The following is a 108,871-nucleotide window of genomic DNA, read 5'->3' on the forward strand; positions in this document are numbered from 1 at the left end:
TGCCGTGGCACGCCAACGGCAACGAGGCGGCGGCGTACTTCTGCTCGCCGTACTGGCCGGAGTTCTCGAAGGTCGACTTCCTGCGCTCCATCCGAACGTACGAGGCGCGCGAGGAGTCGTGGCGCCGCACCCGAGCGAAACGGGCCGCCGCGCTCGTGCGGTCGCTCGCGGCCGTCGAGCTGGACGAGGCCCGCGCGGTCGCCGTCCGTCTGCGTGATCGGCTCCCGGGCGATGCGACCGGCGAGGAACTGAACGAGGCGCTCGAGACCGGCGCCGCGGGCGAGACGGCCGACTGACCGGGGCCCGGCGGAGCATCGGCGGAACCTCCCTGGTCCCCTCCCCTCCGCTCCGCTCGCGACGAGGTCGGGCCGATGATCCGTTATTTTCCGAACCGTCGCTGTCGGTTCTGGTAGTCCAACACCGCCCGCAGGTAGTCCCGCTTCCGGAAGTCGCGCCAGTTCACGTCAGTGAAGTACAGCTCCGAGTAGACCGACTGCCAGATGAGGAAATCCGAGAGCCGCTCGGCGCCCGTCTTGATCACCAGATCCGGCTCCTCGGGGAAGATCAGTCGGTCCTCGATGTCGGTCCCCGCCACCTCGTCGGGGTCGAGGTCGCCGGCCTCGACGGCCGCCGCGATGTCGCGGACGGCGGCGGCGAACTCGCGTTTCCCGCCGAGGCCGATGTTCACCCGGATCGGCGCGTCCGCGCGCTCGGTGTCCTCGGGCGTGCGCACCGCGATCGGGCGGGGCGCGTCGACGCCGGCGAGTTCGCGCGCGAGGGTGTCGACGACCGCCTCGTCGAGCACCGAGACGGAGACGGTGACGCGCTCGGCGCCGTACTCGAACGCCCACCCGAGAAACGACTCCAGCGTGTCGTAGGCACCCTGTTCGAGCAGGTCGCGCTCGGTGATGACGAGCGCGACGTGGGCGGGGGGGTCGCCGGGGTTGCGGCGGTGGCGCACGCCGAGGTACGCGTCGTAGAGTCCCACTGCTGGCTCGGGCGTTGGGCGGGCGCCCGAAAGCGTTACCGCTCTCGCCGCCGTCGCGCCGCCGTCCCGGGACCGCGAGCCGCCGTCCCGGGACCGTTAAGTGTTCGTCGGGGGTAGCCTCGGCCGTGAGACACCGACTCCGGCGCGCGGGGGCGTTCGCCGTCGTCGCCTCGGCGGTGTTGGCCGCGCCGGCGCTGGGGCCGGCCGCCGCCGCGCCGTTCGCCGTCGTCGCCGTCCTCGCGGCGTTCGTCGTCGACGAGGGTCGGTTCTTCGAGCTGTTCGCCCGACCGGGCGACCACGAGGACCGTCGACTCAACGGGCTCGCGGGGTTCGCGCTCGCGGCGACCGCACTCGGCGTGTTGACCGCGCTCCCGCAGGCGCCGATGCCGGTCACCGTGTACGCCGCGAGCGTCCTCACGCTGGCGTACGGCGTCCTCGGGCGCGAGTTCGTCCGCGAGTCCACGAGCGACGAGTTCGCCACGACGACCGCGTTCACGCTCACGGCGTTCGCGGCCGCGACGCTCGGGCAGGCAGCCGTCGCCGTCGCCGCCGACTCGTTCGCCGTCGCGGCGCTCCCGACGTACGTGTTCCTCGCGGCGACTGCCGCACTAGTTGCCGCGCTCCTCCGCTCGGTGTTGTTCCCCCGCGACGACCCGATCGTGGTCGTGTCGGTCGGGTTCCTCCTGTGGCTGCTGTCGGCGCTCGTGGCCGCCGGCGGGGTCGTCGTCACGCCGACGATCGTGGCCGCCGGCCTCGCGTTCACCGTCGGGCTCGGCGTCGTCTCGTACGTACTCGAGACCGCGTCGGTTTCGGGGATGTTGACTGGCGTGCTGCTGGGGTTCGCGACCGTCGTGCTCGGCGGGATCGGCTGGTTCGTCGTGATCATTTCGTTTTTTGCCATCGGCGGGCTCGCCGCGAAGTTCCGTTTCGAGGAGAAGGACACCCGCGGCGTCGCCGAGGGCAACGACGGCGCTCGCGGCGCCGGCAACGTCCTCGGCAACGCCGGGGTCGCGCTGTGCTCGGTGGTCGTGTTCGCGGCCGCGAGGGCGGTCGTCCCGGATACCACCGTCCCGACGCTGATCGCGTTCGCGTTCGCCGGGTCGGTCGCGGCGGCGATGGCCGACACGCTCTCATCGGAGTTCGGCGGGCTGTTCGACACGCCGCGGCTGGTGACGACGCTGCAGCCGGTCGACCCCGGCACCGACGGGGCGATCACCTGGCAGGGGGAGGTCGCGGGCGTCGCCGGCGCCGGATTGGTCGCCGTGCTCGCGGCGCTGGCGATGCCGCTGGGCGGATCCGCGACGACCGGCGGTCTCGCGGGCTTGGCGGCCGCGGGCGCACCGGTCGCGGTTCCGGTGGCCATCGCCGTCACCGGTGCCGGGTTCGTCGGCATGACGGTCGACAGCCTGCTCGGCGCGACGGTCGAGGGTGACCGGATCGGGAACCAGGCGGTGAACACGCTCGCGACGCTGTCGGGAGCGCTCGCGGCCGTCGTTCTCTCGGTCGTCGCCGGCGCTGCGGCGGTTCCGTCGCCGGCGACGCTCGGGGCGCTCACCGACGCGCTCGCGTCGGTTGCGGCGATCGTCTTTCAGGCACTGCCGCTCCTCCCGACGTGACGGTCCGATCCGGACGGCCGGCCGACGAGCCGGCGGTTCGAACGCTCCAACGACTGCTCCGCGAGCCGAGCCCGACGCTGCGCTCTCATGGCCTGCGAACCGGCGACGTACTCGTCGACGAGACGGCCGACGGCGCCGTCGTCGGGTATGTGCTCCCGGTCGCCGGCGATGGCGTTCACATCGCCGAACTCGCGGTCCACCCCGCCCACAGGCGGGAGGGACGGGCCACCCGACTGCTTCGGCGACTCCTCACGGGCGCCGATGGTCGCGTCACGCTCCTCGTCGCCGCCGATAACGACGCCGCGAGGCGCCTGTACGAGTCGCTCGGGTTCCGCTCGACCGCACGGCACCCCGGCTTCTACGACGACGGGACGGACGCGATACTGCTGGCTCGCGATCCCCCGGGTACCGAAACCGCAGATCAGACCGACGCCGAGCGGTAGTGTCGGTACGCCGGTCCAGCGAGGAGGAGGAGGCCGCCGAGCGCCGCAGCGCCGATCAACCACGGGTCGAGCACCCCGGCGAGGCCCACCTCCGCGACGCGCCCGGCGGAGGCGCCCGCGACGGTGCCGGCGACGGCCCACGGGAGCTCCCCGATCGCGCTCCCGAGGACGAACGGGCCGGCGCGAACGCCCGCGAGGCCGGCGGCGACGGAGACGGCGTCCGAGGGGAACGGGAGCAGCCGGGAGGCGGCGACCGAGCGGGTTCCCCCGGCGACGGAGACGGCGCGCTCGCCGGCGCCGACGGCGCGGTCGAGGAGGTCGTTGACGGCCGTCGAGATCCGGTCGCCGCCGGCGAGCGCGTCGCCCGCGTCGCGCCCACGGCGGGCGAACAGGTACGGCGGGATCGACGTCAGCACCATCACACCGAGCGACAGGGGGATCGCGGACAGCCCGAACCCGTAGCCGGCGATGACCGCCAACAGCGTCACCGGCCACGCGAGCAGCGGACGAACGACCGCTAACGCGACGAGCACCGCGACGAGTCTGCCCGGCTCGGCGGTGACCCACGCGAGGCGGTCGAGCACGGCGTCCGGGGAGGTAAAGACGACCGCGATCATCACCGCGCCGGCGACGAGGCCACCGACGAGCGCGCGACGATTCACGGCCGCATTGGGGTCGTCACGCGAATAAGGGCCGCGGTTGCTGGACGACTACCGCCGGACACCACGGTTGCGTCCACTGGTTCCCGCGTCGCGATTCCGTGTCGAGTTCCGGACACCCGGGACGCTTAACAGCGCCCGCGACGAACCGCGGCCGACGTGACACCGGACGAGGACGCGCCGGCACGAACCCGCGAGGAGACGGTCGCGCTCGGCGTGGAGCTGCTGGAGCATCTCGAGGACGACGAGCTTCCGCTCCCCGAGCTGATCGACCGGCTGGAGACCGTGACGACGAGCCCGGCGGTCACCCGTGCGGTGCTCGACGAGGCCGAACGCCGCGGGGTCATCGAGCGCGAGGACGCGATCGTTCGGGTTCACGGCTCGGGGTTCGTTCGGTTCGACTCGCAGGTGGTCCGCCGGGAGGGCGACTTCTCGTGTCGCCGCTGCGGAGCGGGGATCACGACCGGTCACTTCGTCCGGCTCGACGCCGGCGAACTCGGGCCGTTCGGCTCCTCGTGTATTCGGAAGGTGACCGGACGGGAGTCGTGAGGACCCGGTGAAGGGCAGGAGCCGCGTCAGCGACCGCGGCGCAGTTCTTCGATCAGTTGCTCGACCAACTCGGTCTGGCGTTCGATCTGTTCGCCCTGCCGCTCGACGAGCGCCCGGAGGGCCGCAACCTCCTCGGCGATGTCGTCGGTGGGCTCGGCCGGTTCGAAGCCGGTGTCGCCGAAGCCGTCGCCCTCGCCGGCGCCGACTGCTCGCCCGTCCGCCTCGACTGGGTCGGCCTCTCTGTGCAGCTCTGTCGCGGCGGTTGTCCCTGCGGCGTCGGGCCCCCCAGACGGCGCGCTCGTCCCGGTGTCTGTGGCCGTCCCCCTGCCGACTGCGTCGGGCGCGTCGGCGTCGGCCGCCCCGTCGTCGGCCAGCGGCTCCTCGCGGGTGCCGGCGTCGGTGTCGACCGCCTCCGGATCGGCCGACAGCGGGTCGGGGCCGCCGCCGAAGTCCGTCCGATCGACCGGATCGTCGGCGTCGTCCTCGCCGGCGGCCGCCGCCGAGAGCGCGCGGAATTCCTCCAATGACCTGACGTCGTAGTGGGCCAACAGCGCGTTCGTCAGTCGCTCTTTGATCGCCCGGGCGCTGTCGCTGGGCGCCTTGAACCGCTCTTGGCGCCCGTCGGCGGTGAGCACGAGCGTGGTGGCGACGCTCCCCTCTTCAAACGTGAGATCGGTCACGTCGTCGTAGTGGAACTCCTCGTAGTCGTCGTCCCAGACGGCGGCGCCGACGTGCTTGACTATCCGGGCCGACGTGACGACGAGGGTGAGCTCGGAGAAGCGGAAGGTGCGCTCGACGGTCTCGCCGGGCTCGGTGATCCCGGCGGCCGAGAGGACGCCCGCGAGCACGGGATGGAGGACCTCGTCGAGGGAGCCGCGCGGCACCGAGAAGCTGCGGTCGCCGTCGAGGCCGTACTCGAGGGTGAACTTCGCCTTCCGACGCGACTCGGAGACGGCGACGCGCTCGGCGTCGTGGGACAGCTCCTCGGTGGACTCGTCGGAGAGCAGCCCTTCCGCGCGGTAGATCAGCGTGCGGGTCGGGGTGACGAACAGCTCGTCGTCCCCGCCGAGGTGGACGCGGGCGACGGGGTCCTCCTCGCCCAGCTCCCCCCGGACCAGTTCCGGCAAACTCATACCAGCGTTTCGCCCGCCCCACGGCTTAAACCCGGCGGGTACGCCGGTCCTGATTCGCGGACAGTACACGCCGAGGGGACGCCGCGCCGGTCGAAACTGCCCGACGGAACAACGGCCCGCGGTGTGTCCCGGTGTGTCGCACCGATTCGCGATGGGAAGCTTCAAGAGTGCGACCGCCCGACGATGACGTGAGCCGGGGTGGCTTAGCTGGACATAGCGCCGCACTCATAGGGTTTCGAGATTCGGTGCGGAACGCCTTGGAAGCCTCCGCCCCAACGGGGCCCGCCGAGCCTCGTACCTGGGCCATGCGGAGATCGTGGGTTCGGAGCCCACCCCCGGCAGTCTTCTCGCGGACGACGACGTCCCAGCAGCGACGACCCTCGTGAAAACCGACGCCGGTACGGGCGCCACTTCGGCGCCGCGTTCTCCGATCCCCCGACGTAGTTTAGCTTCGACCGTCCCCGATCCGTGTGACACGCCCCTCTGGCGACCTATCTCGGTTTATTCACCTCGATCCGTCCGTCGCAGATCCGGCGGCGCCGCCCACGGCGGCGCGACGCCGGCGCCCGCCCGCGTCGCCGGAAGCGGTCGGACTATAGGGTGTCCGAAACGCTCTTTCCGACGGTCGAAGTGATTCGGGCCGTGAACTCCCCACGCCGGAACCGCGTTCTCGCGCTGCTGTTCGGCGTGCCGCTGGCGGTCGGGGGCGTCCTCGCGGTCGGCGCGGCGCTGCCGGTGCTCGCCGGGGTGCAGGTCCCGGCCGGCGTCCCGGCCGCCGACCGCCCGCTGGTCCCCGAGCGGGCGGGGCTGCTCCCCATCGTCGTCGGTCCGATGCCGGCGGCGGCGCTGGCGGGTGGACTCGCTTCCGACCGCCCGGGGACCGGGATCGTCTACGGCTATGCCGTCGGACTCGCGCCGGTCCTGCTCGCGTCGCTGCTGTACGTAGCGTTGGCGATCGTACTCGCGGGAACGGCGCTCGTGTCCGGCTCCCCCGAACCCGCGGCCGCCGTCGCGCTGCTCGCGGGGGTGTTTCTCGCGCTCCTGTACGTGCTCGCTGCCGTGCTCGCCGTCCCGTCGACTCTCGCGGGCGGCGTCGGGAGCGTGCTCCGTCGAGAACTGTCGTGACCGATGCGACCCGGCCGCGCTAGTCGGCCGACTGCTCCTGGTCTTCCGAGAGGTGCTCCCACACCTCCGCGCAGCCGCAGCCGTCCTCGAGATCGTCGAGATGAGAGGTGTCGACTTCCTCGTCGCCGTATCGATCGTCAGTCGTCTGTTCTGCCATCACTACCGTACACACCCCGTACTCCTATAAGCCGCGCCGCAGGGTCAAGCGTGACCGACACTCCCCGGTAGAAGACGGTGTTGCCGCTATCCGGAACGCCGGGATCAACGCGATCCGGGCGACGGCTGGCGATCCGTGACTACGTCGGCGTCACCGGAACCGTCGGCCGTTGCGCCCGGCGACGGGAGTATGGTCGCGGCGGGACAGGATCCGGCTGTGAGCGTCGCCATCAGGGTGCTCGACGACGGGGCGTGGGTCTCAGTGGACGACGAGCGTCGCGTCAGCGTCAGCGAACTGTGGCGCGTCGGCGGCGACGCGTGCGCCTGTGCCGACGACCTCGCGGACTTCGTCGTCGAGGGGTTCACCGCCGTCGGCGCCGACGGCCGAACCGTGACGGCCGACGTGTACGGGCAGTGCATCCGCTGTGGCGCCGATGCGACGGTCCGGGCGCTCCCGGTCGGCCGCGTCGTCGACGGGGAGTTCCGGTCGCTGGCGGGGGAAGCGGTCCGGTTCCCGGGCGGCGGTCTCGGCGCGCCGTCGACGTCGCAAGCGTTGCCGGTTCCCGGCAGCGTCGGGGAGGATTGACGCGGAGGCGCGCTTTAGGGTCGTCGGGCGACTGTGTTCGTCCACGAATGCCCACGGACGTCGAAAACTGGAAATCGGAGGTGTACGGCAACGAGATCAGGGAGCACCTGATGGAGTTCGCCGAGGAGGGGTGGGAGTCGATCCCGGCGGACGAACACGACGCCTGGTTCGAGCGCTTCAAGTGGTGGGGGCTGTACCACCAGCGGAACGGCCAGGAGAGCTACTTCATGATGCGGATCGGGACGCCCAACGGCGTGCTGGAGCCGGGGCAGGCCGAGGTCGTCGCCGACATCGCCGACGAGTACGCTCGCGGGCCCGCCGAGAACCCCGAGTTCGGCGACGCGTACGTCGACTGGACGACCCGGCAGTCGATCCAGCTCCACTGGATCCGGCTGGAGGACATCCCCGAGATCTTCGACAAACTGGAGTCGAACGGCCTGTCCACCCAACAGGCGTGCGGTGACTCCTGGCGCAACATCGTGGGCTGCCCCGTCGCCGGCAAGGACTCCGCGGAGTTCGTCGACGCGCTGCCCGTCGCGATGGACCTCAACGAGACGTTCAAGGGCAACGACGACCACTCGAACCTCCCGCGCAAGTGGAAGGTGAGCGTCACCGGCTGTGAGGAGGGCTGCGGACAGGGTGACATCAACGATCTGGCGTTCGAGCCGGCCGAGAAGGACGGCATCAAGGGATTCAACGTCCGCGTCGGCGGCGGCCTCTCGCGCAACGAGCCGCGCCTCGCGCGAAGCCTCGACGTGTTCGTCCCGCCGGAGGACGCCGACGCGGTCGCGGGCGGCATCTCGGCGCTGTTCAACGACCACGGCGACCGCGAGGACCGCTACAACGCTCGGATGAAGTTCCTCACCGACGAGTGGGGGACCGAGAAGATCCGCCGCGTCCTTCAGGAGGACTACGTCGACTTCGAGCTCCGGACCGCCGGCGAGGACCTGCGCGACGAGTACACGTACAACTCCGGGCGCAACGACGACGGTCACCACGACCACGTCGGCGTTCACGAGCAGAACGACGGCAACTACTACGTCGGCTTGAACGTCCTCGTCGGCCGGATGGGCGCCGACGACACCCGCGAACTCGCGCGGATCGCCGACGAGTACGGCTCCGGCGAGGTGCGCGTCACCCAGCGGCAGAACGTCATCGTCACCGACGTGTCCGAGGGGGACCTCGACGACCTGCTCGCGGAGGACCTGCTCGACACCTACGAGCCGGACCCGCACACGTTCATGCGCGGCTCCATCGCCTGCACGGGCACGGAGTTCTGCTCGCTGTCGATCGTCGAGACGAAGAACCGGCAGGTTCGGTACGCCCGCTGGCTCAAGGACAACGTCGAGGTGCCCGACGGCGTCGAGGACTTCCACATCCACCTGTCGGGTTGTACGGCCTCCTGCGCGCAGCCGCAGATCGCCGACATCAGCCTGCGGGGGATGAAGACCCGCAAGGACGGCGAGGCGGTCGAGGCGCTCGACATCGGCCTCGGCGGCGGCCTCGGCGCCGAGCCGCGCTTCGCCGAGTGGGTCGAACAGCGCGTGCCCGCCGACGAGGTGCCCGGCGCCATCGGGAACCTGCTCGCGAACTTCGAGGAGCGCCGTCAGGGCGACGAGTCGTTCCGTGACTTCGTCGAGCGCACCGACGAGGAGACGCTCGCGGAGTTGGTCGAGCCCGAGGAGACCGACTACGAGGACCCGTACATGCACAACACGAAGCTGACGTGGTACCCGTACGCCGACGAGGACGACATGGACGCCTCGCCCGCGCCGGCACGCGCGGACGGAACGCCCATCACCTCCGACGACTGAACACGGGTATGCCCGACCGGCTCATCCGCGTCAACGCGTACACCACCTTCGACCTGCTCGACGGCTTCGCCCGCGGGCACGACTTCGAGGAGGAGGCCGCCGCCGTGTTGAACGTCACGGCGCCCCGTGAGGACCCCGAGGAGGTGACGCTCGAACTCGAGCTCGATAACACCGGACTGGAGGCGCTCCCACCCCACGCCGAGGGCGTCACCCTCTCGGCGACCGAGGCGAGCGAGCTCGCGGGCGAACTGGAGAAATACGCCGCCCGCGTCGAGGCCGCGCAGGGCGAGGACTGACTGAGGACTGCGAGGAGCCACCGCGATCGCCGCGTTCTCACCCCCGAGAGTCGGGAACGAATCCTTTTGTGGCGTCGAGCGGGAGCCGCATCCATGTGGGTACGGGAGCGGGACATCGTCGACTATCTGGGGATCGCAGCCGTGACGGCCCTCGCGTGGATCCACTTCCCGTACCGCTTTTTCGTGTACACGCAGCTCCACTACGCGGCGTGGTGGCTCCAGCGGTGGATCGACCAATCGCCGACCGAAGTCGTCGGGGTCGCCGTGATCGTCTCTGCCGTCGCCGGCGGCGCCCTGCTCGCCGGTATCGTTCGATCGGCCTCGGCGTAGCGACGGAGGGCGCGGCCGCGGTCGACGTAGCGGCAGTCGAACGGGGGTTGTGCGGGCTTGATGTCCCGTCGGCGAGGAGCAGTTCGCATGACCGACGACCCCGGCGTCGCGGGACTGCCTGCGACCCTCCGCGAGAACCCCGCCGGCCACTGGCTGTCGACCCCCTCGCCACAGATCGCCGAACAGCTCGCGCTCACCGACGCCGACTTCGTCGTGATCGACACCGAGCACGCGCCGACGGGCACCGAGTCCGTGGAGGCGGCCGTCCGCGCCGTCGACGCCGCGAACGCCCGCGGCGAAGGGAGCCGGGGCGAGCGCGACACGGCGGCCGTGGTCCGCGTCGCGTGGAACGACCACGTTCGGATCAAGCGCGTACTCGACACCGGCGCCGCGGGCGTGATGGCACCACAGGTGAACACCACAGAAGAGGCCGAGGCGTTCGTCGAGGCGGCGCGCTACCCGCCGGAGGGTCGCCGCGGCGTCGCGGGGACGCGCGCCTCGGGGTACGGCCGCGACCTCGACGACTACTACGAACACGCGAACGACCGCGTCGCGACGATCGCCCAGATCGAGACCGAAACCGCGGTCGAGAACGCCGCCGACATCGCCGCCGTCGACGGCCTCGACGCGCTGCTCGTCGGTCCGGCTGACCTCTCCGCTGATCTGGGCGTCTTCGGCGACTACGAGTCCGACCGGTTCCTCGCGGCCGTCGAGTCGGTGCTCGCGGACAGCGAGGTGCCGGTCGGCACGCTCGCGACCGCGCCCGCGGAGATCGATCACTGGGCGTCGGTGGGCTACGACTACCAGATCGTCGGCGTCGACGCCGGGTACGTCGCCGCCGGCGCGACGGCGGCGCTGGAGCGGTACGCCGCCGCCGAGGAGAAGTGAGTCCGGCGGGAGATCAGACGGAGCGGCCGGGTTCGCTCGTGCCGATCAGGTACGTCCCGTACGTAAGCAGTGCCGCCGCCGGGACCAACGCCCAACTCGCGAGCGACCCGGACTGCGGGGCCAGGCTCGGGAAGAACAGCACGGTGCCGACGAGCATGAGGACCGCGCCGAGGATGACCGTTTTCTTCATGGGTGTCCCTGGCACCTCGCTCGTACTAAGGGTTACTTTTCTGGCGGTCGCGACCGGGGAACGCGGAGGCGGCGCGACGCCCGGGGTCGAGCGAGCAGTCAGTCGAGCACCGGATCGCGCTCGCCCGCCGGGATCGCGACTTCGAGCCAGTTGTCGGTCGGCGGCAGCGGGCAGGCGAACGCGTCCGCGAACGCGCAGAAGGGCGTGTACGCGAGGTTGAAATCCAGCGTCACCTCGTCGATCGCCCCGAGGTCGCCGTCGGGGTGTAAGTCCATGTACCGGCCGCCGTCGTACGTCTGCTGGCCGGTCGTCTTGTCGCGGAACGGGAGAAACAGCGCCGCCGAGCCCTCCGCACGCAGCGCCGCCAGCGATTCCTCGGCCTCGCCGCCGCCGGCGGCCGGGAGCGTGAACGACAGCGTCGCGACGCGGTGGAACCGCTCGGCGGTGCCGTTGCGGACCGTCAGTTCCACCGACTCCGGGTCGTCGTGCACCTCGACGGCGGCCCGCACGCGGTAGGCGGGGTCGGGGTCGAAGTAGTCGAGACCCTCGAAGTCGTCGCGCAGCGCCGGGTCGAGCGGCGACTGCGGGTCGCTCGCGAGGAACTCGTCCTTCTCGTCGCGCATCTCGCGGAGGCGCGCGAGCCACTCGTCCTCGCCGGCTTCGGCGGTGTCGGCGGCGTCAGCGTGAGCGTCGGCGTCGTCGGTCATACCCGGGATTCGGTGCCGCGAGGGTTCAATCCCGCGTTCCGTCCCGCTGGACACCGTCCGGCGCCGCCGCTGGGGCGGTCAACGGGTACACGCGGGCACGAAAGATCGGTGACGTTCGACGGGCGAGGCGATCTACCGGCGCGCGAGCAGCGCGGCGCCGACCAGCGCGACGACCGCCGCGGCGACGCCGAAGCCGGGTCCGCTCGTCTCGGTGGGCTCGTCGGTCGCGGCGGTCGTCGCGTCACCGTCGCTCGCGGTCGCCGTCTCGGTGGCGGTTGCCGTGGCGGTGGGCGTGGCCGTCTCGGTCTGCTCGACGGTCACGTAGCCGGCCTCGCCGATCGGCTGGCCGTTCTCGTTCGTGTACGGCTGATCGGCGGAGGCGTTGAACGACTCGTCGCCGTCGTCCGCGCGGACCTCACCGACGACGACCTGGCTGCGCGAGAGCGCCGGCGAGACCTCGAGGGTCACGTCCTCGTGGGTGCCGCTATCGAGGTACTCCGAGACGCCGACGATGCCGCCGGAGGCGTTATAGACGACGACGTAGCCGCCGTCGGGCAGCGTCGCCTCCGCGACGGTCACCGACGCCGCGCCGGTCTGGTCGTCGACGCTCACGTCGGCGGTGGCGTTCGCTGTCTGTGCGGTCGCGGTGCCGGCGGCGAGGCCGCCCGCGAGGGCGACGGCGCCGACCAGCACGGAGAGCAGTACGAGTGCGGGGAGTGTAGATCGTGCGTTCATCTGTAGCAGGAACTCGCGGCGTTCGTGACGCCGGAGCTGTCTCGCGGTTCACGGCTCGGACGAAAGAGTCCGTCGCTCCCGAACGTACACAGTTGGCATACGGCGTGGGGATCGGTGGCGATACTCGGGACGGATCCGGGCCGGATACGGGAGCCGATCGCGGATCGATCGGGGGACGGTCGAATCCTCGCGGAGGGACAGTCGCGTCCTCGGCGACCTGCCGACCCCGGGCGGTGCGCCGGGCTTTTGACGACCGGCGACCGCGGGTCGACCGTGCTCACCTGCTACGCCTGCGGCCGCGCCGCGGCGTCGGGCCAGCGGTGCCCCGACTGCGGCGAGCCGCTGTGGTTCGACACCGATCCAGTGGACTTCGCGTGGCCCGACCGCGACGGCGTCTGGGCGTTCGCCGACCTCCTCCCGATCGAAGCGCCCGGATCGGGACTCGCGGCCGCGGCCGGCGCGACGCCGCTGGTCCGCGCGCCCGGCCTCGACGCCGACGGTGCCCGCGTCCACGTGAAACTGGAGGGGACCAACCCGACCGGTTCGTTCAAGGACCGCGGGAGCGCGGTCGGCGTCGCGGCGGCGGTCTCCGGGGACGCCGGAACCGCGAGCGTCGCCGGGGACGAGGGCGGAAGCGGGGCCGGGACCGCGGCGACGACCGCCGTCGGCACCGTCTCCCACGGCAACATGGCCGCCTCGATGGCCGCCCACGCCGCGAGCGCCGGTATCGACTGCGTCGTGCTCGTCCCCGCCGACATCTCCGCGGGACGACTCGACCGGATCGCGGCGTACGGCCCGCGGATCGTCCGCGTCGACGGCGACTACGGCCGGCTCTACTACGACGCACTCGATCTGGGTCCCGAGGCGGGGATCGCGTTCGTCAACTCCGACTCGCCGCTGCGCGTCGCCGGCCAGAAGACGACGGTTCTGGAGATCCTGCGGGCGTTCGCCGCCGACGAAGTCGGCGAGGCTGGGGAGGCCGGCGGGGACGGGACCCCCGAGGCGGCGTCCTCGCCGGCGACACCCGACGCGGTCGTCATGCCGGTCAGCAGCGGCGGCCACGCCAGCGCCGCGTGGAAGGCCGTCCGCGAGGCGACCGCGGCCGGACTCATCGATGATCCACCACGACTGTACTTCGTGCAGGCGTCGGCGTGCGCCCCCGTCGCCGACGCGTTCGCGCGTGGCGACGACGCGGTGGGGCGGCTGGAAGCCGACGAGGTCGGCGAGACGGTCGCGTACTCCATCGCCAACCCCGACCCGCCGAGCGGCACCCGCGCGCTCTCGGCCGCCCGCGACACCGACGGCGCGGTCCTCGCCGTCGACGACGACGCGATCCGCGCGGCCCGGCGCGATTTCGCGGCCGCCGGAATGCGTGTCGAGGCCGCGTCGGCGACGACGCTCGCCGGGCTTCGTCGGCTCCGCGAGCGCGGCGAGGTGGACGCGGGCGAGCACGTCGTCCTCGTCGCCACCGGCGTCGGCTACGGCGGGGACGGCGACGCTGGAGCGGCGGACGCCGAGACCGTGACGCGGGAAGGACTTGCGGCGGCGCTCGGCGTCAAATCGATCGACGACGACTGAAAAAACGGAGAACCGAGGCGCTTACAGGAAGTCCTCGATGTGGTCGGCGACCTCGTTGGGGGTGTCGCCGACGGGGACGCCCGCGTCGTTGAGCGCGGAGATCTTCGACTCGGCGGTGCCGGTGCCCGAGCCGGAGACGATGGCGCCGGCGTGGCCCATGCGCTTGCCCGGCGGGGCGGTGCGGCCGGCGATGAAGCCGGCGACGGGCGTGTCCATGTTCTGAGCGATGTACCGGGCGGCCTGCTCCTCGTCCTCGCCGCCGATCTCGCCGCACATGACGACCGCCTTCGTGTCCTGGTCGGCCTCGAACGCCTCCAGCGCGTCGACGAAGGAGGTCCCGATGATCGGGTCGCCGCCGATGCCGATCGCGGTCGTCTGGCCGATGCCGCGCTCGGTCAGGTTGGAAACGACCTGATACGTCAGGGTACCCGAGCGGGAGACGAGGCCCACGTCGCCCGACTCGAAGATGTTGCCCGGGAGGATGCCCAGCTTCGCCTCGCCGGGGGTGATGATCCCCGGACAGTTCGGCCCGATGAGCCGGGTGTCGACCTCCGAGAGACGCTTGTTCACCTTCGCCATGTCCTGGGTCGGGATGCCCTCGGTGATGGCGACCACGAGGTCGAGGTCGGTGTCGAGCGCCTCGAAGACGGCGTCGCCGGCGAACGCCGGCGGGACGAACACGACGGAGGCGTCGGCGTCCTCCTCGTCGACGGCCTCGTCGACGGTGTCGTAGACGGGGACGCCGGCGACCTCCTGGCCGCCCTTGCCGGGCACCGCGCCCGCGACGACGTTCGTGCCGTACTCCAGCATCTGTTCGGTGTGGAACTTACCTTCCCCGCCCGTGATGCCCTGCACCACGACCCGGGTGTCGTCGTCGACGAAAATGCTCATTGGGTCACCTCCTCCGCGTTCTTGACTGCACGCTGTACCGCGTCCTCGAGGGTGCTCTCGACCTGCACGAGGTCCTCGTTGAGGATCTCCATCCCCTCGGCGGCGTTCGTCCCCGCGAGACGGACGACGACCGGCTTGGGGATCTCGTCGAACTGCTCCAGCGCCTCGTTGATCCCCTTGGCGACCTCGTCGCCGCGGGTGATCCCGCCGAAGATGTTGAACACGACGCTGTCGACGTTCTCGTCGGCGAACACCATCTCCAGCGCCTGCGTGACGCGCTCGGCTTTGGCGCCACCGCCGATGTCGAGGAAGTTGGCGGGCGCGCCGCCGTAGTAGTCGACGAGGTCGAGCGTCGTCATCACGAGGCCCGCCCCGTTGCCGATGATGCCGACGTTGCCCGACAGACGGACGTAGTCGAAGCCGTACTCGTTGGCCTTCGCCTCCAGCTCGTCGCCGGCGGCCTTGTCCTCCATCTCGGCGAGGTCGGGCTGGCGGAACAGCGCGTCCTCGTCGATGTTCATGACCGCGTCCGCGGCGACGACCTCGCGGTCGGACGTGATCATGACGGGGTTGATCTCGATGTCGGAGGCGTCCCTCGACTCGTACAGGTCGTAGAGGGTCCCCAGGATCGATGCGACGTCCATCGCCACGTCGTTCGGGATGCCCGCCTCGAAGACGACCTTGCGTGCCTGATACGGGTGCAGGCCGAACGCGGGGTCGATGTGTTCGCGGGCGATCTTCTCGGGGGTCTCCTCGGCGACGGACTCGATGTCGACGCCGCCCTCGGTCGACACCATCGCGACGGGTTCGCCCTCGTTGCGGTCCATCGTGATGCCGACGTACAGCTCGTTCTCGAAGTCGACGCCGGCCTCGACGAGGACCTTGTCGACGGTGTAGCCCTTGAGGTCCATCCCCAGGATGGACTCGGCGGCCTCGCGCGCCTCCTCGGCGCTCGTGGCGATCTTGATGCCGCCAGCCTTGCCACGTCCGCCGACGTGGACCTGCGCCTTGATCGCCGCCGGGTAGCCGATCTCGTCGACCGCGTCCATGACTTCCTCGACGGTGGACGCGAGCCGCGAGTCCGGGGTCGGGATCCCGGCGTCGGCGAAGACCTGCTTCGCCTGGTATTCGTGAAGTTTCATGCGTGTTGATAGCAGCCACTCGGGGGGTTAAATCCCGCCGATTCCGGTCGCACTCGCGTCGCCGGCGGCGGGGAGCGCGCCCGGCGGTTCACGCCCGCTGAACGAGCACCTGGCCGACGCCGGCCAGGAGAAGGCCGACGGCGGCGACGACGCCCGACCACAGCACCGACGGGCGGAGGAGGATCTCGTTGCAGCCGTCGGTGTACGTCAGCGTCGGCGGCCACGTTTGCACCCCGGTGACGGCGAACTCGACGAGTCGCCGCGGGCCGGGACAGAACACCTCGGTCGCCGCGGCGACGGGGCCGACCGTCACGAGCAACACCGTGCAGACGAGCAGCCCGGCGCCGAACAGCGTCGCGCCGGCGTGCCGGATGAACATATCCGATGGCTACCGCGGCGGACACTTTCACTCCACCGGTCGCCGGCGGCGGTGATCGTGTCGGGACGATCTGCGCGGTTCCGCCGTCGCCCGGAGTTAAGTCACCTCGGGGGGAGGGTTCGACCATGCGCGCGGTCCGCTTCCACGAACACGGTGACGAATCGGTGCTCCGGGTGGACGACGTCGACCGGCCCGAGCCGGGTCCCGACGAGGTGCTCGTCGAGGTCGCCGCCGCGGGGGTCAACCCCGTGGACACGTACTTCCGCGAGGGGTCGTACGAGCCGTACGGCCTCCCCGCGATCCCCGGCGTCGACGCCGCCGGAACGGCCGCCGCGGTCGGCGAGGCCGTCGAGGGGATCGCCGAGGGCGACAAGGTGTTCGCGACGGGGCTCTCGGGGGCGATGCCCGGCGGCTACGCCGAGTTCGTCGCCGTCCCCGACGACCGCCTCGCGGCGCTCCCCGACGACGCCGATCTCGTCGCCGCCGGCGCGGCCGGGGTCGCCGCCGTCACGGCCTGGCGGGCGCTCGTCCAACACGCCACCCTCCGACCGGCCGAGACGGTGTTGATCCACGGCGGATCCGGCGGCGTCGGCCACGCCGCCGTGCAGGTCGCCGCCGCAACCGGCGCGCACGTGATCGCCACCGCCGCCGAGGGGTACCACGACGAGGTGGCGGCGCTCGGCGCCGACGCGGTGCTCGACTACAACCGCGACGACCTCGCGGAGGCGGTCGTCGACGCCGCCGACGGCGACGGGGTCGACGTGATACTCGACCACCGCCTCGACGAGTACCTGGGCTTCGACACCGAGGTCGCCGCACAGGGCTGTCGCGTCGTCGGGATCGGCGAGAACGACCCCGAGATCGGGTTCCCGCAGTCGGCGGCGGCCCGCGGCAAGGACCTGAACCTCCAGCTCATGTCGATGTTCAACACGCCGAGCCTCGCGGACGCGCTCGACGACGTCGCCTCGTTGTGGGGAGAGGACGTCACGATCGAGGTGGCGCACAGCTACGACCTGGAGGGCGCCGCCGAGGCCCAGCAAGCGGTGATGACCGATAGCTTCCTCGGGAAGCTGGTCATCGAGCCGTAACCGCTCGCGAGATCACGGGTGCCGACGTGCACCGACTCCCGGATTCGAGAGCCCGACTCAGCGGGCGCGATCCGGCTCGCGAGCCCGTGTACTCCGGTTGTGCGGACGGCTCGGGTCGTCAACGACGCGATCGAGTCGGCGTTCGAACTCGTCGTGGTCGAGTTCTCCGGCCGCGTATCGACGCTTCAGCACGTCGACTGAAGTCGCGTCTCGGTCACGGCCCCGGTCGGCGACGCCGCCTCGTCCGCCCGCGTCGGGGTAGTCTGCCGCGCTCTCGACGTTGCCGATGAGCGAGAGGTACACCGGCCACAGAACGACGAGACCGACTGCCGTCGTCGCAAGCAGCAGCGCGAACGCGATCGCCGACCCGACCAGCCCGACGACCCCGGCGCCAGCGGTGACGGCGGCAAACAGCAACAACGGCCACACGAGGCCCGCACAACCGACGAACAGGACACGCCCGAGCGTGCCGTCCGGCGTGTAGTGTTCGAGGAGTCGATGCAGCGATCCGAGGGTGGAGGTGTCGTCCGCGGGGGACACGTGCTATCGAGGCGGCAGGTCCAGCAAAGGTCTTACGCTCGTTCCGCCGCGATTCAAGGGTCGGTACCGCCGTCGGCGACCCGCTCAGTTCTTCTTCGCGCGGACCTCCTTGCCACGCCGGACCATGTCCTCGCAGTGAGGGCACGCGCGGGGCCGGGTGATCTCCTCCGGCTCGAACACCTTCACGTACCGCTCGGTCACGAACGATTCGCAGTTCTGGCAGGTCGGCATACGATCCCGGCGGGGCACCTCGAATAAACGAATTACGGTCGACGGCCTCCGAGTCACGCGGTATCTCCTTCTGGATCCGGCGCTAGTCGGCCGCTTGCTCGTCGCTTCGCCCCGTGTTCACGGCCAGCGGGTCCGCCGTCGACGACGCGTTGACCAACCGCAGGAACTGTCCCGCGTTGGTGAGGAGTTTGTTCTCGGCCTTCCGGAGGTGTTCCTCGTACGTCGATCGGGCGACGGCGGTCATGTCCGCGAGCGCTCGCATGGAGGTCTTCCGGGGCTGCTCGTAGTAGCCGCTCTCCAGCGCCAGCCGTAGCGCCGCCAACTGGCGCTCGGTCACGTCCTCGAACAGTCGGTCGACCGGCGCGAGCATGCTGTGAGGGATCTCCTGCTCGGCGATCGATGTCTTCGAGAGCACCTCGATGTCGCGGTCGGCTTCGAGATCGCGCAGCAGCGCACGGACGTCGCCCTCGTCGAACGCGATCACGGTGTAGTGCTCCCATCCCTGCCGGTGGACTGTCGGCGGCTGGTACAGACAGTTGTGCGACTCGAAGCGCTCGATGATCGAGTCCTCCAGCGAGCAGAGACACGACTGCGTGACGACGTGGAGTCCGGTCTCGTCGACCGACTCGTGGAGGACCGTGCCGATCGCGTCGATCTCCGCGATCAACTCGTCGCTGGGGTCCCCCGGCGCGGTGATCTCGATCACCTGGCAGTCGCTCAGATACCACTCGCGGATCGTGAGGTCCGGGTGGCGCTCGGAGATCTCGCGGTACGGACACTCGTGTCTGACCCGGAAGGAGGCCTCGTACAGGCTCATGCCCCGTTATTTGAACTGATCCCGAATAACACTGCCGGCCATGTCCGGCAGTTCCTATATCCTTGTATGTCCTGTACGGGTGAGCACCGATGCAGCAGATCTCGCCAAGCCGACTCGGCGAACGACTCCAAGACGACGATGACGACGTGTTCGTGCTCGACGTCCGTCACGGGGCGGAGTTCGAGGACTGGCACGTTCCGGACAGCACTAACGTCGACGTGTACGACGAACTCAGCACCGACCCCGAGACGGCGAGGGAGGCGCTCGAGGCCGTCCCGGAGGACCGGGATATCGTGACTGTCTGTGCGGCGGGCATCGTCGCGGACACCGCGACCGACGTCCTCCGAGAGATGGGCCGCGACGCAAATACGCTCGTGGACGGGATGAACGGCTGGAGCCGGGTTCACCGACGTGCCCCCGTCGACGTCGACCTCGACGCCACGCTGGTGCAGGTCGCGCGGCCGGGCAAGGGGTGTCTCTCGTACGTCCTCGTCTCCGACGGCGACGCTGCCGTCTTCGATCCCTCGCACTACCTCGACGAGTACGAGGCGGTGCTCGACGAGTACGACGCCGACCTGGTCGGCGTGTTCGATACCCATGCTCACGCCGACCACGTCTCCGGGGGCGCCGACTTGGCGGCCGAGCACGACGTTCCGTATTACCTCCACGGGAAGGACGCGCTCGCGCTCGACGCGACGCCGCTCGCGGACGGACAGGTCGTCGAGGTCGGCGCCGTCGACGTCGAGGTGATCCACACCCCCGGTCACAGCGAGGGAAGCGTCTCCTTCGACGTCGGCGGTGCGGCGCTGTTGACGGGCGACACGCTGTTCCACGAGAGCGTCGGGCGCGTGGAACTCGGCGTCGAGGCCGGTATCGAGGACTCCGACGTGGAATCCAACGCCGCGACGCTGTACGAGAGTCTCCAGCGACTGCTCGACCGACCCGGCGAGGCGCTGGTGTTGCCGTCGCACGACCCCGGTTCGCCGGAGCCCCCGGTGACCGCGACGCTCGACGAGGTCCGCGAACGGAACGAGGACCTCTCGCGCGACCGCGATGAGTTCGTCCGGGAACTCGCGTCGGACGTCCCGGACCACCCGCCGAACTTCGAGCGCGTCAAGCGGACGAACGTCGGGCAGGAGTCCGTTCCCGCCGACGAGCTGTCCGAACTCGAACTGGGTCCCAACAACTGCGCGGCCGAGTGACCCATGAGTACGGCAACTGAACTCAACCAGGGGATCCGCGAACACCTCGGGCAGTTCTCGCTGCACGTCCTGCTCGTGTTCGCGACCGGACTGACCATCGGGTCCGAACGCACCGTCGTCCCCGCGCTGGGTGAGGACGTCCTCGGCGTCGAGTCGTTCCTCGTGATCGGCTCGTTCGTCGTCTCGTTCGGGATCGTGAAGTCGATCCTCAACCTCTATGCGGGCAAATGGGGCGAGGAGTACGGCCGCAAACCCGTGCTCATCGCCGGGTGGGTGACGGCGCTTCCCCTGCCGATCGTCCTCATCTTCGCCCCGAGCTGGGGGTGGATCACCGTCGGGAACGTCCTGCTGGGTATCAACCAGGCGTTGACCTGGAGTATGGCGATCAACGCGAAGATCGACCTCGCCGGTCCCGACCAGCGCGGCCTCGCGGTCGGTATCGACGAGTCGTTCGGATACACCGGTGTGGCCGTCGGTGCCTGGATCACGGGCGTCATCGCCAGCCGGTGGAGCCTCCGGCCGGAGCCGTTCTACTTCCTCGCCGTCGTCGTGGTGTTGGCGTTCCTCATCTCGGTCTTCCTGATCAAGGAGACCGTCCAGTACGCGCAGGCCGAGGGGGACGACGACGACCACGACGCGAACCTCCCGTTCAACGAGGTGCTGAAGCGGGCAACCTACGGCGATCGGACCCTGTTCGCGGCGGCGCAGGCCGGCCACGTCGAGAACTTCGTCGACACGCTGTTCTGGATCGCCGTCCCGCTCTACCTGCTAAGCCAGGGGCTCGATATCGCAGCGGTCGGAGCCGTGGTCGGCGTCCACAGCGCGATGTACTTCCTCCAGATCGGAACCGGTGGGCTCGCGGACCGGATCGGCCGACGTCCACCGGTTGTCGCCGGGATGTTCTTGGCTGGCGCGGGCGTGCTCGGGATGGTACTGGTCGACGGCTACCTCCTGTGGGCCGCCTTCGCCGGCGTGTCCGGGCTCGGGATGGCGCTGCTGTACCCGAACCTGATGACGGTCCCCAGCGACGCGGCACACCCGACGTGGCGCTCGGCGGGGATGGGCGTCTACCGGATGTGGCGTGACTCCGGATACGCCGTCGGCGCGATCCTGATCGGCCTCTCGATGGAGTTCGTGAACGCCGAGGCCGCGTTCTACATGACCGCCGGCCTGATGTTCGTCTCCGGCGCGGTGGTGTACCTCTGGATGGAGGAGACCCACCCCGAGTTCGGCACACACGAGCCGCCCGCGCCGGCGACGGAGGCGCCGGGACGGGCCGCGTCCGACGACTGACCGGCGGCCCACGTCCGTGCCGACGGCTGCACTCCTTCCCACGGTACCGTCGTGCTACCGACGGAGTCGAACCGCGGTTCCGCCATCGGTGTCCGTCACTTCGACGAGCCCGTCGCCCGCGAGGTCGTCCACGAGTCCGCGGAGCCAATCCTCGCTCCTTCGCCGTCGGTCGCGTAGTCGACGCGGATCCGCGGACCGAGTTCGCCGAGCGTCAACTCGCCATGGTTGCCCAGCGCCCGGACGACCTTGCCCCGGAACTGCCGTCGACTCCCCTCGGAGCCCGGCTGCTCGGGCACGTCCGGTGCGGTGAAATCACCCGTCTCGTAGGCCCGGCACCACCGACGCCACGAGCAGCCCGCCTCATCGAAGCGTGACGACTGCCCACAGACGACGCCGCCGAGTTCCATGATCGCGTTGTTCCAGACGCGCGATTCGCCGTCGGGCATGAGATCGGCGGCGGCCTCTGCGAACTCCGCGTCGTCGTCCGGAACACCGAAGGCGCGGTAATGGGAGAGATATCCCATACCTTCGCGGTGTCGGATCGCGAATCCGGAGGCAACCCCCGAGCAGTAGGACGGTCGGATTCGGGTGGATGGCGGCCGCGGCCGGTGTCAGTCGTCGTCCTCGAGACGCCGTTTCGCTGCGAGTCCGATGCCGCCGAGGACGGCTGCCGCCGACAGCAGGACGCTCGGTCCCGGGGCGCTTGTCGTCGTCGTCGTCTCGCTACCGCCGCCGTCGGTCGTCGTCTCGGCATCGCCGCCGCCGGTCGTCGTCTCGGAGGGCGTGGTTCCGCCGTCGGTCCCCGTCGTCGTCGCGTTCCCGGTGGTCGTCGTGGTCCCGCCGTCGCCGGTCGGAACGAGTCCGAGGAGGACGCCGGTATCCCCCTCGGGGGCGCCGCGCTTGTTCGCGAGGACGTACACGTCACCGTTCGAGCCCTGTCCGAACATCCGGACGAAGTAGTCGAACCCGCCCTGGATGGCCAGTTCCTGCACGGGCCAGAGGTCGGCGTTCCCGGTCGTGGTGCCGCCCGCTCCGCCGAAGTTCTCGGGCGGGGTCGCAGCCAGCACGCGGCCGTCCGGTTCGCTCCGCGCGGGGTCTGACGTCCAGATTCCGAACACGTATTTGCCCTGGAGTTCAGGGATCCCCCCGGCCTCGTACCGGTGGCCACCGATGACGGTGATGCCGACGCTCTCGCCCTGGTACGTGTGCGGGAACTCTATCACGGGATCGATCAGCGGACTACCGTCGTACGGACCGCTGTTCGGTTCGTTCGACGGACAGTCCGTGATCGCCATCGGGTCGCCCGGGTTCTCGGTGCTGAAGCAGTGCGTACCCTCCTTGACGTTCCAGCCGTAGTTCCCGCCGCGCTCGACGACGTCGACCTCCTCGAAGAGGTTCTGTCCGGCGTCCGCGACGAACAGATTGCCCTCGCTGTCGAAGGAGATGCCGTACGGGTTGCGGAAGCCGTACGCGTATATCTCGTCCAGTCCGTCGGTGCCGACGAAGGGGTTGTCGTCCGGGATGCCGTACGGACGGTCCCCTTCGGTGGCGTCGACGTCGATACGGACGACGTCGCCGAGGAGGTTCTGCGTCACGTCCTGGCCGTTCCCGCCGGCGTTCCGGTCGTACCAGTCCTGGACGTGGCCGTACATGTCGTCGTTGGCGCCGCCGCCGTCACCCATGGGGACGTAGAGGTAGCCGTCGGGGCCGAACGCCATGGGGCCGCCGTCGTGGTTGTACTGGGGTTTCTGGAACTGGAGGAGGATACGCTCCGACTCCGGGTCGCCCGTGGTGAGGTCCGTGGACGCGGTGAACTCGGAGACGACCTCGACGTGGTCCCACCCGTCCGGCGTCTGTTCGTTCGGCGGCGCGCTGTAGTGGAGGTAGAACTTCCGGTTCTCCGCGAACGAGGGGTGGAAATCGATACCGAGCAGTCCGCGTTCGTCGTACGCTTGACTTGGGTTGGCGTACGACCCGTTGAACTCGCCGAGGGTGACCATGCGGTCGGATACGTCGATGAACGGCGTCTGCTCGCGGCCGTTCTCGGTGACGATCCACACCTCGCCCGTCTGGTCGGTGACGAACTGCCGGTCGCTCCCGTCCCCGGGTAACGCGTGGTCTGTGGGCGCGGTCATCCCCTGTGCGATGACCTCGACGCCGACCTCCGGCCCCTGTTCGAAATACCCGGCACCGTCCTGTTGCTCCGTGGTCGTCTGCTCCGTGGTCGTCGCCGTCTGGTTTCCCCCGCCCCCGCTCCCGCTCACGTTCACGTCCCCGACCATCGTGTTCGGGTGCACCTCACAGAGGTAGGTCGTCATCTCCGAACTCGCCGTGAACGTCACCGTCTGGGTTGCCCCCTGCTCGGTGATGAGCTCGGAGCGCACCAGCTGTTCGCCCGCCTCGTTCTGGATGACGATGTTGTGGGGGAGCCCGTCGAGATTCTCCCAGGTCACGGCGTACTGCATGCCGGCCTGGAGCGACAGTGTCGGGTTCGATTGATCGGCGATGGACGAGGGCGCCCGTCCACGCCATTCCTGTACCTCGCCCCCGAGGCTGAACGTCTCCTGCTGACGGGTGGCGAACCTACCGAGGCCGAGTCCGACGCCAGCAATACCGACCCCTCGCAGGACGTGTCTCCGCGAGGCATCCAAACCTTCGTCGCTCGACTCGCCTCCCTCGTCCGTTACACCCTCCTTCTCCGGCCGCGAATCACCTACATCGGTCATGTTCGTTCACATCGGTCATGTTCGTTCATGCAAGCCGCTTCTCTCACGTGCGGCTTTGTTATATTCGAAAACCTGGAATTTCGGCAGCCTTACCCCTGGAAATACGAAATTACATTCCAGGAAACGTACAGCTACTGGCGGCAGTCGAGACACGCGCCCCGGCCGTCCCCCGAGAGGGGCTTCGGGACGCCGGGTAGGGTCCTCCGTGGTCAGTTCGAACGCCCGCTCCGGGGCTGACGCTTCGCCCCCACCGCATCGACGCCAACCGGCCACCAACGGGTCGTCGAAACGAACCGTACAGTGGCCACCTCGAGAGTGCTATCAGTGGGTTCGAGCGGATTATCGGAGTCGAGCAATTGTCAGATCGTTCCGTTCCTCGATCTGGACGAGGCCGTCGGCGGCGAGATCCGAAAGCAGCTCACGAAGCCACTCCCGCCCGTGCTCCCCGTGGGGAGTGTAGTCTACACGAATTCGATGGCCAAGTGTGTCCAGGTCCATCTCATCGTGTTCGCCGAGGAGTCGAACCACGCGCCCACGGAACTGCCGCCGACTCCCCTCGAAGCTTGGCTGCGTTGGGACGTCGGGTGCGGTGAAGTCGCCTGTCTGGTAGGCGTGACACCATTCGCGCCACGGACACCCTGCCTCGTCACACCGTGGTGTCTTTCCGCAGGCGACGCCGCCGAGTTCCATGATCGCGTTGTTCCAGACGCGCGATTCGCCGTCGGGCATGAGGTCGGCGGCGGCCTCGGCGAACTCGGCGTCGTCGTCGGGGACGCCGAAGGCGCGGTGGAGCACCCGCTTCACGTTCGTGTCGACCACTGCGTCGCCGTTGTTGAACGCGAAGGAGGCGACCGCGTTGGCGGTGTACGGCCCGACGCCCATCAGCTCCTGCAGGTCGTCGGGATCGGTCGGGAACTCGCCGCCTGCTTCGGCGGTTTCACCGCCTCCCGGAGGTCGGTCCGCGGGACCGACCTCCCCCTCGACCACCTGTGTGGCGGCCTCGTGGAGGTACTTCGCGCGGTTGTTGTAACCGAGCGAGTGGCCCGACCAGAAGGAGACGACCTCCCCGCGCTCGGCGGCCGCGAGGTCGGCCACCTCGGGCCAGCGGTCGAGGAAGTCGGCGTACGCCTCCTCGACCCGGGAGAGCTGTGTCTGCTGGCTCATCACCTCCGAGACGAGGATCCGGTAGGGGTCGTCGGTCCGCCGCCACGGGAACTCGCGGTGGTCGTCCTCGTACCACGCGATCAGGGCCTCCCGAACCGCGTCGCGGTCGTCGGGGAGGTGTGCGCTCATTACCGGGTCGGGGGCCGCCGGGCGAAAAGCGCTGACGGTCCCGGGTCGGCGACTGCGATCGCTGCGGGGAGCCGAACCAGAGCGCAACGGGTTTCCGCCCGCCGCGAGACCCACCGGGCATGGGACTCGACGACCTCGACGACGCGATCACCGCGGAGTACGGCGACCTCGACGACGAGATCGCGGTCGAGTTGGACCGCGAGACGAAACACGAGCTGTCGCTGTTGGCGGCGGCGCTTGGCACCGACCGCGACGAGTTGGTCCGACGGGGGGTCCACGCGCTGTTCCGGCGGACGCTCGACACCGGCGATCTGGACTTCCACCTCCGGCAGGCGTTCGACGTGACGTACGACGAATACCTCTCGGGGATGACGTACGACGAGATGACCGGTGGCGTCGGCGGCGGCGGTGGCAGCTACCCCGAGCGCAGCGACGAGCGCCGGTACCAGCAGTAGACCGCGGCCGTCTCCGGCACGCGGGAACGTGGGGAAGGGCCTTGGTCGACGCGGACGACCCGTCGGTATGGGACTCGACGTCGATATCCCCGACCCGCCGAGCCTGCACGGCCCGCAAGGTCGGGGCGAGTACGACGCGATCGACACGGACGAGGACGGATCCGGGGACGACTACCGTCGCGAGACGGTCCGAACGGCCCTGCACGACGGTGCGTGGCGTGACGCCTTCGAGGAGTGGACCGACAGCACCTACCTGTCGGTCGAGGAGTTCGAGACGGTCGAACGCCTCGGGCTGTTCGAGGAGTTCGACTTCTACTGGGACCCCGCGAGCGACGAGGTCGGATACCGCGCCCCGACGGTCCCCGAGGCGGACCGCGAGGCGTTCCCCGACCGCGGCGCCGACGGCGTCGACGAGGAACTCGACGCCCTCGGCCGGGCGGTCTCGGAGATGCTCGAGAACGACTATCTCCGCCGCGATGAGATGGACAACGAGTTCGATTTCTTCCCCGAGGAGGAGGAACGCGAGAGCGAGGCCGAAGCCAGGGAGTCCGGAGACGACCCGGCGGCGTGATCCTCCTCGTCGGTCGCGCTACGTCGCGCCGCCGACGGCTTCGATCAGGAGGGACGCGCCCATCTCGATCTCCCGCTCGGTCACGTCCATCGGCGGGAGGAACCGGATCACGTTCGAGCCGCACGCGAGCGTGAGCAGGCCGCGGCGCAGCGCCGCCTCCTGCACGTCGTTACGCAGGTCCGCGGACTCGAACTCGACGGCGAGCATCAGCCCCTTCCCGCGCACGTCGGTCACGCCGTCGAGGGCGGCGTTGCGGACGGTCTCCTTGAACTGTTCGCCGCGAACGACCGCGTTGTCGAGCAGGTCGTACTCGTCGATGGCGCGCAGCGTGAACACGCCCTGTGCCGCGGCGACGATGTCGCCGGCGCCCCACGTCGAGGAGAGACGCGCGCGTTCGTCGGGGAACGTGTCCTCGTTGGCGATGGTGGCGCCGACGCGCATCCCCTTCGCGCCGGTGATCACGTCCGGCTCGATGGGGTAGTGGTCCGAGCCCCACAGCTCGCCGGTGCGGCCCATCCCCGACTGGATCTCGTCGGCGATCAGCGGGATGTCGTGCTCGGAAGCGAGGTCGGCGACCTCCTCCATGAACGGCTCCGAGGGGAATCGGTAGCCGCCCTCGCCCTGGATCGGCTCCATGATAATGTAGGAGGTCTCCTCGGGGTTGACGTGGCCCGTCTTCGGGTCGAGCTTCTCCCGCAGCAGCGAGGTGTCGCCGCCGTCGACGAAGAAGCCACACGAGCACGTCTCGGGCGAACACGCGCGGTCGTCGCAGTAGGGCACGTCGTGGACGCCGGGCACCTCGGGGAACCGCTTGCGGTACACCGACTTCGAGCGATTGAGCGAAAGCGCCCCCAGCGTCCGGCCGTGGAACGCGCCGTCGAAGGTGACGCCGTACTTCCCGCCGTCGGAGTAGTCGTAGCAGATCTTGATCGCGTTCTCGACGGCCTCGGCGCCGGAGTTCGAGAGGAACACGGTGTCGAGGTCGTAGTGGTCCGTGCGGTCGACCAGTTCGTGCATCAGGTCCGCGGGGCCGGGGAGATTCGACTCCCCCGGGTCCGAACCGTCGGAGACGTAGAAGTCCTGTCCGGCGATCTTCGTCGGGTCGACCATGTCGAACTCGGCCATTCGGTCCATGATCTTCGGATTGTTGTAGCCGAGCGGCGCGGCGGCGACGTGGGAGGTGAAATCCAACAGGACGTTGCCGTCGACGTCGGTGCAGAACGGCCCCTCCGCGTCCTCGGTGATGTCCCACACGAAGTCATACACGTACGTCGTCGTCGCGGCGACCTCGCGGTGGTACGCGGCCCACTCGCGGGCGCGGGCGCCCGGCATCTCGGTGACGCTCACCTCGGCCGTGTCTCGGTCCATGCGTGTGGATGCGAACGGTCAGTGATAAAATAGTGGTCCACTCGATGCTGATCCGAACATCCCCCTCGGATCTTGACTTCGACTTCAACCGGGTGTCCCGGTCGGCCGGCGGATCCGCCGGGATCGATCAGGCCGGGGCGGTGGGTCGATGCCGGCGTGGTCAGTCGGCGTCGTCGTCCGTCGCTCACACTATCGCACCTCGCTCACGCCATCGTCGTCGCGAGCGCGACGACCCCGGATCCGACGATGATCACGAGGCTGTAGGCGGCCACGCGGCGCACGAACGCGCGGGGGCCGGCGAACGCCAGCGCCGCCTTCACCGCGACGCTGGAGACGGTCGCGAGCAGAACGGCGACGGTCGCGGCGTCGGCGCCGACGGTGCCGCCACGGTACAACAGCACGGCTGAGGTGGTCGCGCCGGCGGAGGACACCAACCCTGAGACGGCCGCCGACGCGTACAACCCGGCGGTACCGAAGCGAGCTTGCGCCAGGCTGCTGACCGCGAGGATGACCAGGAACGCCGCGCCGAACGCCAGCGCGTTGCGCAGCGAGAACGGCGACTCGAGCTCGAGGTCGACCCGCGTGCGCCAGTCGGCCGTCACCGCCGCCACGGCGACGGCGCCGAGCGCGAGCGCGCCCAGCGGCGCGGCGACGCCGACGAGGACCGGCAGGTCGCCGCCGACCGTGAACGCGACGGCGATCGCGAGGTTCCGCAGCGCCATCGCCGCGTCCGCCAACAGGACCCCGGCGACGGCGTACGACACCGACTCCGCCCGGTCGGTCGCGTGATCGAGCATCGTCCCGACGACGGCCGTCGAGGACGCGAGCCCCCCGAGGAAGCCGGTGACGGCGATACCGCGGCCGCCGTACGTCCGCACCAGCGCGTAGTTCACGATGCCGATCCCGGCGACGGTGACGACCATGAGCCACGCGACGCGCGGCTCCAGCGGGACTCCGAACACGACCCGCTCGCCCGCCGGCAACACCGGATAGACGACGAACGCGAGGACGGCGAACTCGGTCATCGAGCGAAGCTCCGCACGCGAGAGGTGGCCCGCGAACGAGTGCAGCTCCCGTTTCAACACCAACAGCGCGGCCGACACGACCGCGACTGTCACCCCCTCCACGACGGCGCCGATGGCGACGAGCGCCCCGACGCCGTACGCCGCCAGCAACGAGACGGACGTCGTCAGCGACAGCGAGCCGTCGGCGTCGCCCCGAAGCCCACTGACCGCCAGCAACACCCCCTGCACGATGACGAGCACGCCGCCGACCGCAAGGAGCGCGTCACCCACCTCGGTCTCGATCGCCAAGTGCGTGAACACCGCGGCGACGAGGCTGGTCAGCGAGAACGTCCGGATCCCCGCGGACTTCTCGGACCACTCGCGCTCCAACCCGAGGAACAGCCCCAGCGCCGCCGCCAGCGCCAGCCGTACGACCGGCAGCGACAGCGGATCGCCGACGATGCCGGCACCCGTCGCGGTCATGACTCAATACTACTCTATAGCAATATATACTCTTTTGGGGGGCGCACACGAGCCCGGGGGTCGCTCCCGCGACACGCTTTTGTCGGCGCACGGAGGGGACTGGGTATGGCGCTCTCCGATGTCGACTGGTCGCGGACGGCGTGGTGGGGCATCGGTGCGGTGTTGGCCGCGGCGGTTACGTTCGTCGTCTACTCGTTCGTCGGCACGTTCGTGTTCGGGGTGTTCATCTACTACGCGACGCGCCCGGTCTACAACCGGATCCGCAAGCGGATCCCGCAGCCGAGCGTCGCCGCCGCGGTCGCCATCTTCGCGATGGTGCTCCCGGCGTTGCTGCTCGCGGGGTACGCCCTGCTCATCGTCGCCAACCAGATCCGGGAGCTCGATATTGCCGGGAACGGGTACCTCGACCAGCTCCCGTTCACCCAGGAGACCCTCGACGTGCTGACCGACCCGTCGCAGATCGCGGCGCTCGACTGGCAGCAGTACGTCACGCTCGACACGATCGGCGGCGCCCTGAACTCGGTGGCGCAGGCGGCCGACACCGTTGCGGTCATCGGCATCGGCGCGATCCACCTGTTCGTCATGCTCGCGGTCGCGTTCTACCTCCTTCGCGACGGCGGACGGCTCGGCCGCTATCTCGTTCGATTCACGGATCAAGCGGGGATCGTCGACGCCTACGGGCTCGCGGTCGACCGCGACCTGAAGTCGATCTTCTTCGGGAACATCCTCAACGCGATCGTCACCGGCACGATCGGCGTGATCGTCTACTCGGTCCTCAACGTGTTCGCCCCCGACGGCGGATCGATCCCGGCGGCCGCGCTGGTCGGACTGATCGCGGGCGTCGCGAGTCTGATCCCGATCGTCGGGATGAAGCTGGTGTACATCCCGGTCGCGGCGTTCATGGCGGTCCGAGCGGTGGCGAACGACGTCACCGGCGGGCTGGCGTTCGTGCTCGCGTTCGCGCTCGCCTCGCTGATCATCGTTGACACCATCCCCGATCTCGTGTTGCGACCGTACGTTTCCGGGCGCTCGCTGCACGTCGGAGCCGTGATGATCGCGTACACGCTCGGTCCCCTGCTGTTCGGCTGGTACGGGATCTTCCTCATGCCGGTCCTCCTCGTGTTGGTCGTGCACTTCGTTCGGATCGTCCTGCCGGAACTGCTCGCCGGGGAGCCGTTGCGCCCGTACACGGTCGATCCGACGCATCTCACGGCTGAGGGACCGGCGATCCACTCCTCGGATCCGGATTCAGCTCCCGCCGAGGGCGGCGGTGGGGGAGACACAGTCGCGTCTCGGGGCGAACAGCCGCCGGAGGACACAGCCGAGGAGGAGTGATCGAACCGCCGGGTCACTCCACGTCGACGTAGCGTTGCTCCCACTCCCGGCGGGCCTCGATCTCTCGACGCCCGCGGCGCGTGAGCGTGTAGAAGTTAGTTCGCTGGTCGCGTTGCCCCTTTTCGACGAGTCCCTTCTCGACGAGCGTGTCGAGGTTCGGGTACAAGCGCCCGTGGTGGATCTCCTTTTCGTAGTAGTCCTCGAGCTCCTCTTTGATCGCCAGCCCGTGCGGCTCCTCTTTCCCGGCGATCACGTACAGCAGGTCGCGCTGAAACCCCGTCAGATCGTACATCGGTTATGTCTGAAAAACTGTTATTGTCGGACCGAAATAAACGTGCCGGCGATCGGGAACTTCCGTTCACACCCGTGACACGGTGTCGTCCGTGTCTCAGCTACGTGCTCCGTAATGTAGATAAACAGATATCTACTCGTTCCTATCAGAGAAGTTGACGGTCGGTATCGGGGAGCGCTCGCAGTGACTTGCCCGCGATCACAGCACATCGCCGTCACTTCTGTCGGGGTCGCGTCCGCTTGGCCATTGCTCCGGGCGACTGCTTTTTGACCGTGCTCGACGAGTACTTCGGTATGCCAGAAGAAGTGCTGTTCAAATCCGAGACCCGCCAGGACCGCAGCGAGATCGCCGCCCACCTCCGTGATATCGCCGCGAAGCTCGAGGGGGACGGCGAGCTCACGCTGGCGGGCGGCGGGGAGTCCGTCTCGATGTCCGTGCCCGCGACCGCGACGTTCGAGGTGAAAGCGGAACGCGAAACCGGCTCCGGGCCGGACGAACTGAGCGTCGAGTTCGAGATCGAGTGGGCCGACGGCGACGACCGGGATGCTGCAGACTCGGGGTTCGCGATCGAATGACGGGGACGGTCGGGTAGCGGACACAGCAGTCGCTCGCGACGGTGGTTCGTGGGTTCCGAGAACGAACGGGGGCACGCCGCGGAAACATCCGCGGCGTGCCGCCCGGATCGGTCCCCGCTGACGCTTCGGCCCTCCAGACGAAGCGTCACCGATCGATACCCGCGGGACAGCGATAAAACTACCGGGCGGATCGGGCGCTCACATGTGCTCCTCCTCGAGCACCCATCCGAGCGCGCGCTTGTAATGCGTGAACAGCTTCCTGACGCCCTCGTGGCGCATCTCCTCGGAGTCCAACTGCTCGGCGAGATACTCGTACTGCTCTCTGATCTCCGCCTCGTCGCGCATGTCTCCCTGTACGGTCACCGGCGACTTGAACGCGGGGGCGGCGCGGGTGGTGACTGGGGTGATCCCTCACTGGCGGACGGTGGCGTACAGCGCGGTCAAAAGCGTTGGTCCCGAGCGTGTCTCGGAAAAACGAACCGCGGAACGGTCGGTCGTGGGGAGGCAGTCCGTCGATTACGCGCCGAGGCCGGCCGGCGTAGCCAACGAGGCGTTGCCGGAGCCGCTCGAGCCTGTCTGACTGTCGACGAACTCGTCGTACGTCCCCTGCTCGACGACGATGACGGAGAAGTACATGTTGGAGTGGGCGACGCCGCAGTACTCGGTACAGTAGCCTTGGTAGACGCCCGTCTCTTGGGCGACAGTCTTGAGCGTGTTCGTCTGTCCGGGGATGGCGTCCTGCTTCAGCCCGAGTTCGGGCACGCTGAAGCCGTGGATCACGTCGTCAGAGGTCGAGGAGAAGTACAGATCCTGCCCCGCTGGAACGACTATCACCGGTCCCTCTATCCCCTCCGCCTGCGGGACCACCGACGTGTCGATGTCGCTCGCCGTCAGCTCGCTGATGTTCGACGTCTGGTAGTTCATCCGCCAGTTCCACTGGTAGGCGACGGTCTCGACGTGCACGTCGCCCTCGGCGGGCTCGATCTCCTCGGCACCGGTGTAGGTCACGTCGGGGTTCGCCAGCACGCCGTAGGATGCGACGCCGACGAACAGGAGGATGATCGCCGTCGCGACGGTCCAGGTCATCTCGAGGCGCCGGTTCTCGCGCGTCGGCGCGGGCTCGTCGCTGTCCTTGAACTTCAGGACGGTGTAGATGAGAATGATCTCGACGAGCAGCGTGATCGGGACCGCGACGTACAACAAGTCCGTGTTCAGGCCATTGATCAGCTCCGCCGTCGTCGATGGCTGTGCCGCGACCGGCGTCGCGAACAGCACCGACCCGACGAGCCCGACCAACAGGCTCCCCAGTCGCGTACGCGTCATTACATCCGCGGTTGGCGCACGCCACGTAAATACCTACTGTTGTCGCGCGAAACACCGGATGGCGGGACTGTGCTTCGCGACCGGATGCGAACATCTTCCCCGTCGATCGCGCCATCGGCGCCGGTGTTCCGGGCGAAATCCAACGTGGAAAGCGGGGGGTTGATATGCGGCGGGTCGCAAGGTCGGATAGTGATATCGAAGCGGTTCCCGCCGCTGCTCGCGGCCAGCGCGATGGGCGTGTACCTGCTGCTCGTAGTGGGTGCAACGACGGCCGTCACCGATGCCGCCACCGCGTGTACGGCGTGGCCGGCGTGCGGCGACGGGTTCGCGCTTCCGACGGCGGACGCCGGATGGGTCGCGCTCGGCCATCGGGCGGTGGCGCTCGCCGTCGGACTCCTCGTCCTCGTGACGGGGGTCGCAGCCTGGCGGACTCGCCCGAGTCGCCGGGTCGCGGGGGCGCTCGCGTTGTCGTTCCTTCTGTATCCCGCCCAGTCGCTACTGGGTGCGTACGTCGCGACCGGCGGCCGCGAGACGCTCGCGGTCGTCGCGGGCGTTCCGGTGACCCTGTCGGCGATCCACCTCGTGGGGGGACTGGCCGTGTTCTTCGGGCTGCTCGCCGCGCTCGCGTGGGAACTGGAGGCTCGAACGGGCGATCCCGACGACGAGCCCGCGATCGCGTCCGACGGTCCGGAGCCGGCAGCCGAGCCGATCGGCTCGGAGGACCGCCCACCGATCCCCTCCTGGGGTGCGGACCCGGTCCGCCGCGCGCGGCTCACCGCCGCGGCGTACTTCCGGCTCATGAAGCCGCGGCTGATGTGGCTGCTGTGTCTCGTTGCCAGCGCCGCGATGGCGTTGGCCGGCGGCCCCGGGCTCTCGGTGCCCGTCGTCGCGGCGACGCTCGCCGGCGGCGCCCTCTCCATCGGTGCCTCCGGCACGTTCAACCACGTGTTCGAGCGCGACATCGACCGGCGGATGCAGCGCACGAGCGACCGGCCGCTGGCGGTCGATCTGGTGTCGGTGCGCAACGCGACCGCGTTCGGACTGCTGCTCACTGTCGTCTCCGTCGGCCTGTTCGCGTGGGTGAACGTGCTCGCGGCCGTCCTCGGGTTCGTCGCGATCGTGTTCTACTCGGTCGTGTACACGCTCATGCTGAAACCGAACACCGTCCAGAACACCGTCATCGGCGGCGCAGCCGGTGCGCTTCCTGCGCTCATCGGTTGGGCCGCCGTGACCGGCGAGATCGGACTCGGGGGGCTCGCGCTGGCGGCGCTCATCTTCCTGTGGACGCCGGCGCACTTCTACAATCTCGCGCTCGCGTACAAGGACGACTACGAGCGCGGCGGCTTCCCGATGATGCCCGTCGTGCGCGGCGAGACGGCGACGCGGCGCCACATAGTCTGGTACTTCGGCGCGACGTTGGCGGTCGCCGCGGGGATGGTCGGTCTCGGTCGGTTGGACTGGCTGTACGCGCTCGCCGGCGTCGTTGTCGGCGCCGTGTTCCTGTGGACGATCGTTCGCCTCCACTACGAGCGCGACGAGTCCGCGGCGTTCCGGGCGTTCCACGCGTCGAACGCCTATCTCGGCGTCGTCCTGCTGGCGGTCGTCGTCGACGCGCTCGCGTTGTGACCGCGCCACCGCCGCTCGACCGCCCATGAGCACGAACACCGCTTCACCGACCGGCATCGATCGCTTCGTCACCCGTCGCGATCTGCTGGTCGCGGCGCTGGTGGTCAACATCGAGCTCGCGGCGGTCATCGCGTACTTCGCGCTCACGACTGCCAGCCTCACCTCGCCGTTGTTCACGCTGTACGGACTGATCTGGGTGAACCTCGCGCTCGTCGTGTTCGCACGCTATCGACCGCCCGCGGGCGACGCCGGTACCCGGCGTCGTGCGCTCGCCGTCGCCGTCGGATACGTGCTCCTGTTGGCCGTCTTCGGCGGCGTCGTCGGGGTCGCGCCGCCGCGGACGACGCCGGGCGTGGAGGTGGCGTTGCTTCCGCCCGGGTGGGGGCCGGCGCTCGTCGTCAACGTCGGCGTCGCCGCCGCGGTGCTCATGCCCGCGAAGGTGCTCGGCTACGCTGCGCTGGCGTACCTCCTGTACGGCGCGGTCGTCGACGCGGCGAGCGCGGGTGTGGCGGGCGTGCTCGGACTGTTCTCGTGCGTCTCCTGCTCGCTGCCGATCCTCGCTGGTGCGGCCACCGCGGTCGTCGGCGGCGGGGGGTTCGTCGTCGCGGCCGTCGGCGGGCTCGGCTACGGTCCCTCGACGCTCGTGTTCGTCGTCACGGTCGCGCTGCTGTGGTGGCGTCCCGGCTTCGACCTGTTCCGGTAGCTCGGGCGCACGGCACCGCCATCGTAACTAACTGTTCTCGGCGTCGCTCCGGCTCGCGGTCGCCGCTCCAGCACGGGAAGCGCGCGATCGTCAAGACGCTGTGTGGCCGGGCGCCGATGGTCGCGATCGCGGTGATCGTGGCGTGGATCGGCGGCGGCGACGCGAGCGACGCGGTGAACATGGGGCTCGTCGCGAACGTGGTGAGGACGGGGACGTACTACACCTACGAACGTCTGTGGGACCAGATCGCGTGGGATGTCGCCGACACGGCGTGATCGTCGGACGGGTCGCGGTCGGCCACGAGCATCGGACTCATCGGCCGCCGCCGTCGGACTTACGCCGTGGGCGTCCGTAAGATGCTCACGTATGCCACAAGTAGCGATCGAGTACTGCGTGCCGTGCGGGATGCTGGAGCGCGCACAGACGGTTCAGGCGGCGATCCTTGAGGAGTTCGGACTGGAGATCGAGTCGGTGGCGCTGGTCACCGGTGACGGCGGGATCTTCGAGGTCCGCGCCGACGGGGAGGTGGTGTTCGACAAGGAGTCCGACGAGTTCGACGTGGACGCCATCGTCGAGTCCGTCGGCGGCCACGTCGGCGCGACGGCCTGAGGATCGGGGAGCGCCGCCGGCGACCCGCGACTCGACTCGTTTTTGGGCCGTATGACGGCTCACTCTCCCGCGAGCCGCGCGAACAGGTGCGTCCACGCGCCGCCGTCGTCGTCCGCGACGGTGTCGTCGAGCACGCGCTCGTCGGTCACCCGGAAGCCGGCCTCGCGAAGCTGATCGCGGGTCCGGTCGAGGCCGGGGAACGACCACGCCATCAGCTCGCCCGCGCCGAGCCAGTCCTCGTTCGCGCCCGACCACCCGTCTTCGCCGGTGGCCGCCGTCAGGTAGAGCCGACCGCCGGGGCGGAGCACCCGGGCGAACTCGCGGAAGACGGTCGGATGCTCGGCGATCGGAACGTGGATCACCGAGTGGAGGGCGGTGATCGCGTCGACGGCATCCGCCGCGACCGGGAGCCGCGTCAGATCACCCCGGGCCAGCGCCGTGTCAGTCCGATCGCGTGCGAGGTCGAGCATCGATGCCGACAGGTCGACGCCGACCCCGCCGACGCGGTCCGGGAGGCGGTTCAACACCGGCGTCCCCTGTCCGCACCCGGCGTCGAGGACGCGGTCACCCGCCGCGAGGTCGTCGAGGAACGACTCGACGAGCGGCGCCTCCGCGGCCTCGCGCTCGCGCCGGTACGTCGCCGCCATCCCGTCGTAGCCGTCGCGGACCGCCGCGCGTTGTGTGTGCGGGTCCACGGTAGGTCCGGGGTCGACGTCGGGTCCGGGACCGTCGTCACCGGCCGGGGTGAACTCGTCGTCCACCCCGTCTGAGGGCTCGTCGTTCATACGCGGACCTCCGGTCGGGATGGCAAAACGGTTCGGCCGCCTCGTGAAACGCTCACACGGCGCCGACATGATCGGTTCGATATTCGCCCCGGTGGAATTATGCCCCGGACCCTCGGAACAGCACGGGTATGGCGGGGGGACCGATCGAACCGTGGGCGTCCGGGTCGGCGCCGAGCGACGCCGTCCGCGACGCGCTCGTGGGCGAGCTCGGCGGCTTCGTCGCGCTCGGCGCGACGCTGTCGCCCGTCTGGGCGCTGCACGCGTGTCACGGTTGGCTCGTCGGCGTGGGGGTCGATCCGGGCGCGGCCGCCGCGACCGTCGTCGCCGCCGCGGTCGTCCGGTGGGCCGTCGGCGTCTCGCTGTTCGCGGCGCGGGCGGTCGAGTGGTGACCGCGCGGCCGACCGGTACCCGAGGCGGGCGCATCGTCGTCGCCGCTGACGCCATTGACGCCGTGGACACTGTCGACGCCGTGGTGGCTCCGCCACCGTCACGGGTGCCGTCTTCGGCACCCTTACTTCCGCGAGGACCGGACCGGACGCCATGAACGACGCGACGGTCGTCCGCGCGGTCGACGCCCGAAAGTCCTACGACGGGACGGTCGCGCTCGACGGCGTCTCGCTCGACGTACGCGAGGGGGAGGTGTTCGGCCTGATCGGGCCGAACGGCGCCGGGAAGACGACGCTCGTGCGCGCGCTCACGGGCACCGTCGACGCCGACGGATCCCTCGAACTGTTCGGGGACGCCGCCGGCGACTCGGACCGGTCCCGGATCGGCCTGCTCCCCCAGGAGTTCGGGCCGCCCCAGCGCCTGACCGCCCGCGAACTCGTCGCGTACTACGGCGGCCTGTACGAGGAGTCGCGGCCAGTCGAGGACGTGCTCGCGGACGTGGGGCTGGCGGACGACGCCGACACGTGGTACGAGAACCTCTCGGGGGGCCAGAAGCGTCGCGCGTGCGTCGCCACCGCGCTCGTGAACGACCCCGACGTGCTGTTCCTCGACGAGCCGACGACGGGCATCGACCCGGCCGGCCGGCGCGCGCTGTGGGGACTGCTCGACTCGCTCGCCGACAGCGGAGTGACCGTGTTCCTGACGAGCCACTCGATGGAGGAGGTCGAACGGCTCGCCGACCGCGTCGGGCTGTTGCGCGGCGGGGAACTCGTCGCCGTCGGGACGCCCGCGGAGTTGGTCGCCGAGCACGGCGGTCCCGCCCGCTTCGTCGTCGCCGGCCCCGACGTGGGGGCGGGCGCCGACCCGCTCCGGGGCGCCGGGTTCGCCGTCGAGGTCGGCACCGACGAACTCGTGCTCGGCGACGTGGCGCCCGCCGAGTTGGGTGACGCCGTGACCGCGCTCGCCGACGCGGGCGTCGGCTACGAGTCGCTCACGTGGACCGAGCCGACGCTGGAGGACGTCTACCTCCGACTGACGGGCGAGACGTTCGAGGGGACGTTCACGCCCGGCGCCAGTGCGGTCGGCGCCGACGGCGCCAGCGGCGGCGTCGCCGGCGACAGCGACCCGGCCGCGACCGCGGAGGTGGAGCGGTGAGCCGCATCGGACGGATCCGCGCGGAGACGGTCGCCGCGACGCGGTCGTTCCTCCGACGCCGGACGGCGGTGATGTTCACGTTCTTCTTCCCGCTGCTGCTCGTGCTCATCTTCGGCGTCCTCGTGCGGACCCAACCGGGCGGCGGCGGCCTGTTCTCCCGCCCGGACGCGTACTACCTCCCCGGCTATCTCGCGACGGTCGTGCTGTTCACGCCGCTGTCGCGGATCGGCTCGGAGATCGCCCGCCACCGCGACGGCCACCGCTTCGAGAAGCTGGCGACGACGCCGCTGACGCGGGCGGAGTGGCTGCTGGCACACACGCTCGTCAACGTCGGCGTCATCGGGGTCGCCTCGTTGCTCGTGTTCGCGCTCGTGACGCTCGTCACCGGCGCGGACATCCCGGTGTCGGGTGACCTGCTCCTGTTGGTCCCGTTCGTCGCGCTCGCGGTCGTGCTGTTCTGCGGCATCGGGGCGGTGCTCGGTCGGGTGTCGGACTCGCAGGACGGCGTCATCGCCGCCTCGAACTCGGTGGCGCTGCCGCTGTTGTTCCTCTCGGACACGTTCGTCTCGCCGGACCTCCTGCCCGAGTGGTTCCTCCCCGCGGTGAACCTCTCGCCGCTGACGTACTTCTCGCGGGGCGTCCGCGCGGTGACGTTCGCGGCGCCCGACGGCGTCGGACTGGCGGGCGTCGGAGCGAGCGGGAACCTCGCGATCCTCGCGGTGCTCTCGGTCGTGTGCTTCGCCGTCGGCGCGGTCGCGGTGCCGCGCGGGGAGTGAGCATCGCGGAACGCGCTTCTTCGGCGTCTCTGCGTCGGCTGCGGGGAGATCCTACGTCCCGACGGCGGTCGGCCCATCCGTCGGTTTTATTCTCCGCGCCGGGAGTTACTCGCGTATGAGTACCACCGATGCGTTCGTGGCGGTGCGCGAGTCCGGCGTCGTCGCGGTGCTGCGCGGCGCCGAGCCCGAGACCGTCGTCGACACCGCCGAGGCGCTCGTCGCGGGCGGCGTCACCGCGCTGGAGGTCACCGCCGACACCGCCGGCGCGACCGACATGATCGCCACGCTGTCGGAGGAGTTGGAAGACGACGCGCTCGTCGGCGCGGGCACCGTCCTCGACAGCGAGACCGCCCGCGCCGCGATCGCCGCCGGTGCGGAGTTCGTCGTCTCCCCCTCCTTCGACGCGGGCGTCGTGGAGACCTGCAACCGCTACGGCGTGCTGTGTGCACCGGGCGTGATGACACCCACTGAGGCCATCGAAGCGTACGAGGCGGGCGCAGACATGGTGAAGGTGTTCCCCGCCAAGACGGTCGGTCCGGACCACGTCGCCGCGCTGAAGGGACCGCTCGGCCAGCTTGAGATCATGCCGACCGGCGGCGTCTCCCCCGACAACGCCGGCGACTACATCGAGGCGGGCGCCGTCTGCGTCGGCGCCGGCTCCGCGCTGGTCGACCGCGACCTCGTCGACGCCGGCGACTTCGACGCCATCACCGAGCGCGCCGAGGCGTTCCGCGAGGTCATCGAGGCGGCTCGGGAGTAGCGGGCCGAAGAGGGTGTCTTAGAACAGTTTGCATACCCACATTGCGGGTTCTGTGATTCGCGAAGAACAGAGAACTCACGACTCATTCAGAACACGAATAGATCACCTACAGTCCCCCAACCGGGAGTGTATCCTGATGGCCGTACATCAGTTCGAGCAGCGGTTCGGTCTCCTCCCGGTTCGGCCCCTTATTGATCTAGTGTCTCAACGGGGCCCATTCAGTCGATAGTGAACGACATCATCGGTCCACTCACTTCCTCAGTGGAGCATATCCAGCAGGAAGATAGCGAGGAAGCCAGCAAAGAAGAGTGTCGTCGACACCGGCGTCTCGGGGACTTTCCCGGCCTTCACGAGCAGTTCCTCGGTGACGAGGTACAACAACGCAGCAGAGCCGAAGGCGAGGATGATCGCGATCGGGGCGCCGGTCACGCCGTCCAGTGCGAGCACGCCACCAATGACCCCCGTCGTGAGCAGCAGTCCGAAAACTGTTGGAACGGCGAGTTTCTGGACCACGCCCAGATCCTTGGGCAACGCGACGACGCCTGCAACACCGAGAAAGAGTACCTCGATGGCCAGCGCTATGGCGATGATGACGCCGGTGTCGGGATTGTCGAGGAAGGCTACCCCGATCAGGACTCCGTCAATGATCATATCGATACTGACAACGATGAGCAGCCCGGACGCACCTGCGAACTGTCCGCCGATATCGCGCTTCTCGATGGTCTCGCTCAGCCGGTGAATCCCCAGCATCGTCACGACCCCGATGGCGAACCCGAGAACAACGATCTGGGGTGCTCGACCGTGAACTTCCGGCAGTAGCTCAGCGGCCACGGCGGCGATAACGACTCCGGCCGCAAAGTGTTGGATATTGCTTTCCATCTGTGGCCCCGGTGGGTAGTAGACGGCGATCACTCCGCCGACCAAGGCAGCCACAACCGCGATCGCCGTGTATGACAGCGCCTGCATCAGTACCATGGGGGTCCATCCTAACGGAAGCGTCAAGAATCTTGACTAGACAGCGACCACCGGTCAGACAGGAGGATCGTCGTTACTGGATGCGTGCCTTGTCTTGCGTACGGCTATCGGGACACCTCTCTGAGCCAGTAACGTTCTCGGCGGTCGATACGCGATCCTACTCATCAGGCCTTCCGGCGGTTTCATGGTGAACACAACTACCTTGAGAAGAGTTCTATACCACCCTCGGCCGAAGGCTATTCGTCGCCGCCGGCTGTCGGGTCGCGTATGTCCCACCCCGCCGGCCTCGTCTTCTTTCGCACCGCGAACCGCGAGCGCGTCGTCGACTGGTATCGCGAGGTCGTCGACTGCGCGGTGTGGCTCGAACAGCCGGGCTGTACGATACTCGAACGCGGCGACTTCCGGTTCGGGTTCTGTGACGCCGGCGGCGGCGACGACGCGAACTCCGGGACCGAGACCGAGGGTATCCTCACGTTCGTCTACCCCGACCGTGCGGGCGTCGACCGGATGCACGGCCGCGTCGGCGACGCCGCCCTCGAGGTGCCGCACGTGAACGAGCGCTACGACCTCTACCAGTTCTTTGCGGAGGACCCGGACGGCCGGACCGCCGAGTTCCAGACGTTCCTCCACGACCTGCCGGAGTGACGGCAGCCAGTGGGGGTCGGCGATGCTCGCGCGCTCGCGTCGCGGTCGGTCACTCCTCCGCCTCGGTCACTCCTCGGCGCGCTCGCGGTGGACCGACTCCCCGTCGATCCAGTACACGTACGTCTGCGTGAACCAGTCGGCGTGGACGACCGTCGAGGTGGCGGTGCCGTCGGCGGTCGGCTCGCCGCCGGTGTTCGAGTAGGCGGTGCAGGTGACGACCGCCCGCCAGGCGTCGCCGCGGCGCTCGACCGCGTCGAGTTCGCACTCGGCGGACACCTCGCTGGTCTCGTCGTACCAGAGGCTGTTGTACACGTAGCGGTACTCGTACGTCCGGGCGAACGAGCCGACCGAGGACTCGTTCAGCGTCCGCGGGCGCTCCGGGCGCTCCTTCGGCCCGTCGGGCCAGCCGATCGACTCCCCGGGAAGGGGCGTCGACGCGGCTGCTGTGCTCGTGGTGCCGGCGGATGTCGCCGCCGGCGACTCGGGCGACGCGCTCGGTGACCCGTCACCCGTCGTGGGGGCGCCGGGCGTCGCGAGACAGCCGCTCGTCAGGAGGAGGGCGACGGCAACCGCCGCGATGAGGGCTCGACTACGGGGAGATATGCGTCCGGAACACCCGAGGCGGTCGACAAGTGTCTTGTGTCGGGGCACTTCGGCGAGTCCCGAGTGAGCGGACCGGTCCGTGACGGCCCCGTCGCCGCGGCCGACCGGGGCGGACGGAGGCCGGTCAGTCGCCGTCGCGCTCGACCGGGATCTCGACGCCCGGACGGTCGTCGTCGGGCGTGTCAGTCGCGGTCGTATCGAGCCGACGGATCCGGTCGGCGGTCACCTCCGTGCCGGGCGAGTAGTGGCAGATCGGCTCCCCGGCCGGCGCCTCGAACCCGTTCGCCTCGAACAGCGTGTTCGTCCGGATCTCCGCGTCGGCGTCGGTCAACGGCCACGGCTCGTGGGCGATGTCGCCGTAGTACACCCGGCCGCGACCCTCGGTGTAGAACCGGTAGTTCTCCACGAGGAACGCCTCGAGGCTCCCCGGCTCGGGCGTCCGGGTCTCGCCGTCGGGCCCGTACGTCGCGTCGAAGCGGGCCTCGGGGGCGCCGGGATGGGTCCGGTGGCTGGTGACCGTCACGCGGTCGTCGTCGCGGGTCACGTCCATCGCCGCGCGGTAGTACGGCAGCCGAAACAGCGTCCGCGCGACGGCGACCCCGATCGGGTCGGCCGCGTCGAGGTTGAAGAAGTACACCCCCTTCGTGTCGCCGTCGGTGACGTACGTTCGAAGGTTCAGCTCCGGGAACGACAGCCCGACCGGTACGCCACGCGGCCGGATGTCGGTCATCTCGAAGGGGACGACCCCGAGGTAGGCGTCGCCCTCGTACGTCGCCACCGAGAGGGACTCCGGGAGGCGCGCCTCCACCGTTGCGGGGTCGACGCGCCAGTGGGCGAACAGGGCGTCGCGCCACCGCATCGACAGCAGGCGTCGCTGCATACGATCCGTAGGCGCCGCGCACGGAAGGGTCAAACGGCCCTTTGAGCGTCCCGAACGGTTAGGCGCCCCGCCTCAGTACGGTGTCGTATGCGACGTGGCTCACTCGCGACGATCTGTTGTGTCCTGCTCGTGGTGCTCGCCGGCTGTGCGGGCGCGGGCGGCGGTTCCGACGCCGGCGGCGGTGGGGACGGCGCGGGGACGGCCGTGGAGGCCAATGCCGAGGCCACGGCCGCCGCCGATTCAGGCGACGCCGGGTCGGGAGGCGCCGGGTCCGGAGACGACGGCGCCGGCGCGAACGTGAACGCGCAGGTGGCCGACCGCCAGCTGATCTACGAGGCGACCGTGGAGCTTCGCGTCGACGACTACGAGGCCGCCAGCGCGGCCCTCACCGCGATGGTCCGCGAGCGCGGCGGCTACGTCGGCAGCTCGCGGACGGAGGTCCGCGGCGAGGGCAACGAGACGTGGACGACCGGGCGGCTCGTCCTCCGGGTGCCGTCGGGCAACTACTCCGGCGCGATGGAGGCGATCAACGAAACCGGCGAGGTCCGCTCGGTCGACCAGTCCACGCAGGACGTGACCTCGCAGATCGTCGATCTGGAGGCGCGCCTGGAGAGCCTTCGCGCCGAGCGAGACCGCCTCCGGGAGCTGTACGACCGAGCCAACGACACCGAGGACGTGCTCGCGGTCCAGCGCGAGCTCTCGGACGTGCAAACGGAGATCGAACGCACCGAGGCGCAGCTTCAGAGCCTCGAACGTCGCGTCGCCTACTCGACGATCACCGTCGAGCTTCGCGAGCCCCGCCCGGACTACGAGCCGCCCGAGCGGAGCGCGTGGTACGAGACGCCGCTGACCGAGGCGTTCCTCGACTCCGTCCAGGGCGTGATCGTTCTCGGTCGCGGCGCGGTCGTCCTGACCGCGTACGCGCTCCCGTACCTGTTCGTGCTCGCGGTTCCGGCGGTCGGAGTCGCATGGGGGTACCGGCGCGCACGCCGGTGAGTCAGGGAGTGACGGCGGCGGCGACACGGAGCCTTCCTTCCTCGCGATCTCACTCGCGGACTGATTCCCGGACCTGCTCGGGGAGCGTCTCGACCAGCGCCGCGAGCGTCGCCTCGTCGACGGCGCCGGCGTAGTAGCCGTCGCCCGAGACGGAGACGACGCCCGCCTCGCTCGCGAGCAGTTCGCCGGCCTCCTGTTCGAACGGGTCGGGGTACGCGCAGACGACGCCGCCGATGCTCCCGCGGGCGAGCAGCCCCCAGTCGACGCACGGCGACCACGTCTCCAACACCCGCTTGCACCGCCCCCACAGCGCGCGGCGGACGGCGTCCGTCTCCGCACGGAGGTCCTCGTCGCGGATGGCCGGCAGTCCGACGACGAGTGAGATCGTCGAGCGGTCGAGCGGGCGATCCCGCGGTGTCACCACCAGCGGCTCCCCGTTCAGCGTCGCGCCCTCGTCGCGGACGGCGACGTAGCAGTCGTCGACCAGCGGCTCGTAGATCGCGGCGACGAGGGTCTCGCCGTCGACCTGCGCCGCGACGGCCGTCGCGATCGAGGGGAAGTCGATGGCGTAGTTGTTCGTCCCGTCGAGCGGGTCGACGATCCACTCCACCCGCCCGTCGCCCGAGCGCCCCGACTCTTCGCCGTGGAGCGTGTGGCCCGGAAACTCCTCGCGGATCCGCTCGAAGATGAGTTTCTCGGACGCCTCGTCGGCCTCGGCTTTCACGTCGTCCGTGTGGTACTCGCCGACGGTGCCGCCGTCGCGAAACCGCTCGGCGAGGTAGTCGCCGGCCGCGCGAACCGCCGCTTCCGCCGTCTCCGCGAGCGCCTCGGGGGTCGGAACTCCAGCGGCGTCCCAAACGCCCGCGGCGCCGCGGTCGTCCACGGTGTCGTGGTCGTCCGCGGCGTCCTCGCGGCTCCCGCGTTCGGGACCGTCGTCCTCGTCGATCATTGTCGAGGATGGGCCGCTCCGGCGCTTCAACGCCTCGGTTCCTGCGAGCGGCTCCGGTCGCGGCGACGACGCGACCGCGACTGCGATGCGACCACGACGACAGCGCGGTCGGAACTTCGGATGCGGCCGCGACGACCGGATGACGAACCTATTTCCGACGGCCAACGGCACCACGTTTCATGACGGAACTACCGCTGGACGCCTTCTACGACCTGACGCAGGTCGGCGAGGTCGCGGTCTCGCCGACGGGCGACCGGGTCGCGTTCACGACAACCGAGTACGATGCCGACGCCGACGAGCCGGTCGGGTCGCTGTTCGTCGCGGCGGCCGACGGGAGCCGCGATCCCCACCGCCTCACGCGGGTCTCGGGCGCCTCCGCGCCGGCGTGGTCGCCCGACGGTGACCGACTCGCCTTCCTCGCCGCTCGCGACGAGGACGCCGAACGCCGCGTCGGCCGCGACGATGGGGACGACGAGGACAATGGGGAGGGAGACGAGGACCCGGAGGACGCTCCCGCCAACGGCGGCAACGGCGACGAGGAGCCGACCCAGCAGGTGTGGGCGTTCGACCTCGCGCTCGGCGGCGACGCGACCCAGATCACCGACTTCGAGGAGGGTGCGAAGGAGTTCGACTGGGGCCCAGACGGGGAGCGCCTCGTCGTCGCCGCCCGCGATCCCACGGACGCCGAGCAGGCGTACCTCGACGGCCGCAAGGAGGGAGAACCGGTCGAGACCGAGCGCCTCCAGCACAAGCTCGACGGCGTCGGCTACACCGACACCGTCCGGACGTACCTCCACGTCGTCGACGCCGACACCGGCGAGGCCGAGCGCCTCGACGACGCCCACGGCGGCGGCGCCTACCAGGACCTCTCGGGGCTCCAGCCGAACTGGGGCGCGAACGACCGGATCGCGTTCACTTCCTGCCGCGAGGACGAGCCCGACGACACGCTCGTTCGCGACGTGTTCACGATCGCGCCCGACGGCACCGGACTTCGAAAGCTCACCGACGGCGACCGCTCGGCGAACGCGCCCGTCTGGTCGCCCGACGGCGACCGCCTCGCCTTCCTCGGCGGCGACCCTGTGAACTGGTGCATCCCGACGCAGGTGTACCTGTACGAGGACGGCGAGTACGCGTCGCTGACGGCCGAGTTGGACCGCACGGTCGCCCGCGGCGGCGCGCCGGTGTGGGCCGACGACGGGACGCTGTACTGCCTGTTCGCCGACGAGGCGCGCACGCGGCTGATGCGGGTCGACGCCAGCGGCGACGCGGTCGAGGCTGAAACCGCCCGCGACGGCGACGGTCACGCCGCCGAGCGCGTCTTCGAGGCACAGGGCGACGACCGCGCGATGGCCGGGTTCGATCTCTCGGCCGACGGCGAGCGCGCGGCCGTCGTCCTCTCGCACCCGAACGACGGGCAGGACGTGTACGGCGTCGACGCGGCGGACCTCGACGCCGACCACGAGGACGATGCGGCGTCGCTGACGCGGCTCTCCGAGGTGAACGTCGACCTCACCGACGAGTACGCGATGCCCGAATCGAAGCGTATCGAGTGGGAGAGCGACGGTGAAACCATCTCGGGGATCGTGTATCACGACCCCGACGTTGACCTCTCCGACGGCGACCACCCGCTCGTCGTCGCCATCCACGGCGGCCCGATCAGCTACGACGAGCCGGTGTTCAGCTTCGACCACGCCGCTCTGACGAGTCGCGGCTACGTCGTCCTCCGGCCGAACTACCGCGGCGGCTCCTCGTACGGCCGGGAGTTCGCCGAGGCGCTGCGCGGCCAGTGGGGAACCCACGAGGTGACCGACATCGCCAACGGCGTCGCCGACGTGATCGAGCGCGGCTGGGTCGACGACGAGCGCGTGTTCGGCTACGGCTTCTCCTACGGCGGCATCGCGCAGGGGTTCCTCGTCACGCAGGAGCCGGATCTCTTCACGGCGGCCGCGCCGGAACACGGTATCTACGACCTCCGATCGGCGTACGGCACCGACGACTCCCACATCTGGATGGAGAACGAGTACGGGCTCCCGTGGGAGAACCCCGAGGGGATCGACGCGTCGTCGTCGATCACCGACATCGGCGACGTCGAGACGCCGCTGCTTGTCACTGCCGGGCAGGAGGACTGGCGGTGCCCCCCGAGCCAGAGCGAGCAGCTGTACGTCGCCGCGAAGAAGCAGGGCGTCGAGGCGCGGCTGGTGCTCTACGAGGACGAGCACCACAACATCGGCACGCCCGACCGCGCGATCCACCGGCTGGAGGAGGTGACCGCGTGGTACGCCCGCCACGACCCCGCCGTCGACGACCCCGACGCCGACGACCCGCACGGGCGTGAGGACGAGGAGTAGGGCCGTCATCACGGGGAGTAGGGCCGTCATCCCGGCCGGACAAACGATTTGAGGGTCGACGCGGATCCCCCGCACATGGAGTTCGAGGTGATCCACGGCGACATCGCCGGCCAGTCGGCCGACGCGTTGGTGAACGCCGCCGGTACCAGCCTGAAGATGGGCAGCGGCGTCGCCGGCGCGCTCCGACGGGCCGCGGGGGTCGGACTGAACGAGGAAGCGATGGCGAAGGGACCGGTCGATCTGGGCGCGGTCGCCGTCACCGACGCGTACGACCTCGACGCCGAGTACGTGATCCACGCGGCCGCGATGCCCCACTACGGGGGCGGGAAGGCCACCGAGGACAGCATCCGCGACGCAACCCGGAACGCCCTCGTGGCCGCCGACGAGCGGGGCTGCGAGTCGCTCGTGATCCCCGCGCTCGGGTGCGGCGTCGCGGGGTTCGACCTCCGTGAGGGAGCCGAGATCATCGCCGAGGAGATCCGTGCGTTCGACCCCGAGTCGCTGCGGGACGTGCGGTTCATCGCCTACTCCGAGGAGGAGTACGGGACGGTTCGAGGGGCGGCCGAGTCGGCGTGATCGACCGGCGACGGCGGCCGTCTGGCTACGGTAGTCTCCGGGCGACGCTGGCCCCCGGATTACACCGGCTTCCTGACCGCGAGGCGGGCGGCGGCGCGCGTGCGGAGCCGTCGACCGATCGCCCGGAAGAGCCGAGAGCCGAGGGCGCCAGCGAGGACACCGAGCGCGAGGGTCGGATGCTGGAGGGCCGCGAGCGCGACCAGCGGGACCAGGGCGAGTGCGAGCGCGACCGGGAGCGACGGGTCGCGCCGTCGTCGTTCGTGACGTGACTGCGTGTGTGCGTGTGACGTGTACATGGTGGCGTGGGTGGAAGGCGGTCGGTGAACGGTTCGCGAACGGGCGCGAGACCGCCCGCCATCACGCCGGGATCGCCGAAACGACGCCGGAGGGACGGACGGTCTATCGCGCGTGACGTGATCCGAACACTGGAATCAGCACACCAACACGTCCGAGGGCGGACACGAAAAACGTGGCCCGAGAACGTGACACACTCACAGGGCACTTGTCCGCCAGTCCCTTCCGCCGTCGCCACCGATTTGCCCGGCGCTCCCGACGATCCCTCGTGAACGTCCCCCCGGATCCGCCGTCGACGTGTCCGGTCTGCGACGCCGCCTACGACTTCGTCTCGGTCCACGACGCCGGACTGCTGGTGAACCTCCTCGACAACGAGCGCTACCGTCGGGTGTGCTTCGAACCCGTCGCCGGCGATGACGGGACGCCGCTGGTGGAGTTCTACCACCACACGCACGAGCAGGCCGACGCCGGCGGCGCGTGAGGCGTTCGCGGCACCGCTATGCCCACGGCCGCTCCTTCGGAACATCCCTGAACGGACTCGCTCACATCCGTTCGCTCAGGCCCAGGGACGTTCCGAGAACTCCCCGCTGTCGACCTCCCGCTGGATCTCCGCGGCGGTCTTCTCGTCCACGCTCACGAGGTGACACAGCGGGTGCCCCGGCGCGGCGACGGGGTTCTGGAGCGCTCCAACGATCACTCCCGTGAACGGCGCGCGAACGGTCCGCTCGCGCGTCTTGAAGTGGTCCGTGATCGTGCAGATCGCGTCGCCCTCGCGCACCAGCGGCGCGTCGTACTCCATCTCGACGAGGCCGCCGGTGTCGGCGCGGAGCCACGTCTTGTCCTTTGCGGCGTCGACGACGCGCCGCCAGCCGGGGTAGATCACCGGCTTCCCGGGCAACACGTCGTACTCCGCGAGGACACTCTCGACGCCGTCCAGCCCGCGCTCGATCAGCTCGGGCTGGAAGCGATGAGCACGCCCCATCTCGATCGTGATCGTCGGTATCCCGGCGTTCGTGGCGACGCTCCGGAGGCTCCCGCCGTCGGCCTCCCCCGAGAGGACGACGTTGCTGCCGAACGCCCGGGCCAGCCGCGCCACCGCCGGGTTCGTCATGTCCGCACGGACGTGGTACATCGTCGTCCGCCCGCGCGTCGAGGTGTGAAAGTCGAGAGCCAGATCGCACTGCCGGACGAACGTCTCGTAGATGGCGTTGGCCATGCGCTCGGCCGTGTTCGAGCGCGGCTTCCCCGGGAACGACCGGTTGAGGTCCTGGTCGTAGATCGGGAGATAGCGCTGTTGGGCGAGGTAGCCGGGGACGTTACACACGTGGATGCACACGAGCGTGCCGTGAATCTCTGCGGGGTCGTAGCCGGCGGCGACCTCCTGCAGCACCTTCACGCCGTTGAGTTCGTCGCCGTGGATCGCCGCCGTCAGGAGGACCGTCGGCCCGTCGTGCTCGCCGTTGACTACGGTGACGGGAACCTCGACCGGGTCGCCGAGATACGTCTCGCCCACCTCGTGGCGGAAGTGGCGAACCTCGCCGGGGTCGACATCGGCCTCGTATCGGAACGGCTCCGGTCCGTCGCTCCCGTCCCTCTCGACTCCGGTTCCGCTATCGTTTCCGCTGTCGTTCCCGCCATCGTTCACGCGTCCGTTCGCATCCGTGTGGTTGCCGCCGGGGTCGCTCATACCGCGTCGGTGGGACGGGCGACCGGATGAACCTCCCGGAGGAATCGGCAAGCATTGTGACGTGATCGGATCGCCGGAGGGACTCTCGGTTGCCGAAACGGACCCTTCGGTCCGGTCCCTGTTTCTGATCGATGTCCGACACCAGCGACCGCGACCACGAGCACAGCCACGTTCACGAGCGCGTCGACGAGTCGGTCGACGCCCACGACGACTGGGCGCGACGGCGACGCAAGGGGATCCCCACCGACGAGAACCTCCTCGTCGTCGCCTGCATGGACGAGCGCATCCCCGTCGAGGACGCGCTCGACCTCGAACTGGGCGACGCACAGATCTACCGCAACGCCGGCGGGAAGGTGACCGACGACGTGATCCGGTCGGCCGCGCTGACGACCAACTTCTTCGAGACCGACGAGATCGTCGTCGTGAACCACACCGACTGCGGCATGATGTCCGCCTCCGACGACGACGTCGCCGCGGGCCTCGAAGCGCAGGCCGAAGCGGCGGGCGTCGACCTCGACGAGGTCGATCTGGACCCCGCGCTCCCGGAACTCGACATCGGCGACGCGAGCGTCGCGGAGTGGGTCCGGATGACCGACGACATCGACGAGGCCTGCGCCGCGCAGGTCGAGTTCCTGGAGAACCACGAGCTGATCCCCGACGGCGTGACCGTCTCGGGCTACGTGTACGAGGTCGAGTCCGGCGAACTCCGCCGCCCGGGCGAGCGCGTCGCCGAGGAGATCAGCGAGCGGCGCGCCTGAGGTGCCGTAGATGCGGGCGACGCCAGCGGCGCCGCCGTCGTCGGCGACGATCTTCCGGCCGGAGCGTCCGGCCGAGCGTTCATACTCCCGGAGCGCGAGCGTTCGCCCGTGCCGGCGCTCACTGACCCGCTGGAGATCGGGGATGTCACGCTCCCGAATCGGCTCTACCGCGCGCCGCTGCTCGAACACGCGGGTAACGGTCCCGACGCGGTCGACACGCTGATCGACGAATTGGAGCCGGCAGCCGCTGCCGGCGCGGGCCTCGTCTGCCAGGGAGCCACGATCGTCCGCGGCGAGGGGGGCTGTGCCGCGCCGGGGATGACCCGCGTCCACGATCCCGAGTTCGTCGCCGACCTCGAACACCTCACGGACGCGATCCACGACCACGGCGGCCGGATCGCGATCCAGCTCGAACACGGCGGCCTGCGCTCGATGGAGACGTGGCACCGCGGCCACCGCGAGCGCAACCCAGGCCCCCGGCAACTCGCCGTCTCACGCCCGCCACGACCGCTTCGGCTGCTGGACCGCCTCGGCTTCCTGAGCTACGACCCGCATGTCCTCACGACCGCCGAGTGCCGCGAGTTGGCCGCTGACTTCGGCCGCTCGGCGGCCGCCGCCGTCGACGCCGGCTACGACCTGATCCACCTCGCCGGCGCGAACATGGGCATCGTCCACCAGTTCGCCTCGCCGTTCTACAACCGCCGCGACGACGAGTTCGGCGACCCCGCACGCTTCTTCGAGGCCATCCTCGGCGAGATCCGCGACCGCGCCGGCGACGTGCCCGTGCTGACGAAGGTCCCCGCCGAGACCGGGGCGCCGCCGGGAGTCGGGCCGACCCTGTCGGCGGGCGACTGTGTCCGCCTCTGTGAGCGACTCGCGGACGCCGGCTACGACGCGCTCGTCCCCGTGAACGGCTCGGTGTTCTGGGACATGAGCGTGATCCGGGGGGCGTTCCCCGGTCGGTCGTGGCGCGACGAGCGCTTCCGAGCGGGGTACGTCGACGCGTTCGGCTCGCGCCCGCGGGCCGCGCTCGTCGCCGCCGCCAACTGGGCCGAGTCGCTCGTCTACTCGCGCGAACCGGCATGGAACGCCGGCCTCTGCCGCAGGGTGCGCGAGCGCGTCGATGTACCGGTCCTCTGTGAGGGCGGGATCAGAGACCGGGAGACGATCGACGGTCTGCTCGGCGACGCCGCTGACGCGGTGGGGATGGCCCGTCCGTTCTACGCCGAACCCGAGTTGCCGGCGCGCCTGCTCTGGGCGGACGCGGCGACGGACGGGGTCGCGGCCGTCTGCGATGACTGCAACAACTGCGTCGTCCCGCAGGCGGCCGGGGAGTCAGGCGTGTGTCGGACGCCGGCGGTGCTCCGCGAGGCGGGCGAACTCCGGCGCGCCGGCGCGTACGAGCGCGCCGGCGGTGCTGACGGCGGGACGATCGACGGCGGGAGTGTCGATGACGGGGCCGACGCGGACGCCTGAGTCACGCCGCGAACGAACCGTAACGCCGCGCGTGCGTCGCGACGGAGTCACCTTCAGCCGGGCCCGCGGACCGTCGAGGAGCCACGGTCGAGCGCGTCCCGTGCGGCGTCGCCCGCGACGCTCGCCGCGACGGCCGTGAGGACGAGCGCGGCCGCGGGGGCCGCGGACACCCACCACGTCAGCGGGAAGAACTGGTCGAGCCCGCGGGCGGCGATCGCCCCCCAGGAGAGCAGGTCGAGGTCGGTGAGATCCATGTACGCCAGCGCCGCCTCGACGAGAATGAGCGCCGGCGCGCGGGCGAACGCGGCGATGATGACCGAGTCGGCAACGTTCGGGAGCACGTACCGCCGCAGCAGCCCCGGGCGGCCGGCCCCGGCGACCCGGCCCGCCTCGACGAACGACGACTCCGTGACGCGGATGGTCTCGCTGCGCACGAGCCGCGCGATGCTCCCCCACCCCAGCAGCCCGAACGCGAGCACGAGCAGCCACAGGTGCCGGCCGTACACGTACGCGAGCAGGACGTAGACGACGAACGCCGGGACGGTCTCCTGCACGTCGACGTACCGCATCAGCGCGTCGTCGACCCACCCGCGGCTGGTGCCCGCGGCGACGCCGACGGCGGTTCCGAGCGGGACGATGAGCGCGGCCGCGACCACGGCGACCTCCAGGCTTACCCGCGCACCACGGACCAGCAACACGAGCACGTCGCGGCCGAACGGGTCGGTGCCCAGCGGGTGTACGAGCGTCCCGTGGCACCGGTTCTCCACGACCGGCCCGAGACAGTTCGAGGCGACGATCGTGTCGACGGTGAACCCGACCGGGGGGAGGTAGGCGCGCGACGCGTCGCCGAGCGGCTCCGCGACGACGACCGGACCGAGGACGCCCACGGCGGCGAACACCGCGAGGTACGCGGCGGCGAGCCTGGCGCCGGTTCGCTCGGCGAACGCCGCGCGGTACCGGTCCCGTCGGGACGGGTTGCGCGCGAACGGCAGGACGACGAGTCGGACGACGGCCACCGAGGCGAGCAGGAACAGCCAGTCGGTGGGCGACTGCTCGCCCGGGAGGCCGCCGCCGATGAGGTCGACCGCCGCCGCGGCCGCGATGACGGCGCCGGCGAGGAGCGCGAGCGCGGTGTCACGACGGCGGACGCCCTCCGTGTTGCGCATCGACGGTGGGTCGCCTGCGCCGCACATAACGTTACCCAATACTGAACAGTCCGTTTCAGTATCGCTTTTGGGGCCGGCCGTCGAGTCGGCGGTCGTGTCCCTCCGCCGCCGGGTCCTCCGTCGGACCGCCTTCGCCGTGCTCACGGTCTATCTCGTCTGTTCGGTCTCGTTCCTGCTTGTGGCGGTCCCCGGCGACCCGAACACCGCGTCGGTCCGCCAGGCGGCCGCGATGGCGGCGACCGGGAACGAGTCCGAGCGCGCCGGCTATATCGAATCGCAGGTGGAAGCGTACCGCGCCGCGAACAACCTCGACGAGCCGCTCCACCGGCGGTACCTCCGCTGGCTCGTCGCCGTCTCGACGCTGAACTGGGGCGAGGCGCGCAGCGTCCCCGGGAGCGTCACCGACGCCATCGCGCGGGCCGCGCCGTACACGCTCGCGTACCTCGTCCCCGGCTTCCTCGTCGGGGCCACCCTCGGCGTCGCGAGCGGGGTGGGGTCCGCGCTCGCGGGTCGGCGCCCGGTCGGCCGGCTCGCGTCGACGGCCACCTACCTGCTGGCGGGCGTCCCGAACTTCTACCTCGCGGCGGTGCTGCTCGTCCTCGTCGGCTCGGCGTTCGGCTGGGACGCCACCGGCTGGGAACGGGGACCGTGGCCGGTGAAGTACTGGCTCCGCATGGCGCTGCCGGCCGCCGTGACGGCCACCGGGACGCTCGCGGCCGCCCACCGTCACGCGCGGGCGAACGCGCTCGCCCGCCGGACGGAGGACTACGTCGCGCACGTCGTCGCCACGGGTGCGGGTCCGGTCGACACGGCCAGGCACCTGCTCCGTCCCGCCGCGGTGCCGCTGCTCACGCTGCTGTACGGCGACCTCCTCGCCGCGCTCGTCGTCACCGTCTACGTCGTCGAGTACGCGTTCGGCATCCCCGGGATCGGCGCGCTGAGCTACGGCGCCATCCGGGCGCGGGACGTCCCGCTGGTGCTCGGCACCACGTTCGTCGTCGTGCTCGTCGGCGTCGCCGGGTCGTGGGCTCAGGACGTGCTCCACGCGGTGCTCGACCCGCGTGTCCGCGAGGACGGCTAGGTGTCCTCCTCCGCGGACGACACGAGCCGCTCCCGCGCCGACGCGAACGCCGGCATGTCGACGCCGACCACGTCCGCGAGCGCGTCGGCCGCGCCCAGCAGCCACTCGGCGCGCTCGATCCGAGACTCCAGGTCGCCGGGGCCGATCCGGTACGCCTCGACCAGTTCCTCGACGCTCGCGCCGTCGACCCACTCCGCGAGGATCCGCGCGGTCTTCACCGACTCCAGCCACGCCTCGAAGTCGGTGGCCTCGGTCATTCCGGTCGTCAATTCCGCCGAGCGGTCGCGGGCGAACTGGTAGATCTCGGCGCGCTCGGCGTTGCCGAGGTAGGTGTCGACCATGTCCGGGGTGTCACAGACGATCTCGAACGCCGTCAGCTCGGTTACGTCCGCGTCGTCCATCCCCGCGACCGCCTCCAGCCCCTCCGCGATTCGGACGCCCGTCTCGGGGGTGACGTACTGCCGGGACACCTGCGCGCCGAGGTCGGTCGCCTCGATACCGCCGTCGTCGCCCCCGGACGACGCCGCCAACATCCCGTCGTCGATGAGGCTCGCGACGGCGTCGCCGACGGCGCCGCCGAGGTCGGGGTTCGCGGTTCTGGAGGCGTAGAAGGTGCCCGAGAGCGCGTCGAGCACCGCCGCCTGCGACCCTGCGACGCCGGTGGCGACGAGCGCGAGCGTGTGCGTGCGGAGCGCGGCGGGGTCCCGAAGCTTCGACTCCACTCGCTCGGGGTCGGCGGTGACGTAGCGGTCCCACAGTTCCTCCCGCCCGTCGGTGTCGTCGGCGACGAGCACCGCCTCGCCGTACGGGTCGAGGTGCGGCCGACCGGCCCGCCCGCACATCTGGTGTACTTCCAGCACGGGGAGCCACTCGGTGCCCGATCCGGTGTAGCGCCGCTGGTCGCGCACGACCACCCGCCGCGCGGGGACGTTGACGCCGGCGGCAAGGGTGGGGGTCGCACAGATGACCGCCAGTCGGCGCTCGCGGAACGCCCGCTCGACGAGCGCGCGGTGGTCCGAGGAGAGACCGGCGTGGTGGAACGCGACGCTCCATGCGGCCGCCTCGGCGAGGCGCTCGCCGGTTCCCGTAGTGCCCGCCTCACGCAGTTCCTCGGCGACCTCGGCGGCGGCCCGCTCGGGGTCCGCGGCCGGAGCGTCGGGGTCGCCGCCGCGGTCCGCCTCGGCCGCGACCGCCGCGAGACGCTCCTCGCTCAGTCGGTCGGCCAACGCCTCCGCCTCCCGTCTGGAGCTGACGAACGCCAGCGCCTGGCCGCCGTCCTCGACGGCACCGCGGACGAGGTCGACCGTCGCCTCGGTGTCCGCGTCGCTCGCGGGATCGCCGGCGTCCACGGGGACCGACAGGTCGGTGTCGTCGTCGAACCGGACGGTGTCGTCGGCGTGAACGCCGACGCGGAGGTCGACCGGGCGCCACGCCGACTCCACCAGCTCGGCGTCCAGCCACGCCGCGATGTCCTCGGGATTGTCGACGGTGGCCGACAGCGCGACGACCTGCACGTCGGGCGTCCGCCGGCGGAGGGTCGCGAGCGTCACCTCCAGCGTGGGGCCGCGGCCGGGCGAGCCGAGCAGGTGGACCTCGTCGACGACGACGCACGCGAGGTCGTCGACCCACTCGGCGCCGTTGCGGATGGCGGAGTCCACCTTCTCGCTGGTCGCGACGATGACGTCGTTCCCCGCCAGATCGCTTGCGGCGGAGTCGTAATCGCCCGTCGAGATGCCGGCGTCGACCCCCGGGAGCGCGTCGAACTCCTCGTACTTCTCGCGGGCGAGCGCGCGCAGCGGGCAGACGTACAGCCCCGGGCCGTCGGCCGTCAGGAGCGCGAGCTCGGCGACGAACGTCTTGCCCGAGGCCGTGGGGACCGCGGCGACGACGTTGTCGCCGTCGCAGACGCCCGCTTCCACTGCCGCGATCTGCGGCGGATAGAGCTGCTCGATCCCCGCCCCCTCGAAGTGGTCGACGTACTCGGGGGCCAGCGGGAGGTCGGCGACGCGCATTCGATACCGATGGTGGGTCTCTCTCGGGTATAAATCTCCGTGCGCCGATCGGTTCGTCCCGCGGCTGCGACGATCAGTGTTGGTGGCTGTGGTCGTGGTCGTCGCCGTGGCCGTGGTGGTGCGCGCCGTCCGCGTGGCCCTCGGGGAGCCGGTCGGCGTGGGCGTGGGGATCGCCCTCGACGAACTCGTGGGCGTTGCGCTCGCCGTCGGCGAACGCGGTCGCGCGGGCGGAGAAATCCGCCTCGTCGACGAGGTCACGCTCGGTCAGGAAGCGCTCGAGCGCCGCCAGCCATGCTCCGTAGTAGTCGGCGTCGCTCCCGTCCTCGGCGCCGGGGTTCGCCGCCAGTTCCGCGACGAGTTCGGCTTGGAAGTCGTCCCACGCGCGGCCCGGCTCGTCCTCGTCGGTGAGTGCGACCGCCAGCGCGAACGACCGGGCCATCCACGGCTCCGCGAACGTCGGACCGTCGTCGTCCACGCGGGGAACCGGTTTGCCAGCGGTGTCGATCTCGGCGGTCGCGTCCGCGTCCGCATCCGAACCTGTGTTCGCGCTGCGGGCCGCGCGCGCGCCGCCGTCGGAGGCGATGGCGCCGCCGTCGCCGAGGCGTTCGACGCCGATCATCGAGTTCCGGGAGACGAGTTCGGCCAGCTCCGCCTCGCTCAGGTCCTCGGTGCCCTCGGGTCGCTGCGGGAGCACCATGTAGCGCACCTCGGAGTTGGAGTCCCACACCTCCACGTCCACGTCGTCCGCGAGGTCGGTGTCGAACTCCTCGCGCAGCAGCGCGCGCGGCTCGTCCACGACGCGCGAGCGGTACGCCGGCGACTTGTACCACGTCGGCGGCAGCCCCAGCACGGCCCACGGGTAACACGAGCAGAGCGTGCAGACGACGACGTTGTGCGTGTCGGGGGCGTTCTCGATCACCCGAAGCTCCATCACCTCGTCGTTCACGGAGATGTCGAGGTCGGCGACGGCCGCGATACCGTCCTCCAGGAGCCACTCGCGGTACTCGGGGTCGGTCCACGCCCGCGCGACGACCCGCGCGCCGTTCATCGGTCCCACGTCGCCCTCGTAGGTCGCGATCACCTCGTCGACGGCGTCGGTGCTCAAGACCCCCTTCTCGGTCAACAGCGACTGGAGCGCGCGCGCTCTCGCCTGCGGGTCGATCTCGTCGCGAAGTTCCGGGTCCGGGTGGGACGGGGGATCCGCGTCGTCGTCGTCACGAGTGCCGTGGTCATCGGTCATGTGACGTGGTGACGCGTGTAGGGGCTTAGGCGTTCGCCTCGATCGAGGGCGCGCCGATCTCGATCGACTACTCGGCTTCGGGGTCGATCAGGTACGGCTCCCACAGTTCGATGTGTAGGCCGTCGGCATCAGTGCAGTCCTCGCCCCACAGATCCTCGGCGTCGAAACGGATGTTGTACAGCTGTTCGGCGCGCTCGTCGTCACCCCCCTTCCGGGCGTTCTCATCGGGGTACACGTGCGCGCCGCGGTCGGCGACGACCTCGCCCGTGGCGCCGCGGATATAGCGTGGACATCGCGTGTGCTCCGCGGGATGGCGCTTCACGGCCCGAACGCGGTCGCCGACGGCGAAGGCGGGGTCGCCGTCGCCGCGGCGGCTCAGGTACTTCTCGCGGACGCCCTCCAGCAGTGCGGGGAGGCGATCCGGATCCTCCATGTCCGGCACCTCGGCCTCACCCGCGGCTATCGCCTCGGCGCGCTCGCGGAGTTCCTCGGCGTCGACGACGCCCGTCTCGACGAACAGGGTCTCGAGGGCGCCCAGCCACCGCTCGTAGTAGGGGACCGTCAGGTAGCGCTCGGGGTCGTCGCCCTCCAGCGTGTACCGGAAGCGGTCGAGTTCGAACGTGTCGGAGCCGAGGCCCGTGATGTACAGCGACTGGACGACGCCCTCCCACTCGTGGTGGAACGGGCTGGCGTCGTCGGGCTGGTCCGGCGGGAGGTCGTGAAAGGAGTCCATCCCGCCGAGGTCGTGGATCCCGTCCATGATCGGTATGTGTCGGTGTCGAGGTTAAAATCTTGGTAGGCGGTGACGGGGATGTCGTCGGGAGTAAGAGGCGCACCGGCACTGCGACGACTTCGAAAGCCCCCGCGGCTGTGCGCTCCCGCGAGACACTCTGCGCTCCTCGGTCACTCGCTTCGCTCGTTTCCTGCGGTGCTTGAGGCCTCGGGGTTCGCGCACAGCCGCGGCCCCTTTCAGTCCCACCCGAAATCGGGACGGGAGCCGTCGCTCGGCGGTGGAATAGCCGTCGTCGAACCCGGACTCCCGTGAGAACCCGCGGCGGGGAGTCGGCGTCGTTCAGCGTTGTCGCTTCGTCGGTCGCTTCCTTAGCTTAGCCGTCGCCGAGGAGCCCGGCGTCGAAGAGGCGCTGCATGCCCTCCTTCAGACGTTCCTCGCTGGCGGCGTAGCTGATACGGGCGTAGCCGGGCGCGCCGAAGGCGGAGCCGGGGACCGTGGCGACGTGCGCCTCCTGGATCGCCTCCTCGGCCCACGCGGAGTCGTCGTCGGCCACGGGGAGCATCATGTAGAACGCGCCGTCCGGGACCGTCACGTCGACGCCGTGGTCGGCGAACAGGTCGACGAGCATGTCGCGGCGCGACTCGAAGGCCGCGCGCATCTCCTCGACCGACTCGTCGGTGTTCCTGAGTGCCTCGATGCCCGCACGCTGGACGAAGTTCGTCGCACACGAGACGGAGTGGCTGTGGAGCTTACCCGCCTGCGAGATCAGGTCGCCCTTCGCGTGCAGGTAGCCGAGGCGCCAGCCCGTCATCGAGTACGCCTTCGAGAAGCCGTTGATCGTGACCGTGCGGTCGGCCATGCCGTCGAGGCTCGCGAGGCTCGTCTGCTCGACGCCGTAGACGATCTCGTCGTAGATCTCGTCGGAGATGACCGCGAAGTCGTGTTCGGCTGCGAGGTCGCGGACGCCCTCGAGGCCCTCGTCGGCGTAGACGGCGCCGGTCGGGTTCGACGGGGAGTTGACGATCAGGAGTTCGGTGTCGTCGGAAACTGCTTCCGCGAGGTCGTCGAGGCCGTCCGCCAGCGAGAACCCGTGGGGCGCCAGATCGACGCGGGCGAGGTCCCCGCCGGCGAGCTTCACCATCGCCTCGTAGGACACCCATGCCGGGTCGAGCAGAACGACCTCGTCGCCGTCGTCCACGAGCGTCTGGACCGTCTCGTACAGCGCCTGCTTCGCGCCGGGCGTGACGATCACGTCGTCGGCGTCGGCGTCGATGTCGTCGGCGCGGAGCTTCTCGGCGATCGCCTCCTTCAGCTCCGGGACGCCGTTCGAGGAGGTGTAGCCCGTGTGGCCCGCGTCCATCGCGGCCTTGCCGGCCTCGACGACGGTCTCGGGCGTGGGGAAGTCGGGCGCGCCGACCGACAGGTCGACCACGTCGTGGCCGGCCTCCTCCAGTTCGTTCGCGGCGTTCGAGATGGCCAGCGTCGCCGACGGCTCGACGCGGCCGACGCGCTCGGCGAAGTCGTAGGCGAACCCGTCGCCGGATCCCTGTCCACTCATGCGGCCACCTCCGCGGCGGGAAGCCCCTCCGCGAGATCCACGGCGGCGTCGGCGGCCTCGGCACCCTTCTCGGCGCGCTCGCGCGCCTCCGCCCCCGACTGCCCCGGCCCCGACACACCGAAGGTGACGGGCGTGTCGCGGTCGAGACTCACGTCCGCGAGCTTCGCGGCGACGGCCTGGCCGATCACCTGGTCGTGGTCGGTGTCGCCGGAGACGATGGTACCGACGACGGCGACGGCGTCGATGTCGTCGCGGCGGGCCAGTCGATCGGCCGCCAGCGGCGTGTCGTAGGCGCCGGGTACGTCGACGGTCTCGGCGACTGCGGCGCCGCGCTCGGTGACCGCCTCACGGGCGGACTCCTCCATGGCCTCGGCGATGGACGCGTAGTAGCGCGCGACCACCAGGCCGAGTGTCGTCTCGGTCATTGTGCGAACCGACGGCGGGCCCGCGGAAATGCGTACCGCTCCGGGCGGATGTATCCGGGCGGGCGCGTCCAAGGCGAACCGGATCCGACGATCAATTCCACAAGAGTTGTTACCGGCGGCGTGCGACCGCTGCGCAATGAGTGACCCCGCCGGCGGGGACGAGTCCGCCCCCGACGGGACCGACGGCGACGGCGACGCTCCCGCCGACGCGGTCGGTTCGGACGCCGTCGTCGACGCCGAGGAGCCGAGAGACGGCGACGCGGAGGTGTCCGCCGGCGACGCCGCCGGGTCCATCGATTCCGGCGTCGAGTCGATCGGTGCAGACGGTTCGCCGCTGGCCGCCCTCCGCGACCGCGTCGGCGACCCCGCGAGGGCTGCCGTCCTCCTGATCGTCGTCGGATCGCTGCTGCTCCGGACGATCCAGCTCGGGCAGCGGGTCTTCCACTGGGACGAGGGACGCGTCGGCTACTGGATCCTCCGGTTCGACGCCACCGGCGAGTTCTTCTATCGGCCGATCATCCACGGCCCGTTCCTCCCGGTCGTCAACAACGTCCTCTTCGATCTGATCGGCGCGTCCGACTTCGCCGCGCGGCTCCCGGTCGCGCTCGTCGGCGGGCTGCTCCCGCTGGTCGCGCTGCTGCTTCGCCACCGGCTCCGCGACCGCGAGGTGGTCGCGCTCGCGCTGGTACTCTCGGTCGACCCGCTGCTCGTCTACTACGGCCGGTTCATGCGGGGTGACGTGCTCGTCGGGGGCTTCGCCGTCGCCGCGTTCGCGCTCGTCGTGTACGCGATCGATACCCGGCGGACGCTCCCGCTGTTCGGGTCGGCGGCCCTGCTCGCGCTGGGATTCACCGCGAAGGAGAACGCGCTCGTGTACCTCGCGTGCTTCCTCGGTGCCGGGATCCTCCTGCTCGACCATCGCCTCGTCCGGACGGCCCGCCGGACCGGGTCGCCGCTGGACGCCCTCGTCGCCGAGGCGGTCGCGCTCGGTCAGTTCCTCGGGGAGTGGACCAGGGGATCGCGAACCAGACGGTGGATCGAGCGCCGGGTCCGCGAACGCGACCCGGACGCGCCCTGGGCGGGTGAGGCCGGCTTCCTCGGCCACCTCGCGGTCTGGGTGCCGCTCGGCGCCGTCGGCGTCGTCGCGACGTTTCTCGGCGTCGTCGCGTTCTTCTACGCGCCGCGCCCCGACCTGTGGCAGGCGCTCGGCGTCGCGTCGGCGTCCGCCGGGACCGCGGGCGCCGACGCCGCGGCGCCGACGCTCGGCTCGGTGCTGTCCGAGGCGACGTGGGGCGCCGGCGAGAAGTTCTGGGGCACGTGGGCCTCCGGCGATCACTCGGGACACCCGTACGTCCCGTACCTCTGGGACATTCTTGAGACGCTGGCGTACGGCTCCGGCGTGCTCGTCGTGCTCGCGCTCGTGGGCTTCCTCGCGGACGGCTACGGCGAGGCGCGAGGCACCCGCTCGCTCGTCGCGTACGCGACGTACTGGGGCGCCGCGTCGCTGGTCGGCTATCCCGTCGCGACGGACATCCAGGCGCCGTGGGCGGCGATCCACATCGTCCTCCCGCTGGCGATCCCTGCGGCGGTGGGACTCGCCTCGGTCGCCGACTCGGTGCGGGGTGCAGTCGAGAGCGATGACGCCGTCACCGCGGCGCTCGCGGGGTTGGTCGTGCTCGCGGCCGTCGGGGGCGTCGCCGCCCCGAACGTCGACTACTGGAACTCCGCGTCGGAGGAGGACAAACAGGTGCTGCAGTGGGCCCAGCCCGAGAACGCCTACAAGGAGGCGCTGCAGGACGCCGGCGCCGTCGCCCGCCACAACGACGAGGGCGCCGACGTGCTGTGGGTGGGAACGAGCACCGGGCGCGGGACGCGGCTGTACGTCTCCGACGAATCGAGCGTCGACCGGATGCCGCCCGGCGGGCCGAGTTGGCACTCCCGGCTCCCGACGCCGTGGTACCTCGAACTCCACGACGCGAACGTCACCTCGACGCCGCCGGAGGCCCGCTACGACGGGCTCCCGGCGGCCGAGGAGATGCCGCCGGTCGTCATCGCCAAGCCCAACGACGCCGAGGAACTGGAGTCCCGACTCGACGGCTACGAGTCCAGAGAGTACGCCTTCCGGCTGTGGACCGAACGGATCGTCGTGTTCATCGACGAGGCCGCGCTCGCCAACGCCCGCGCCAGCGAGCAGTCCGGGTGACGTGTGACGACCGGTCCGGGTGACCGGCGACGAGCGATGCAGGCGCCGGACGACGAGCAGTCGGGGAGGCGGTCGGCGCCGGGCGCCGACCGCGACAGCGACCCACGTTCGTGCATACAAACCATGTCGTGAAGCAAGATTTATTCGCGGACCTGCCGAACCGCCGCCCGTGACACCGACCTGTCCCGGACCGACGCTGGGCGTCGTCGGCGGGGGCCAACTCGGCCGCATGCTCGGGGAGGCCGCCTCGCCGCTGGGCGTCGACGTGGTCGTGCTCGATCCGACCCCCGACTGTCCGGCCGCCCGCGTCGCCGAACAGATCGAGGGGTCGTTCGACGACCCCGACGCCGTCCGCGAACTGGCCGACCGGGCCGACGCGCTGACGCTCGAGATCGAGCTCGCGGACCCCGACGTACTGGAGGAGGTCGGCGAGGAGTACGACGTGCCGGTCCACCCCTCGCCGGACGCGCTGCGGACGATCCAGGACAAGCTCGTCCAGAAGCGGGCGTTCGCCGACGCCGGGATCCCCGTTCCGGAGTTCGTCGCCGTCGACAGCGCGGAGCGAAGCTCCGCGAGCAGCCGGACGGAGTCCGGCGACGCCGCCGCCGATCTCGCCGACGCCGTCGAGCGTTTCGACGGCTGCATGCTGAAGGCCCGCACCGGCGGCTACGACGGCCGCGGCAACGTCCCCGTCGAGCCGGGCGACGACTACGAGGCGAAGCTGTCCGAGGTCGGCGCCGGCGACGACGGCGCGATGGCCGAGGAGCTGATCGACTTCGAGCGCGAGCTCTCGGTCGTGGCCGTCCGCGGCGACGACGAACGCCGGGCGTTCCCCGTCGTCGAGAACGTCCACCGCGAGGAGATCCTGCGCGAGACGGTCGCGCCGGCCCGCTGCTCCGAGGCGGTCGCCGAGCGCGCTCGCGAGGTCGCGCTCGACACGCTGGAGACGCTCGACGGGCGGGGCGTGTTCGCGATGGAACTGTTCGAGGAGTCCGACGGCACCGTCTCCGTCAACGAGGTCGCCCCCCGCCCGCACAACTCCGGCCACTGGAGCATCGAGGGGGCGACGACCTCGCAGTTCGAACAGCACGTCCGCGCCGTCCTCGGATGGCCGCTCGGGACCGCCGAGGCGCGCGCGCCGACCGTGATGGCGAACGTCCTCGGCGACGTTGACGAGCCGCGGCCGGCCCGCCTCGACGGCGTCGGCGACGTGCTCGCCGCCGGCGACGCCCACCTCCACTGGTACGGGAAACGCGAGGCGCGCCCGCTCCGAAAGATGGGCCACGTGACCGTCAGCGACGCCGACGCCGACCGCGCCGACTTGCTCGCCCGGGCCCGCGACCTGCGGGACGGCCTGACCTTCGAGTGACCACCCACGCGACCAACAGATCATGACCTCCGTACAGGACCTCATCGACCGGCTCGAATCGGACGCGAACGCCGACGCCGACCCCGCGACGACGCCCGACGTGGGCGTGATCATGGGCTCGGACTCGGACCTGGACACGATGCAGGGGGCGTTCGACGCCCTCGAGGAGCTCGGATTCGCCGAGCAGACGGACTTCGGCGACCCGCCGGAGGCGCGGTTCACCTACGAGGCGTACGTCGTCTCCGCCCACCGCACGCCCGAACTCATGTACGCGTACGGCGAGACCGCGAGCGACCGCGGCCTCGACGTGATCATCGCGGGCGCCGGCGGGAAGTCCGCTGACCTGCCGAACATGACCGCCAGCCTCGCGTACCCGATCCCGGTGATCGGCGTGCCGGTGCAGGAGAAGTCCGTCGACTCCGTCATCGGGATGCCGACGGGCGCGCCCATCGTCGCCGTCGACGCCGGCAAGTCGTTCAACGCGGCGCTGTCGGCCGCGCAGATCCTCGCCCGGGAACACGCGGCGGTCGAGGACCGACTCCTCGAGTACCACGAGGACCTGAAGGGCGGCGTCGCCGAGGTGTCAGCAGACCTCCACGACCTCGGGGTCGACGGGTTCCGCGCGTCCCGTGCGGACGAGGAGTAGGCAGGGCGGTCACGTCGCCGACCGGGGCGGGCGATTCGACTCCGCTCGGGGCGCTCGGGGCCGTTTCGCGCGTGCACGCGTAAGTGAAGCACTTATCTGTGGGGCCTCCAAACCGACGTACGATACGGAGAACCCGGTATGAATGCATGGATAGCGATCGGCGCGTTGGCGGTGATGGGCGTGGGCATCCCCCTTGCGATGATGGCGGTGTCCGCACTCCTCCGTCCGAGCGTGCCAGAACAGGGCAAGAGCGCCACCTACGAGTCCGGTGAGATCCCGACGGGGTCGGCGACGGGCATCCAGTTCAACATCCAGTACTACATGGTTGCGCTGCTGTTCGTCGTGTTCGACATCGAGACCGTTCTGATCTTCCCGTGGGCCGTCATCTACGGGCCCGCGCTGGAGGCGGGCGTCGGGCTGACGACGGTGCTGCTTCCGATGCTGATCTTCATCGGGGTACTGGTCGTCGGACTCGTGTGGGCGTGGCGACAGGGCGCCGTGAAGTGGGTCTCCAGCCCGCGTGCGGCGAGACAGAAGACGGAGCGTTCCTGATATGAGCAGCGACAACAGACCGTTCGTCACGGACGACAGCCAGGTACTGACCGACACCCGGGACGCCCGGATGACGGGCGAGGACAACCGCTTCAACTCGAAGCTGCGCGAGGCGTTCGGCTCCTCGCCGTTCATCCTCACCAAGTTCGACAAGTTCATGAACTGGGTGCGGGGCTCCTCGATGTTCATGCTGCAGTTCGGGATCGCCTGCTGCAGCATCGAGATGATGCACACCTACGCGGTCAAACACGACCTCGACCGCTTCGGTGCGGGTGTGCCGCGCGCGTCGCCGCGACAGGCCGACGTGATCATCGTCCCCGGGACGATCGTCTCGAAGTTCGCGCCGCGGATGAAGCGCGTGTACGACCAGATGCCCGAGCCGAAGTTCGTCATCGGCATGGGCTCGTGCACGATCTCCGGCGGTCCGTTCCAGGAGGGCTACAACGTGATCAAGGGCGCCGAGGAGGTCATCCCGGTCGACATCCACGTTCCCGGCTGTCCGCCGCGCCCCGAGGCGCTGGTGTACGGCGTCGCGAAGCTCCAGGAGCGCATCGCCAACGGCGAGTCGTCGCCGGTGACGGTGAAGCCCTACGAGCTCGAACAGTTCGGCGACCTCGACCGCGACGAGATCGTCGACCAGCTCGCACGGGAGATCGACGAGGAGGACCTCGTCATGCGGTACAACTGGGCGGACTCCCCCTAACCATGAGTCTGGAAGAACCCGAGCCGGACGTGCCGGCACCGGTCGAGGAACAGTCCCCCGACGAACTCGCCGAGCTGCTTGGCGATCACGTGATCGGTCGCGAGGAGCACCTGAACGCGCCCGGCTACGTGATCCGGCCGGACGCGGTCCAGGACGTGCTCTCGACGTTGAAGAACGAGGCGGGCTACGACCACCTCTCGTGTGTCACGGCTCAGGAGTACGAGGACCGCTACGAGTCCATCTACCACCTGAAGAAGTTCGACGACCCGACCCAGGAGGTCAGCGTCGTCGTCCCCGCGGACCGTGAGAACCCGGTCAGCGAGTCGGCCGAGCCGGTGTTCCGGACGGCAGACTGGCACGAACGCGAGGCGTACGATCTCGTCGGCATCGACTACGACGACCACCCCGACCTGCGCCGCATCCTCCTGCCCGAGACCTGGCAGGGCCACCCGCTCGCGGCCGACTACGACCAGGACCGACCGCAGGTCGTCCCGCTTCGTGAGAACGCGAATCCGCTGCAGCAGGACCACCGCGGGGAGGACAACACGGACACGATGTTCCTCAACATCGGGCCGCACCACCCCGCGACCCACGGCGTCCTCCACCTGAAGACGACGCTCGACGGCGAGCAGGTCGCGGACGTGGAAAGCGACATCGGCTACCTCCACCGCTGTGAGGAGCAGATCTGTCAGAACGGCACCTACCGCCACCAGATCATGCCGTACCCCGACCGCTGGGACTACATCTCGGCGGGCCTGCTCAACGAGTGGGCGTACGCGCGCGCGGCCGAGGACATGGCCGACATCGAGGTGCCGGAGTACGCGCAGGTCATCCGGACGATGGGCGCGGAGTTGTGCCGGATCGCCGCGCACATGCTCGCGGTCGGGACGTTCGCGCTGGACGTGTACGGCGACTTCACCGCCATCTTCATGTACGCGATCCGGGACCGCGAGAAGACTCAGAACATCCTCGAGGACCTGACGGGTCAGCGGCTGATGTTCAACTACTTCCGCCTCGGCGGGGTCGTCTGGGACCTGCCCGAGCCCCGCGAGGAGTTCTTCGAGAAGACTCGCGACTTCCTCGAGGACCTCCCGGAGGCGCTGGAGGAGTACCACGACCTCATCTCGGGCAACGAGATCCTCCAGATGCGGACGATCGACACGGGCGTGTTGCCGCCGGAGGTCGCCAAGAACTACGGCGCGACCGGCCCGGTCGCCCGCGGCTCGGGGGTCGACTACGACCTGCGCCGCGACGACCCGTACGGCTACTACGACGAACTCGACTGGGACGTCGTCACCGAGGACGGCTGCGACAACTACAGCCGCCTCCTCGTTCGCCTGCGCGAGGTCGAGGAGTCCGCGAAGATCATCGAGCAGTGTATCGACCTGCTCGAGGACTGGCCCGAGGAGGACCGTACCATTCAGGCCAACGTCCCGCGGACGCTGAAGCCGGACGACGACACCGAGATCTACCGCGCGGTCGAGGGCGCCAAGGGCGAACTCGGCATCTACATGCGCTCGGACGGCACGGACAAGCCGGCCCGCTTCAAGATCCGGTCGCCGTGCTTCTCGAACCTGCAGACGCTGCCCGAGATGGCCGAGGGCGAGTACGTGCCCGACCTCGTCGCCGCCCTCGGTAGCCTGGACATCGTCCTCGGCGAGGTGGACAGATGACCGGGGCGGTCCCGCTCCAACAGGGAATGCTCCCCGACACGATCGCGAACCTGCTGGGGCTCAACGCCTACGGGGTCGCCGGCGAGATCGTCGCCGCGCTGCTGGGCGCGTTCCTCATCGCCAACTTCCTGCTCATCAACACGGCCTTCGCGGGACCGTGGGCGAAACGGAAGATCACGGCGGCGTTCACCGACCGCATCGCGGTCAACCGGATCGGGCCGTTCGGCCTGTTCGTCATCGTCGCCGACGCGGTCCGGCTCCTCTCGAAGGAGCTGATCGTCCCCGAGGGCGCCGACCGCCCCGCGTGGGACCTGGGTCCGCTCCTCATTCCGTTCTCGGCGCTGCTCGGCTTCGCGGTCATCCCGATGGGCAGCGGCCTGCAGTTGGCCGACCCCGAAACGGGGCTGGCGTTCGCGTTCGCCGCCTCCTCGATCGCGTCGCTCGGGCTGATCATGATGGGCTACGCGTCGAACAACAAGTACAGCCTGCTCGGCGGCCTGCGCGCCGTCGCGTCCAACATCGCCTACGAGATCCCGCTCATCGTCACCGGCGTCTCCGTCGTGCTGTTCACGGGGACGCTCCAGATGAGCGCGATCGTCGAGGCCCAGCAGGTGGCGTTCATCTCGGTCGCCGGCATCACGATCCCGCAGTGGTTCGTCTTCGTGAACCCGTTCGCGTTCGTGCTGTTCGTGGTGGCGAACGTCGCGGAGGTCGGCCGGAACCCGTTCGACATCCCCGAGGCGCCGACCGAGATCGTCGCCGGGTACCAGACGGAGTACTCCTCCGTCTACTTCGTGCTCATCTACCTGGGCGAGTTCATCCACATCTTCCTGGGCGGCGCCATCGCGGCGACGCTGTTCCTCGGCGGTCCGGCCGGGCCCGGCCCGGCGGCGCTGGGGATCGTCTGGTTCACCGCGAAGATCTGGGCGTTCTTCCTGTTCACCCAGTGGCTGCGCTCTGCGGTCCCGCGGCTTCGCGTCGACCAGTTCATCGAGATCGGCTGGAAGGGCATGCTCGTGCTCGCGTTTGCGAACCTCGTCCTCACCGCGGTCATCGTGGGGGTGCTCGCGTAACAATGATCGGAATCCTGAAAGGAATGGCGACGACGATGAAGCACGCGCTGGACGGCAAGACGTTCACGGTCGAGTACCCGGACGTCGCGCCCGAGGTGAGCCCGCGGTTCCGCGGGGTCCACAAGTTCTCCCAGGAGCGGTGCATCTGGTGCCGTCAGTGTGAGAACGTCTGTCCGAACGACACGATCCAGATCGTACAGGACGACCAGCGCAACGGCGAACAGTACAACCTCCACATCGGGCAGTGCATCTACTGCCGGCTGTGTGAGGAGGTGTGTCCGGTGGACGCGATCCTGCTGACGCAGAACTTCGAGTTCACCGCCGACACGAAAGACGAGTTCGTCTACAACAAAGAGCAGCTGAAGAACGTCCCCTGGTACAAGGGGATCGACCCGCTCAACTCGCGCAACCCCGACCGCGGCGCGTGGGTCGGCGAGGGCGACGGCGAGATCGACTACCAGTAGCCGTTCGCGGCTACTGCTACGGCTGCGGTTCCGGCGCTCACGCCGGGTTCTCCTTCGCCGCGCTCGTTCGATAGCGGTGTGACTCTCTCGAGGGTGGTTCCTACCGTGTCGAGAGTCGCGGCGACCGATCTACTTCCAGTCCGATCGACGGCCGGAGCGCTCCGCGTGCCGGCGAGGACCCGGATCATCGGGCGGGCCCAACGGCGTCCCGAGCGGCTTCGCCCGAGTCGAAGTCGGTCCTTCGACGGGCCGACCCCGCTCTCGCGGACCCGCCACGATCTCATATAAAAGCGATCCGGCCGAGTTCTCCGAAACTCGCACACGCGCATCCACACACGCGCAAACGTTCTCGAAACCTTCAAACGGACTCCGACGGGAGTGTCGCGTAATGGTTGTAGAGACTATCGCGTTCGCGCTGTTCGCCCTCGTCACCGTGGGGAGCAGTTTGGGCGTGGTGCTCGTCGAGGACGTGTGGCACTCCGCACTCCTCCTCGGGGCCGCGCTCCTCAGCGTCGCGGTGCATTACGTGATGTTGCAGGCGGAACTGCTGGCCGCCATGCAGATCCTCGTCTACGTTGGCGGGGTTCTGATCCTCATCACGTTCGCCGTGATGCTGGTACGCAGAGATGCTGAACCGGACCAACGTGGGGTGTTCGACGCGTGAGCGACGCCGGCTCGCGACCGCGGCTGAAGCTCGGGGGGCACCTGCTGCCCGGGCTGGCGGCGGTCGCGCTGTTCGCCGTCCTCGCGGTCGTGTTCCTACAGGCGTCGTTCGGGGAGCCCGCCGGGTTCCCCGAGGGCGCGTCGATCACCGCGAGCATCGGCTACGCGATGTTCAACGTCGATACGGAAGTCATCTCGGAGACGGTCGTCTCGGGCGAGGGCTTCGTCGTGGCGTTCATCCTCATCGCGATCGTGCTCGACGTCGCGATCGACGGGGCGGTGTTCCTCGCGAAGCGCGACGAAGACGGCGGGATCGGTGGCGTGCTCACCGACGGCGGTCGGGAGATCCGCGACACGCTCCGCGGGGGTGACGACTGATGGTGCCGCCACAGTACTACCTGCTCCTGGCGGCCGCCGTGTTCTGCATCGGCGTGTTCGGCCTGCTCACGCGCCGGAACGCGCTGCTGTTCCTGATGTCGGTCGAGCTGATGCTCAACGCGGCCAACATCAACCTCGTCGCGTTCTCCTACTACTGGGGTAACGTGACGGGCCAGACGTTCGGCCTGTTCACGATGGCGCTGGCGGCCGCGGAGGTCGCCATCGGTATCGGGATCATCCTCGTGCTGTACCGCAACTTCAACGAGATCGACGTGACCGAAGCGACGACGATGAGGTGGTAACTCATGGCAGGAATCTTTGACTTCGCGCCGGCCATCGTACTGCTCCCGTTCCTCTCGTTCCTGATCGCGGTCGGGACCGCCCTCTCGGGGCGCGACTTGCTCCCCAAGGGCGGCGCCATCCCCGGCATCGCGGCGACCGCCGGATCGCTGGTGTTGTCGATCGCGATGGCCGCCGCCGTGGCGGGAGGCGAGGTGTACGACGAAACGATCTACGCGTGGGCGGCGGGGGCGGTTCCCGGCAGCGAGGGCCTCGAACTGACGTTCGGCGTCCTCATCGACCCGTTGTCGGCGATGATGCTCGTCATCGTGACGCTGATCGCGCTGTTGGTCCACGTCTTCTCGCTGGGGTACATGAACGACGACGGTGAGACCGGGCTCCCGCGGTACTACGCCGGTCTCGGCCTGTTCACGGCGTCCATGCTCGGGTTCGTCGTCGCCGACAACCTGCTCATGGCGTTCATGTTCTTCGAACTGGTGGGGCTGTGTTCGTATCTCCTCATCGGCTTCCACTTCCGCGAGCCCGGCCCGCCGTCGGCCGCGAAGAAGGCGTTCCTGGTCACTCGCTTCGGCGACTACTTCTTCCTCGTCGGCGTCGTCGCGGTGTTCGCGACGTTCGGCACGGCGCAGTTCGTCGGCACGGAGGCCGCGCCCGGCTTCCCGGTACTGGCCGAACAGGCGCTGGCTGGTGAGTTCACGGCCAACACGTTCCTCGGTCTCGGGCCGCAGGCGTGGTTCACTGTCGTCGGCCTGCTCGTGCTCGGCGGCGTGATCGGCAAGTCCGCGCAGTTCCCGCTGCACACGTGGCTCCCCGACGCGATGGAGGGCCCGACGCCGGTCTCGGCGCTCATCCACGCGGCGACGATGGTCGCGGCGGGCGTGTACCTCGTCGCGCGGATGTACGGCTTCTATGCGGTCTCGCCGACGGCGCTGGGCGTCATCGCCCTCGTCGGCGGCTTCACCGCGCTGTTCGCCGGCACGATGGGCATCGTGAAGCGCGAACTCAAGCAGGTACTCGCGTACTCCACTATCTCGCAGTACGGCTACATGATGCTCGCGCTCGGCGCGGGCGGCTACGTGGCCGCGACGTTCCACCTGCTCACCCACGCGTTCTTCAAGGCCCTGCTGTTCCTGGGCGCCGGCTCGGTCATCCTCGCGATGCACCACAACGAGAACATGTGGGACATGGGCGGGCTCAAGGACAAGATGCCCGTCACCTACTACTCGTTCCTCGCCGGGTCGCTGGCGCTCGCGGGCATCTTCCCCTTCGCCGGCTTCTGGTCGAAAGACGAAATCCTCTATTACTCGCTCACTCACGGATTGGCCGGACAGCCGCTCCTGCTGATCGGATACGTCTTCGGCCTGCTTGCGGTGCCGGTCACCGCGTTCTACACCTTCCGGATGGTGTTTCTCACCTTCCACGGCGACGCCCGCACCGAGCAGGCGGAGTCGCCGGAGTCGGTGCGCTGGAACGTGAAGGGGCCGCTGGCGGTGTTGGGCGTGCTCGCGACGGTCGCGGGCGCGGTCAACCTCGCGCCGATCCGCGTCCTCACGGGCGCGCACGTGGACTTCCTCCACGCGTGGCTCGACGGCGGCTTCTCGGATCTGACGGTCCACCACTACGCCGAGATCGACCCGTACTCCTCGGCGTACATCGGCGGCGAGCTGACGACGGTCCTTCTGGGCGCGGCGGTGTCGCTCGGGCTGGCGCTCACGGGCCTGGCGCTGGCGTACAAGCTGTACGCCGTGCCGACGCCCGTGGAGCACACGGACAAGCTCGGCTCGGTCAAGGACCTGTTGTACGACAACTACTACCAGGACGAGTATCAGGTGTACCTCGCGAACCGGGTCGTCCTCCCCGTTGCCCGCGCCGCGGACACCTTCGATCAGGGCGTCATCGACGGCGCTGTCAACGCTGTCTCCAGCGTGAGCCTGTTCTCCGGCTCGCGGATCCGGCGCATCCAGACCGGCGTCGTGAGTAACTACGCCGCGCTGGTGACGCTGGGACTGACGGCACTGCTTGTCGTCTTCGGGGTTCTCGGGGGGTGGTTACTGTGATTATCGAAGCACTCATCGGAGTCACGTTCCTCGCCGCGCTGATCGTCATGCTGGCGCCCGACAGGTACGCAGGGAAGCTCGCGTTCGCGCTGAGCCTCCTGCCGGTCGTCGGGAGCCTGTACATGTGGGCCGGCTTCGATGCCGGCGGGAACGCGCTCATGGCCGGGAGCATCGCCTACGAAACGCAACTCGACTGGCTGACGGTCGCCGGCTACGATCTCCAGTGGTTCGTCGGCGTCGACGGCATCAGCCTCCCGCTGGTCGTCCTCTCGACGGTGCTGTCCTCGCTGGCGATCGTGTCGGCGTGGACGCCCATCGACACCCGCCAGTCGCAGTTCTACGGCCTCATGCTGTTCATGGAGGCGAACCTGCTGGGCGTGTTCACCGCGCTCGACTTCTTCCTGTGGTTCGTCTTCTGGGAGGCCGTGCTGGTCCCGATGTACTTCCTCATCGGCGTGTGGGGCGGTCCGCGCCGGAAGTACGCCGCGATCAAGTTCTTCGTCTACACGAACATCGCCAGCCTCGTCATGTTCATCGGGTTCATGGCGCTGGTGTTCAACCTCCCCGTCAGCTCGTTCGGGCTGCCGGAGATCACACAGTCGCTGCAGGCCGGGGAGCTGAGCGGCTCCGTCGGGCTCGACCCGGCGACGTTGAAGCTCGCGGCGTTCGCGGCCATGTTCGCGGGCTTCGCGGTGAAGGTGCCCGTCGTCCCACTTCACACCTGGCTGCCGGACGCCCACGTCGAGGCGCCGACGCCGGTGTCGGTGATGCTGGCGGGCGTCCTCCTGAAGATGGGGACGTACGCGCTGTTGCGGTTCAACTTCACGATGCTGCCGGACGTGGCGACGCGCCCGCTGGTGGCGACGGTGATCGCGGCGATCGCGGTGGTCTCGGTTATCTACGGCGCGATGCTCGCGCTCGCTCAGCAGGACCTCAAGCGCATCGTCGCGTACTCCTCGGTCTCGTCGATGGGGTACGTCATCCTCGGGCTCATCGCGTACACGGGCCTCGGGATCGGCGGCGCGACGTTCCAGATGATCGCCCACGGACTCATCTCCGGGCTGATGTTCATGGCGGTCGGCGTCATCTACAACGTCACCCACACGCGCATGGTGGGCGACATGTCCGGGATGGCCGACCGGATGCCGATCACGGTGGGAATCCTCGTCGCCGGCGCGTTCGGCTACATGGGCCTGCCGCTCATGGCCGGCTTCGCCGCGGAGTACTTCATCTTCCAAGGGGCGTTCGCCTCCACGGTGATCCCGTCGGCGCCGCTGTTCACCGCGGCGGCGATGTTCGGCATCGTCATCGTGGCGGGCTACCTCCTGCTCGCGATGCAGCGGACGCTGTTCGGGGAGTTCAGTCTGGAGACCGACTACGAGGTGCGTCGCGCGCACTTCCACGACGTGGCGCCGCTCGCGGTGCTGCTGCTTTGCACCATCGCGCTCGGCGTCGCGCCGAACATCTTCTTCGAGATGATCACTGACGCGATCGAGCCGGTTGTCGCGGTCGTCGGGGGTGGTGCCTGATGGAGCCAGTGCTCATGCAGGCGGACCAGCTCCCGCAGTGGACCGCGCTCGCGCCGGCGCTGGCGCTCGCACTGACCGGGCTACTGGTGATCCTGCTCGACAGCCTCAATCCTGACGACTCCCGGCCGGCGCTGTTGGCCGGCATCGCGACCGTCGGGTCGCTGGCGTCGCTCGGGCTTGCGGGGTGGTTCCTCTCCGCCGGCACCGGGCAGGCCGGCACCGGCGGCGGCATCTCGCTGTTCGGCGACGCGCTCATCGTCGACGGCATGGCCCTGTTCTTCCAGGCGCTGTTCGCCTCCGTGACCGCGCTGGTCGTGGTGGCGAGCTACGACTACCTCCACGACCACCCGCACCGGGCGGAGTTCTACTCGCTGGTGCTGTTCGCGGCGACCGGGATGGCGCTGATGGCGGCGGCCAACTCCCTGGCCGTGGCGTTCATCGCGCTCGAACTCGCATCGCTGCCGTCGTACACGCTGGTGGCGTTCCTCAAGCGCGACGCCGGCAGTGTCGAGGCGGGCCTGAAGTACTTCCTCATCGGCGCGCTGTCGGCGTCGGTGTTCGCGTTCGGCATCTCGCTGGTGTACGCCGCGACCGGGAGCCTCCTGCTACCCGACGTGTACGAGGCGCTCTCAGGCGGCGTCGAGGGCATGACGGGCGTCGCGGCCGTCGGCATCGTGATGGTCGCCGGCGGCTTCGCGTTCAAGACCGCCTCCGTCCCGTTCCACTTCTGGGCGCCGGAGGCGTACGAGGGCGCGCCAGCGCCCGTGTCGGCGTTCCTCTCGTCGGCCTCGAAGGCCGCCGGCTTCGCGCTCGCGTTCCGCGTGTTCGTCGTCGGCTTCCCGCTGGACGCCGGCATCGACTGGGTGCTCCTGTTCCAGGTGCTCGCGGTCGTCACGATGACGCTCGGCAACTTCGCCGCCGCGACCCAAGAGGAGGTCAAGCGGATGCTCGCGTACTCCTCGATCGGGCACGCGGGCTACGCGCTCATCGGCCTGGCCGCCTTCACCGGCGGCGCCGGCGGCAACGTGATCGGCGCGTCGATGGCGCACCTGCTCGTGTACGGCTTCATGAACACCGGCGCGTTCCTGTTCGTCGCGCTCGCGGAGCACTGGGGCGTCGGCCGCACCTTCGACGACTACGCGGGGCTGGCGAGCCGGGCGCCGATGGCGTCGGTCGCCATGTCCGTGTTCATGTTCTCGCTGGCGGGGCTGCCCCCGTTCGGCGGGTTCTTCTCGAAGTACTTCCTGTTCATGGGCGCGATCGACGCCGGCTTCTGGTGGCTCGCGGCCGTCGGGGCGATCAACAGCGCGCTGTCGCTGTTCTACTACAGTCGCGTGGTGAAGGCGCTGTGGCTCGACGACGCCGTGGGCGAGTTCGAGCTCGGCTCGACGCCGACGGCGCTGTACGCCGCGATCGTGTTCGCGGCCGTCGCGACGGTGCTGCTGTTGCCCGGCTTCGGGCCGGTCATCGAGACGGCACAGTCGGTCGCGACGACCATCGTCCCGTAACCGGCGGGACGGCCCGCTCCGACTCGAATCGGTCCGGTTTCTGTTCGGCTCCGTCCTGGGCGTTCCGTAGCGCCGCAGCCGTCCGCTGCCGGCCGTGGCGGACGCGACCGGCTGCGACAGGGACGACCGCAGCTGCCGGGAGCCGGAGGACGGCAGGGTTTTGCCGGTCCGGACCGATCCTCCGCTGTAATGCGTCGGCTGGTGCTCGGTTGCGGGACCGTCGGCAACGACATCGTCGAGTCGCTGACCGACAGGTCCGGCGACCTCCACGTGATCACCGACGACAGCGGACGGGTCTCGACGCTGCGCGACGAGCACATCGTCGCGCTCGAGGCGGATCCGCGCGACCCCGACAACTACCCGGACCATGCCGACCTCGTCGTCGTCGCGGGGGCGTCGGCGACGGCGAACCTCACAGTTGCCGACCACGCACGGGCGCGGTTCCCCGACGCGGCCGTCGTCGCGTACGCGGGCGACGACGCGACGGAGGCGGATCTCAAGGCGCTGCGGGGGTTGGTGGACCACGTCATCGACCCGATCGGCGTCGCGGCCGACCGCGTACTCGAGGTGTCGACCGGCGCGACGGCCGACCGGCTCCGCGGGCTCGTCCGCACGCTCCGTTCGGTGGACGGGACGCTCGCCGTCGTCGCCCACGACAACCCCGATCCCGACGCCATCGCCTCGGCGGTCGCGTTAGTCCGGATCGCGCGGTTCGCCGGCACCGACGCCGAGGCGTGCTACTACGGTGACATCTCCCATCAGGAAAACCGTGCGCTCGTCAACCTCCTCGACATCAGCATGCGCCAGCTCGACCCCGAGGTCGACCCCCGCGAGGAGTTCGCGGCGTTCGCGCTCGTCGATCACTCACGGCCGGGCGTCAACGACTCGCTCCCGATGGACGTCGACCCCGTCGTCGTCGTCGACCACCATCCGCCGCGAGAGCCGATCGACGCGACGTTCGTCGACTTGCGCGACGACGTCGGCGCCACCTCCACGCTCATGGTCGAGTACCTCGACCAGTTCGGGTTGACGCCGGATACGCAGGTGGCGACCGCGCTGCTGTACGGCATTCGGATCGACACGATGGATTTCACTCGCGAGGTCAGCGAAGCGGACTTCGACGCCGCGGCGTCGCTGTTATCGCACGCCGACTCGGGGATCCTCGACCGGGTGGAGTCGCCGAGCCTCACTCCGGAGGTGTTGGACGTGCTCGCGCGTGCCATCGACGCACGCGAACGCCGCGGGGCCGTCGTCGCGTCCTGTGTCGGGGAGATCAGCGACCGCGACGCGCTCGCACAGGCGGCCGAACGCCTGCTCGACATGGACGACGTCCATACGACCCTAGTGTACGGCTACCGAGACGGCGTCGTCTACGCATCCGGACGGACGCGCGGCACGGATCTGGACTTGGGTGAGACGCTGCGAGATGCCCTCGATCAGATGGGATCGGCCGGCGGTCACGCCGACATGGCGGGCGCGCAGCTTCCCCTCGGCATCCTCTCGGACGTGAGCGACGACTCGACCGAGTCGCTGACCGAGATCGTTCGCGACACCGTCGCCGGTCGGTTCTTCGAGACCCTCGAGAACGCCCCGAAGGCGCCGCGCCGCGCGACCGACCGCGTCCTCAGCTTCCCCGACGAGGACTGACCGGGGGGAAACTGGAGACGGACGACAGTCCGTACCGATGCGGATCGCATCGATAACGGAGAGGAACGCTTACCCCGAGGCCCGCCGAATCGACCGACGAACACATGAGCGACGGCGCGAGCGACCTGTCACCCCCGACGGTCAAGGAATACATGACTCGGGACGTGGCGACGGTGTCGCCGGACGACACGGTCGGCGAGGCCGTCGACCGGATACTCGACAGCGACCACAACGGGTTCCCTGTCACCGACGGGCGGATCGTGGTCGGGTTCATCTCCGCACGCGACCTGCTGTCGGCCGACAGCGACGCGCCGCTGTTCACCGTGATGACCGACGACATCATCGTCGCTCACCCGGAGATGGACATCAACGACGCCGCCCGAGTCATCCTCCGTTCGGGCATCCAGAAGCTTCCGGTCGTCGACGACGCCGGTAACCTCGTCGGCATCATCTCTAACACCGATGTGATCCGCTCGCAGATCGAGCGCGCGACCCCCGAGAAGGTGGGGAAGCTGATGCGCACGCTCGAGGAGATCCACGGCGTCTCCACCAGCGAGGAGCGACGGGAGATCCCGCTTTCGGACCTCCTCCCGACGCAAGCGCGGGTGTACGCTGACGAACTCGAGGGGCGGCGCTACGAACTGGAGCGCGGCCTCGCCGAGCCGCTGGTCGTCATCGACAACCCGAGCGCCAGCGGCGAGCTCGAAGACGACGGCACGCTCGTGCTCGCGGACGGCCATCACCGCGTGATGGCGGCCCACCGGCTCGGAATCGAGGAAATGGACGCGTACGTCATCGTGATCGCCGACCACGTCGAACTCGGCATGGAGAAGACGGCCCGCAAGGAGGGGCTCCAGTCGATCACGGACATCGACGTGGTCGACTACGCGCGCCATCCGCTGGTCGAGACGACGGAGCGGTTCCAAAGCGACGAAGCCTGACCGCTGCCGGGTCCGTCGCGGTCGCGTTCACTCCTCGGACAGGTCGAACGTTCGCTTCCACTCCGCCAGCAACTCGTCCGCGCGGTCGCGGTCGCCGACGCGCTCGCGCCGGTACTCGCGGCCGTCCGGCGCCTGTTCGAGGCGATCCAGCCGAACGACGTAGCTGCCGTCCGGGTGTCCACGCACCCGAAGCGTGGCGTAGCCGTCCGCGCGCTCCCACTCGTCGTACCGCTCGGTGGTCTCGACCTCCGTCCAGGCCATGAGTTCCCCTTCGACGTCATCCGTCGTCAACGCGGCGGTCGCCGCCGGCACGCCGGAAGGTGATCCACGCGTCCGCTCGCGCCGCCGATACATGCTCCGCCGTCAGTTCGCTTCGCCGCCGCTGTGTGCTTGACTCAGTGTGCGATCTCTCGTCGCCGACGCTGTTCGACCCGACTGTGCCGGGCGAGCGGACCGGCCGACCGCCCGCACTCCGGGCAGATCGGGTAGCCGAGTCGGTCGTAGTCGATCCACGTCGACGGTGCGCAGGTGCCGCAGCCGCCGCACTCGAATGTCGCCGTTTCTACGCGCGCCATGTCTATGGCGTCACAGTGGTTACCAGTTAGTTGTAGAGTGGCTAACCGAGCCGTTCCGGCCTTGAACCGCCGATCTGTCGGGACCGCAGGGGGCCCGATTCACGCCCCTCCGACCGGAGTCCGTCCGGTGTCGGTCGGCACCGTCACTCGTGGCCGGACACTCGAACCGGCTCGTACGGCTCCTCCAGGTACTCCATGTCCGACGAGGACAGCGAGATGTCGAGCGCCTCGACGGCGTCCTCCAGGTGTTCGACGCTCGTCGTCCCGACGATCGGGGCGTCGACGGCGTCCTGCTCGAACAGCCACGCGAGGGCGATCTGGGCCATCTTCACGCCCTTCTCGGCTGCCAGCTCGGCGACGCGGGCGTTGATCTCCTCGCCGCCGCCTTCCAGGTACGGGTGCCGGCGGGCGTGCTCCTCGCTTTCGCCGCGCGTCGTCGCGTCGAGCTCGTCGACCGGGCGGGCGAGCCACCCGCGCGCCAGCGGCGACCACGGGATCACGCCGACGCCCTCGCGCTCACACAGCGGGAGCATCTCCCGTTCCTCCTCGCGGTACAGCAGATTGTAGTGGTTCTGCATGGTGACGTACCGCTCGAGCCCGAGATCGTCGGCCGTGTGGAGCGCGTCGGCGAACTGGTGGGCCCACATCGAGGAGGCGCCGACGTAGCGCGCCTTCCCGTCACGGACGGCCTCGTCGAGCGCCCGGACCGTCTGCTCGATCGGCGTGTCGTCGTCGTACCGGTGTGTCTGGTACAGGTCGACCGTCTCCATCCCGAGCCGGTCGAGGGAGTTGTCGAGCTCCTGTTGGATGGCCTTCCGGGAGAGCCCCCCGGAGTTGGGGTCGTCCTCGCGCATCCGGAAGTATCCCTTCGTGGCGACGACGAACTCGTCGCGGTCGTACTCCGCGAGCGCGTCGCCGAGGACGCGCTCGGAATCGCCGTCGGAGTACATGTTGGCGGTGTCGAAGAAGTTCACCCCCAACTCGATCGCGCGCTCGACGAGTTCGGTTCCCGCGTCCTCGTCGAGCACCCAGTCGCGCCAGTCGGGGTCGCCGAAGCTCATGCAGCCCAGACAGATCCGCGAGACGGTCATTCCCGTGTCGCCGAGGGTGGTGTACTCCATGTGCGAGCGTCGTCGGGCGGCGACAAAAACCCGGGTGGCGTCGTCGGTCACGTTCCGTCGATCCTCCCGACTGCGCGCCGATCCCAGCTACATGGAAACGGTACCCAAACGATTATTCCCTATACTGTCCACCCTCCGCGTATGCCGGTCGACTACGACACCGCCGTCGACGACTTCGAGTGGGACATCCCCGACGACTACACCCTCCCGTCGGTGATCGAGGGGCACGCGGAGGCGTTCGGCGACCGCGTCGCCGTGACGTTCCTCGACGACGAGGGAACGCGCGCGGAGCGCACGTACTCGGACATCCACGGGGACATGAACCGATTCGCCAACGCCCTCGAGGAGTTGGGCGTCGGCGAGGGCGACCGCGTGATGCACCTGCTCCCGCGTCACCCGGACGTGTTCGCCGTCCAGCTGGGCGTGCTCAAGCGGGGCGCGCTGGTCGTCCCCTGCTCGGAGATGCTCAAGCCGAAGGACCTGCAGTTCCGCGCGAACGACTGCGAGGCGACCACTGTCGTCGCCCACGAGTCGCTCGTGGACATGGTCGAGCCCATCGTCGACGAGACGCCCGTCGACACCCTGATCGCGGTCGGCGGATCGGGGCCCGAGGGCTGGCACGCGTTCGACGACCTGCTCGACGGGCGCGAGACCGAACACGATGGCCCCGACGTGGGCGCGCAGGACCCGATGAGCATCAACTACACCTCGGGCACCACCGGGCAGCCGAAGCCCGTCCTCCACAAGCACCGCTGGATGCGCGCGTTCGAGCTGGTGAACGCGCCGTACTGGTGGGGCGTCTCCGCCGAGGGAACCGACGCGCCCGGCGTCACTGACGACGATATCGACCTCGACGAGGAACTGCTGTGGGCGACGACCGGCACCGGCTGGGCGAAGTGGTTCTGGTCGCCCGTCGGCGTCGGCATCACTACCGGCGCGAGCCAACTGCTGTACGAGGGTGACTTCGACGCCGACGAGTTCCTCTCGGTGATGGAGGAGGAGGGCGTCACCCGGCTGTGTGCGGTGCCGACGCAGTACCGGATGTTCACCCAGACGGACCTGGAGCAGTACGACCTCCCGTTGAAGGAGGCGCTGTCGGCGGGCGAGCCGCTCAACCGCGAGCCGATCGAGGCGCTGCAGGACGCCTACGGCATCACCCCCCGCGACGGCTACGGGCAGACGGAGACCGTGTGTCTCGTCTCCAACTACCCCGGCATCGACGTGAAGGAGGGGTCGATGGGCAAGCCGACACCCGGCCTCGGCACCACGATCATCGACACCCAGGAGGAGGAGGAAATCGAGCCGGGCGAGACCGGCGAGATCGCGGTCCCGGTCGGCTGTCCGGGTATCTTCGAGCAGTACTACGAGAAGCCGAACCTCGACGAGAAGACGTTCTCGGGCGAGTACTACCGCACGGGCGATCTGGCCCGCGAGGACGAGGACGGCTACTTCTTCTTCGAGGGGCGCGCCGACGACATCATCCTCTCTGCGGGCTACCGCATCGGCCCGTTCGAGGTCGAGGACGCGCTCGTCTCTCACGAGGCGGTCGCGGAGGCGGCCGCGGTCGGGTCACCCCACGAGGAGCGCGGCGACGTGGTGAAGGCGTACGTCGTCCTCGCGGAGGGCTACGAGGGGAGCGACGATCTGACCGACGAACTGCAAACCTACATGAAATCGGAGACGGCGCCGTACAAGTACCCGCGCCGGATCGAGTACGTCGACGAGCTGCCGAAGACCTCCTCCGGCAAGACGCGGCGGATCGAACTCCGCGAGCGCGAGGAGGACCTGTTCGGGGAGTAGCCGCACAGTAGCGCGCGGCCCGTCGCGGACGCGACCACCATCGCCATTGCGCCCCACGTCGGAGAGTCGCCCGATCGCCGCCCAAGACTTATTCTACACCCCGGAGAACGCCGTCGTATGGCAGCAGCGCCCTCCACCGATAGCGACGACGGCTGTCCCAAGTGTGGTCACACCGACGCCGAGGTCGGGAAGATCTCGACCACTGGCGGCGGACTGAGCAAGATGTTCGATATCCAGACCAACTCCTTCCGGGTGGTCTCGTGTACGAACTGCGGCTACTCGGAGCTGTACCGCGACACCGGCTCCGCCGGCAGCGACCTCGTCGACGTGTTCCTCGGGTAGATGGCCGCCGAGGGAGCGATCCTCCTCGTGTTCGTCCTGCTCGCGCTCGCGGCGCCGCTCGTGCTCTACGTGCTGGTCAGGGACGAACGCAAGCGCGACGCCGAGACCGTCGCCGACCGCGAGGCGGCCGAGCGGGCCGCCCGCCGCGACACCCGCGAGCGCTGAGTCTGGCGGCTACGCGCGCTTCGAGGGGGCGGATGGAGCTCCTGTTCGGGGTGTTGTAGCGCCCCACGGAGGGACGCGCCGCCGCGGTGGCCCGATCCCGCCGAGTTCAGCGGAACCGGCCGAACAGTCGGTAGCGCTCGTCGGGGTCGTACGACCGGAACGCCATGCTGTTGGCGAGCACCGAGACGCTGGAGAACGCCATCGCGCCCGCCGCGAGCACCGGCTGGAGCAGCCCCAGGGAGGCCAGCGGGATCATCGCGGTGTTGTAGCCGAGCGCCCAGAAGAGGTTCTGCTTGATCTTCGAGAGCGTCCCCTCCGAGACGTTGATCGCCTTCACCACGTCGAACGGATCCGAGCGCATCAACGTCACGTCGGCGGCCTCGATGGCCACGTCGGTGCCGGAGCCGATGGCGACGCCGACGAACGCCGAGACCAGCGCGGGCGCGTCGTTCACCCCGTCGCCGACCATCATCGCCCGCGAGCCGTCCGCCTGGATCGACTCGACGGCGTCGGCCTTGTCCTCCGGCAGGACGCCCGCGCGGACGTTCTCCGGCTCGATCCCGACGCGCTCGGCGACCGCGCGGGCGGTGCGCTCGTTGTCGCCGGTGATCATGTGGACGGCGATCCCGCGTTTGTGGAGCGCCTCCACCGCGGCGACGGCCGACTCGCGGACCTCGTCTGCGACCGCGAGCACGCCCAGCAGCTCGCCGTCGGCGGCGACGAGCATCGCCGTCTTCCCCTCCGACTCCAGCTCGCGCATCGCCTCCAGCGCGGGCTCGGGGTCCACGTCCTCCTCGCGCAGGAGCTCGGGCTTGCCGACGACGACGGTGCCGTGCTCGGTGCGCCCGCGGATCCCCTTCCCGGAGACGTTCTGGAGCACCTGGAGGTCGCCCGGCTCGACGCCGCGCTCGCGGGCCCCGGCCACGACGGCCTCGCCGATCGGGTGCTCGCTGCCGCTCTCGGCGGTCGCGGCCGCAGCGAGCAGGCGAGCCATCGGACCCTCGGCGTCGCCCGTCCGCTCACCCTCCTCGTCGGCCGGCACCGCGCCGTCCGTCGCCGGTGTAACGGGCTGAACGTCGGTGAGGGTCATCTCGCCGCGCGTGAGCGTCCCGGTCTTGTCGAACACGACCGTGTCGGTGTCGCGGACGCGCTCCAACACGTCGCCACCCTTGAACAGGACGCCGTGCTGGGCGCCGATGCTCGTGCCGACCATCGTTGCCGCCGGCGTCGCCAGCCCGAGCGCGCACGGACAGGCGATGAGGACGGCCGAGGCGAACACCAGCACCGCGAACTCGGTGACGCCGACGGCGGCGGGGCCGCCAGCCGCCAGCCCCCACACCGGGAGCGCCGAGACGACGCCCGCGAGCGTCTCGGGCGCGAGGAACCACACCGCCCCCCACAGCAGAGCGTTGGCGATCACCGCGGGGACGAAGTACGCCGAGATGCGGTCGGCGATGCGTTGGATGTCGGGCTGGCGCGACTGCGCCTCCTTCACCCGGGTGACGATCTGCTGGATCGCGGTCTCCTCGCCGACCTTCGTCGCCTCGATCACGAGGACGCCGTTCTCGTTGACCGTCGAGCCGATCACCTCGTCGCCGGGCTCCTTCCCGACGGGGACGGACTCGCCGGTCACCATCGACTCGTCGACGGCGGACTCTCCCTCGCGGACGACGCCGTCGGTCGGGACGCGCTCGCCGGGGCGCACCTTCAGGCGGTCGCCAACGACGACCTCGTCGATCGGAACCTCCCGCTCGGTGCCGTCGTCCTCGACGAGCGTCGCGGTGTCGGCCTCGAGCTCCAGCAGCGACCGGATCGCCTCGCCGGCCTGCGACTTCGAGCGCGCCTCCAGGTAGTTGCCGAGCGTGATGAACACGAGGATGAGCGCGGCCGTGTCGAAGTACAGCCCCGCCCGCGGAAGCACGCCCAGCAGGGCGATCACGGAGTAGCCGTACGCCGTCGTCGACCCCAGCGCGATGAGCACGTCCATGTTCGCGCGGCCGTTGACGACGAGCGCCTTGTAGGAGTTCACGTAGAACTCCCGGCCCAGGAGGACCTGCACGGGCGTCGCGAGCGCGAACGCGACCCACCCGATGTGGAGGCCAGTCCCGGGGATCTCCTCGGGAAGCACGCCCGGCGCGAACAGCTCCAGCACGAGCATCGCGATCAGCGGCGCCGACAGCGCCGCGCCGAACAGTGTCAGGCGGCGCTGGTGGCGCAGTTCGGCCGCCCGCGCGGCGTCCTTCGCGGACTGCCCGTCGCCGTCCTCGCCGTCCTCGCGGATCGGCTCGTACCCTGCGGCCTCGACGGCCTCGTAGATGTCCTCGCGCGTCGTCACCGACGGCGCGTACGTCACCGTCGCCTCGTCGGTCGCGTAGTTCGCGTCGACCGAGACGACGCCGGGGAGGTCGCCGACGGCGTCCTCGATGGTCGCCGAACAGTTCGCGCACGTCATGCCCGTGACGCCGACGGTGACGGTCTCGGCGATCGGGTCGTAGCCGGCCGATTCGACCGCCTCGAACACCTCGGCCAGCGAGACGCGCTCGGGGTCGTACTCCACGGTCGCCTCGTCGGTGGCGTAGTTCGCCGTCGCCTCCGCGCCGTCGAGGCCCGCCACGGCGTCCTCGATGGTGGCGGCGCAGTTGGCGCAGGTCATCCCGCCGATGTCGATCGTCACGCGCTGCCTGTCACTCATTGCTTCCTAGTACGGGGTCCGTATTCATGCGGTTTGTGCCTTCGAGATCGGTGCTTCGATCGGGATTATATCTTTCAAACGAAGGCAGATCGCGGCTCAGTTCTTCGATCGAAATCAGATGTGCGTTCCGAGACCGAAACAGGAATGACGGCCCGGCCGCTACGGTCGCCCATGACGACGACCATGCGGATCACCGGAATGACCTGCGGCGGCTGTGAGGCGAACGTGGTCGAGGCGCTCGAGGGCGTCGCCGGCGTCGACGGGGCGACCGCGGACCACGAGGCTGACCAGGCGGTCGTCGAGGGCGACGCCGACCCGCTGGACCTCATCACCGCGGTGCCCGACCAGTACGAGGTCGAGTCGACGTCCTGAGTGTGATGAATAAACTGAATTAAACACTCGAACAAAGTTATCCGAACTACTCGAATTTTGATTGATACAGGTATTCAACGTGCGACCTCTGAAGATACCCTTTTTTGAAAAGATCGAGCAGATAGGTCTCTGACTCCTCACGAGATTTGGGCATCTGTTTCTCTACGTATTCCAAGAAATCACGGAGTCGGTAACGGTCTCCCACACCCCAATCTAATTCAGGTTCGATATGCTGGTACATCTGAAGGTTCTCAAAGAATCTCCGACGAATTCCCTTCGCCACACCCTGTTCAATAACCCATTCAACCAATTCTTCAGCTTCAGAGACTCCTGTAGAGATTTGAGAATATACAAAGAACGCGAGTAAGTCTCGCCAACATTTTGCAAGAAATGGTTTTTTCTGATAAGGTGGCGCGTCGCCACGAAGTCGATCTTGCTCGGCTTGATAGATCCAATCGTCGGTCTCAGCCCAAATCATACCAGCATCTTTCGCTGACAAATGTTGATTAATTATCCAGAAATCAAACATAGAATCCCGAATACGCTGGCGGATTTGATACCGCTTCTGGTACTCTGCGTTCTCTGAGAGGTCCTCATCTAGTTCTCCCAGAAGAAATCGACGGTCTCGCTCAGTCAGAATGCCTCGATTTCTATTTTTGTACTCCTCATTCGCAGACATATTCTTAGCTATTGGGCTAATTCTATTAGTTCCAGCGCTAATAGTCAATCATTCTAAGTGACTGGGTGATGCATATCAATTTGGATGTCAGTTATCAGCGCTATTGGCGCGATACTGGTTGTAGCGTTCATGAACGTACTTCCGAGTACCATGCCGGTACAATTGACTGGCGACATACACCTTGCATATTTTCTCTTCACGCTGATCGTTGGAGTCAGCGTCTATCAAGGCCTGAAAAAGTAGCCAGATCACCGATCAAAATACTTCAAACCTCTATCGCCCCATCGCGTAGAACTCGTCGTTGGGTCGCCAGTCGGCGAACGTCGCCATCCGGTTGGAGAGGTTGAAGAAGGCGGCGACCATCCCGATGTCCCACACTTCCTCCTCGGAGTACCCGGCCTCGTACAGCAGATCCAGGTCCTCGGTCGCTACCGCGTCCGGCTCCTCCGTTAGCTTCACTGCCACCTCCAGCATCGCCATGCGCTCGTCGCTCACGTCCGCAGTCCGGTGGTTGGACACGAGCTGGTCCGCGAGGTGCGGGTCCTTCGCGTAGATGCGCACGAGCGCGCCGTGGGCGACGTTGCAGTACAGACAGTTGTTCCGCCCGGAGACGGCGACGACGATCATCTCCACCTCCTCGCGGTCGAGCGTGGTGTCGTCGACGAGGGCGTCGTGGAACGCCATGAACGCCCGGAAGTGGCTGGGTTTGTACGCCAGTGCCGACATGACGTTCGGGGTGAAGCCCGCACGCTCGGCTTCCTCGTCGAGGCGCTCGCGGATGTCCTCGGGTACCTCGTCGTAGTCGGGGACCGGGAAGCGTCGCTGGGCGTCGTCGAGCAGGTCCGGTCGAGTGGATTCCTCGCTCATGTGGCTGGGTACGGACACCCGGGATAAATCGGTACCCCTAGCTCGCCCGCTCAGATCGGTACGCCCTGCACCGCCAGCGCGACCGCGGCCGCCAGCGCGAACACGCCGAGGACGAACAGCGTCCAGTTCCAGATCGTCGAGTCGGCGGTCGTGAGCGACAGCGACCAGGTCCGCGGGTACGGCCACAGGAAGTTCACGCCCATCGGCGTGATCACGTCGCCAAGCAGGTGCGCGACGACGGTTCCGAAGCCGAGGAGGAAGCCGAACGCGACCATGGAAACGTCGCCCGGGACCGCGATCGAGAGGACGGGCTCGACGAGCGAGGCGGCGCCCGCGAAGACGGCGCCGACGACGGCCGCGAACAGCAGGGAGTGGGTCGGCCCCCGGTGGGAGATGCCGGGGACGCGGTGGTCCACGTCCGGCAGCATCGCGAGGTAGAGAACCGTGCCGGCGACCAGCGCGCCGAACACGGGGAAGCCGGTCGAGAGCAGCCAGAACGTGATCGGCGCGAGCGTGAGCATGGCGACGCCGAAGTGGCCGCGTTTGTACACGGGCGACGGTGAGACGGCGTCGGTGAAGAACGCTCGGATCGCGGACGCGGGCGTGCCGCCCGAGCGCCGCGGGCCTGCGGGGGACACCACGGCGGCCCGATCGATCCTCCCCGTCGACGCGACGGCCTATCGGTTCCAGGCGGCGTCGTCGGGGTCGATGACGCGCTCGCGGACGTCGTACTCGGCGATGCGGTCGAGGTCCGCCTCGTCCAGTTGCAACTCCTGCGCCTCGAAGTTCGCGCGGACGTGCTCGCCGGTCGCCTTCGGGATGGGGACGAGCGCCTCCTGCGCGAACGCCCACGCGAGACAGACCGCGGCGGTACTGGTGTCGTGTTTCTCGGCGATCTCGGTGAGCAGCGGGTCGTCCAGCGCCTCGCCGCGCCCGAGCGGCGAGTAGCCGACTAGGTAGTGGTCGTGGTCGACTGCGTACTCCCGGAGTTCCTCCTGCGGGAACAGCGGGTGGCACTCTACTTGGTGGGCCGCGACCGGCGAATCGAGGATCGCCCGCGCCTCCTCGAGCAGGTCGGGCGTGAAGTTCGACAGGCCGACGTGGTCGCACAGCCCCGCCTCGCGCAGTTCGTCCATCGCGCGCAGGCTCTCCTCGGGGTCGTACGCCGAGATCGGCCAGTGGACGTACAGGAGATCGACCGCGTCGAGCCCGAGGCGTTCCAGCGACTCGCGGGCGGTCCGTTTGGCGTCCCCGTACGCGAGGTTGTCGGGGTGGATCTTCGTCGCCACGACCACCTCCTCGCGAGGCACGTCGGCGCGGCGGATCCCCTCGCCCACCGCCTCCTCGTTGTCGTACATCTGAGCGGTGTCGACGTGGCGATAGCCCGTCTCCAACGCCGTCTTCACCGTCTCGGCGCACTCCTCGAAGTCGTCGTTCGCGGAGGTGCCGAGGCCGAGCGCCGGGAGGCCGAGTTCGGTCATCGTCCGTGGTGCGCGCGTGACGACCGAAAGCGTTCGGGAGGCGGAATCTCGCGCGGGGGAACGCCTCCGGTGGCGGCGACGCCCGGTGGCGGCGATGCCCGGCGCCGGCGACGCCCACACCGCGGATCGATGCACCCCTCGCGCGTTGCTCCCGGTTGGACAACACCCATCACCCCCGCGGCGGATCGGGCGTCCGTGACGAACACGCGTCGACGGCTGGCGGCGGCGTCGGGGGCGGGCGCGATGATCGCCGCGCTGGGCGGCATCGCGCTCGCGGTCGCGCTGGCGCCGTGGTTCTCGGTGACCGCGAACGCGCTGTCCGACCTGGGCGTCGCCGACCGCGCCGCGGTCGCGACGGCGTTCAACGGGGGACTCCTGCTCGGCGGCGCCGTCGCGCTCGTGTACGCGTGGACGCTGTGGGCGGCCGCCGGGACGCTCTGGAGTCGAGTCGTCGCCGTCGAGTTCGGCGTCGCGGCACTGCTCATGGGTGGCGTCGGCGCGTTCCCGTCCGGAACCTCGCTCCACTTCCCCGTCGCGCTCGGCTTCTATCTCGTTCTCACGCTGGTGCTGGCGACCGACGGGGCGGTCCGGCGGACGACGACGGCTGGACGGCTCGCGCTCGCGGCCGCCGGCGTCCACGTCGGGCAGTGGTGGCTCTGGATCGCGGGCGTCAGGCTCGGTCCGGGGCTCGCGATCCCCGAACTCGTCGGCGCGCTCCTGCTCGCGGCTTGGGTGGTGGCGGGGTCGCCGGTCGCGCCGCTCACGAACCGTGTGTCTCGCTGACGCGTGACGGTGCAGTCAAGCCCGTGGCGCCTCTGGAGCCGGTAATGAGCCTCGACGCGACCGGGGAGGCTACGCTGCTCCCGGAGGAGACGGCGGCGCTGGTGGAGCGACACGAGCGGATTCGATCCGAACACGACGACGAGACGGCGGCAGCGAAGGCGCTCGTTCCCGAACTGGGCGCGCACGTCCGCGACGACCACGCGACCGTCGGGATCTGGACGCCCGGCCTCGTCGAGCACGGGGTCGACCCCGACGCTGTCTTCCTGGAGGTGCTGACACCGCCCGCGGATCTGGATCCCGCAGCGACCGACCCGCGCGAGGTCTCCTTCGAGCGATCGCTCGTCGAGACGCGCCGCGCGGGGGAGGTGACGTGGGCGGCCGTGGAGGGGATGGTCACCGGCACCCGTGAGCGGCTCGGCTCGCTGTACCAGCTGGTGTACGATCCGGGCCAGGGTGCCGAAGCGGTCGACGACGGGGGCGCCGCCGGACGCGACGCCGACCCCGCCGACCGCCCCGGCGAACTCGGCGCCGGCGGCCTCGCGACGATCCAGGACCCGCTCGCGGACTCCGTCCCGTTCGGGGCCTTTGCGCCGGCGGAGCTGTACGACCGCGAGAGCCTCGACCGCGAGCGCGCCGACCGAGCCTACTTCGAGGCGCTCAGCACCGAGGACGAGCGCGTCGCCACGAGCGAGGACGACGGCCTCCCGCGGGTCGAGCCGGCGACGAGCATGGTCGAGGTCCATCCCGGCACGGCAACCGAGCGTGGCTCGCTCGGCGGGCTCGCCGACTTCGTCGCGGGGATCGGCGAGAAACGGCGCGCCGGCGAGGAGCTGACCGCCTTCGAGGAGACGTTCGCGGGCTACGACGCGGTCCAGTTGATGCCCGTTGAGCCGCTGACCCAGCGCGCGGACGCCCCGGGCTACTGGCGAGGTCTCTCCCGCGACGGCGACGCGGCGACGGCGACGGTCGCGCGTCCGGAGAAGATCAACTGGGGCTACGACGTGGTCGTCCGGGCGTTCTCGGCGCCGAACCCGTCGATCCTCGAGTCCGGACGCCCCGACGAACTGGTCGACTTCATCGCCGCCTGCCACACGCTCCCCGACCCGGTGAAGGTCGTGTTCGACGTGGCGCTGGGCCACGCCGACGACGGCGGGCTCCGGCTGCTCCCCGACCGGTTCTTCCACGGGCCGGGGATGTACGGGCAGCACCTCGATTACCTGGAGCCGTGGGTCCGCGCGCACGTGCTCGATTTCCAGCGCCGAAAGCTGGACTGGGGCGCCGACGGCATCCGCGTCGACGGCGCGCAGGACTTCCGCAACTGGAACCCCGAGACCGAGGAGATGGAACACGACGACGCGCTCCTCGCGGAGATGGACGCCGTCACTCAGGAGGTCGCGGGGACCGAGTACCGCCCGTGGCTGATCTACGAGGACGGCCGACCGTGGCCCCGCCACGACTGGGAACTCGCGTCGACGTACCGCACCCTCATCGAGCAGCACCCCCACTCGTTCCAGTGGTCGCCGATCACGTTCGCGCACAACAAGCCCGCGATGCTCACCTTCTGGGCGAGCAAGTGGTGGCGCGTCCGCGAGGTGGCCGACATGGGGCGCAACTGGATCACCGGCGTCGCCAACCACGACACCGTGCGGCGGGGGACGCAGGTCGACGTGCCCGAGTCGTGGGAGGGCGACCCGATCAACCGCTACCTCGGCGACTCGGCGCCGGAGATCCTCGACCGCGCGTACGACAACCCCGCGACGAGCGCCCTGCTGCACTGCCTGCTGCCGGGCGTCCCCATGGACTTCCTCAACGCCAACGCCCGCGGCCCGTGGGGCTTCGTCCGCGACACCGACGCCGAGTGGAACGTGAAGGTCGTCGCCGACGAGCACAACCTCCTCGACTGGCAGGTCCGCCCCGAACACTACGATGACGAGCGCTTCTTCACCCGGCTGAAGGCGATGGGATTCGGGACGCGCGAGCAACTCGACGAGTTCGCGAAGGCGCTCGCGGCGACCGTCGAGCCGACCGACTACGACCGCGAGACGATGGCGGCGCTGCTGTCGGCGCTCGATCTGCCGATCGACCCGACCGCCGCCGACCTCGACCGCTTCGCCGACGCGTGGATGCGTGACGTGGCCGAGTTCGCGAACCTCGGACACTGGCGGGACACACAGGATCTCGAGCGAACGAGGTTCGCCCGCCGGGTCCGCGAGTTCCGGCAGGCGCGCCCGTGGCTCCGCGAGTCGATGCGGCTGCCCGACGCACCCGATGTCGAGGCGGCGGTGACCGCGAACGCCGCCGGCGAAACGGCGACTGCCGCCCCCGGAGCCGACGCCGCCGGAACCGACGCCGAAGCGACCGATCGCTTCGACTATCGGCACCCGACCGACGGGTCGGTCGTCTACTACGGGCTCAGGGAGTCCCCGGGCGGCGACGAGCGAGTGCTGTTCGTCGGCAACATGGAGGGCGCGGCGACGACCGTGACGCCGGCGGCCCTGCTCGACGACGCCGAACTCGACCCGGCGGCGTTCGACGCGGCGCTGGTGGCTCCCGGCATCACAGCGCGTCGGGAGGCGCCGCCGACCGTCGACGAGCCGTTCGAACTCGCGAACGGCGAGGCGGTCGTGTTCGTCGCCGGGGCGGAGCCGTACACCGTGAACAGCTGATAGAACAGCTGATAGAACCGCTGGTAGAACCGCTAGCAGAACCGTTCGTTGAACCGGTTCACGGCGTCGTCGGTGCCGGCGACGACGAGCCTGTCGCCGGCGATCACCTTCGTGTCGGGACCGACGTTCGTGATCAGGTCGCCCTCGCGCTCGACGGCGACGACCGTGACACCGGTCTCGGCCCGCACGTCCGCCTCCGCGAGCGTCCGACCCTCAAGCCGCGGTGTGGCCGTCCGGACCAGGTCGACCTGTGTCTCCGGTCGCAACACCTCCTCGTCGAGCAGATGTGAGGCGATAAGACGGCCCGAGACCGTCGACAGCGAGAGCACGTAGTCGGCGCCGGCACGGTAGAGCTTCGGGACCGAGTCAGCGTCGTTCGCCCGGGCGATCACCTCGGCGTGTGGCGCGACCTGCTTCACCGCCAGCGTGGCGAAGATGGTCGTCGTGTCCGAGTCGAGCGCGATCACGACCGCCCGTGCGTCGGCGACGCCGGCCGCCTCTAGGGTCTCGCGGTCGGTCGCGTCGCCGACGATGTCGACGCCCGGCGCGTCGCGCTCGTCGACGACGATGACCTCGTCGCTGGGGCGCACCTCAGCGGCCGCGCTCTGGCCGACCATCCCGTACCCGGCGACGACGACGGAGCCGCGGCGTCGGCGTCGCGTCTCCGAGAGCGTGAGGTCCTTCAGCGCCTCGAGTTCCGACTCCGTTCCGACGACGAGCAGGACGGTGTGCTCGTCGATGACACGCCCGGGACGGGGCGGCGATTCGAACTCGCCGTCGTTCCACGCGCCGAGGACGTTCGCGCCGGTCCGGTCGCCGATCGCCGACCCGGCGACGGACTCGCCGACCAGCGGGCTGCCGTGGTGGACCAGCAGCTCGGCGATCTGGAAGTCCTCGCCGATCTCGACCCCGTCGCCCAGTTCGTCGGTGACGCTCGCGGTCGCTTTCGACCCGAGGCTCTCGCCGAGCAGGCGTCGCGGCGACAGCACGCGGTCGGCGCCGGCGTAGCGGTGGTAGTCCGCGATGGCCTCGTTCTCGACGAAGCTGACGATCCGGAGGTCGGCCGGATCCTCGGAGACCTCACGCGCGGAGAGGATAATACTCGCGTTCGTCTCGTCGTCGTCGTCGGCCACGAGCGCGCGTGCGCGGTCGACGTTGGCGGCGCGCATCGTCTCGACCGATTCGGGATCCCCGTACACGACGTTGTCCTCCCCCTTGTCGTAGATCCTCGCCGCCTCGTCCTCGTCGCCGATGACGAACAGGTACGGTACGTCGCGCGCGTCGAGTTCGTCGCGGAGGACGCGCCCTCTGGGCGTGTACCCGCAGATGACGACGTGGTGGGCGAGGTCGGCGGCGGTGGTCGGCGGCGTCGTCGACAGCGTCTCCTCGAACAGCGGGAAGACGAACGCCGGCAGCGCCATGAAGATCAGGACGACCCCGGTGATGTCCATCACGATGACGAAGGCGTTCATCACGTCCGTCTCCCACGGCGCGTCGGAGCCGTAGCCGGTCGTCGTGAACGTCTCGATAACCACCCGGAGGTGGTGAATGAACGACCGCTCGCTCCCCTCGAACGTCCGCATCCCGTAGTCGTACGCGACCGCGAACAGCAGGACGACGACCGTGATGGCGAGCAGGTACGCCGCGGTCCGTCGTCGCCACTTTCCCATACCCTTCCGTGCGGTGGCATCGTGTTAACGGGTGCGGAAGCGTCAGTACATCGACCCCCGTGAACTGATGGGCCTCGGAGGTGAAGCCCGCCCGTGCGCGAAGTCACGCTCGAAGCCACCGGGCCGCTCCGACTGGACGAGGACGACATCGACGAGGGGAAAGGCGACATCGCGGTGTGTCGCTGCGGGCTCAGCGAGGAGTTCCCGTTGTGCGACGGCTCACACCGGCGGACCGAGGACGAGGAGACGGGCATCCGCTACAAGTACGTCGACGGCGAGCGCCGGGTCGTCGAGGAGATCCGGCTCTCGGAGGCGGACGACGAACGCGAGGAGGAGTGAGCGTCGGTTCGGTGACGCCTACGCGCCGACCTCGGCGCCGACGTACAGCGCGACGACGAGGAAGATCCAGACGGCGTCGACGAAGTGCCAGTACATCGAAACGGTCGTCACGGAGACGTGACGGTCGGCGGAGTACTGCCCCAGGAGCGCGCGCACGAACACGATCGTAAGCAGCACCGCGCCCATCGTGACGTGCAGCCCGTGCAGTCCCGTGAGTCCGTAGAACGCCGACCCGAACAGGCCGGAGGTGAGGGTGAACTCCTCGTGGATGATGAACTCGTAGTACTCGTACACCTGCCCGCCGATGAACACGATCCCGAGCAGCAGCGTGGCCGCGAGCCAGCCGAGGAACTTCCCGCGATCGTTGCGCCGAATGGCGCCGTGGGCGAAGTGCAGCGTCACCGACGAGATGATGAGGATCGTGGTGTTGATGATGACCAGCGACCCGAGCAGTGTCGGGAGGTCGCTCGCGACCTCCGCCCACGCGTTCTGCGAGCGGATGAAGAAGAAGTACGTGAAGCCGGCGCTGAAGGTCGCGATCTCCGACCCGAGGAACGCGATCATCCCCCACCTGAGCTTGCTCGCGCTGTGTTCGTCGGCGCCCCGCTCCCAGAAGTGCGTGACGAACGCGTGATACATCCACCCGTAGATGCCGAGCAAGAACAGCCCGATGCTCCCGACCATCACGCCGGGGCCGATCATCGGGCCGACGATGTTTCGGTCGCCGACGGCCATGAGGTACAGCGCCGCGCCGATGTAGATGCCGGCGCCCCCGAGCGCCGTGACGAACGGCCACCACGAGGCCTCCCCGAAGCCGCGCGGCCAGTCCTCGACCGCGGGCAGGTGGTGCCCGTCGTCGTGGGCGTCTTCCGTTTCTGTAGCCATGCGCGCCGGTAGCCGACGCGGAGACAAAAATCCTCCCACCTGCGCCGACGGCCGGCGGTCCGACGGCGCGTCGATATCGGACCTCGGAGTTCGACTCCCGGTAATTTGCGTGGACGGCCGATACACATACTACGGTAGACGATAACTACCAGATCTATGCCGGAGTGCAGGAACTGTAGTTCGTTCGTCACCGAACGGTACGTCCGAGTGTTCGCTCCGGAAGGGATGAACAACGTCCGCGTGTGCCCTTCCTGTGAAGACATGGTCCGCGAGGGCGCCAGCGTGCGAGAGGCCCGGTCAAAGCGCGTCTGACCTCCGCTGTTCCGTCCCGTTCCGCCGGAGCCGTGCGTTCCGGGCCAGCGGTGCGTTTTTGCCCGCCGACGTTCCTGCCCAACTCGTGGCGGTGTCCGACACCTACGTCGTCGAACTCGACCGCGAGGGCGACGATATTCCGCCGGAGGCCCGACTGATCGGCGTCGCGGCGGCGCCCTCGCGACGCCTGCGTACGCTCGTCGACGAGGTTCGCCCGGCGCTGGCTCCGCCGCGGGCGCTCCGTGACGACCACGCCGACGCCGCGGCGTCGTTCCGGATCGACGGGCTCTGTGAGTCCGGCGCGCACAACGCGGCGTGGGACCGCGTCGACTTCGCCGACCGCTACCGCGAGCACCTCGCGTCCGATCCCGACGCCCGGGCGGCGCTCGATTCGCTGTGTACGACGCTGAACGCGGGTGCGGACGTTGTGATCGTTGGCCCCGAGCGCTCCGGCGAACTGCGGAGCCACCGAACGGTCCTTCGCGAGGTGCTCGTCGAGCGGACGGACGGTGTGCGTACCGACGCAGGCGACGACCGCGTCGGCGCTGTCCGTGACCACGTCGACGATGCCGGTTGATCAGTCGCCGCCGGCGTCAGCGAGATCTGCCACGAGTCCGCCGAGGTTTCGCAAGCTACTCGGCCGCCCGCTCTCAACCGCCGGTGATGGATCGCCACTCCCGATGTGCCGGCGTCGCGAGGCGCGCGACCCCGTTCGCGCTCGCGGCGCTTGCGGTGCTCGCGAGCGCGGCCCGCGTCGCCGCCCACGCCGGCGGCGTTCGCGGCGCGACCCGCGAGACGGTGACGGTGCCGACGTGGCTGTTCCTCGCCACCGGCGGCGCCGTCGTCGGCGCGTCGTTTCTCCTCGCGTCGGCGGTCACCGACCGAACCTACATCCGCCGGATCGACGGCTGGGGGCGCGCGCTCCCGGACGCCGGTCGTGTCGCCCGGCTCCTCGCGAGGGGGGTCGGGCTCGCGGCGCTCGCGGTCACGGTCGTCGCCGGCCTGTTCGGACCGACCGCCGCTACTGACAGCGCGGCCGTCCTGATCGTGTGGGTCGGCTGGTGGGCCGTGTTCGTGCTCTCGGCGTACCTCCTCGGCAACGCGTGGCCGGCGGTCGACCCGTTCCGCGCGATCGCCGGCGCGTTCCCGTCGCTCGACCGCCCGTATCCCGAGCGGTTCGGGTCGTGGCCGGCGGTCGTCGGCCTGCTCGCGCTCGTGTACCTGGAAGTGGTGACGCCGATGGCGGACGACCCGCGACTGCTCACCGCGCTCGTGCTCGGCTACCTCGGCGTCTCCGTCGCCGGGAGCGTCGCCTTCGGCGTCGACGACTGGTTCGCCAGCGCGGATCCGGTCTCGCAACTGTTGGCGGCGTACGGCCGGGTCGCCCCCGTCACGCGCACCGACGACGGTCTGCGGCTCCGTATCCCCGGAATGGGGCTCACCGATGCCGCGTGGATCGACGGCCGCGACGACGTCGGCTTCGTCGTCGCGATCGTCTTCGTCACCACCTACGACGGGTTCGTCGGCACCGCCGCGTGGGGCGACATCGCGCGCCCGCTCGTCGAGGCGGGGGTCCCCGCGCTCGCCGTCTATCTGGCGGCGATGCTGGTCGGGTACGGCCTGTTCCTCGCGCTGTATCTCGCGTCCGCCCGCGCGGCCCGGTGGACCGCCGACACGTACCTCGCGCGGGGCGTGCTCGCCCGGCGGTTCGCGCCGTCGCTGTTGGCCATCGCCGCCGGCTACCACCTCGCGCACAACCTCGCGACGGCGCTTTCGCTGTCGCCGACGCTCGCGGTCGTGCTCACGTCGCCGCTGTCGCCCCCGGCGACCGTCCCGGCGCTGCTCGTGCCCGGCTGGGTCGGCGGCGTCGGCGTCGCCGCGGTGCTGGCCGGTCACCTGCTGGCCGTCTGGGTGGCGCACGCGGTCGCCTACGATCTGTTCCCCGATCGGCTGCAGGCGATCCGGAGCCAGTACGGCGTCACCGTCGCGATGGTGGCGTACACGATGGCGAGCCTGTGGATCGTCTCGCGCCCCGGAGGTGCCCCCCCGTTCGTATGAGGGACACGGAGCCAGCCGGCGACGACGCCCCCGCCGGCACCGACGCGCGCGACCCGACCGCCGACCGCTACGAGGTGCCGGCCGACGCGACGGCGTTCACGTGCCCGCGGTGCGGTCGGCCGTTCGCCCGCGAGCGTCACCGCGACCTGCACCTCGGACAGGACCATCCGGACCTCGGCGACGACGAGCGCGCGGCCTACGAGCACGCACGCGAGGAGGAGTCCGACGAGCTCCGCCGGTTCCGGATCGTGTCGCTGGGGATGCTCGTCCTCCTGTACTTCGGCTTCCTGTTCTTATACGCTATCGCGGCCTGACCGGCGCACTCGACTCGCGAACTCGAAGCTGTCAACCGCCGAGAACCACTGTCCGACGACCGTCCGACCAGGCGGAAGGTATTTGCGTCGGACGCAGCGATGTACCGCCGATGGACGGCGAAACAGTCGAAACGGTGACCGGATGGGAGTCCGAGCCGCTCTCGGGGGGGATCGACGGGCTCCGTACCTTGCAGTCCCGCGAGTTCACCGGGGCGGTCACCGAGGGACACGCGTGGCTGTTCATGTTGAACGGTCGCGTGATCGGCGTGTTCGACGGGTCGCTGGACTCGTTCGCGGACGCCGACGGCACCGCATACGCCGCGCCCGACCCGTCGCTGCCGCTGCTGTACGCGATGCGAGAACGCGGCGGCGAGACGAAGGCGCGCTACTACACGAACGACACGGCCCTATCGGCCGCGGACGCGAAGCTCTCCTCCGGGAAGTTCACCGGCTACATCGAGCTGTCGGAGAACGTCCTCTCGGGCGACTACTACGCGGTCTACTACGGTGGTCGCCGGCTCGCGTGCGCGTTCGTCGGCACGGGCGAACAGAAACAGGTCCTCACCGGCGACGAGGCGTTCGAGGCCGCCGACGACGAGATCGGGATCTACGAGGTCGTCGACGTCGACGTCGATGTCGTCGACATCCCGGAACCGGAACCTGACCCGGAGCCACAGCCGGATCCGGACCCGATGCCGGACGCCGGAACCGGGGACGCGAGCACGGATCCGGACGGTGCCGTCGGCGACGACGCGCCCGGAGACGACTCCCCGACGAGCATCACGTTCGGCGGCGGCGACGGGTCGACCGACACGGACGACTCGGCGGCGAACCCCGCCGCAGACGACGATGCGTCCGGCCCGAACGCCCACAGGGCGACCGATCCCGATGTACCGGACACCCCGACCGACGCCGGCGGTGTCGGGGCCGGATCGGGTGAGAGCGACGACCCGACGTCCGACGCCGCCGCGACGGGGAAGGACTCGGGTTCGACGGCGACGTCGAACACGACGGCGGAGCCGGACGACCCCGACGAGACGGGCGGGACCGACGACGCCGTCGAGGCGACCGTCGGTGCGCCGACGGAGGAGGACGACGGGACGGCGGGCGCGACGCGATCGGTCGACGACTTGCCCGCCGAGGACGGCGCGGCGACCGGACCGGGACCGGCCGAACCCGGGCGACCCGCGGCGTCGCGATCGGCAGAGTCGTCCGGCGACGCGGAGGACCGCGGGGAGTCGGACGGCGACGGCGACCCGTTCTCCGCGGAAGAACAGTGGCGCGAAACCCGATCGATCCCGTCGCTCGACCCGTCACAAACGGCGACCACGGAGATGACGGAGGCACAGACGAACGCGTCGAACGCGGCCGCAGACCGCCGCCGACAGCGGGACGGATCGACGCACCGAACGGCCTCCACGACGGAAGACGTCGGTCGGGGCGAGCGCTCCCGCAGCGTCGACTCGGACGATCGGCGGTCGAGTGATCGCGGCGACGGCGCGCCGGCCCCGACCGCAGGCCCGGTCGACGCCAGCGAGGAACTCGCGGCCGCGCGGGAGGCGTTGGCGACGGCGCGGGCCGAGCGCGACCGCGCCATCGAGGGCGCCCGCGAGGCGCGCGAGCAGCTGGAGTCGAACGAGGACGAACTCGATCGGCTCCGCGAGGAGAACGACCGCCTCTCCGAGCGCGTCGAGGAACTGGAGGCGGAGCTGTCCGAGGCGCGCGAGGAGGTGGAGGCGGCGCGCGAGCGGGCGTCGTCCGGCGACGTGAACGGAGATGACAACGACGCGTCCGCCCGCACGATCCCGGCGGACCGAGCGCTGGCGGGGACGAACCTGTTCGTCCGGTACGACTCGAAAGGCGGTGCGACGCTGTCGAAGGCCCACGCCGGCGGCGCGAGCCGGTCGGACGTGAACGACAACCTCCGACTGGAGCTACACACCGACTTCGACGCCGCCGACGCCGCCGTCGAGGAGCGTCCGTTCCGCGAGTACCTCACCGACACGATCGAGTACGGCTTCGTCGAGTGGGCCGCGCGCGAGCTGCTGTATGAGATCCAAAGCACCGGCAACGAGTCGGCGCTGCGGGACCTGTTCGACGCCATCCCGGAGATCGACCGGGCCGAGCTCGACGGCACCGTCGCGGTCGACGGCGCCGACGGCGGCGCGACCGAGCACACGTTCGATGTCGTACTCCGCGACCGCATGGGCAACCCGCTGCTGGTGGCCGACGTGACGGAGGGCCGTGACGCGACGACCGAGTCGATGCTCGACGGGCTCGTCGGCGACGCGAGCGCGGTCGCCGACGCCGACGACCACCTCGCGGCCGGCTTCTACGTCACCGCCTCCTTCTTCGAGCCGGGTGCGCTGGAGGCGGCCGCCGACGCCACCGGCGGGGGGCTGCTCTCTCGCGGCAAGCGCAAGAGCTTCGTGAAGCTCTCGCGCAAGCAGGGGTTTCACCTCTGTCTGGTCGAGTCACGCGAGGGCGAGTTCCACGTGAACGTCCCCGAACTGTAGTCGAGCCGTTTCGGGGTCGCCGCTGGTTCGGGGTTGTCCGTTTTCCGTTCGACACCGTGACGAACGCGAGCAAGGAGACAGCTGCGGCGCTATCGCGGCCGCAGCGAGGTGACCGCAGGAAGCGTCAGCCGAATTCCGGTCGGGTCAGCCCTCGAGTTCCGGCGCGTCCTCGATCCGCATGCCGCCGATCTTCTCGACGATCTCGTCGATCTTGCCGTCGAGTTCGTCGACGAACTCGGCGGTCCGCTCGGTCGTGATCGCACCCTGGCTGGACGGCTCGATGAGGTTCTCCTCCTCGAGTACGCGCAGCGAGTAGCGGACCTTGTGGTGGGGGTATCCCGTCTCGTTGGACATCTTCACGATCCCGATCGGCTCGTTCTCGATGACCATACGGAGAACTTGGAGGTGTCGCTCCAGCATATCGACCTCCTTCTCCAGTCTGTCTATCATGGCACGTGTTAACTCGTCCGTGCTCCCTTTAAAAGTTCTCCTCCCGGCCGGGATCGGGTTGCCCGACCGTCACGATGTCGGGCGATCTCGTCTCCATCTCCGGTGTGGGTCTGGTTAACGGTTACGACCACGTCTCGAACGGGAAATGCGCAGATGCGAATAGTCCGGTCCGTTCTGGGACGCGATAATACACATATGTGGATCATCACTGCCCGCGGACCGTAATCGGTTTATTGTGCCGCGCGGAACCAGCGGTCGGTATGACTGTCACCATCGTCGGTTCCCAGCTCGGGGACGAGGGCAAGGGCGCCCTCGTCGACCTGTGGGGCGGGGACGCCGACGTCGTCGTGCGGTATCAGGGGGGCGACAACGCCGGCCACACCGTCGTCGAGGGCGGCGAGGAGTACGCGCTCTCGCTGGTTCCCTCCGGCGCCGTCCGCGGCAAGGTCGGCGTGCTCGGGAACGGCTGCGTCGTGAACCCGCGCACGCTCTTCGAGGAGATCGGGACGCTCCGGGAACGCGGACTGGAGCCGGACGTGCGTGTCGCCAAGCGCGCGCACGTCATCATGCCGTATCACCGGCGTCTCGACGGCATCGAGGAGGAGGCGAAGGCCGACTCCGACTCCGGCCTCGAGGTCGGCACGACCGGTCGCGGGATCGGTCCCACCTACGAGGACAAGGCGGGTCGCCGCGGCGTCCGCGTCGGCGACCTGCTCGATCCGGACGTGCTGCGCGAGCGGTTGGAGTACGCCGTCCCGCAGAAGCGCGCGCTCGTCGAGGACGTGTACGGGCTCGATGTGGGGGAGGAACTCGACATCGACGCGCTCCACGAGGAGTACGCCGAGTTCGGTCGTCGCCTCCGCGAGGAGGGGATGGCGGTCAACTGTTCGGATTTCCTCCACGACCGCAGGGAGTCCGGGGACAACGTCATGTTCGAGGGCGCGCAGGGCACCCTCATCGACGTCGACCACGGGAGCTACCCGTACGTCACCTCCTCGAACCCGACCGCCGGCGGCGCCGCCACCGGTACCGGCGTCGGCCCGACCGTCACCGGACGCGGCGAGGTCGTCGGCGTCGTGAAGGCGTACCTCTCGCGCGTCGGCGAGGGCCCGATGCCGACCGAACTCGACGGCGACGAGCGCGAGGAGACGCTCGCGAGCGACATCCGCGAGAAGGGCGGCGAGTTCGGCACCGTCACCGGCCGGCCGCGCCGCATCGGCTGGCTCGACGTGCCGATGCTACGCCACGCCGCTCGCGTCAACGGCTACACCGGGATCGCCGTCAACCACCTCGACGTGCTCGGCGGGCTGGACGAGCTGAAGGTCGGCCACGCGTACGACCTCGACGGCGAGGAGCGACTGTCGCTGCCGGCGACGACCGAGCGCTGGGCCGAGTGCGAGCCGGTGGTGCGCGAGTTCGATCCGTGGGAGGCGTTCGACGTCGCCGCCGTCGCCGAGGAGGGGTACGAGGCGCTGCCCGCCGCCGCCCGCGACTACCTGGAATACCTCGAGGGCCAACTCGACACGCCCGTCTACGCCGTCGGCGTCGGGCCCGACCGCGAGCAGACGGTCGTGCGGACGAACCCCTGGGAATAGGGCGGCCGCGACGCCCACGTGTGGGTCTCGGTCCCGACGACACGGACGCGAGCGCCGACACGGACACGTGGAACCCGCACGCTTTTGGCCGACCCGCGCCACGAATCGGCCAATGAAGGAGTCCCTGTTGGACATCGTCTGCTGCCCGCTCGACAAGCACGACCTCGAACTCGACGTGACCGAACGCGAGGAGGGCGAGGACGGCGAGATCATCGCGGGCACGCTCACCTGCACCGACTGCGGCGAGACGTATCCCATCGAGGACGGGATCCCGAACCTGCTGCCGCCGGACATGCGCGAGTAGGCGACGGCTCTCGGCCTCGCCGTCTACCGGAGGCGTCGGTCGACGATAGTCGCCGCGGCGACGAACTTTTTTATCGTCCCGGCGGGAGGGGAACCCGTGTCGTCAGAGGCAGCCGTCCTGGGGGTGACGCTGAACCGCGACCGGCTCAACGGGGTGACAGCGCCGGAATCGTTCGCGGCCGACGGCGAGTTCGCCGTCGCGCTCAGAAACGAGGGGGAGCCGATCCACGTACACCTGCGATTCGACGGACCGATCGCCGAGGCCGCGTCGGTCGCGCCGCCGAATCACTACGTCGACGGCGGGGCGACCCGCACGGTTCGCGTGTCGGTCGCGTCCGTGAACGCCGCGGTGGAGGGGGCCCTGGAGATCGTCGTGGGCCACGGTGCGGAGAAGACGACCGTGCCGCTGCGGGTCGTCCCGCCGGCGACCGCCGACGGCGACTCACCGGCGTCGGCCGCCGACCCGTCGGCGTCGACGCCGACGGATGACGAACGGTCGGTATCAGCGTCGGCCGTACAACAGCAACTCGCGGAGGGTATCGAACGTGCCCGTTCGGTCGCGGGCGCGGCGATCGATCGCGAGGTGGCGGCGTCTTCGCCGAAGCCGGGGACGCTCGCGGTCGGCGCTCTCGCGGCCGCGGCGCTCGTCGGGGCGGGGATCGTCGCCGTCGCGCTCGACGGACTCGCGGTCACGCTCGGGGTGGTCGCCGTCTGTGTCGCGGTGCTGGTCGCCGGATTCCTGCTGCTCGGATAGACGAGTCGGGCGGGTCGCTAGGTTGCCGTACGGATTAGCCGTCGTGGTCGTCGTGCCCTTCCTCGGGATCCGTCGGAACGCCCCCCAGGTTGCCGTGGTCGTCGAACAGCTTCGCGCGGAGGTAGCGCGTCCGGTAGCGGTTGGCGTCCTCGTACACGTCGGCCTCGCGGATCTCGTCGGCGCGGCCGTCTGCGACGGCGTCGATGACGCCCTCGATCTGGTCCTTCTCGCTGGGTGTCAGGTGGAACGTGTACTCGCGGGGTTCCTCCTCCTCCAGCTTCGTCCACCTGCGCGCGGCCGCGATCACGAGCGAGCACGGCTCCCGGCACGGGAACGCGCCGGTCCCGCCGTCGGCGGCGAGGTCGTCGCCCTCGTCGTACTGCCACTCACGGCGCTTCACGCACTGGGAGTCGTCACAGGCCGCCTCCGCGACCCACTCGACGGCCTCGCGGGGCAGCTCCGAGACGATCCCGTAGATGCCGGTCTGGCGGTCGGTCGTGTCCGTCCAGTGGTCGATGTCGAGGCGTCCCTCCCGCTCGCGGTACCAGTTCGCGACCGTCGCGGGGTACAGCGTCTCGACCGTCTCCACCGCGTCGCGCCAGTCCAGATCGTGGAAGGCCCAGCCGGTCGGCATGTTCGCCCCGGTCTTCAGCGGGCGGTACATCCCGTCGTCGTCGTGTTTCGACAGCTCGCGGGCCTCGAGTGGGTCGTCGTATCGCTCCAGCTCGTCGACCGCGCGGTCGGCGTCGTCGACGTGGCGCACGTCGTAGCGGCGAGAGCCGTCGGCGGCGCCCACGTCACCCACGGCGTCCGCGAGCGTCGCCTCGATGCGGAGTTGCCCCCACTCGGTGACCATCCCGTCGGCGAGCGCGTCGTACCGCTCGTGGACGGCGTGGTCGGCGGCCGCCTCCGCGCGCCGAAGGAACGCCCGGCGGGGAGAGTCGTGGCGCTGCACCTCCCGCTCCCAGAAGTACCAGTTGGTGACGTACGGGCTGTCCGCTGCGTGCGCGTGAAGCTCGGACTCCGAGAGGCCGGTCGCCTCGTGTTCGGGCGTGGCGAAGGTGTAGCCGCCGTCGCCCGAGGCGGCTCCGCCTTCGTCGCCCTCGCGCTCGTCACCCTCGCGGGCGACGTGCAGGCCGTCGAAGTCGATCCCGCCGTCGGACTCGGCGGCCGCCAGCAGCGCGTCGAACTGTCGCGCCAGCATTCAGTCGTCCGCCCCCGGGGCGACGCGGGTCGTCTCGCGGACGGACTCGATGGCGGCGCTCACGTCGGCGCCGGCGTCGGCCGCGCGCTCCAGCACCACGTCGGCCATCAGCGCCTCGGTGCCGACGGCGCCGGCGTACCAGATGCGGTGGCCGTCGACCGCGGCGGGCACGTCGTAGCCGGTGCGGTAGTCGTCGGTGAGGCCCATGTCCTCGGGGATGTCCTCCTGCGTGTGGAAGCCATCGGAGATGAACAGCGGGACGACGACCACGTCCTCGACGGTGAAGTAGTCGGTCACGTCGTCGACCTCGGGCTCCTCGTCCATGTACAGCGCCTGTACCTCGTCGAAGCGGTCCATGTCGCGGACGCGCTCGGCGTGATACTCGATGGCCTTCGCGGAGTTCTCGTTGCGCTCGGTGCCGTGGCCGACGACGGCGAAGCCGAAGCCCTCCCCCACGTCGGGGTCGTTCGTCACGCTCTCGGCCCGGCGCACCAGCACGTCCGTCATCGACTCGTGGGTGCCGACCGGCCCGCAGTAGTGGACCGTCTGGCCGGTGTCCTCGGCGGTGTAGGTGGCCACGTCCGCCGAGAGGCCGTCGGAGTCCCAATCGGCCACGTCCCAGTCGCCGAGGCGGAGCTCGCGCGGGATCACCTGCTCGGTGAAGTAGCCCTCCGAGATGAACATCGGAACGACGTACACCTCGTCGGCCTCGCAGGTGCGCAACACCTCCCGCAGGCTCGGTTCCTCCTTCCAGAATCCGGTTCGAACCTCGTCGAACGCGCCGGCCGCGCGGATCGTGTCCGCGTGGTCGTAGGTGGGCGCGCTCGATCCGGGGTTCAGGTGTGACCCGTGGGCGACGATGACCAGCGCCTGACTCATGGACGAATCGAGGGCCGGAGCGACCTTATCGCCTTCGGCAGGGGAGGGCGGGCGCGTGGGGGAACGCGTGGAGGGGTGTGTCAGCAGGATGCGGGGAGGGGCGTCAGCGGGGACCGCGATACGACTGTTTCAGACCGCGACACACGCGCGGGTGCCGGGGAGACACACTCGTCGTTGTCGGCCGACGAACTGCTCCCGTGCGACGGGCAGGAGTCGTCTCGCGGCGAGTGCGACCGTCGCACCGCCGGCGGCCGCGGCGACGAGCGGAAACAGTGACGCGAGCAGCGCCGCCAGCACGACCGCGACGACCGCGACCGCCGGACCGATCGATGCGTCGGGCTCGGGGACGCCGTGTCCCAGCTGGGTCGGTTGTCTCATTGCATACGGACGGTGGGCTCCCGCCGACTAAAGCGTAATCTGAATGATGTTTCTGTCCGCGGTCTTACTGAAACTCGCTTCGGGGGACGGACGCGCTTGGCCGTGACGCGGCGGCACCGAACTCGTCGCGGTCGCGTCCGTGTCACTCACCATGGTTGCGTCCGTGTCACTCACGGACCGCCGTGATTATGTCCGCCGCCGTCGCGTCCCCGTTCATGACCGTCGCCGAGGAAACCCGCGCCGCCGTCCGCGAGCAACCGTTCCTGTACGACGCCCTCCGCGCCGGCGTCGTGAACTACGCGGCCGCCGCGGCGACGCTCGACATCGACGCCGACCCCGACGCCGTGGCGACGGCGCTTCGCCGGTTCGCGAACGAGTCGGGCGACGACGGGGACTCGTCCGGCAGAGACGAATCTGACGCCGGGGGCGACGCGCGCGTCCGAATGGAGCGCGGCGTCGGAGCGGTCGACGGTTCGGCCGCCGACCGCGACGGCAACGGTGCCGACGGTGACGCGGAGGCACTCCTTGCCGTCGGCGGGACAGAGTACGTCGCCGGCGCGGGCGACGCGACCGCGGTCGTCGCCGCCGGCGACGTGGGGCCGCGCGCGCTCGAACGCGTGCTCGGGCGACTCCGCACCGCGGGCGTCGCCGTCGACGCCGCCGGGGTGACGCCGAGCGGGCTGGCCGTGGTGGTCGGTTCCCGGGCCGGCGCCGACGCGCTCCGGGCCGTCGAGGCCGTGCTTGACGACTGATCGCGCCGCTCCGGACTCGAGGGGCCCGTCTCCCGTCGTGTCCGCCCCCACCGCCTGCCGACTCGATCTTCGACCGTTTAACACGGAGGACCGCGTAGCGGCGCCCGATATGGGTCTGTCCGTGACCAACACCCTGACGGGCGAACGGGAGGCGTTCGAGCCGGCGAGCGACGACGAGGTCCTGCTGTACGTCTGTGGGCTGACGGTCTCGGACGACGCGCACCTCGGCCACGCGCGGCTGTGGTTCCACGCCGACGTCCTCCACCGATGGCTCGACCACCTCGGCTACGACGTGCGCCACGTCGAGAACGTCACCGACGTGAACGAGAAGATCGCCGCCCGCGTGGGCGAGCGCGAGGACTGGGACACCGAGGCGGACGTGGCCCGCCACTTCACCGAGGAGGTCATCGAGAACATGCGCGGGCTCAACCTCAAGCGCGCGGCGGTGTACCCCCGCGTGTCCGAGCACATTCCGGAGATCATCTCGCTGGTCGAACGACTGATCGAGTCGGGCCACGCCTACGAGGCGAACGGCTCCGTCTACTTCGACGTGACCTCGTTCGAGGAGTACGGTCACCTCTCGAACCAGCGCCCGGAGGAACTGGAGGCCGACGAGGAGGAGGACGTGCTCGCGGAGAAGCGACACCCCGGAGACTTCGCGCTGTGGAAGGCCGACGGCGTCGACGCGGACGCCGTCCGCGAGCACCGCAAACACGACCACGAGGGTGACCTCCCGACGGGCCAGACGTGGGAGTCACCGTGGGGCGAGGGGCGCCCCGGGTGGCACATCGAGTGCTCGGCGATGTCCACCAGCCACCTCGGGGACACGCTCGACGTCCACATGGGCGGGCGCGACCTCGTCTTCCCCCACCACGAGAACGAGATCGCCCAAAGCGAGGCCGCGACGGGTCATCGGTTCGCGCGCTACTGGCTCCACAACGGCCTGCTCGAGACGACCGAGGACAAGATGTCCTCCAGCCTCGGCAACTTCTTCACCGTCTCGGACGCGCTCGAGGAGTTCGGCGTGAACGTCCTGCGCACGTTCTATCTGGGCGCACAGTACCGCGGCGACCAGGTGTTCTCCGAGGACGCGATGGCCGAGGCCGAGGAGCGCTGGGACCGCCTCGAACGCGCCTACGAGACGGCCGTCGACGCCTGCGACTCGGTCGACGCCCGGGCGAAGGCGACCGACGACGACCTCCGCGCGGCAGTCGACGACGCCCGCGAGGGGGTCGTCGAGGCGATGAACGACGACCTGAACGTCCGCGAGGCGTTCGGCGCCCTGCTCGATCTCGGGACGGCGGTTCACCGCCACGTCGAGCGCGTTGGCTCCGCCAACGACAGCGTCGACGACGGGGACGCCCACGCGTACGACTACCGGGGCCTGCGCCGCGCGGTCGAGACCTTCGAGGAGTTCGGCGGCGACGTGTTCGGGCTCGAACTCGGCCGCGAGGCGGGCGGCGACGTGGAGCTGGTCGGCGACCTCGCGGATCTCGTACTCGACGTACGCGAGGCCGAGCGCGAGGCCGGTAACTACGAGCGCGCCGACCGCCTCCGAGACGACCTGGAGGCGCTCGGGCTGACCGTCGAGGACGGCGACGACGGACCGGAGATCCGGCTCGACTGACGCGAACGGCGACGCCTACTCTTTCGATTCCGCATCCGCTTTCGCCCCTGCCCCGGCGAGCGAGCCGGCAGCGGCCGGCACCACCAGAACGGGCCGGTCCGCGGCCCTGAGGATCCGCTCGGCGACCGACCCGAGCACGACCCGGCGGACGCCGGTTCTGCCGTGTGTCCCGACGACGACGAGGTCCGCGTCGGCGTCGCGGGCGTACCCGCAGACGGCCCTGCTCGGCTCGCCCTCGATCACCTCGCCGTCGGCGTCGACCCCGGCCTCCTCGGCGCGGTCGAGCGCCCGGTCGACGGCGTCGGTTGCCCGGGTCGTCAGCGCACGCTTGACCGACTCGACCGTCTCGTTCGTGAGCACGCCGCCCCCGGCGTTGGTGAGCGCCCGCGCCTGGTCGACGGCGCTGACGGCGGTGAGTCGCGCGCCCAGCGTCGCCGCGAGGTCGGCGCCGATCCGCTCGGCCGGGGCCACCGCGTCGCTGCCGTCGGTCGCCAGCAGGAGCCGGCTCCCGCTCCCCCACTCGACCTCGACGGCGTCGCCGTGGACCACGAGCACGGGCACGTCCGCGGTGCGGACGACGGTCTCCGCGACCGAGCCGAGGAGCACACGCCTCGCGCCGCCCCTGCCGTGGGTGCCGATGACCACCATATCCGCGCCGACCTCCTCGACGTACGCGAGCAACTGGTCGGCCGGCATTCCCTCGCGGACGGTCGCGACGGCGTCGACGCCGGCGTCCTCGGCGCGCGCGACGATCGACTCGACGCGCTCGTCGGCCTCCTCGCGGCGCTTCCTGAGGTCGGCGAGCGACTGTCCGGTCGGGAAGGGGTTCACCACGGTGCAGGCGTGCAGCGTCGCGCCGGTGCCGGCCGCGAGCCCGATCGCCGCATCGACGGCGGCGGCGGCGGGATCGCTGCCGTCGGTGGCGACGACGATGTCCGTGAATCGGGTGTCGTCCATACCCGAACGTTGTCACGATCGCACGATAAAACCGCCGCCACGGTCCGGAACCCCGAGTCCGCTCACTCCATCGTGAACAGGTCGGTGTCCTCGGGGATCGCGAACAGGCCCATGCGGACGCCGCAGTCGAGCCACCCGTAGCCGTAGGAGTACGACGCCAGCGCGTTCACCGGGTCGCCGCGCTCGCGGAAGTGGCGCCCGTCCTCGAGATAGGAGACGGCCATCTCCTCGCACTCCAGAGCCATCCCGTGGAGCGGCGTCCCCTCCGGGACGCACACCTCCGCCGCCGCGAGGGCGTCCGCGAGCATCTCCCCGTATCTGGTCGTCTTCTCGTCGAGATCGGCGGGCATGTCAAGACAGATCCGGCCGGCCGTCCCTGAGCGTGTCGCCGTCGCGGCGACGGCACGCTAGAACGCGGCGAGTCCCCGCGATCACGACTCGTCGCCCCCCGGTCCGTTCTCCGGGTCCTCCTCGGGGTCGAGGAAGCCGCGGTACGGGCAGACGTGCTCGTCGCGGATGAGCTGCTCGTCGATGATCTCCAGCCCCAGTTCGTCCAGCTCCCGGTTGATCCGGTCGAGGTCGTCGTGGTCGCGACCGATCGCGTTCACGTACACGTTCCGCTCGC

117 protein-coding genes, 1 tRNA gene and 1 pseudogene (2 of these 119 cut by a window edge) are annotated in these 108,871 nt (G+C 69.7%); 68 read left to right on the forward strand and 51 right to left on the reverse strand.

Translation table 11 applies throughout. From position 1 onward, the window contains the following. Nucleotides 1–296: the 3' portion of a polyprenyl diphosphate synthase gene (uppS, locus tag ABJD39_RS10345; RefSeq protein WP_348613632.1), read on the forward strand. Its footprint begins 640 nt before the window's first position; 296 of the gene's 936 nt are visible here — the last part of the coding sequence; the start codon falls outside the window, past its left edge; the stop codon is at nt 294–296. Between the two features lie 83 nt (nt 297–379). Here uppS and ABJD39_RS10350 read toward each other — a convergent pair whose 3' ends face one another. Next, nucleotides 380–988, reverse strand: a complete 609-nt coding sequence (locus ABJD39_RS10350) for an undecaprenyl diphosphate synthase family protein (protein ID WP_348608030.1) — start codon at nt 986–988, stop codon at nt 380–382. 125 nt (nt 989–1,113) lie between these two features. Between ABJD39_RS10350 and ABJD39_RS10355 the strand changes: the two genes are divergently transcribed. Then, nucleotides 1,114–2,604, forward strand: coding sequence for a DUF92 domain-containing protein (locus tag ABJD39_RS10355; RefSeq protein WP_348608033.1), 1,491 nt, complete (start codon nt 1,114–1,116; stop codon nt 2,602–2,604). After that, on the forward strand, nt 2,601–3,047 hold the full coding sequence (locus ABJD39_RS10360) for a GNAT family N-acetyltransferase (RefSeq protein ID WP_348608036.1): 447 nt from the start codon (nt 2,601–2,603) through the stop codon (nt 3,045–3,047). Before ABJD39_RS10355 ends, ABJD39_RS10360 begins: the two co-directional genes overlap by 4 nt. Here ABJD39_RS10360 and ABJD39_RS10365 read toward each other — a convergent pair. Further along, complete coding sequence (locus ABJD39_RS10365) at nt 3,026–3,709, reverse strand: TVP38/TMEM64 family protein (RefSeq protein ID WP_431357846.1); 684 nt, start codon at nt 3,707–3,709, stop codon at nt 3,026–3,028. The two genes, ABJD39_RS10360 and ABJD39_RS10365, sit on opposite strands and share 22 nt — an antisense overlap. A 156-nt stretch (nt 3,710–3,865) precedes the next feature. Between ABJD39_RS10365 and ABJD39_RS10370 the strand changes: the two genes are divergently transcribed. Further along, nucleotides 3,866–4,255, forward strand: a complete 390-nt coding sequence (locus ABJD39_RS10370; protein ID WP_348608039.1) for a DUF5830 family protein — start codon at nt 3,866–3,868, stop codon at nt 4,253–4,255. A gap of 26 nt (nt 4,256–4,281) precedes the next feature. Here the strand turns inward: ABJD39_RS10370 and ABJD39_RS10375 are convergent, their stop codons facing one another. Continuing rightward, nucleotides 4,282–5,388, reverse strand: coding sequence for a DUF7115 domain-containing protein (locus ABJD39_RS10375; RefSeq protein WP_348608042.1), 1,107 nt, complete (start codon nt 5,386–5,388; stop codon nt 4,282–4,284). A gap of 192 nt (nt 5,389–5,580) precedes the next feature. Between ABJD39_RS10375 and ABJD39_RS10380 the strand changes: the two genes are divergently transcribed. Together ABJD39_RS10380 and ABJD39_RS10385 are read left to right on the forward strand one after the other, a co-directional pair. Beyond that, nucleotides 5,581–5,729, forward strand: a tRNA-Met gene (locus ABJD39_RS10380). A gap of 301 nt (nt 5,730–6,030) precedes the next feature. Further along, entirely contained in the window at nt 6,031–6,513 is a 483-nt protein-coding gene (locus tag ABJD39_RS10385; protein ID WP_348608045.1) for a hypothetical protein, read from the forward strand. Between the two features lie 19 nt (nt 6,514–6,532). On the opposite strand, the gene ABJD39_RS10390 is transcribed toward ABJD39_RS10385, so the two are convergent. Then, nucleotides 6,533–6,670: a hypothetical protein gene (locus tag ABJD39_RS10390; RefSeq protein WP_348608048.1), complete on the reverse strand. Its 138-nt coding sequence runs from the start codon at nt 6,668–6,670 to the stop codon at nt 6,533–6,535. A gap of 216 nt (nt 6,671–6,886) precedes the next feature. On the opposite strand from ABJD39_RS10390, the gene ABJD39_RS10395 reads away from it, so the two are divergent. The 5 genes from ABJD39_RS10395 (at nt 6,887) to ABJD39_RS10415 (ending at nt 10,583) form a co-directional block, all read left to right on the forward strand. Further along, nucleotides 6,887–7,255, forward strand: coding sequence for a hypothetical protein (locus ABJD39_RS10395; protein ID WP_348608051.1), 369 nt, complete (start codon nt 6,887–6,889; stop codon nt 7,253–7,255). Nucleotides 7,256–7,302: 47 nt separating this feature from the next. After that, nucleotides 7,303–9,069: a nitrite/sulfite reductase gene (locus ABJD39_RS10400; protein WP_348608054.1), complete on the forward strand. Its 1,767-nt coding sequence runs from the start codon at nt 7,303–7,305 to the stop codon at nt 9,067–9,069. 8 nt (nt 9,070–9,077) lie between these two features. Further along, nucleotides 9,078–9,365, forward strand: a complete 288-nt coding sequence (locus tag ABJD39_RS10405; protein ID WP_348608057.1) for a DUF6360 family protein — start codon at nt 9,078–9,080, stop codon at nt 9,363–9,365. A gap of 93 nt (nt 9,366–9,458) precedes the next feature. Continuing rightward, nucleotides 9,459–9,695: a hypothetical protein gene (locus ABJD39_RS10410; RefSeq protein WP_348608060.1), complete on the forward strand. Its 237-nt coding sequence runs from the start codon at nt 9,459–9,461 to the stop codon at nt 9,693–9,695. A gap of 87 nt (nt 9,696–9,782) precedes the next feature. Beyond that, nucleotides 9,783–10,583, forward strand: a complete 801-nt coding sequence (locus tag ABJD39_RS10415) for an HpcH/HpaI aldolase family protein (RefSeq protein ID WP_348608063.1) — start codon at nt 9,783–9,785, stop codon at nt 10,581–10,583. A gap of 13 nt (nt 10,584–10,596) precedes the next feature. Here the strand turns inward: ABJD39_RS10415 and ABJD39_RS10420 are convergent, their stop codons facing one another. From ABJD39_RS10420 to ABJD39_RS10430, 3 genes are all read right to left on the reverse strand, one after another. Beyond that, a complete protein-coding gene (locus tag ABJD39_RS10420; RefSeq protein WP_348608066.1) occupies nt 10,597–10,773 on the reverse strand; it encodes a hypothetical protein in 177 nt (58 codons plus the stop codon). A 98-nt stretch (nt 10,774–10,871) separates the two neighbouring features. Continuing rightward, the gene (locus ABJD39_RS10425) at nt 10,872–11,480 is read right to left on the reverse strand and encodes a DUF1684 domain-containing protein (protein WP_348608069.1); all 609 of its coding nucleotides are present in this window, start codon (nt 11,478–11,480) and stop codon (nt 10,872–10,874) included. A 132-nt stretch (nt 11,481–11,612) separates the two neighbouring features. Continuing rightward, the gene (locus ABJD39_RS10430; RefSeq protein WP_348608072.1) at nt 11,613–12,215 is read right to left on the reverse strand and encodes a DUF7282 domain-containing protein; all 603 of its coding nucleotides are present in this window, start codon (nt 12,213–12,215) and stop codon (nt 11,613–11,615) included. Nucleotides 12,216–12,488: 273 nt separating this feature from the next. Here ABJD39_RS10430 and ABJD39_RS10435 point away from each other — a divergent pair, with 273 nt between their 5' ends. After that, a complete protein-coding gene (locus ABJD39_RS10435) occupies nt 12,489–13,793 on the forward strand; it encodes a threonine synthase (protein WP_348608075.1) in 1,305 nt (434 codons plus the stop codon). 21 nt (nt 13,794–13,814) lie between these two features. On the opposite strand, the gene sucD is transcribed toward ABJD39_RS10435, so the two are convergent. The 3 genes from sucD to ABJD39_RS10450 form a co-directional block, all read right to left on the reverse strand. Continuing rightward, nucleotides 13,815–14,684, reverse strand: a complete 870-nt coding sequence (sucD, locus tag ABJD39_RS10440) for a succinate--CoA ligase subunit alpha (RefSeq protein ID WP_348608078.1) — start codon at nt 14,682–14,684, stop codon at nt 13,815–13,817. After that, nucleotides 14,681–15,826: an ADP-forming succinate--CoA ligase subunit beta gene (gene sucC, locus ABJD39_RS10445; protein WP_348608081.1), complete on the reverse strand. Its 1,146-nt coding sequence runs from the start codon at nt 15,824–15,826 to the stop codon at nt 14,681–14,683. Before sucC ends, sucD begins: the two co-directional genes overlap by 4 nt. 88 nt (nt 15,827–15,914) lie before the next feature. Further along, nucleotides 15,915–16,205 carry a hypothetical protein gene (locus ABJD39_RS10450; protein WP_348608084.1) on the reverse strand — a complete coding sequence of 97 codons (291 nt, stop codon included), beginning with the start codon at nt 16,203–16,205 and terminating at the stop codon, nt 15,915–15,917. A gap of 125 nt (nt 16,206–16,330) precedes the next feature. Here ABJD39_RS10450 and ABJD39_RS10455 point away from each other — a divergent pair, with 125 nt between their 5' ends. Beyond that, nucleotides 16,331–17,293 (forward strand): NADPH:quinone reductase, encoded by a 963-nt coding sequence (locus ABJD39_RS10455; protein ID WP_348608087.1) that lies wholly within the window; start codon nt 16,331–16,333, stop codon nt 17,291–17,293. 57 nt (nt 17,294–17,350) lie between these two features. Here ABJD39_RS10455 and ABJD39_RS10460 read toward each other — a convergent pair whose 3' ends face one another. The 3 genes from ABJD39_RS10460 to ABJD39_RS10470 form a co-directional block, all read right to left on the reverse strand. Continuing rightward, on the reverse strand, nt 17,351–17,833 hold the full coding sequence (locus tag ABJD39_RS10460) for an SHOCT domain-containing protein (RefSeq protein WP_348608090.1): 483 nt from the start codon (nt 17,831–17,833) through the stop codon (nt 17,351–17,353). Nucleotides 17,834–17,917: 84 nt separating this feature from the next. Next, a complete protein-coding gene (locus ABJD39_RS10465) occupies nt 17,918–18,064 on the reverse strand; it encodes a DUF7563 family protein (RefSeq protein WP_284063060.1) in 147 nt (48 codons plus the stop codon). 82 nt (nt 18,065–18,146) lie between these two features. Beyond that, entirely contained in the window at nt 18,147–18,881 is a 735-nt protein-coding gene (locus ABJD39_RS10470) for a helix-turn-helix domain-containing protein (protein WP_348608093.1), read from the reverse strand. 89 nt (nt 18,882–18,970) lie between these two features. On the opposite strand from ABJD39_RS10470, the gene ABJD39_RS10475 reads away from it, so the two are divergent. Further along, nucleotides 18,971–20,083 carry an MBL fold metallo-hydrolase gene (locus tag ABJD39_RS10475; RefSeq protein WP_348608096.1) on the forward strand — a complete coding sequence of 371 codons (1,113 nt, stop codon included), beginning with the start codon at nt 18,971–18,973 and terminating at the stop codon, nt 20,081–20,083. A gap of 3 nt (nt 20,084–20,086) precedes the next feature. Continuing rightward, on the forward strand, nt 20,087–21,376 hold the full coding sequence (locus tag ABJD39_RS10480) for an MFS transporter (protein ID WP_348608099.1): 1,290 nt from the start codon (nt 20,087–20,089) through the stop codon (nt 21,374–21,376). Nucleotides 21,377–21,430: 54 nt separating this feature from the next. Here the strand turns inward: ABJD39_RS10480 and ABJD39_RS10485 are convergent. The 3 genes and pseudogenes from ABJD39_RS10485 to ABJD39_RS10495 all read right to left on the reverse strand — a co-directional run. Continuing rightward, nucleotides 21,431–21,882: pseudogene (locus ABJD39_RS10485) on the reverse strand (A/G-specific adenine glycosylase); the annotation flags it as partial. A 105-nt stretch (nt 21,883–21,987) separates the two neighbouring features. Further along, a complete protein-coding gene (locus tag ABJD39_RS10490) occupies nt 21,988–24,102 on the reverse strand; it encodes a PQQ-dependent sugar dehydrogenase (RefSeq protein WP_348608101.1) in 2,115 nt (704 codons plus the stop codon). 339 nt (nt 24,103–24,441) lie between these two features. Beyond that, nucleotides 24,442–25,395 (reverse strand): A/G-specific adenine glycosylase, encoded by a 954-nt coding sequence (locus ABJD39_RS10495; RefSeq protein WP_348608104.1) that lies wholly within the window; start codon nt 25,393–25,395, stop codon nt 24,442–24,444. A 119-nt stretch (nt 25,396–25,514) separates the two neighbouring features. On the opposite strand from ABJD39_RS10495, the gene ABJD39_RS10500 reads away from it, so the two are divergent. Further along, nucleotides 25,515–25,850, forward strand: a complete 336-nt coding sequence (locus ABJD39_RS10500) for a hypothetical protein (protein WP_348608107.1) — start codon at nt 25,515–25,517, stop codon at nt 25,848–25,850. A gap of 67 nt (nt 25,851–25,917) precedes the next feature. After that, the gene (locus ABJD39_RS10505) at nt 25,918–26,421 is read left to right on the forward strand and encodes a hypothetical protein (protein ID WP_348608110.1); all 504 of its coding nucleotides are present in this window, start codon (nt 25,918–25,920) and stop codon (nt 26,419–26,421) included. Nucleotides 26,422–26,439: 18 nt separating this feature from the next. Here the strand turns inward: ABJD39_RS10505 and ABJD39_RS10510 are convergent, their stop codons facing one another. Continuing rightward, nucleotides 26,440–27,789: an aspartate aminotransferase family protein gene (locus tag ABJD39_RS10510; RefSeq protein WP_348608113.1), complete on the reverse strand. Its 1,350-nt coding sequence runs from the start codon at nt 27,787–27,789 to the stop codon at nt 26,440–26,442. A gap of 203 nt (nt 27,790–27,992) precedes the next feature. Beyond that, complete coding sequence (locus ABJD39_RS10515) at nt 27,993–29,276, reverse strand: MgtC/SapB family protein (protein WP_348608116.1); 1,284 nt, start codon at nt 29,274–29,276, stop codon at nt 27,993–27,995. A 105-nt stretch (nt 29,277–29,381) separates the two neighbouring features. On the opposite strand from ABJD39_RS10515, the gene ABJD39_RS10520 reads away from it, so the two are divergent. Next, on the forward strand, nt 29,382–30,611 hold the full coding sequence (locus ABJD39_RS10520; protein ID WP_348608119.1) for an AI-2E family transporter: 1,230 nt from the start codon (nt 29,382–29,384) through the stop codon (nt 30,609–30,611). 13 nt (nt 30,612–30,624) lie between these two features. Here the strand turns inward: ABJD39_RS10520 and ABJD39_RS10525 are convergent, their stop codons facing one another. Then, on the reverse strand, nt 30,625–30,903 hold the full coding sequence (locus tag ABJD39_RS10525; RefSeq protein WP_348608121.1) for a PadR family transcriptional regulator: 279 nt from the start codon (nt 30,901–30,903) through the stop codon (nt 30,625–30,627). Between the two features lie 293 nt (nt 30,904–31,196). Between ABJD39_RS10525 and ABJD39_RS10530 the strand changes: the two genes are divergently transcribed. Further along, nucleotides 31,197–31,478 carry an amphi-Trp domain-containing protein gene (locus ABJD39_RS10530; RefSeq protein ID WP_348608124.1) on the forward strand — a complete coding sequence of 94 codons (282 nt, stop codon included), beginning with the start codon at nt 31,197–31,199 and terminating at the stop codon, nt 31,476–31,478. 198 nt (nt 31,479–31,676) lie between these two features. Here the strand turns inward: ABJD39_RS10530 and ABJD39_RS10535 are convergent, their stop codons facing one another. Next, nucleotides 31,677–31,823: a hypothetical protein gene (locus ABJD39_RS10535; RefSeq protein ID WP_348608126.1), complete on the reverse strand. Its 147-nt coding sequence runs from the start codon at nt 31,821–31,823 to the stop codon at nt 31,677–31,679. Between the two features lie 171 nt (nt 31,824–31,994). Continuing rightward, nucleotides 31,995–32,801, reverse strand: coding sequence for a cytochrome c oxidase subunit II (gene coxB, locus ABJD39_RS10540; protein ID WP_348608129.1), 807 nt, complete (start codon nt 32,799–32,801; stop codon nt 31,995–31,997). 231 nt (nt 32,802–33,032) lie between these two features. On the opposite strand from coxB, the gene cyoE reads away from it, so the two are divergent. The 4 genes from cyoE to ABJD39_RS10560 all read left to right on the forward strand — a co-directional run bounded on the left by cyoE (nt 33,033) and on the right by ABJD39_RS10560 (nt 35,739). Beyond that, complete coding sequence (gene cyoE / locus ABJD39_RS10545; protein ID WP_348613634.1) at nt 33,033–34,427, forward strand: heme o synthase; 1,395 nt, start codon at nt 33,033–33,035, stop codon at nt 34,425–34,427. Between the two features lie 25 nt (nt 34,428–34,452). Next, nucleotides 34,453–35,130: a DUF7546 family protein gene (locus tag ABJD39_RS10550; RefSeq protein WP_348608131.1), complete on the forward strand. Its 678-nt coding sequence runs from the start codon at nt 34,453–34,455 to the stop codon at nt 35,128–35,130. 116 nt (nt 35,131–35,246) lie between these two features. Beyond that, entirely contained in the window at nt 35,247–35,405 is a 159-nt protein-coding gene (locus ABJD39_RS10555) for a DUF2061 domain-containing protein (protein WP_348608134.1), read from the forward strand. A 91-nt stretch (nt 35,406–35,496) separates the two neighbouring features. After that, the gene (locus ABJD39_RS10560) at nt 35,497–35,739 is read left to right on the forward strand and encodes a SelT/SelW/SelH family protein (RefSeq protein ID WP_348608137.1); all 243 of its coding nucleotides are present in this window, start codon (nt 35,497–35,499) and stop codon (nt 35,737–35,739) included. 59 nt (nt 35,740–35,798) lie between these two features. Here the strand turns inward: ABJD39_RS10560 and ABJD39_RS10565 are convergent, their stop codons facing one another. Beyond that, the gene (locus tag ABJD39_RS10565) at nt 35,799–36,524 is read right to left on the reverse strand and encodes a class I SAM-dependent methyltransferase (protein ID WP_348608140.1); all 726 of its coding nucleotides are present in this window, start codon (nt 36,522–36,524) and stop codon (nt 35,799–35,801) included. Nucleotides 36,525–36,652: 128 nt separating this feature from the next. Between ABJD39_RS10565 and ABJD39_RS10570 the strand changes: the two genes are divergently transcribed. The 4 genes from ABJD39_RS10570 (at nt 36,653) to ABJD39_RS10585 (ending at nt 39,602) form a co-directional block, all read left to right on the forward strand. Beyond that, complete coding sequence (locus tag ABJD39_RS10570; protein WP_348608143.1) at nt 36,653–36,913, forward strand: hypothetical protein; 261 nt, start codon at nt 36,653–36,655, stop codon at nt 36,911–36,913. 151 nt (nt 36,914–37,064) lie between these two features. Further along, on the forward strand, nt 37,065–38,066 hold the full coding sequence (locus ABJD39_RS10575; protein WP_348608146.1) for an ABC transporter ATP-binding protein: 1,002 nt from the start codon (nt 37,065–37,067) through the stop codon (nt 38,064–38,066). Then, nucleotides 38,063–38,842 carry an ABC transporter permease gene (locus ABJD39_RS10580; RefSeq protein WP_348608149.1) on the forward strand — a complete coding sequence of 260 codons (780 nt, stop codon included), beginning with the start codon at nt 38,063–38,065 and terminating at the stop codon, nt 38,840–38,842. Before ABJD39_RS10575 ends, ABJD39_RS10580 begins: the two co-directional genes overlap by 4 nt. A gap of 115 nt (nt 38,843–38,957) precedes the next feature. Then, entirely contained in the window at nt 38,958–39,602 is a 645-nt protein-coding gene (locus ABJD39_RS10585; RefSeq protein WP_348608152.1) for a bifunctional 4-hydroxy-2-oxoglutarate aldolase/2-dehydro-3-deoxy-phosphogluconate aldolase, read from the forward strand. A gap of 258 nt (nt 39,603–39,860) precedes the next feature. Here ABJD39_RS10585 and ABJD39_RS10590 read toward each other — a convergent pair whose 3' ends face one another. Further along, nucleotides 39,861–40,577 carry a ZIP family metal transporter gene (locus ABJD39_RS10590; protein ID WP_348608155.1) on the reverse strand — a complete coding sequence of 239 codons (717 nt, stop codon included), beginning with the start codon at nt 40,575–40,577 and terminating at the stop codon, nt 39,861–39,863. 267 nt (nt 40,578–40,844) lie between these two features. On the opposite strand from ABJD39_RS10590, the gene ABJD39_RS10595 reads away from it, so the two are divergent. Beyond that, nucleotides 40,845–41,222 (forward strand): VOC family protein, encoded by a 378-nt coding sequence (locus ABJD39_RS10595; protein ID WP_348608158.1) that lies wholly within the window; start codon nt 40,845–40,847, stop codon nt 41,220–41,222. A 66-nt stretch (nt 41,223–41,288) separates the two neighbouring features. Here ABJD39_RS10595 and ABJD39_RS10600 read toward each other — a convergent pair whose 3' ends face one another. Both ABJD39_RS10600 and ABJD39_RS10605 read right to left on the reverse strand, forming a co-directional pair. Continuing rightward, entirely contained in the window at nt 41,289–41,873 is a 585-nt protein-coding gene (locus tag ABJD39_RS10600) for a hypothetical protein (RefSeq protein ID WP_348608161.1), read from the reverse strand. Between the two features lie 76 nt (nt 41,874–41,949). Further along, nucleotides 41,950–42,705: a YqjF family protein gene (locus tag ABJD39_RS10605; RefSeq protein WP_348608164.1), complete on the reverse strand. Its 756-nt coding sequence runs from the start codon at nt 42,703–42,705 to the stop codon at nt 41,950–41,952. An 87-nt stretch (nt 42,706–42,792) separates the two neighbouring features. On the opposite strand from ABJD39_RS10605, the gene ABJD39_RS10610 reads away from it, so the two are divergent. Beyond that, a complete protein-coding gene (locus ABJD39_RS10610) occupies nt 42,793–43,701 on the forward strand; it encodes a DUF4349 domain-containing protein (protein ID WP_348608166.1) in 909 nt (302 codons plus the stop codon). Nucleotides 43,702–43,750: 49 nt separating this feature from the next. On the opposite strand, the gene ABJD39_RS10615 is transcribed toward ABJD39_RS10610, so the two are convergent. Further along, complete coding sequence (locus tag ABJD39_RS10615; RefSeq protein WP_348608169.1) at nt 43,751–44,650, reverse strand: inositol monophosphatase family protein; 900 nt, start codon at nt 44,648–44,650, stop codon at nt 43,751–43,753. 179 nt (nt 44,651–44,829) lie between these two features. Here ABJD39_RS10615 and ABJD39_RS10620 point away from each other — a divergent pair, with 179 nt between their 5' ends. Further along, nucleotides 44,830–46,998 carry a S9 family peptidase gene (locus tag ABJD39_RS10620; RefSeq protein WP_348608172.1) on the forward strand — a complete coding sequence of 723 codons (2,169 nt, stop codon included), beginning with the start codon at nt 44,830–44,832 and terminating at the stop codon, nt 46,996–46,998. Nucleotides 46,999–47,073: 75 nt separating this feature from the next. Beyond that, nucleotides 47,074–47,574, forward strand: a complete 501-nt coding sequence (locus tag ABJD39_RS10625) for a macro domain-containing protein (RefSeq protein WP_348608175.1) — start codon at nt 47,074–47,076, stop codon at nt 47,572–47,574. A 59-nt stretch (nt 47,575–47,633) separates the two neighbouring features. Here ABJD39_RS10625 and ABJD39_RS10630 read toward each other — a convergent pair whose 3' ends face one another. Beyond that, on the reverse strand, nt 47,634–47,870 hold the full coding sequence (locus tag ABJD39_RS10630) for a hypothetical protein (protein ID WP_348608178.1): 237 nt from the start codon (nt 47,868–47,870) through the stop codon (nt 47,634–47,636). Between the two features lie 266 nt (nt 47,871–48,136). Between ABJD39_RS10630 and ABJD39_RS10635 the strand changes: the two genes are divergently transcribed. After that, a complete protein-coding gene (locus tag ABJD39_RS10635) occupies nt 48,137–48,349 on the forward strand; it encodes a hypothetical protein (protein WP_348608181.1) in 213 nt (70 codons plus the stop codon). A 75-nt stretch (nt 48,350–48,424) separates the two neighbouring features. Here ABJD39_RS10635 and ABJD39_RS10640 read toward each other — a convergent pair whose 3' ends face one another. Then, the gene (locus ABJD39_RS10640) at nt 48,425–49,555 is read right to left on the reverse strand and encodes a succinylglutamate desuccinylase/aspartoacylase family protein (protein WP_348608184.1); all 1,131 of its coding nucleotides are present in this window, start codon (nt 49,553–49,555) and stop codon (nt 48,425–48,427) included. Nucleotides 49,556–49,686: 131 nt separating this feature from the next. Here ABJD39_RS10640 and ABJD39_RS10645 point away from each other — a divergent pair, with 131 nt between their 5' ends. Then, nucleotides 49,687–50,313 carry a beta-class carbonic anhydrase gene (locus ABJD39_RS10645; RefSeq protein ID WP_348608187.1) on the forward strand — a complete coding sequence of 209 codons (627 nt, stop codon included), beginning with the start codon at nt 49,687–49,689 and terminating at the stop codon, nt 50,311–50,313. A 108-nt stretch (nt 50,314–50,421) separates the two neighbouring features. After that, the gene (locus tag ABJD39_RS10650) at nt 50,422–51,789 is read left to right on the forward strand and encodes an NADH:flavin oxidoreductase (RefSeq protein WP_348608190.1); all 1,368 of its coding nucleotides are present in this window, start codon (nt 50,422–50,424) and stop codon (nt 51,787–51,789) included. Nucleotides 51,790–51,842: 53 nt separating this feature from the next. On the opposite strand, the gene ABJD39_RS10655 is transcribed toward ABJD39_RS10650, so the two are convergent. Continuing rightward, on the reverse strand, nt 51,843–52,955 hold the full coding sequence (locus ABJD39_RS10655; RefSeq protein ID WP_348608193.1) for an ABC transporter permease: 1,113 nt from the start codon (nt 52,953–52,955) through the stop codon (nt 51,843–51,845). Between the two features lie 94 nt (nt 52,956–53,049). On the opposite strand from ABJD39_RS10655, the gene ABJD39_RS10660 reads away from it, so the two are divergent. Continuing rightward, complete coding sequence (locus tag ABJD39_RS10660; protein ID WP_348608196.1) at nt 53,050–54,036, forward strand: ABC transporter permease; 987 nt, start codon at nt 53,050–53,052, stop codon at nt 54,034–54,036. On the opposite strand, the gene ABJD39_RS10665 is transcribed toward ABJD39_RS10660, so the two are convergent. The 5 genes from ABJD39_RS10665 to ribH all read right to left on the reverse strand — a co-directional run bounded on the left by ABJD39_RS10665 (nt 54,033) and on the right by ribH (nt 60,004). Then, the gene (locus tag ABJD39_RS10665) at nt 54,033–56,048 is read right to left on the reverse strand and encodes a DEAD/DEAH box helicase (RefSeq protein ID WP_348608199.1); all 2,016 of its coding nucleotides are present in this window, start codon (nt 56,046–56,048) and stop codon (nt 54,033–54,035) included. The genes ABJD39_RS10660 and ABJD39_RS10665 overlap by 4 nt on opposite strands. A gap of 73 nt (nt 56,049–56,121) precedes the next feature. After that, nucleotides 56,122–57,288, reverse strand: coding sequence for a nitrile hydratase subunit alpha (gene nthA / locus ABJD39_RS10670; protein ID WP_348608202.1), 1,167 nt, complete (start codon nt 57,286–57,288; stop codon nt 56,122–56,124). 67 nt (nt 57,289–57,355) lie between these two features. Then, entirely contained in the window at nt 57,356–58,048 is a 693-nt protein-coding gene (nthB, locus tag ABJD39_RS10675; RefSeq protein WP_348608205.1) for a nitrile hydratase subunit beta, read from the reverse strand. 346 nt (nt 58,049–58,394) lie between these two features. Next, complete coding sequence (locus ABJD39_RS10680; RefSeq protein WP_348608208.1) at nt 58,395–59,579, reverse strand: pyridoxal phosphate-dependent aminotransferase; 1,185 nt, start codon at nt 59,577–59,579, stop codon at nt 58,395–58,397. Next, a complete protein-coding gene (gene ribH, locus ABJD39_RS10685; RefSeq protein WP_348608211.1) occupies nt 59,576–60,004 on the reverse strand; it encodes a 6,7-dimethyl-8-ribityllumazine synthase in 429 nt (142 codons plus the stop codon). Before ribH ends, ABJD39_RS10680 begins: the two co-directional genes overlap by 4 nt. Nucleotides 60,005–60,140: 136 nt before the next feature. Between ribH and ABJD39_RS10690 the strand changes: the two genes are divergently transcribed. From ABJD39_RS10690 to ABJD39_RS10765, 16 genes are all read left to right on the forward strand, one after another. Further along, nucleotides 60,141–62,207 carry a flippase activity-associated protein Agl23 gene (locus tag ABJD39_RS10690; protein WP_348608214.1) on the forward strand — a complete coding sequence of 689 codons (2,067 nt, stop codon included), beginning with the start codon at nt 60,141–60,143 and terminating at the stop codon, nt 62,205–62,207. A gap of 169 nt (nt 62,208–62,376) precedes the next feature. After that, on the forward strand, nt 62,377–63,576 hold the full coding sequence (locus ABJD39_RS10695; protein WP_348608217.1) for a 5-(carboxyamino)imidazole ribonucleotide synthase: 1,200 nt from the start codon (nt 62,377–62,379) through the stop codon (nt 63,574–63,576). A gap of 22 nt (nt 63,577–63,598) precedes the next feature. After that, a complete protein-coding gene (purE, locus tag ABJD39_RS10700) occupies nt 63,599–64,222 on the forward strand; it encodes a 5-(carboxyamino)imidazole ribonucleotide mutase (RefSeq protein WP_348608220.1) in 624 nt (207 codons plus the stop codon). 138 nt (nt 64,223–64,360) lie between these two features. Then, a complete protein-coding gene (locus ABJD39_RS10705; protein WP_348608223.1) occupies nt 64,361–64,774 on the forward strand; it encodes an NADH-quinone oxidoreductase subunit A in 414 nt (137 codons plus the stop codon). Between the two features lies 1 nt (nt 64,775). Next, the gene (locus ABJD39_RS10710; protein ID WP_159667488.1) at nt 64,776–65,477 is read left to right on the forward strand and encodes an NADH-quinone oxidoreductase subunit B; all 702 of its coding nucleotides are present in this window, start codon (nt 64,776–64,778) and stop codon (nt 65,475–65,477) included. 2 nt (nt 65,478–65,479) lie between these two features. Continuing rightward, complete coding sequence (locus ABJD39_RS10715; protein ID WP_348608227.1) at nt 65,480–67,150, forward strand: NADH-quinone oxidoreductase subunit D; 1,671 nt, start codon at nt 65,480–65,482, stop codon at nt 67,148–67,150. Next, on the forward strand, nt 67,147–68,223 hold the full coding sequence (locus ABJD39_RS10720; protein WP_348608230.1) for a complex I subunit 1/NuoH family protein: 1,077 nt from the start codon (nt 67,147–67,149) through the stop codon (nt 68,221–68,223). Before ABJD39_RS10715 ends, ABJD39_RS10720 begins: the two co-directional genes overlap by 4 nt. A gap of 2 nt (nt 68,224–68,225) precedes the next feature. After that, nucleotides 68,226–68,687 carry a NuoI/complex I 23 kDa subunit family protein gene (locus ABJD39_RS10725; RefSeq protein ID WP_348608233.1) on the forward strand — a complete coding sequence of 154 codons (462 nt, stop codon included), beginning with the start codon at nt 68,226–68,228 and terminating at the stop codon, nt 68,685–68,687. Nucleotides 68,688–69,075: 388 nt separating this feature from the next. Then, nucleotides 69,076–69,351: an NADH-quinone oxidoreductase subunit J gene (locus ABJD39_RS10730; protein ID WP_348608236.1), complete on the forward strand. Its 276-nt coding sequence runs from the start codon at nt 69,076–69,078 to the stop codon at nt 69,349–69,351. Further along, complete coding sequence (locus tag ABJD39_RS10735; RefSeq protein ID WP_348608239.1) at nt 69,348–69,728, forward strand: proton-conducting membrane transporter; 381 nt, start codon at nt 69,348–69,350, stop codon at nt 69,726–69,728. Before ABJD39_RS10730 ends, ABJD39_RS10735 begins: the two co-directional genes overlap by 4 nt. Next, complete coding sequence (gene nuoK / locus ABJD39_RS10740) at nt 69,728–70,030, forward strand: NADH-quinone oxidoreductase subunit NuoK (protein ID WP_222913676.1); 303 nt, start codon at nt 69,728–69,730, stop codon at nt 70,028–70,030. The genes ABJD39_RS10735 and nuoK overlap by 1 nt, the downstream gene beginning before the upstream one ends. 3 nt (nt 70,031–70,033) lie before the next feature. Continuing rightward, complete coding sequence (nuoL, locus tag ABJD39_RS10745; protein WP_348608243.1) at nt 70,034–72,085, forward strand: NADH-quinone oxidoreductase subunit L; 2,052 nt, start codon at nt 70,034–70,036, stop codon at nt 72,083–72,085. Then, nucleotides 72,082–73,614: a complex I subunit 4 family protein gene (locus tag ABJD39_RS10750; protein WP_348608246.1), complete on the forward strand. Its 1,533-nt coding sequence runs from the start codon at nt 72,082–72,084 to the stop codon at nt 73,612–73,614. Before nuoL ends, ABJD39_RS10750 begins: the two co-directional genes overlap by 4 nt. Next, the gene (locus ABJD39_RS10755) at nt 73,614–75,122 is read left to right on the forward strand and encodes an NADH-quinone oxidoreductase subunit N (RefSeq protein WP_348608249.1); all 1,509 of its coding nucleotides are present in this window, start codon (nt 73,614–73,616) and stop codon (nt 75,120–75,122) included. Before ABJD39_RS10750 ends, ABJD39_RS10755 begins: the two co-directional genes overlap by 1 nt. Before the next feature lie 189 nt (nt 75,123–75,311). Continuing rightward, nucleotides 75,312–76,769 carry a DHH family phosphoesterase gene (locus ABJD39_RS10760; protein ID WP_348608252.1) on the forward strand — a complete coding sequence of 486 codons (1,458 nt, stop codon included), beginning with the start codon at nt 75,312–75,314 and terminating at the stop codon, nt 76,767–76,769. Nucleotides 76,770–76,873: 104 nt separating this feature from the next. After that, the gene (locus ABJD39_RS10765) at nt 76,874–77,710 is read left to right on the forward strand and encodes a CBS domain-containing protein (protein WP_348608255.1); all 837 of its coding nucleotides are present in this window, start codon (nt 76,874–76,876) and stop codon (nt 77,708–77,710) included. Between the two features lie 27 nt (nt 77,711–77,737). Here the strand turns inward: ABJD39_RS10765 and ABJD39_RS10770 are convergent, their stop codons facing one another. From ABJD39_RS10770 to ABJD39_RS10780, 3 genes are all read right to left on the reverse strand, one after another. Then, nucleotides 77,738–77,971: a DUF7543 family protein gene (locus tag ABJD39_RS10770; RefSeq protein ID WP_348608258.1), complete on the reverse strand. Its 234-nt coding sequence runs from the start codon at nt 77,969–77,971 to the stop codon at nt 77,738–77,740. 134 nt (nt 77,972–78,105) lie between these two features. Beyond that, nucleotides 78,106–78,285 (reverse strand): hypothetical protein, encoded by a 180-nt coding sequence (locus tag ABJD39_RS10775; RefSeq protein WP_348608261.1) that lies wholly within the window; start codon nt 78,283–78,285, stop codon nt 78,106–78,108. A gap of 143 nt (nt 78,286–78,428) precedes the next feature. Beyond that, a complete protein-coding gene (locus ABJD39_RS10780; RefSeq protein WP_348608264.1) occupies nt 78,429–79,406 on the reverse strand; it encodes an aldo/keto reductase in 978 nt (325 codons plus the stop codon). 141 nt (nt 79,407–79,547) lie between these two features. On the opposite strand from ABJD39_RS10780, the gene ABJD39_RS10785 reads away from it, so the two are divergent. The 3 genes from ABJD39_RS10785 (at nt 79,548) to ABJD39_RS10795 (ending at nt 81,713) form a co-directional block, all read left to right on the forward strand. Further along, the gene (locus ABJD39_RS10785; RefSeq protein WP_348608267.1) at nt 79,548–81,206 is read left to right on the forward strand and encodes an acyl-CoA synthetase; all 1,659 of its coding nucleotides are present in this window, start codon (nt 79,548–79,550) and stop codon (nt 81,204–81,206) included. A gap of 117 nt (nt 81,207–81,323) precedes the next feature. After that, the gene (locus ABJD39_RS10790; protein ID WP_348608270.1) at nt 81,324–81,548 is read left to right on the forward strand and encodes a zinc ribbon domain-containing protein; all 225 of its coding nucleotides are present in this window, start codon (nt 81,324–81,326) and stop codon (nt 81,546–81,548) included. Continuing rightward, nucleotides 81,549–81,713, forward strand: a complete 165-nt coding sequence (locus ABJD39_RS10795) for a hypothetical protein (RefSeq protein ID WP_348608273.1) — start codon at nt 81,549–81,551, stop codon at nt 81,711–81,713. Between the two features lie 106 nt (nt 81,714–81,819). On the opposite strand, the gene ABJD39_RS10800 is transcribed toward ABJD39_RS10795, so the two are convergent. Further along, nucleotides 81,820–84,405 (reverse strand): heavy metal translocating P-type ATPase, encoded by a 2,586-nt coding sequence (locus tag ABJD39_RS10800; RefSeq protein ID WP_348608276.1) that lies wholly within the window; start codon nt 84,403–84,405, stop codon nt 81,820–81,822. Nucleotides 84,406–84,576: 171 nt separating this feature from the next. On the opposite strand from ABJD39_RS10800, the gene ABJD39_RS10805 reads away from it, so the two are divergent. Further along, nucleotides 84,577–84,777 (forward strand): heavy-metal-associated domain-containing protein, encoded by a 201-nt coding sequence (locus ABJD39_RS10805; protein ID WP_348608279.1) that lies wholly within the window; start codon nt 84,577–84,579, stop codon nt 84,775–84,777. A 46-nt stretch (nt 84,778–84,823) separates the two neighbouring features. Here ABJD39_RS10805 and ABJD39_RS10810 read toward each other — a convergent pair whose 3' ends face one another. The 4 genes from ABJD39_RS10810 to ABJD39_RS10825 form a co-directional block, all read right to left on the reverse strand. Then, the gene (locus ABJD39_RS10810; RefSeq protein WP_348608281.1) at nt 84,824–85,456 is read right to left on the reverse strand and encodes a hypothetical protein; all 633 of its coding nucleotides are present in this window, start codon (nt 85,454–85,456) and stop codon (nt 84,824–84,826) included. Between the two features lie 273 nt (nt 85,457–85,729). Then, the gene (locus ABJD39_RS10815) at nt 85,730–86,323 is read right to left on the reverse strand and encodes a peroxidase-related enzyme (protein ID WP_348608284.1); all 594 of its coding nucleotides are present in this window, start codon (nt 86,321–86,323) and stop codon (nt 85,730–85,732) included. Nucleotides 86,324–86,373: 50 nt separating this feature from the next. Then, nucleotides 86,374–86,874: a metal-dependent hydrolase gene (locus ABJD39_RS10820; RefSeq protein ID WP_348608287.1), complete on the reverse strand. Its 501-nt coding sequence runs from the start codon at nt 86,872–86,874 to the stop codon at nt 86,374–86,376. Between the two features lie 126 nt (nt 86,875–87,000). Then, nucleotides 87,001–87,804 (reverse strand): aldo/keto reductase, encoded by an 804-nt coding sequence (locus ABJD39_RS10825; protein ID WP_348608290.1) that lies wholly within the window; start codon nt 87,802–87,804, stop codon nt 87,001–87,003. A 195-nt stretch (nt 87,805–87,999) separates the two neighbouring features. Here ABJD39_RS10825 and ABJD39_RS10830 point away from each other — a divergent pair, with 195 nt between their 5' ends. Then, a complete protein-coding gene (locus ABJD39_RS10830; RefSeq protein ID WP_348608293.1) occupies nt 88,000–88,587 on the forward strand; it encodes a DUF998 domain-containing protein in 588 nt (195 codons plus the stop codon). Between the two features lie 44 nt (nt 88,588–88,631). Then, nucleotides 88,632–91,253: a glucosylglycerol hydrolase gene (gghA, locus tag ABJD39_RS10835; protein WP_348608296.1), complete on the forward strand. Its 2,622-nt coding sequence runs from the start codon at nt 88,632–88,634 to the stop codon at nt 91,251–91,253. A 32-nt stretch (nt 91,254–91,285) separates the two neighbouring features. Here gghA and ABJD39_RS10840 read toward each other — a convergent pair whose 3' ends face one another. Further along, nucleotides 91,286–92,923, reverse strand: coding sequence for a potassium channel family protein (locus ABJD39_RS10840; protein ID WP_348608299.1), 1,638 nt, complete (start codon nt 92,921–92,923; stop codon nt 91,286–91,288). Nucleotides 92,924–93,016: 93 nt separating this feature from the next. Between ABJD39_RS10840 and ABJD39_RS10845 the strand changes: the two genes are divergently transcribed. After that, on the forward strand, nt 93,017–93,262 hold the full coding sequence (locus tag ABJD39_RS10845; protein WP_348608301.1) for a CDGSH iron-sulfur domain-containing protein: 246 nt from the start codon (nt 93,017–93,019) through the stop codon (nt 93,260–93,262). Between the two features lie 18 nt (nt 93,263–93,280). Here ABJD39_RS10845 and ABJD39_RS10850 read toward each other — a convergent pair whose 3' ends face one another. Further along, nucleotides 93,281–94,147, reverse strand: coding sequence for a cytochrome c oxidase subunit 3 (locus tag ABJD39_RS10850; protein WP_348608304.1), 867 nt, complete (start codon nt 94,145–94,147; stop codon nt 93,281–93,283). Between the two features lie 156 nt (nt 94,148–94,303). Here ABJD39_RS10850 and ABJD39_RS15045 point away from each other — a divergent pair, with 156 nt between their 5' ends. The 5 genes from ABJD39_RS15045 to ABJD39_RS10870 all read left to right on the forward strand — a co-directional run bounded on the left by ABJD39_RS15045 (nt 94,304) and on the right by ABJD39_RS10870 (nt 99,347). Further along, complete coding sequence (locus tag ABJD39_RS15045; protein ID WP_284062991.1) at nt 94,304–94,459, forward strand: DUF7563 family protein; 156 nt, start codon at nt 94,304–94,306, stop codon at nt 94,457–94,459. 85 nt (nt 94,460–94,544) lie between these two features. Beyond that, complete coding sequence (locus ABJD39_RS10855) at nt 94,545–95,036, forward strand: DUF488 family protein, N3 subclade (protein WP_348608307.1); 492 nt, start codon at nt 94,545–94,547, stop codon at nt 95,034–95,036. 86 nt (nt 95,037–95,122) lie between these two features. Then, nucleotides 95,123–96,517: a hypothetical protein gene (locus ABJD39_RS10860; protein WP_348608309.1), complete on the forward strand. Its 1,395-nt coding sequence runs from the start codon at nt 95,123–95,125 to the stop codon at nt 96,515–96,517. Continuing rightward, the gene (locus ABJD39_RS10865) at nt 96,514–96,831 is read left to right on the forward strand and encodes a DUF7410 domain-containing protein (RefSeq protein ID WP_348608311.1); all 318 of its coding nucleotides are present in this window, start codon (nt 96,514–96,516) and stop codon (nt 96,829–96,831) included. The genes ABJD39_RS10860 and ABJD39_RS10865 overlap by 4 nt, the downstream gene beginning before the upstream one ends. 110 nt (nt 96,832–96,941) lie before the next feature. Then, nucleotides 96,942–99,347 carry a DUF7527 domain-containing protein gene (locus tag ABJD39_RS10870; protein ID WP_348608313.1) on the forward strand — a complete coding sequence of 802 codons (2,406 nt, stop codon included), beginning with the start codon at nt 96,942–96,944 and terminating at the stop codon, nt 99,345–99,347. 144 nt (nt 99,348–99,491) lie between these two features. Here the strand turns inward: ABJD39_RS10870 and ABJD39_RS10875 are convergent, their stop codons facing one another. Continuing rightward, nucleotides 99,492–99,797: a hypothetical protein gene (locus ABJD39_RS10875; protein WP_159667556.1), complete on the reverse strand. Its 306-nt coding sequence runs from the start codon at nt 99,795–99,797 to the stop codon at nt 99,492–99,494. A gap of 260 nt (nt 99,798–100,057) precedes the next feature. On the opposite strand from ABJD39_RS10875, the gene ABJD39_RS10880 reads away from it, so the two are divergent. The 3 genes from ABJD39_RS10880 to ABJD39_RS10890 all read left to right on the forward strand — a co-directional run bounded on the left by ABJD39_RS10880 (nt 100,058) and on the right by ABJD39_RS10890 (nt 102,449). After that, nucleotides 100,058–101,392: an adenylosuccinate synthase gene (locus ABJD39_RS10880; RefSeq protein ID WP_348608316.1), complete on the forward strand. Its 1,335-nt coding sequence runs from the start codon at nt 100,058–100,060 to the stop codon at nt 101,390–101,392. A gap of 112 nt (nt 101,393–101,504) precedes the next feature. Continuing rightward, nucleotides 101,505–101,696 (forward strand): methytransferase partner Trm112, encoded by a 192-nt coding sequence (locus tag ABJD39_RS10885; protein ID WP_348608319.1) that lies wholly within the window; start codon nt 101,505–101,507, stop codon nt 101,694–101,696. 96 nt (nt 101,697–101,792) lie between these two features. After that, complete coding sequence (locus ABJD39_RS10890) at nt 101,793–102,449, forward strand: DUF7524 family protein (RefSeq protein WP_348608322.1); 657 nt, start codon at nt 101,793–101,795, stop codon at nt 102,447–102,449. 34 nt (nt 102,450–102,483) lie between these two features. On the opposite strand, the gene ABJD39_RS10895 is transcribed toward ABJD39_RS10890, so the two are convergent. The 3 genes from ABJD39_RS10895 to ABJD39_RS10905 all read right to left on the reverse strand — a co-directional run bounded on the left by ABJD39_RS10895 (nt 102,484) and on the right by ABJD39_RS10905 (nt 104,910). Next, nucleotides 102,484–103,653, reverse strand: a complete 1,170-nt coding sequence (locus tag ABJD39_RS10895) for a DR2241 family protein (RefSeq protein ID WP_348608325.1) — start codon at nt 103,651–103,653, stop codon at nt 102,484–102,486. Beyond that, entirely contained in the window at nt 103,654–104,532 is an 879-nt protein-coding gene (locus tag ABJD39_RS10900; RefSeq protein ID WP_348608328.1) for a CbiX/SirB N-terminal domain-containing protein, read from the reverse strand. A gap of 129 nt (nt 104,533–104,661) precedes the next feature. Next, nucleotides 104,662–104,910 carry a hypothetical protein gene (locus ABJD39_RS10905; RefSeq protein ID WP_348608331.1) on the reverse strand — a complete coding sequence of 83 codons (249 nt, stop codon included), beginning with the start codon at nt 104,908–104,910 and terminating at the stop codon, nt 104,662–104,664. A 215-nt stretch (nt 104,911–105,125) separates the two neighbouring features. Between ABJD39_RS10905 and ABJD39_RS10910 the strand changes: the two genes are divergently transcribed. Further along, nucleotides 105,126–105,662 carry a DUF7523 family protein gene (locus ABJD39_RS10910; RefSeq protein ID WP_348608334.1) on the forward strand — a complete coding sequence of 179 codons (537 nt, stop codon included), beginning with the start codon at nt 105,126–105,128 and terminating at the stop codon, nt 105,660–105,662. A gap of 109 nt (nt 105,663–105,771) precedes the next feature. Next, nucleotides 105,772–107,289: a cysteine--tRNA ligase gene (cysS, locus tag ABJD39_RS10915; protein WP_348608337.1), complete on the forward strand. Its 1,518-nt coding sequence runs from the start codon at nt 105,772–105,774 to the stop codon at nt 107,287–107,289. Nucleotides 107,290–107,304: 15 nt separating this feature from the next. Here cysS and ABJD39_RS10920 read toward each other — a convergent pair whose 3' ends face one another. The 3 genes from ABJD39_RS10920 to ABJD39_RS10930 form a co-directional block, all read right to left on the reverse strand. Further along, nucleotides 107,305–108,246, reverse strand: a complete 942-nt coding sequence (locus ABJD39_RS10920; RefSeq protein WP_348608340.1) for a universal stress protein — start codon at nt 108,244–108,246, stop codon at nt 107,305–107,307. Between the two features lie 62 nt (nt 108,247–108,308). Beyond that, a complete protein-coding gene (locus tag ABJD39_RS10925; RefSeq protein ID WP_348608343.1) occupies nt 108,309–108,596 on the reverse strand; it encodes a DUF357 domain-containing protein in 288 nt (95 codons plus the stop codon). Between the two features lie 81 nt (nt 108,597–108,677). Beyond that, a protein-coding gene (locus ABJD39_RS10930) for an Lrp/AsnC family transcriptional regulator (protein WP_348608346.1) crosses the window boundary here: on the reverse strand, nt 108,678–108,871 show its final stretch. It continues 310 nt past the right edge of the window; only the last 194 of its 504 coding nucleotides appear in the window; its start codon lies off the right edge, out of view — the gene reads right to left on this strand; it ends in the stop codon at nt 108,678–108,680.

The organism is Halobaculum rarum (genome assembly GCF_040025155.1).
Lineage (GTDB): Archaea > Halobacteriota > Halobacteria > Halobacteriales > Haloferacaceae > Halobaculum > Halobaculum rarum.

Excerpts from the sequence above, each read along its gene's own strand:
- ABJD39_RS10375 (WP_348608042.1), bottom strand. The coding sequence starts at position 5,388 with ATGAGTTTGCCGGAACTGGTCCGGGGGGAGCTGGGCGAGGAGGACCCC.
- ABJD39_RS10390 (WP_348608048.1), bottom strand. The coding sequence starts at position 6,670 with ATGGCAGAACAGACGACTGACGATCGATACGGCGACGAGGAAGTCGAC.
- ABJD39_RS10400 (WP_348608054.1), top strand. The coding sequence starts at position 7,303 with ATGCCCACGGACGTCGAAAACTGGAAATCGGAGGTGTACGGCAACGAG.
- ABJD39_RS10405 (WP_348608057.1), top strand. The coding sequence starts at position 9,078 with ATGCCCGACCGGCTCATCCGCGTCAACGCGTACACCACCTTCGACCTG.
- ABJD39_RS10410 (WP_348608060.1), top strand. The coding sequence starts at position 9,459 with ATGTGGGTACGGGAGCGGGACATCGTCGACTATCTGGGGATCGCAGCC.
- ABJD39_RS10415 (WP_348608063.1), top strand. The coding sequence starts at position 9,783 with ATGACCGACGACCCCGGCGTCGCGGGACTGCCTGCGACCCTCCGCGAG.
- ABJD39_RS10420 (WP_348608066.1), bottom strand. The coding sequence starts at position 10,773 with ATGAAGAAAACGGTCATCCTCGGCGCGGTCCTCATGCTCGTCGGCACC.
- ABJD39_RS10425 (WP_348608069.1), bottom strand. The coding sequence starts at position 11,480 with ATGACCGACGACGCCGACGCTCACGCTGACGCCGCCGACACCGCCGAA.
- ABJD39_RS10430 (WP_348608072.1), bottom strand. The coding sequence starts at position 12,215 with ATGAACGCACGATCTACACTCCCCGCACTCGTACTGCTCTCCGTGCTG.
- sucD (WP_348608078.1), bottom strand. The coding sequence starts at position 14,684 with ATGAGCATTTTCGTCGACGACGACACCCGGGTCGTGGTGCAGGGCATC.
- sucC (WP_348608081.1), bottom strand. The coding sequence starts at position 15,826 with ATGAAACTTCACGAATACCAGGCGAAGCAGGTCTTCGCCGACGCCGGG.
- ABJD39_RS10450 (WP_348608084.1), bottom strand. The coding sequence starts at position 16,205 with ATGTTCATCCGGCACGCCGGCGCGACGCTGTTCGGCGCCGGGCTGCTC.
- ABJD39_RS10455 (WP_348608087.1), top strand. The coding sequence starts at position 16,331 with ATGCGCGCGGTCCGCTTCCACGAACACGGTGACGAATCGGTGCTCCGG.
- ABJD39_RS10465 (WP_284063060.1), bottom strand. The coding sequence starts at position 18,064 with ATGCCGACCTGCCAGAACTGCGAATCGTTCGTGACCGAGCGGTACGTG.
- ABJD39_RS10470 (WP_348608093.1), bottom strand. The coding sequence starts at position 18,881 with ATGAGCCTGTACGAGGCCTCCTTCCGGGTCAGACACGAGTGTCCGTAC.
- ABJD39_RS10475 (WP_348608096.1), top strand. The coding sequence starts at position 18,971 with ATGCAGCAGATCTCGCCAAGCCGACTCGGCGAACGACTCCAAGACGAC.
- ABJD39_RS10480 (WP_348608099.1), top strand. The coding sequence starts at position 20,087 with ATGAGTACGGCAACTGAACTCAACCAGGGGATCCGCGAACACCTCGGG.
- ABJD39_RS10490 (WP_348608101.1), bottom strand. The coding sequence starts at position 24,102 with ATGACCGATGTAGGTGATTCGCGGCCGGAGAAGGAGGGTGTAACGGAC.
- ABJD39_RS10495 (WP_348608104.1), bottom strand. The coding sequence starts at position 25,395 with ATGAGCGCACACCTCCCCGACGACCGCGACGCGGTTCGGGAGGCCCTG.
- ABJD39_RS10500 (WP_348608107.1), top strand. The coding sequence starts at position 25,515 with ATGGGACTCGACGACCTCGACGACGCGATCACCGCGGAGTACGGCGAC.
- ABJD39_RS10505 (WP_348608110.1), top strand. The coding sequence starts at position 25,918 with ATGGGACTCGACGTCGATATCCCCGACCCGCCGAGCCTGCACGGCCCG.
- ABJD39_RS10510 (WP_348608113.1), bottom strand. The coding sequence starts at position 27,789 with ATGGACCGAGACACGGCCGAGGTGAGCGTCACCGAGATGCCGGGCGCC.
- ABJD39_RS10515 (WP_348608116.1), bottom strand. The coding sequence starts at position 29,276 with ATGACCGCGACGGGTGCCGGCATCGTCGGCGATCCGCTGTCGCTGCCG.
- ABJD39_RS10520 (WP_348608119.1), top strand. The coding sequence starts at position 29,382 with ATGGCGCTCTCCGATGTCGACTGGTCGCGGACGGCGTGGTGGGGCATC.
- ABJD39_RS10525 (WP_348608121.1), bottom strand. The coding sequence starts at position 30,903 with ATGTACGATCTGACGGGGTTTCAGCGCGACCTGCTGTACGTGATCGCC.
- ABJD39_RS10530 (WP_348608124.1), top strand. The coding sequence starts at position 31,197 with ATGCCAGAAGAAGTGCTGTTCAAATCCGAGACCCGCCAGGACCGCAGC.
- ABJD39_RS10535 (WP_348608126.1), bottom strand. The coding sequence starts at position 31,823 with ATGCGCGACGAGGCGGAGATCAGAGAGCAGTACGAGTATCTCGCCGAG.
- coxB (WP_348608129.1), bottom strand. The coding sequence starts at position 32,801 with ATGACGCGTACGCGACTGGGGAGCCTGTTGGTCGGGCTCGTCGGGTCG.
- cyoE (WP_348613634.1), top strand. The coding sequence starts at position 33,033 with ATGGGCGTGTACCTGCTGCTCGTAGTGGGTGCAACGACGGCCGTCACC.
- ABJD39_RS10550 (WP_348608131.1), top strand. The coding sequence starts at position 34,453 with ATGAGCACGAACACCGCTTCACCGACCGGCATCGATCGCTTCGTCACC.
- ABJD39_RS10555 (WP_348608134.1), top strand. The coding sequence starts at position 35,247 with ATGGTCGCGATCGCGGTGATCGTGGCGTGGATCGGCGGCGGCGACGCG.
- ABJD39_RS10560 (WP_348608137.1), top strand. The coding sequence starts at position 35,497 with ATGCCACAAGTAGCGATCGAGTACTGCGTGCCGTGCGGGATGCTGGAG.
- ABJD39_RS10565 (WP_348608140.1), bottom strand. The coding sequence starts at position 36,524 with ATGAACGACGAGCCCTCAGACGGGGTGGACGACGAGTTCACCCCGGCC.
- ABJD39_RS10570 (WP_348608143.1), top strand. The coding sequence starts at position 36,653 with ATGGCGGGGGGACCGATCGAACCGTGGGCGTCCGGGTCGGCGCCGAGC.
- ABJD39_RS10575 (WP_348608146.1), top strand. The coding sequence starts at position 37,065 with ATGAACGACGCGACGGTCGTCCGCGCGGTCGACGCCCGAAAGTCCTAC.
- ABJD39_RS10585 (WP_348608152.1), top strand. The coding sequence starts at position 38,958 with ATGAGTACCACCGATGCGTTCGTGGCGGTGCGCGAGTCCGGCGTCGTC.
- ABJD39_RS10590 (WP_348608155.1), bottom strand. The coding sequence starts at position 40,577 with ATGGTACTGATGCAGGCGCTGTCATACACGGCGATCGCGGTTGTGGCT.
- ABJD39_RS10595 (WP_348608158.1), top strand. The coding sequence starts at position 40,845 with ATGTCCCACCCCGCCGGCCTCGTCTTCTTTCGCACCGCGAACCGCGAG.
- ABJD39_RS10605 (WP_348608164.1), bottom strand. The coding sequence starts at position 42,705 with ATGCAGCGACGCCTGCTGTCGATGCGGTGGCGCGACGCCCTGTTCGCC.
- ABJD39_RS10610 (WP_348608166.1), top strand. The coding sequence starts at position 42,793 with ATGCGACGTGGCTCACTCGCGACGATCTGTTGTGTCCTGCTCGTGGTG.
- ABJD39_RS10615 (WP_348608169.1), bottom strand. The coding sequence starts at position 44,650 with ATGATCGACGAGGACGACGGTCCCGAACGCGGGAGCCGCGAGGACGCC.
- ABJD39_RS10620 (WP_348608172.1), top strand. The coding sequence starts at position 44,830 with ATGACGGAACTACCGCTGGACGCCTTCTACGACCTGACGCAGGTCGGC.
- ABJD39_RS10625 (WP_348608175.1), top strand. The coding sequence starts at position 47,074 with ATGGAGTTCGAGGTGATCCACGGCGACATCGCCGGCCAGTCGGCCGAC.
- ABJD39_RS10630 (WP_348608178.1), bottom strand. The coding sequence starts at position 47,870 with ATGTACACGTCACACGCACACACGCAGTCACGTCACGAACGACGACGG.
- ABJD39_RS10640 (WP_348608184.1), bottom strand. The coding sequence starts at position 49,555 with ATGAGCGACCCCGGCGGCAACCACACGGATGCGAACGGACGCGTGAAC.
- ABJD39_RS10645 (WP_348608187.1), top strand. The coding sequence starts at position 49,687 with ATGTCCGACACCAGCGACCGCGACCACGAGCACAGCCACGTTCACGAG.
- ABJD39_RS10655 (WP_348608193.1), bottom strand. The coding sequence starts at position 52,955 with ATGCGCAACACGGAGGGCGTCCGCCGTCGTGACACCGCGCTCGCGCTC.
- ABJD39_RS10665 (WP_348608199.1), bottom strand. The coding sequence starts at position 56,048 with ATGCGCGTCGCCGACCTCCCGCTGGCCCCCGAGTACGTCGACCACTTC.
- nthA (WP_348608202.1), bottom strand. The coding sequence starts at position 57,288 with ATGACCGATGACCACGGCACTCGTGACGACGACGACGCGGATCCCCCG.
- nthB (WP_348608205.1), bottom strand. The coding sequence starts at position 58,048 with ATGGACGGGATCCACGACCTCGGCGGGATGGACTCCTTTCACGACCTC.
- ABJD39_RS10680 (WP_348608208.1), bottom strand. The coding sequence starts at position 59,579 with ATGAGTGGACAGGGATCCGGCGACGGGTTCGCCTACGACTTCGCCGAG.
- ribH (WP_348608211.1), bottom strand. The coding sequence starts at position 60,004 with ATGACCGAGACGACACTCGGCCTGGTGGTCGCGCGCTACTACGCGTCC.
- ABJD39_RS10690 (WP_348608214.1), top strand. The coding sequence starts at position 60,141 with ATGAGTGACCCCGCCGGCGGGGACGAGTCCGCCCCCGACGGGACCGAC.
- purE (WP_348608220.1), top strand. The coding sequence starts at position 63,599 with ATGACCTCCGTACAGGACCTCATCGACCGGCTCGAATCGGACGCGAAC.
- ABJD39_RS10705 (WP_348608223.1), top strand. The coding sequence starts at position 64,361 with ATGAATGCATGGATAGCGATCGGCGCGTTGGCGGTGATGGGCGTGGGC.
- ABJD39_RS10710 (WP_159667488.1), top strand. The coding sequence starts at position 64,776 with ATGAGCAGCGACAACAGACCGTTCGTCACGGACGACAGCCAGGTACTG.
- ABJD39_RS10715 (WP_348608227.1), top strand. The coding sequence starts at position 65,480 with ATGAGTCTGGAAGAACCCGAGCCGGACGTGCCGGCACCGGTCGAGGAA.
- ABJD39_RS10720 (WP_348608230.1), top strand. The coding sequence starts at position 67,147 with ATGACCGGGGCGGTCCCGCTCCAACAGGGAATGCTCCCCGACACGATC.
- ABJD39_RS10725 (WP_348608233.1), top strand. The coding sequence starts at position 68,226 with ATGATCGGAATCCTGAAAGGAATGGCGACGACGATGAAGCACGCGCTG.
- ABJD39_RS10730 (WP_348608236.1), top strand. The coding sequence starts at position 69,076 with ATGGTTGTAGAGACTATCGCGTTCGCGCTGTTCGCCCTCGTCACCGTG.
- nuoK (WP_222913676.1), top strand. The coding sequence starts at position 69,728 with ATGGTGCCGCCACAGTACTACCTGCTCCTGGCGGCCGCCGTGTTCTGC.
- nuoL (WP_348608243.1), top strand. The coding sequence starts at position 70,034 with ATGGCAGGAATCTTTGACTTCGCGCCGGCCATCGTACTGCTCCCGTTC.
- ABJD39_RS10755 (WP_348608249.1), top strand. The coding sequence starts at position 73,614 with ATGGAGCCAGTGCTCATGCAGGCGGACCAGCTCCCGCAGTGGACCGCG.
- ABJD39_RS10760 (WP_348608252.1), top strand. The coding sequence starts at position 75,312 with ATGCGTCGGCTGGTGCTCGGTTGCGGGACCGTCGGCAACGACATCGTC.
- ABJD39_RS10765 (WP_348608255.1), top strand. The coding sequence starts at position 76,874 with ATGAGCGACGGCGCGAGCGACCTGTCACCCCCGACGGTCAAGGAATAC.
- ABJD39_RS10770 (WP_348608258.1), bottom strand. The coding sequence starts at position 77,971 with ATGGCCTGGACGGAGGTCGAGACCACCGAGCGGTACGACGAGTGGGAG.
- ABJD39_RS10775 (WP_348608261.1), bottom strand. The coding sequence starts at position 78,285 with ATGGCGCGCGTAGAAACGGCGACATTCGAGTGCGGCGGCTGCGGCACC.
- ABJD39_RS10780 (WP_348608264.1), bottom strand. The coding sequence starts at position 79,406 with ATGGAGTACACCACCCTCGGCGACACGGGAATGACCGTCTCGCGGATC.
- ABJD39_RS10785 (WP_348608267.1), top strand. The coding sequence starts at position 79,548 with ATGCCGGTCGACTACGACACCGCCGTCGACGACTTCGAGTGGGACATC.
- ABJD39_RS10790 (WP_348608270.1), top strand. The coding sequence starts at position 81,324 with ATGGCAGCAGCGCCCTCCACCGATAGCGACGACGGCTGTCCCAAGTGT.
- ABJD39_RS10795 (WP_348608273.1), top strand. The coding sequence starts at position 81,549 with ATGGCCGCCGAGGGAGCGATCCTCCTCGTGTTCGTCCTGCTCGCGCTC.
- ABJD39_RS10800 (WP_348608276.1), bottom strand. The coding sequence starts at position 84,405 with ATGAGTGACAGGCAGCGCGTGACGATCGACATCGGCGGGATGACCTGC.
- ABJD39_RS10805 (WP_348608279.1), top strand. The coding sequence starts at position 84,577 with ATGACGACGACCATGCGGATCACCGGAATGACCTGCGGCGGCTGTGAG.
- ABJD39_RS10810 (WP_348608281.1), bottom strand. The coding sequence starts at position 85,456 with ATGTCTGCGAATGAGGAGTACAAAAATAGAAATCGAGGCATTCTGACT.
- ABJD39_RS10815 (WP_348608284.1), bottom strand. The coding sequence starts at position 86,323 with ATGAGCGAGGAATCCACTCGACCGGACCTGCTCGACGACGCCCAGCGA.
- ABJD39_RS10825 (WP_348608290.1), bottom strand. The coding sequence starts at position 87,804 with ATGACCGAACTCGGCCTCCCGGCGCTCGGCCTCGGCACCTCCGCGAAC.
- gghA (WP_348608296.1), top strand. The coding sequence starts at position 88,632 with ATGAGCCTCGACGCGACCGGGGAGGCTACGCTGCTCCCGGAGGAGACG.
- ABJD39_RS10840 (WP_348608299.1), bottom strand. The coding sequence starts at position 92,923 with ATGGGAAAGTGGCGACGACGGACCGCGGCGTACCTGCTCGCCATCACG.
- ABJD39_RS10850 (WP_348608304.1), bottom strand. The coding sequence starts at position 94,147 with ATGGCTACAGAAACGGAAGACGCCCACGACGACGGGCACCACCTGCCC.
- ABJD39_RS15045 (WP_284062991.1), top strand. The coding sequence starts at position 94,304 with ATGCCGGAGTGCAGGAACTGTAGTTCGTTCGTCACCGAACGGTACGTC.
- ABJD39_RS10860 (WP_348608309.1), top strand. The coding sequence starts at position 95,123 with ATGGATCGCCACTCCCGATGTGCCGGCGTCGCGAGGCGCGCGACCCCG.
- ABJD39_RS10865 (WP_348608311.1), top strand. The coding sequence starts at position 96,514 with ATGAGGGACACGGAGCCAGCCGGCGACGACGCCCCCGCCGGCACCGAC.
- ABJD39_RS10870 (WP_348608313.1), top strand. The coding sequence starts at position 96,942 with ATGGACGGCGAAACAGTCGAAACGGTGACCGGATGGGAGTCCGAGCCG.
- ABJD39_RS10875 (WP_159667556.1), bottom strand. The coding sequence starts at position 99,797 with ATGATAGACAGACTGGAGAAGGAGGTCGATATGCTGGAGCGACACCTC.
- ABJD39_RS10880 (WP_348608316.1), top strand. The coding sequence starts at position 100,058 with ATGACTGTCACCATCGTCGGTTCCCAGCTCGGGGACGAGGGCAAGGGC.
- ABJD39_RS10885 (WP_348608319.1), top strand. The coding sequence starts at position 101,505 with ATGAAGGAGTCCCTGTTGGACATCGTCTGCTGCCCGCTCGACAAGCAC.
- ABJD39_RS10895 (WP_348608325.1), bottom strand. The coding sequence starts at position 103,653 with ATGCTGGCGCGACAGTTCGACGCGCTGCTGGCGGCCGCCGAGTCCGAC.
- ABJD39_RS10900 (WP_348608328.1), bottom strand. The coding sequence starts at position 104,532 with ATGAGTCAGGCGCTGGTCATCGTCGCCCACGGGTCACACCTGAACCCC.
- ABJD39_RS10905 (WP_348608331.1), bottom strand. The coding sequence starts at position 104,910 with ATGAGACAACCGACCCAGCTGGGACACGGCGTCCCCGAGCCCGACGCA.
- ABJD39_RS10910 (WP_348608334.1), top strand. The coding sequence starts at position 105,126 with ATGACCGTCGCCGAGGAAACCCGCGCCGCCGTCCGCGAGCAACCGTTC.
- cysS (WP_348608337.1), top strand. The coding sequence starts at position 105,772 with ATGGGTCTGTCCGTGACCAACACCCTGACGGGCGAACGGGAGGCGTTC.
- ABJD39_RS10920 (WP_348608340.1), bottom strand. The coding sequence starts at position 108,246 with ATGGACGACACCCGATTCACGGACATCGTCGTCGCCACCGACGGCAGC.
- ABJD39_RS10925 (WP_348608343.1), bottom strand. The coding sequence starts at position 108,596 with ATGCCCGCCGATCTCGACGAGAAGACGACCAGATACGGGGAGATGCTC.